Here is a 115,343-nt window from a genome sequence, read left to right on the forward strand (position 1 = left end):
AGAATCAGGGATGACATGGGCTTGAATGACCCTTGGTACCAACAATATGTAAGATGGGCATCAAATGCTGTCCAAGGGGACTTCGGAGTGTCTTATACGCACAAAATACCAGTTATGGATGTCATTGAAAACAGGCTTTGGAATACGGTTTTTCTTGCAATCGTCACTCTTATCTTTACATATTTGCTAGCTATTCCACTCGGCATAGTGAGCGGTAGATATAATGATACGTGGATGGACAAGGGAGTTACCGGTTATAGTTACCTAGGTTTTGGTACACCAATTTTCATATTTGCTCTTATTATGCTATTTGTTTTCGGGTTCGGTCTAAATTGGTTCCCATCTGGTGGAAGCGTCGATTCCAAATTGGATTCAGGGACGTTCGCTTATGTGGTCAGTAAGATTAACCATTTGATCCTGCCAGCTTTAAGTACGGCTTTAATTGCAACGACAAGTACCATTCAATATTTGCGAAATGAAATCATAGATAATAAGATTAAGGATTTCGTAAGGACCGCTCGATCGAAAGGTGTTCCGGAATCGAAAGTATACTCACGACATATCTTGAGAAATTCATTTCTACCGATTGCAGCATTCTTAGGATATGAAATCACTGGATTAATCGGTGGCTCTGTCATAATCGAGACCATCTTTAGTTATCCAGGATTAGGCCAGCTATTCCTTAGCTCTGTAAGCCTAAGGGACTTCAGTGTCGTGACGGCCATTGTCATGATGACAGGATTCGCCACTTTGCTTGGCACTCTTCTTTCTGACATCATACTTAGCGCGGTGGATCCGCGTATACGGATAGAATAGGAAGCGGGGTGAGTCTAATGGAAATGAAAGTGCAAACTGGAAATAACATACAAATTCAAGAAGTGAGTCCTTCGGGAATGAAAATCATTTGGCAGGAAATTAAGAAAGATAAAATGGCAATGGGCTCATTGATTCTACTGGCAGCCATCTTGCTTTTCGTTTATGGCGCATCTTTCTTCATGGATGCCAAGGAAATCGCTAAAGTCGATTTCCTATCCATCTATATGGAGCCATCTTCGGACTATTGGCTTGGAACTGACTATGGTGGACGGGATGTATTTGGACAACTCATCATCGGTACAAGGAATTCATTCACGATTAGTTTATTTATTACTTTATTCACGGCTATCATCGGATTGACTTTTGGGCTTCTTGCTGGTTATTTTGGCGGTGCTACCGATAATGTAATCATGCGTATTATAGATTTTGTCATTGCGCTGCCACAGTTAATGTTCATCATTGTTTTCGTTACGATTGTGCCTACTTTTAATGTCCCGGTTTTCATTTTGATCATGACGCTGTTTTTATGGACCGGTAAGGCAAGGCTCATTCGTTCGAAGGTATTATCTGAGCGAGAATTGGATTATGTTCATGCGTCACAAACACTTGGTACTCCACATTGGAAAATCATTATTTTCCAGGTGCTTCCAAATATAAGTTCTCTGATCATCGTAAACTTCATTTTGAATCTTGCAGGCAATATTGGCCTAGAATCCAGCTTGACCTTTTTAGGATTCGGTCTTCCAGAGAGCACACCGAGTTTAGGTACGCTCATAAGTTATGCTCGAAACCCAGATGTTTTAGAAAACAAATGGTGGATATGGATACCCGCATCACTCATGATTCTAGTGTTGATGCTGAGTATAAATTTTGTTGGTCAAGCATTGAAACGTGCTGCTGACGCAAGACAAAGAAGAGGATAAAAAAGGGGAGTGTATGTCATGAAAATTAAAAATTATAGCAAAGTATTAAGTGCATTGGCCATATCGTCGCTACTTCTTGCTGCATGTTCAGATGATACGTCGACTAAGGAGAAAAAGGGAAAAGCTGTTGAACAAGTGGATGCATCGAAATTCCCGGCGGTTACATCAAATAAAGGGAAACCAATCGAAGGCGGTCACCTTACTTACGGTTTGGTATCTGATACGCCATTTGAAGGAATCTTAAATAAAGTCTTCTACCAAGGTGATCCGGATAATCAAGTTATTACGTTCTTTGATGAAGATTTATTGGATACCGATGAAGATTGGGTATTTACAAATGAAGGCGCAGCTACCTATGAAATATCAGAAGATAATAAAACGGTCTCACTTACCATCAAAGACAATGTTAATTGGCATGACGGTAAACCTGTAACGGGGGCCGACTTGGAATATGCTTATCTCGTAATGGGAAGCAAAGAGTACAAGGGAGTCCGTTATGATGAACAAATGGCATTGATTGAAGGGATGGAAGAGTATCATGAAGGTAAGGCAGACAGTATTTCCGGAATCAAGGTAGACGGAAAGAAAATCAGCTTCACCTTTAAGAAAGCGAATCCTTCGGTTAAGACAGGACTATGGACATATCCGCTTCACAAGGAATACTTAAAAGATGTTGCGATTGGTGATTTGGAGTCTTCCGATAAAATCCGTAAAAACCCAATAGGTTTCGGACCATTCAAAGTGAAGAAAATCGTTCAAGGTGAAGCGGTCGAATTCGAAGCGAATAAAGATTACTATCGCGGAGCTCCTAAGTTGGACAGCGTCACCTTGAAAGTCATCAACCCATCCGTTGTTGTAAAATCATTGGAAAACGGGGATGTTGATGTAGCAGAAGTTTCAGCGGATTATTATGATCAAGCCGATAAGTTGGAAAACATCGAGATTTTAGGGAAAGTCGATTTGGCTTATACGTACATCGGTTTTAATTTAGGGCACTATGATAAGAAAAAAGGCGAAAACGTGATGGATAACCCGAAATTCCAAGATAAACGACTTCGCCAGGCGATGGCCTATTCTATCAACAACGAACAGGTCGGCGAGAAGATGTATAAAGGACTTCGTTTCCCTGCCAACTCGGTTATTACGCCAACCTTTAAATATAACAATAAAGATATAAAGCCATATGAATATGATCCAGAAAAAGCGAAAAAATTATTGGATGAAGCAGGATATAAAGATACGAATGACGATGGCCTTCGCGAAGATCCGGATGGCAAGGAGTTCAAAATTAATTTTGCATCCATGAGTGGTGGAGATATTGCCGAACCGCTTACGAAATATTATATCCAGCAATGGCAGGAAGTCGGGCTGGATGTACAAATGTTAGATGGACGTCTTCATGAGTTCAATTCATTTTATGATTTGTTGAAAAAAGATAGCGATAAGGTAGATATTTTCCAAGCAGCTTGGGGTGTGGCTTCCGATCCAGATCCATCTGGAATCTGGTCAAGACAAGCACAATTCAATTATACTCGCTGGGTGAATGATAAGAATGATGAACTATTGGCAAAAGGAATTTCGGAGGAAGCGTTCGACGATCAATACCGTGTCGATGTCTATAACGAGTGGCAACAATTGATCCATGATGAAGTGCCTCTTATCCCAACTCTATTCCGATATACAATGACAGGGGTCAATGAACGTGTGACTGGTTATGATTATACTGCAGGTCGCCAATATCAATGGTTTGATGTAGGCGTGACAGAAGAATCAGCTAAAAAATAATGTAGAAAGTCGGCTGCCTCCATTGGCAGCCGATTCTTTGGTTTTAAGATGGTGAATTAAGGTTATATATGAATAGTAAGTATTTGGAAGGGTGATAGTGATGGAAGTGAGAAATCCAAATGAAACAAAGCGGGAACTTGAAATATTGTTTACGGAATCGGTTGGTCGTCTATTAAAGCCACTTGAAGAGGAAATCATTACAGACATCGTAGCCTATCCTGATGAAAAGAGAATTGCCTTCTTGGAATTTATGAAGGGAATGTCCAATAAACAAAGACAGTTAAAGTAATCATGGTTCGCAAGTTTAATGACGTTACCTGGATTAAGGAATTTCGGTTGTATGGGACCGTCATATGACGGTCTTTTTATATGGCTTTTAATATGTTCTTTGATCACTGAAAGAGATATACTTTTATATAAGAAGAAGGGAGTGTCATTGATGAATCAAGTTAATGAAAAAGAAATCGTTTCGTACATAAAAGAGTTAGTATCCATTCCCAGTCCATCCGGTTATACGGAACAGGCCATTAAGTATACAGCAGCCTTCATGGAAAGTAAGCAAGTACCCTACCAAATCACGAACAAGGGGGCATTGCTTGCCACTTTAAAAGGTAAAGATGATAGCTGTCATCGATTGCTGACGGCCCATGTGGATACATTGGGAGCCATGGTTAAGGAAATTAAGCCAAATGGCCGGCTGAAGTTGACGATGATTGGCGGGTTTCGGTGGAATTCCGTTGAAGGAGAATACTGTGAAATCCATACCGCAAGTGGAGATATTGTCACAGGCACGATATTGATTAACCAAACATCCGTACATGTGTATAAAAATGCTGGGGACGCTAAGCGTGATGAAGAGACAATCGAGGTTCGTATCGATGCAGTCGTCAAATCAAAAGAGGAAACAGAGGCCGTTGGCATATCCGTTGGTGACTTTGTTTCATTCGCACCAAGGATCGAGGAAACGAAGACTGGTTTCTTGAAGTCTAGACATTTGGATGACAAAGCAAGTGTCGGCATTTTGCTTCATATTATTGAGCAGATCCAAGCGGGGAAAATCGAATTGGCATATACGACGCATTTCCTGATTTCAAATAATGAGGAAATCGGATATGGCGGTAATTCCAATATTCCTGATAAGACAGTTGAATACTTAGCTGTCGATATGGGTGCAATCGGGGATGGGCAAACGACGGATGAATATAGTGTTTCCATTTGTGCTAAAGATTCTTCCGGTCCGTACCATTATAAGTTACGCCAGCATCTGGTTTCACTTGCGAAGGCTAATGATATCGATTATCGCGTCGATATTTACCCGTACTATGGTTCGGATGCCTCTGCAGCAATCCGTGCGGGATTCGATGTGGTCCATGGCCTAATCGGACCAGGGATTGATGCATCCCATGCATTTGAGAGAACGCATCTCTCATCTTTGAAGCATACAGCGAACCTAGTTGCACACTATTTACAATCTGAGCTTGTCTGATCACATAAAAACCCTCGCTCAGGCGAGGGTTTTTATATTTATCGGTCGATTCCATTCGTTTATCAGTCAAACTTGAAGATATATCGGTCCATTTATCAATATATCGGTCAAATTACGATGTTTATCGGTCAATTGGTTACTTAAAGGTTTAGTTCTTCTGGTGGCTCACCGTTATTATTCATAAGTCGAATAGAATCGGGTTTGATCTGTAATAATACGTAGTTTGGATCTTCTGGCCCTTCAAACCATTGTTCAAAGGATTTATTCCATAATTTTTTCTTCAATTCGGCGGTATCATTGATTTTCGATGTTCCTGAAATTTCAATGTATGAATCGCCAATGCCTTCATTGTCATAGCCAAACAAGACATGAACATGTGTGTTCTTTTCTATTTCATCTATTTTTTCAGTCTTTACGCTTGTTGGTGTATAAAAGGTTAATTCCTCGTTGAAGAATGTCATGTAGCGCGAATAGGGCTTATTATTTTCTACTGTTGATAGGACTCCGATTTTACTTTCCTTGATCACATTCAATATTTTTTCTTTTAATTGATCTTGACTCATCTTCACCACTCCTTTTATTTTTCTCTTTATTACTCTTCCTCTTATGCCTATAACTTAAACGGATTTGCACAGTTTTTATTATTTGGATGAATGGAATTTATGCTAAAGTACCATACTATTGATTACGTGTTTATGGAAAAAGCAAATTCTTATTTTTAAATCTATAGGTGAAGGTGAGTACAAGCAAATGAATTGTGGAGAATTACTGATCATCGGCGGGGCGGAAGATAAATGCCTAGAAGGTGAAGTTTTGAATAAATTCGTGGAGCTTGCAACGAGAAAATCAGGTGGAATCGGGATCCTACCGACTGCTAGCGAAATTCCCGATGAGGTTAGTAAAGAATACATCCGCATCTTTAAAGAGCTTGGTGTAAATCGAGTGGAAGTTCTCGAGGTGAATTCGAAAAGAGATGCAGAGGATCCGGCCATTTGTGAACAATTGGCCTCTTTTTCGGCTGTATTCATAACAGGGGGGAATCAAAGCCGATTGTCCGAGCTGATCCGTGATTCCCGATTGCATCAGACTCTTTCGAAGTCCTGGCATGACGGAATGGTCGTAGCCGGGACAAGCGCAGGTGCCTCGATTATGGGGAAGCGAATGATTGTTGCCGCCGATATGAAACTGGATGATGAAAAATTGAAGGTGGAAATAGGGAAGGGATTCGGATTTTTGGATGGACTCCTGATTGACCAGCATTTTTCACAACGCGGCCGGTTCGATCGGTTATTAAGTGCGATAGCCGAAAATGAAGAAATCATGGGTATTGGTATAGATGAAAATACAGCGATAGTAGTAAGCGATGGGAAATTTGAAGTGTATGGAATAAATCAAGTTCTGGTGCTTGATGGAAGTAGTAGTGACTATATCAATATTACGATTGCTGAAAACGGAAGCGAAGAACTGACACTTTCAGGTTTTCGTCTACATGCTTTAACTAGAGGGTATCAATTTGACTTGAAGACAAGAAAATTGTCGCTGGAGAAGAGGATTCAATCATGAAAATCAATCGAGTCCGCTATTTAAAAGGACCTAACTTTTTCGCATATAAACCAACCATTTGCATTGAATTGGACTTGGAGGAACTGGAGGAAAGGCCATCTGATTCGATTCCTGGCTTTAATGAAAGGCTGTTGGAGGTGCTCCCCGACCTGGGCAAGCATACATGTTCTCATGGATATGAGGGTGGTTTTGCTGAGAGGTTGAACCGTGGTACATGGATGGGACATGTATTGGAGCATATGGCGATTGAACTGCAAAATATGGCTGGTATAGACGTTGTTCGTGGGAAAACGATTATGATGAAAGATCCTGGGGTTTATTCCGTTACCTACGATTATAAGGAGCCTAAGTCGGGATTTCAGGCATTCCTCTCCAGCAAAGAAATCGTGGAAGCCATTTTAAAACGTGAAAAGAATATCAATGTTCAATCCTATGTGGAGCAAATAGCCAATTTATATTACCAACATAAATTGGGACCTAGTACAGAGGCCATTTACCAGGCGGCACATGCGAGGAATATCCCTGTGGAGCGAATTGGGGAAAATAGCTTGGTCCGGATAGGGACTGGTTCTAGGCAGAAGTTTGTCCAGGCGACGATTACAAGCCAGACTTCCAATATAGCCGTAGAGAATGCCTGTGATAAATCGATGACGAAGGAAATTCTGAAAGGCTGTGGCCTTCCCGTACCGGAAGGCGAAGTCGCGCATTCGATTGAGGAAATATTTGATTCAGCGGATAGACTTGGTTTTCCACTCGTCCTTAAACCTTTTAACGGGCGGCAGGGCCAAGGGGTCATTACCCATATTAAAAATAAAGATGAATTATTTAATGTCGCTCATTGCTTGGAATCCCACGTACAGAAGTACATTGTGGAACGCCATTTTGAAGGGCATGATTATCGCTTATTAGTCGTAGATGGAAAGCTTGCTGCCGCTAGTCTCCGGCTACCACCCTACGTCATCGGGAATGGGAGGGAGACTATACGCAACCTGATAGAGAAGGAAAACCAGAATCCGTTGAGGGGAGAGGGCCATGAAAAACCGATGTCCAAAATCCCCCTTACACATACGGTAACGTGTTATTTGGAAAAACAGAACAGGAACCTGGGGAGCATTCCGAAAAAAGGCGAGGTAATCCAAGTGGTCGGAAATGCAAACCTTTCAACCGGAGGGAAGGCAATCGATGTAACGGAACAGGTTCACCCGACTATAAGGAAAGTGGCTATAGGTGCTGCAAATGCGATTAATCTGGATGTAGCGGGCATAGACTTTATTTGCCAAGACATTTCGCAACCATTCGATTACACAAAAATGGCCATCATAGAAGTGAATGCAGCGCCAGGGATTCGGATGCACCATTATCCAAGTGAAGGCAAAAAAAGAGATGTGGGCAAGGCAATTGTCGATTATCTATTTCCTAGCCGAGAAGAAGCGGCCATCCCGATTATCGCAGTAACGGGGACAAACGGAAAAACCACAACGACCAGAATGATACATTATTTTCTTTCTAATGATCGGAATAAAGTAGGAATGACGAATTCCGACGGGGTATATGTAGGACAAGAGGTTCTAGATCAAGGGGATTGCAGTGGGCCAATAAGTGCAAGAATGGTCTTATCCCATCCAGAAGTAGATACAGCCATATTGGAGACAGCAAGAGGTGGGATTTTAAGGGAAGGGCTTGCTTTTCGTAGGTGCGACGTAGGGGTTATTACAAATGTGAGTGAGGATCATCTTGGCTGTGATGGAATTGAAACGCTGGAGGACCTAGTTAAATTAAAGCGACTTGTAGCGGAGGTTGTTCTCGAAAATGGATATTGTGTGTTGAACGCGGATGACCCTCATGTAGTGGCCATGAACGAATATACAGACGGGGAAGTGATTTATACCTCTACTCAAGCCAACCATCCCGTCATAATGGCAGCGATTAAAGAAAGAAAAAGGGCTTGGTTTGTGGATGAACAAGGAATAATCAATTATGTGGAAAATGGAGGAGTAAAACGTTTCATGGAATGTGAGGAAGTACCCATCACGATTAAGGGCAAGGCACGCCATAACGTATCCAATTTGCTCCAAGCTTTAGCGGCAGCCTCGACACAAGGCATTTCTATCGATGAATTACGAAAGAAGGCTATGACATTCATGCCAGATGGGAATCTATCCAAAGGAAGATTTAACTTGAAAAAGGTCAATGAAAGGACCATACTCATTGACTATGCTCATAATGCAGCAGGACTAAAAGCCATTTTCGATACCGTAAGTGCGTATCATAGAAATCGACTCATCACTGTTTTGGCGGGACCAGGCGATCGAATAAATGAAGAAATCATTAGCCTGGCAAATATCGTGGCTGTACAGACGGATTTGTTCATTAACAAAGAGGACGATGATTTGCGAGGCAGAAACCCTTTAGAAGTAGCTGAACTGATTCAGGAAGCGGCGTTTAAAAGAGGTTTGACCGGTGAACAGGCAGTCATTGTTCCAAATGAAATGGATGCGTTTTTAAAAGCTTGGGAATTATCCCAACCTGGGGACCTTCTATTGTTTTTTTACACCGATTTTAATTATGTAGAGCGTTTTTTCGAAACCATTACAAAAAATGCATTGCCTAAGAAAATGAATGGAAATAGGTAAATAGCGGCTTTAGGAAGATGATCCTTACATAAAGGTCATCTTCTTTGGCCTTTTACCCTTTATCCTATAAAAAACCCTGTAGTTCAGACTCCTTGAAAAGTCTGAACTACAGGGTATAGTAATAGGGTTAGCTTTTTTTTGCGTTGGTTTCATTGACGGCAGGCACATTAGTCTTTTCGTTGTTATAAACACGTTGAAGTACAATGGTCTGTACAATCATGAATAATCCGCCTACTGACCAATATAGTGGCAAAGCAGCAGGGGCGGAGAATGAAATGAACAAGATCATGGCAGGTGAGACCAAACTCATTATCTTCATTTGTTTCTGTTGATCTTCCGGCATTTGCCTCATGGAAATCACAGATTGGAAATAGTAAATGACTCCGGCAATGAGTGCCATGGCGATGTTAGGCCCCCCAAGGCTGAACCAAAGGAAGTTATGGGTAGCAATTTCATGAGATCCTTGAATCGCATAATACACACCCATTAGAATTGGCATCTGGATCAAAAGGGGCAGGCAACCCATATTTAAAGGATTGACACCATGTTTTTGATAGAGTTTCATCATTTCCTGCTGAAGTTCCTTCTGTTTGGCCGGATCCTTCGTTTCTTTAATCTTCTGCTGAATGGCAGTCATTTCTGGCTTGAGTCCATTCATTTTCGTCTTCATGTTGCGTTGTGTTTTATATTGCTTGATATTCAATGGTAACAGAATGAGACGAATGATGACAGTCATCATGATGATGCCTATCCCATAATTCCCGTTAAAAAAATCCGCATTAAATTCAAGCAATGTGTTCATCGGATTGACTACTACAGTATGAAAGGGTCCGCTAGTAGCTGCTGAACATCCTGATAAAAGGCCGATCATTAGAAAGAGTGTTCCAATTAATAGTACATTTTTCTTCTTCAAAATATATTCCTCCTCAAATTGTTAATGGTTAAACAATGAGAAGGAGGCTTGGCTCTTCAGAATCATCTGGAGAGTCCTTTTGGCGAATATACGTGATAAAGCGTCGTATTCCTAGTGGATGAAAAACGCTACCTGTATAAACAAGAGATTTACCAGGGCTTGAGTGAAGTGAAGCTTGATATTTATCATTTAAGAGTGTCTGATTTTTATTAATAAAGTAAAACGCCGCAAAAGGGAAGACGAAGGTCAATAAGTACCCTGCCCATAGTGCATGGCGGATGGTTTGATAATCAAATTCTAATAATAACTCCCACATAGTAATCCCTTCTTTTTCTTAGATAAGGATAGTTGCTGTAAAAACGCATTCTAATATCTGTAAGAACACTATACCAGATTCAAGTTATAGAATGCGAAAAAATCATATGTTTTTTAAAAAGAAAATAGAGGGATATTTTAGTTTTTCATGGGTACGCTGAATGAAAATCATTTTAATTATATCAGTCAGCCATGTCACGGATGGTCTGCAGCCTACATATGAATAGAGGGAAGTTTATAACGAGGTGAAAAAAGGATGAATCTATACGATCCATTAAATTCGCACATCAATTATTTTGATAGTCATTTCTATCTTAATCCATTTAACCCATATGTGGATAATGGTTTTCCAGTGGAGCCCAATCAATTTGACTATCTGAATTTTGAAGAGAGGCAGCCGCCACCACCAAGACCGCCTCAAGGTGGACCACCACCACGACCACCTCAAGGAGGTCCGCCACCAAGGCCCCCTCAAGGAGGAGGACCACCTACTGTACCTCCGCCGTCATTCATCCCCCAATTTCCAAATGTAGGTTTTTTCGGAATTGAAGCTGGGGCAATGAGAGGGTGTTTATATAAAAATACGTATATTTGGTTAAGGAATGGCCGCTCATTTTGGCTTTATCCTACGTATGTTGGTCGGAATACCGTTGCAGGTTACCGCTGGAGACCCAATCAAAAACGATGGGCCTACTATGGTACCGATGAAGATGAAATTCAATCTTTTCAATGCTATTGAAAAAAACAATCCGCAGAAGCGGATTGTTTTTTTGGGGGATCCAATGTTATCTCTCTTTCAAAAAAAGTCAGGAAAATCCGAAATGATTCCATCCAAGTTCATTTTCTTTAGAGATTGCATCTGTTTTTTATTGTTGACTGTCCAAGTAAATACTTTCATTCCGTGACTCTGAATTCGTGTTTTAAGATTCGGGTTTAATAAAGTTTGTTTTGGATTCGCAAAACTAGCGAATTCCGATATCTCTTTTAGTTTTTGATCCGACACTCGGCGATTTAGTAGTACACCGACTGGAATGTTGGGTAAGAGTTCGTGAAAAGTTTTCATGGAGTTCATATCAAAAGAATGAACCATGATTTTATTTTCAACGTTTGAATTAAGCGGACTTTTCAAGAGTTCTTCTGCCAGTTTTCTCTCGATACCGGGGTAAAGGGAGGGGTGTTTAATTTCTATTAATAGTCCAATCTCATAAGACGAAAAAGTTTCCAAAACCTCGCTAAGCAAGGGAATCTTTTCATTTTTAAAATCAGGGTGAAACCAGCTCCCGGCATCCAATTCTAGTAACTCTGCGGCTGTATAGTCCCTGAGATTTCCCTTACCGTTAGTCGTCCTCTCGAGAGTTGGATCATGATGCACAATAAGTTCCCCATCTTTACTAAGATGGATATCTACTTCCAGAACATCCACGCCCATCTCTATTGCTTTATAATAGGATGCCATTGTATTCTCAGGACAATATCCAGATGCCCCGCGATGTCCAATCTTTAGTGGTGTATGTTGATTTGAGAGAATGGGAACCACCCTTTTCCTTCTGTTAAAGGAAAAAATGAGCAGGATGAATAAGATGATAAAGACTATAAGGAATAACTCTTTCAATTTGCACACTCCTTGATTATATTTATGGGTTATTAGATATCTACCCTCATTTAAAAGAAATAAAAGAACGTTGTCAAAACGTCTCTATTGAAAGGGAGAGAAGGAGGATTGAAGGAGTAAGGCGCGCGTTGTATATTATAGGCAATAAAAAAAGGAATGGATGCAGCTTTAGAAGCTGCATCCATTCCTTTTTCATTATACGATGATTGGTGTAACGTCTATATTCCCGCGGGTTGCCTTGGAGTAAGGGCAAGTTGCGTGTGCTTTCTTTACAAATCCTTCAGCTTCTTCTTTGCTCAGGTCTGGGATGGAAACATCTAATCTAACGGCCAATTTGAAACCGCCATCTGTCTCATCTTTCCCGATTGTGACATTCGCAGTCACGGATGTATCCACTTTCTTTTTTTCCTTACTAAGTACAAGGTTCAATGCACTGCCAAAACAAGCGGCATACCCTGCGGCAAATAACTGTTCCGGGTTTGTTGCCTTTTCACCAGAACCACCTAATTCTTTCGGTGACCTTACATCAAAATCGAGGATACCGTCCTCCGATTTTACATGGCCTTCACGTCCACCGTGTACGGTAACTGCAGTTGTATATAATGGTTTCAAAAAAACAACTCCTTTTGATTTAGTTATATTATATAGGTTCCCATTAATTGGACTTGTTAAACAAAAGAAAGAGAGTTGGTCATCTATTTATAATTTATTTATAAAATGTATTAAATTGGAATAAGTTGTTTTATAATAACTGTATTAAGCCAAGTAGTACACTTAGTACAGTGAGGGGGCTGATGATGTTTGAGTTGGACGTACAAAGTAGAAGACCCATTTATGAACAATTAATGGAAAAATTCAAAGAGCTTATAATCAGTGACGTACTAAAAGAACATGACCAGCTGCCTTCCGTTAGAATATTGGCTCAGGAACTGACCATTAACCCTAATACGATTCAAAAAGCTTATAGGCAGCTTGAAGCGGAAGGGTTTATATATACGATACCAGGAAAAGGTAATTTCGTTTTACCCCCCGGGGAATTGAAGAATTCATTAAAGGAAGAGAAGATAAGGTCGGAGCTTACTAGGGTGTTAGCGGAAGCCCTGTATATTGGTATCGAAAAAAAAGAAATTTATAGGTTGGTCAAGGATATAAGTTCGATAGCAAAGGGGGGGGAAACATGATAGAAATCAAGCGTGTTAGTAAGTTATATGAAGGAAAAGTAGCGATCAAAGACGTAAGTTTGGATATACAAAGAGGATCTATTTTTGGATTGTTGGGATCGAACGGGGCAGGAAAGACGACCCTTTTGAAAATGCTCTCTGGAAATTTGATCCAGGATAGCGGTGAGGTTCTTATCGATGAATCCCCAGTATTTGAAAACCGGGTAGTGAAAAATCGATGTTTCTTCCTTCCTGATATGCCTTACTTCTTGGCTAACTATTCCATCATGCAAATGGCAGGTTTTTATAGTCATGTTTATAGTGAATGGAATCAAGAACGTTTTTATCAATTGCAGGAAGTGTTTGCGATTCCCTTTCAATATAAAATTCACAAGCTGTCTAAGGGAATGCAGAGGCAGGTTGCTTTTTGGCTGGCCCTTTCAACGATGCCAGAAGTTTTAATACTTGATGAACCCTTTGATGGGCTTGATCCGGTCATGCGCAAAAATGTGAAACAGTTGCTGATTCAGGATGTATCCGAACGAGAAATGACGATCTTGATTTCATCCCATAACCTTCGGGAAATTGAAGATTTAGCAGATCATGTGGGGATATTGCATCAAGGGGAGCTCATCATCCAGAAGGATTTGGATGATTTGAAAGCGGATGTACATAAAGTTCAAATAGCCTTTAAAAATAAAATTCCATATGGCATTTACCGTGGCATGCAAATCCTGAATAAGGAAAGGAGGGGCAGCGTCATCGTCTGCATCTTAAAAGGAAAAGAATCTGATATCAAGACTCATTTCAGCCAGTTTCAACCTGATATATTCGATATTCTGCCCCTCACTTTGGAAGAGATCTTCATATATGAAATGGGGGACATCGGCTATGCCATTCAAAATAGTCTCGTTTAATAAAGAACTGGTATTTTATATTTTTAGAAGTACCGGATGGATTGGGTTTCTTTATTTTATCGGCCTCATTTTTGCACTGCCTTTGGAAATATTAACGATTATTCTCAATAATAATAGTGAATATATGAACTTTGTAAATTTATTTTCCAGTCAGGGGATGATTCAATTCGTCCTAGTCATAAGCATTCCGGTATTGCTCGCCATTTTCCTATTTCGATTTTTACAAGTAAAACAGGCTTCGGATTTTATACATAGTTTACCGATCACTAGGAGAAGTATATACGTTCATATGATAGGGATGGGGATTTCCTTTATCATTGTCCCCATTTTGCTTACAGGCCTCATCTTGTATTTATTCCACTCAGCCTTAGATGTTGAAAAATTGTATAGCCTGACAGATATTTGGTCGTGGATGGGCATTACTTTTGTCATGGAGACAGTGATTTTCTCTGTAGCTGTCTTAATTGGAATGGTGACGGGATTATCGGCTCTACAGGGCTTACTTACCTATATAACGCTTGGGTTGCCAGCTGGGCTATTTATCTTACTAGCGGCGAATGTGAAGTTTTTGATGGTTGGTTTTTTTGCCGAATACTACTTAAGTGCCAACATGAATAGCATGTCCCCTATATTGGCGGCAACTGAAATGGAAAAAATGAATGTTTTCTCCTTTCAGCTACTAATCTATGCACTGGTCTCCTGCCTATTTCTATGGCTTTCATTGGTTCTCTATAAACGGAGAAAGCTGGAGCATGTATCGCAAGCCTTTGTGTTCCCCTTGATTAAACCGGTATTTAAATATGGTTTAACGATAAGCATGATGCTTTTTTCCGGCTTTTATTTTAGTCAAACAACCGGGAAAATCGAATGGGTCGTGTCCGGCTATGTGATTGGATCCATAATTGGCTATTATTTAGGCGATCTCGTCTTGCAAAAGACTTGGCGGGTCCGGTTTTCTTTTAAAGGGTACATCACCTTTATGGTGAGTGTCATCGCTCTTTCCATCCTTCTAAAGTTAGATCCGCTTTCGTATGAGTCAAAGGTGCCTGATAAAAAGATGATCAACCAAATATATATAGGGAACCATTCACCTATATATTATGAAGATGAGGATTCAGGGAGTTCAATCTATCTAAAAGAAAAAGAAAATATCTCAGCTGTACGTTTGTTACATCAGCAGATTCTTGAAAAGGGTAAGATGGAGAGCGTCGCAGATCCTAATCCTGAAAACTCCGTGTTTCTTATATACGAACTTGAAAATGGAAGACATTTAGCGAGGGAGTACCATTTGCAAAATTATGAGTCGTATATGCCGCTTTTAGCCAAAATCTATGAATCTAGCGAATATAAACAAACAGTTAATGAGCTGTTGCATGTACCGGTTGAAGAAGTTTCCAAAATGAAAATCAATGCCACCGGAGAAATGGATAAGTCCGTAATCATTACTGATAAACAGCAGCTTGCGGAAGCGGTTCAGGCGTTATCGGAAGACCTGAATAACCAGACACTCGCCCAAATGACGAAGACCTGGGGAGAATATGCATACATTGAAATTCTTCTCGAAAATAACAAGACCATCTATATGAATTGGAACTCTTCTTATCCTGCCTTCACAAATTGGATGGAACAAACGGGACAAGCTGAAGAGGCAAGATTAACGGCAAATGATATCTCTCATATTCTTGTAACGAAGACCGATTTTAATTTATATAGTACGTCCGAAGAAGAAATTGAACAAAAAGTGGAAAAGCAGTCGATTCTGTTGAAGATTGATCAGCCTGATGAAATAGAGATGGCCATCGAAAACAGTCAATTGGATTATGGGGAAGGAAAGTATACAGCTGTTTTTTATTATAAGGATAGCCGAGATTTTGAGATAAGGACTTTTTCTGGTGACCATGTTCCCGATTTTATTTTAAACCACTTTGAATGAAAAGAAAGGGAGGATGAATTTGAAGAAAGGACATTGTAATGAAGCTGAAGGTTTCACCAGGGTTTATCATTCATTTTATAAGCGAATCTATTACATTGCTTTATCCATCATCAAATGTCCATATCTCGCCGAAGATATTACTCAGGAAACCTATATAAAAGCCTATACTAAACGTGATACGATCAAGGATGACAGAAAAATGGGGGCATGGTTAGCCTGCATCGCCACGAGGACGGCCATTGATTTTTCGCGTAAGCAAAAACGGGGAAGCCATTTGATTCAGCAGGAAATGATGGATTGGTTGGAAAGTCAGCCCTGTAGTCAAAATGAGGTAGAAGATGCCATGGATTTATGGACATTAAAAGAAGACATCATCCACGTCTTATTTAAATTATCCCATAAACAGCGGGAAATACTATTGCTTAAGGTGAATGGCGGGTTAAAAGAACGTGAAATCGCCATGGTGCTCAACATTAAGCAGGCGACGGTTAAAATCAATCTGTATAGGGCAAGAAAACAATTAAGAAATGAGTTGCAAAACAAGGAAATTGCATAAAAATCAACGGGATGATGCCCAATTGCTACTTCCATTTATATTTTTTATTGAACGGTTTACGTAAGTTATTCTTACTTTAAGGAAAAAATATGTAAAAGGGGGGAGATGAGATGAAAATCAGTCAAGTTTATTATCTACTAGTCATCATGGCGGTTTTCATGGCGGGTTGTAAAGATGAAGAAGGTTCTACTCATTCTTCAACTGCGGATGAGGGCATCACTTCGAAGCAGGCGACCCACGCATCAGTAGAGGGAGCCACGTATCCTCTTGAAGAAATGGAGAGTTTGTCAAACAAAATGGATGTGGCGTTCACGAGCCAAAATCGTTCGAAATGGCAGAATGAAAATCAGGCAGTCATGAAACGTTGGAAACAATTGCATGATCAAGTAGGGATAGCGAATGAGGAGTATGCGGTGGTAGAAAATGAGCTGAAAATGATAGAGGCTGAGCTTCAAAAAGAAGAGGCAAATGAAGCAAAACTGAAATCAATGATGAAGGAAGCAAAGGTGAGAATCGATTTACTTAAGCTGACATTAAAAGAATGATGTGGGGCGATCTAAAGTTTTCCTAAACGATATTTTGGGTATAGAAAAGGAAAGAAAGGATGATGAATCATGAAAAAACTCCTAAAACGAGCAGTCATTTTTGCCGCTCCTTTAATCTTTAAAGAAGTCAAGAAACGTTGGAAAAAAAAGCGTAATCAAAAAGCCATGAAGGCTGGTAGGATAAGTAACTAGCAGACTCAACATCACATTATAAGCACCAGGGGAGAAGACGCTGATACAGCGTCTTTTGTTTTTTATTACTCCTTTCATTTCTTGGATTCATTCACCTCTACATCTTTCGTTCATATCGTGTTAAAATAGTAAGGTTGATTGAAATGGATACCGGAGTAGCGAAGGTATAAGCCTTATGATATATTTTTCGTACATATATTGTGTATGTTCAAGACTTTTGCATACTAGGAAAGGTTGACATTCCAATGTGAAAAAAACGATTAGGTTCTCTATACATGCTATGTGACAATTCCAATAATGAAAGGAACATATTATGCCTACTTTAAAAGATGAGGTCCATTCAAGACGGACTTTTGCAATAATTTCCCACCCGGATGCCGGGAAAACTACATTAACAGAGAAACTACTACTGTTTGGTGGCGCGATTCGTGATGCCGGAACAGTTAAGGCTAGAAAAACAGGAAAGTATGCAACGAGTGACTGGATGGAGATTGAAAAGCAGCGGGGAATCTCCGTTACATCTTCGGTCATGCAATTTGATTATGACGATTTCCGTGTGAATATCCTGGATACACCAGGTCACCAAGATTTCAGTGAAGACACATACCGCACACTGATGGCTGTAGATAGTGCCGTAATGATTATCGATTCGGCAAAAGGGATTGAAGATCAAACGGTTAAATTATTCAAAGTATGTCGGATGAGAGGCATTCCGATTTTTACCTTCATTAATAAAATGGACCGTCAAGGGAAAATGCCACTTGAATTGCTTGCTGAACTTGAGGAAGTGCTTGGTATTGAAACGTATCCAATGAACTGGCCGATCGGGATGGGAAAAGATTTCGTAGGTATATACGATCGATTCAATAACCGCATCGAACAATTCAAGACGGAAGGACCGGAACGTTACCTTACTTTGAATGACGAAGGTGAACTTGATGGAGATCATATATTGAAGGAATCACCGTTATATGAGCAAACATTAGAAGAAATTATGCTGTTGACGGAAGCCGGAAACCAGTTCTCGGAAGAGAGAATTGCTAATGGTCAACTAAGTCCAGTATTTTTCGGTAGTGCGTTAACGGCGTTCGGTGTCCAAACATTTTTAGATGCTTATCTCCAGTTTGCACCTGAGCCACAAGCTCGTATGACCACTTCAGGTGAAGTGAATCCTGTCAGTGAAGAATTTTCCGGATTCATTTTCAAGATTCAAGCGAACATGAATCCGAAACACCGTGACCGGATTGCTTTCCTTCGCATTTGTTCAGGAAAATTCGAGCGTGGAATGAATGTAAACTTGAGCAGAACGGGCAAACCAATCAATCTTTCGTCTTCTACCCAATTCATGGCGGATGACCGGAACACCGTGAATGAAGCCGTGAGCGGAGATATCATTGGTCTGTATGACACTGGGAACTATCAAATTGGTGATACGATTACGACAAGTAAAGATATGTATCAGTTTGAACGTTTACCTCAGTTTACCCCTGAGCTTTTCATGCGGGTAACGGCTAAAAATGTTATGAAGCAGAAACATTTTCATAAAGGTATTAATCAACTGGTCCAAGAAGGAGCGATTCAGCTCTTCAAAACGGTCCGTATGGAAGAATATCTTCTCGGTGCCGTTGGTCAACTTCAATTTGAAGTATTCGAACACAGAATGAGAAACGAATACAATGTTGAGGTAATGATGGAGCGTATGGGTAGCAAAATCACCCGTTGGGCAGAAGATGAAAAACTCGATGAAAATCTGCACAGTTCTAGAAGCATACTGGTCAAAGACCGTTATGATAAATATGCATTTTTGTTTGAAAATGAGTTTGCATTACGTTGGTTCCAGGATAAGAATCCGGATGTGACTTTATATAACCCAATGGATTTGAAATAAGGTTGAGCCCGTGGATCATAAACACGGGCTTTTCTCATAGAAATCAATAGTGATTAGTTTTTCCTATAGTTATGTCTTCAGCTTAGAGAATAAATTCGAAAAGGACATCTAAGGATCATCACGTAACTGTAATAAAGGGGAAGACTTAAGGATAATGCATATGAATAGAATCGTAGAAGGTATTCGTGCAATTTGGTGATACTATGAGCACCGTATAGAATAAAATTCCTTTGACAATATTGAAAAACTTATATATATTTATACCTATGCTTTAGTGCTTAAAAGCGTCTAAGCGAAAGTGAGTGCGAGCGATTCTTACCTCGAGAATATTTAACTTGAAAGCGGTGAAAAATATCATGCGTCTTGAAGATGCGAAGCTTAAGCTCTCATTGCCCGAAGCACTCGGTGTTTTGGCCATTCTATTATTGATTATAGCAACTGGAATTATACATTATGGCTTGGATCCTCATATTCCAATTATAGCAGCTATCCTTTTTTTATTTGTTTATGGGAAAGTGAAAAAGCTTCCATTTTCAATCCTGGAGTCGGCTATCGTCAAAGGGGCGGTCTCCGGTATGGGAGCTATCTATATTTTCTTCTTTATTGGAATGTTAATTTCAATCTGGATGGCGAGCGGAACAATTCCGACCATCATGTATTATGGATTTGACTGGATTTCTGGTGAATCCTTTTATGCAGTGACATTTCTGGTGACATCGCTTCTCGGATTGTGCATCGGGAGTTCACTCACCACCTCGGCTACGATAGGTGTCGCTTTCATCGGAATGGCGGCGGCCATGGATTTATCGCTGGCCATCACGGCGGGTGCCATTATCTCGGGGGCCTTTCTTGGGGATAAAATGTCACCACTTTCCGATACAACGAACTTGGCATCGGAAACAGTGGGCGTATCTTTGTTTGAACATATTAAAAATATGCTTTGGACGACGCTTCCGGGATTTATTATCACGCTGGTTATCTTTTTCTTCCTTTCCCCTGATATCAATATAGCCCGGATAGAGGAAATAGAAGTGATGAGCCGTACGTTGAAGATGGAAACGAATATCAGTATATGGAGCTTGCTTCCATTTATCATCGTTTTAGGTATGGCTTTGAAAAAGATATCAGCCATCCCGACTTTATCTGCAGGAATCGTTTCCGCAGCAATCATTGCCTTTTTACAAACACCGGGTCTTACTGTTCCGAAGCTAGCTGATATTCTATTTAGCGGTTTCGTTCTTGATAGTGGGATGGAACAGCTGGATTCCATTTTATCCCGGGGTGGCATTGAAAGCATGATGTTCTCGATTTCTCTCGTTCTATTGGCATTGGCCATGGGTGGACTTTTATTTGAATTGGGCATTATCCCATCTATTCTTAGTAGCATTCAGGATTCGCTGACGAGTGTTTCGAAGTTAATTGCTGCAACTGTTTTTACAGGAATCAGTACCAACTTCCTTGTTGGGGAGCAATATTTATCGGTGTTGTTGCCGGGGAAGGCTTTCCAACAAAAGTATGATGATCTGGGATTGCATCCTAAGACACTGGCACGTGTGCTTGAAGATTCAGGAACGGTAGTGAATCCACTTGTACCTTGGGGAGTCTGTGGTGTCTTTCTGACAAAGGTACTGGATGTTCCGACCTTGGAGTATGCACCATTTGCTTTTTTCTGTTTACTCTGTCCATTACTTAGTTTGATCAGTGGATTCACAAAAATCGGCATTCATTATAATAAGTAAGAAAAAAAGCGGTGAAGAAAACGAATGGTTTTTCTTCACCGCTTTTTTACATTACAGACTCTTCTTTTGAAACAATACTCCATCCGTTCGCCAAAAGCTTATCTATATAATCTTCGATAGACAATTCCTCTAAATCTATGGCCACGGGTTTCATAGATACATAGCATTCATCTTTCTCATAATTAACAGTGACTTTTACGACCTCGTACCCATTATGATACTTAGCATCAAATCCAGGGTCCTCGATGATATCTCCTAGAAAGGGACGAAAGGATGATTCAAATGTTTTCATTACAACTTCGGATCTATTTTTTTCCTTATGTTCCTTGGAAGACGTTAAAAAAATGAACAGTTTAATTTTCATCAGTACCTCTCCTTTTCTAAAGTATAGTAAGCAGTAGCTACCCTTTGAAGTTCTTGAAATAGGAAAGGCTGCCCCAAATGTCACCTTTGATGATGTTTGGGTCAGCCCTTTTTTTGTTAAATTGGTTTTATCCAATTCACTTGGAAGAGATAATATCTTCCGTTGGAACCGTCGTAATGACTTTTTCTTTTTGTTCAAGCAAGTTCATTCTCATCACGACATTTTGGTAGATACCCATTGAAAGCATCAGTAGGAGTAAGGATGAACCACCATAACTGATGAATGGAAGGGTAATCCCTGTAATGGGAATGAGCCCCGTCACGCCTCCAACATTAATGCCCACTTGTATGCCTATCATGGAAGATATACCAATCAAGAGAAGGCTGCCAAATGGGTCTTTGCATTTTGCAGAAAGGATGAAGCCCCTTAAGACGATGAAACCGAGTGTCAACAGGACGAAAGCCACACCGAATATTCCTAGCTCTTCCGCAATGATGGCCATGATGAAATCGGTATGGGATTCGGGAAGATAGCCATACTTCTGTACGCTGTCTCCAAGGCCGACTCCCGTAAGACCGCCAGAACCGATTGCAAATAAAGAGTTCACGAGTTGATATCCGTCTTCTCCGGCTGTACCGAAAGGATCAGCGAATCCGGTAAAACGGGATACCTTATTCTCGGTGAAAATACTCGAGAAATTCCCTGTCACTAGTACGCCTAGAGCTACAAGGCCGATTAATAGCATCGTAAGTATAGATAGCTTAAAGATACTTTTAAAAGACATGCCAGACGAAAGGACCATGGTAACTGCAATGAGAAATATGACGGCAGCCGTTCCATAGTCAGGTTGAATGGCAATTAAAAAGCAAATACCAACGAGAAACCCGATCGGTGGAATGACGGCTTTATCGATGCTGTTGATTCGATCCTGTCTTTTACCGTAAATGGCGGCCAGATAAATAATCATGGCTAGCTTGGAAAACTCCGCGGGCTGAATGGATTTTGTTCCTATCTTAAACCAGCTCGTAGCATTACCCGCCGTATGGCCGAAGATGAATAGAAGTAAAAGGATACCAGCCATTCCAAACATCATACTCATTAAAAACGTTTTGTGCTTGTACATCTTATAAGGAAGAATCATCGTCACGATCATGGCAATGAATGAGATGATAAAGGCCGTTTTTTGTTTTTCAAAGAAGAAATCCATGGACAAGCCGTATCGAGCAACAGCAGTAATCATGCTCGAACTATAAATCATGACTAAACCAAACAGACAAAGTAATGTGACTGCGATGAAAATTGGGAAATCATATGCTTTAATAATTCTTTTCACTTGTGCGCTCACCTCGAATATGTATGCGCGAAAAATTCGCCTTCTTATATAGTAACGGAAAATCGGTTAGATAGATAATGATTTTAATCATTTACTAGAATTTAACCTTAAAGAATCGAATATAAACACCCGGTTTATTTAATGCACATGAATACTACTATTCTCTATTTTCGATAATCTGGTTGGATACTCCTTTTAAAAAACAATATTTTTCTTTTCATCCCTTGAATAATAGTAATAATTTGTCAAATAACTTACAATTAAGATAATTAAAGGGAGGGATAGGATGGGACATATATACTTTTTTACTGGTTTTCCAGGGTTCATTAGCAATCAGTTGATTAGGGAGCTTATAAAACGGGACGAGGCAGTAGATAAAGTCTATCTACTTGTACTACCTGAGCAAATGGGAAAAGCGGAAGCGGAAATCAAGACAATAGAAAGTGAACTGGACGGGACAAAGGTGCTATTCCAATTAGTGATAGGAGATATCACGAAAGAGAACCTCAATATCGCTGTTCCGGAGAGTCAAAGTCTTCAACAAGAAATCACGCATGTTTTTCATCTAGCTGCGATATATGATTTGGCTGTCCCGGAAAAAATTGCTCAGCTAGTCAATGTCGTTGGTACGAAGCATGTGAATGAATGGGTCAAAGGGATCCCCAAACTTGTGCGTTATACCTATTTTAGTACCGCTTACGTTGCCGGTAATCGGGAAGGTGACCTGTTTGAACATGAACTTGTACTGCCGAAAAGCTTCAAGAACCATTACGAGCGGACGAAGTATGATGCAGAATTACTGGTCGAGCAATTAAAAAGCGAAGTACCCACAACAATCATCCGTCCAGGGATCGTGAAGGGACACTCCAAGACAGGGGAAACCATCAAATTTGACGGGCCATATTTTATCCTCAACTTCCTAGATCGTCTAAGTTTCCTGCCTATGTACCCATATATCTCGTCGGAAAGGGAGACCGTTGTCAATCTTGTGCCAGTTGATTATATTATACAGGCAACCGCTTATCTGGCATTATATAAAGAAGGTGTAGGTAAGACGTATCATCTAACCGATCCGAGTCCTTGTAAAGCCACTGAGATTTATGAACTTTTTGTTGGTGAATTATATAAGAAGAAACCAAAGGGTCATATGCCAATGGCGGTAAGCCAGGCCTTTTTATCGATCCGTCCTGTACGGACATATTTAGGTGTCGAAAAAGAAGCATTGGATTACTTCACATGGCAGGGACGATTCGATTGTACAAAAGCACAGGCTGATTTAGCGGGATCTGGAATTGCTTGCCCGAATTTCAAGGATGGCGTACCGGCCATGGTCGAATTTTATTTAAGAAACAAAAACGAAAAAAGATATCAGATAAAAATAAGGTGAAGCAAGGGGAGACATTATGGAAGAACTACATAAAAAGTGGGAAGTGTATTCTCCGGCAACAGGAAAGAAAATAGCGGAACTTGATGAAACCCCACTGGAGTCCATTCCTCAATTATATATAAAATCAAGGCAGGCTTTTCTGAATTGGTCTAAACTACCCATCGCCGAACGCTTGAACTATTTAAAGCGCCTTCGTTTTTTGATGGTGGAAAAGATGGATGAACTAGCAGAAACGATTTCGAAAGATACGGGGAAGGTCAAGATAGAAGCGCTTGTGGCTGATATCATGCCAACGATAGATGCGATCAAGCATATTGAAAAACATGCCGCAAAAGCCCTTTCGAGGCAGAAGGCATCAACCCCACTCATGTTAATTGGTAAGAAATCCTATATTGAATATATGCCACGTGGGACGGTCCTTGTCATTTCACCTTGGAATTATCCTTTCCAACTGGCGATGGTGCCGATACTGAATGCCTTAATTGGTGGAAATACGGTCATTTCCAAGCCTTCAGAGGTGACCCCTTTAGTGGGTATAAGCATGGATGACTTGTTTCAAGAAGCTGGATTTCCGGAGGGCGTCATTCAATTTGCCCATGGCGGAAAAGAGCTAGGGGCAGCATTGACGGAACAAAAACCCGATTATATATTTTTTACCGGCTCTGTAAGGACCGGTAAAATTATCGGTGAAGTGGCGGCTAAACAATTAATCCCCACTACGCTCGAACTTGGTGGAAAGGATCCGATGATCGTATTTGGTGATGCCAATTTGGAACGTGCTGTAAATGGGGCACTTTGGGGAGCTTTTACTAACAGTGGACAGGTGTGCATGAGCGTGGAAAGGGTTTATGTGGAAAGGACCGTTTATAAAGAGTTTCTGTCCTTGCTGAAGGAAAAGACGACTGCTTTAAGGCAGGGTACACAATTAACGGACGATGTTGGTTCGATGACGTTCCCGGCCCAGCTTGATATCGTTGCAGATCACTTGGATGATGCACTGAATAAGGGAGCCATCATGGAATCCGGCAGCACGCCGCATGACTGGAAAAAGGGAAGTACTTATTTCATCCCACCGACCATTTTGTCCAATGTCGATCATTCGATGAAAATCATGAATGAGGAAACATTCGGCCCGGTTCTTCCTGTTGTGCCATTCGATAGTGAAGAAGAGGCGGTTCGTCTTGCGAACGACAGTCAATATGGACTTAACTCAAGCGTATGGAGCATGGATGAGGAAAAAGCGAACCGGGTGGCCCGTCAGTTAGTGACAGGAGCGGTGACCATCAATGATGTCTTGATAACCGTTGCCAATCATGGACTGCCGTTTGGCGGGGCAAAGCAAAGTGGTATTGGCCGTTATCATGGGGAACAGGGAATGCGGATATTCTGCCATGAAAAAGCGATCATGCAGGATAAAGGGAAAAAGAATTCGGAAATCCAGTGGTATCCTTATGAAGGGAAATACCCAAGATTTTTATCGCTGTTCCAACATTACTTTTCAGCCAAGACCAATTGGATCAAATTTGGAAAAGAATATATGGAATTATTAAAGATTTCCAAAGAAAAACGAAAAAAATGATTGTTATTTTTGCGGGTAGCACGTATACTACTAATATACTTAATAACTGATTTTCCTTTAATCAAAGGGGAGTAGCGTTAGGGTTCGCCCTAAAACAAAGTCGTCATTACGTGAATGGAGACATTCATCGGCTTTGTTGACATGATTTCATGTTCAGCAAGACCTTTGCCTATACGGCAGAGGTCTTTTTATTTTGCCAAATGCCGATAGGGAGGAAAATACAAACTATTGGAGGTAAAATATATGGAAGTATCATTATTATTGGAATATGGATGGGTCCTTCTTATCTTGGTCGGACTTGAAGGGATACTCGCTGCTGATAATGCAGTCGTCATGGCTGTCATGGTTAAGCATTTACCAAAAGATCAACAACGGAAAGCTTTGTTTTATGGATTGTTAGGAGCTTTTGTTTTCCGTTTTGCAAGTTTATTCCTGATTTCTTTCCTTGTCGACGTATGGCAAGTTCAAGCACTCGGTGCGCTTTACCTTCTCTTCATCGCTTTTCAGCATCTTTATAAGAAATATGCTGGTAAAGGTGAGGCTGAAGTCAAGAAACCTAAGAAACAATCCGGCTTCTGGATGACCGTCGTCAAAGTAGAAGTAGCGGATATTGCATTTGCCATTGATTCGATGCTGGCAGCCGTTGCATTAGCTGTTACACTTCCTGCTACAGGTTGGATGAAGGTCGGTGGAATTGACGGAGGACAATTTGCTGTCATGTTCCTCGGCGGGATGATAGGCTTGGTCATCATGCGTTTTGCTGCTAATGGATTCGTGAAGTTGCTTCATCAACGTCCATCACTTGAAACTGCAGCCTTCTTGATTGTAGGTTGGGTAGGGGTTAAATTGGCCGTCTACACGCTAGCTCATCCTTCCCTTGGCGTCTTGGAACAGCATTTCCCTGAATCAACCCTTTGGAAGTCAATTTTCTGGGTTGTATTAGTTGGAATCGCGGTTGGTGCTTGGATCATTTCGAGTAAAAAAGAGAAACAAATTCAAGAAGTATAAAAAATGTCAGGCGTGAAAGTCACGCCTGACATTTTTTGTGCAATGAAAATTAATCATTTTGTGGAAAATGACCGCGTTACCCACAAAAAAATAATCCTATTTTCGAAATTTATGCTTAAGAGTCAAATATTAAATTAAAGTAATAAAAATGACAAATGTCCTATGAAACCATTAGAAAACTTCGATTTTTTTATTGAACTGTAACTTTAATGTAATAAACGAGAAAAAACTAAGCATTTTATCATGTTATATCGAAAATTTAATCTGTGATTTTCGGAAAATAGGTCTTTTGGAACTGTCATTTAGGCTTGCTCCCCTTAAGATTAAGATGTTGATGCATTATTTTGCATCAATAGGAGCGAGGTGAACAAATGCTTGGTTTGTTGTTTACAGCATTCAAAAAAAAGCGTTCTTTAGAATCGACCGTCTTGAAAATTCAACAAGGCGATTTAAGCCTTCGAAATGATACCATAGAATCATTCAAGCCTTTTATAGCTAAAACCGTCTCATCCGTTTGCAGACGTTACATATATGAAACAGATGATGAATTCAGTATTGGATTGATTGCATTTAATGAAGCAATCGATAAATATTCTCCTGAAAAAGGAAGTTCGTTACTGGCATTTGCAGAAACCCTTGTTAAAAGGAGGGTTATTGACTATTTGCGGAGCCAGTCAAGACGTAAAGAAATGACTGTGGATCTTGCAGTGGACGAAGAAAATAACCAAAACCAAAGTTATTTCGATGATAAAAATTCCATACAAGAATATGAAAAGCAATTGGAATCAGAAAAAAGAAGTGAAGAAATTCATCTTTACATAAATGAATTAAAAGATTTTGGTCTGTCGTTTGACGATCTTGTCGAAGTTTCTCCGAAACATGCTGATGCTAGGAAAGGAGCAATCATGATAGCTAAAATGCTAATGGAAGATGACGAGTTAAAAGAAATCCTGTTTACCAAGAAACGTCTTCCTGTTAAGCAGCTAGAGGGTAGGGTGGAAGTGAGTCGAAAAACAATTGAACGGAACCGAAAGTATATCATTGCTGTGGCCATAATACTGAATGGGGATTTCCTGTACTTGAACGAGTATATTAAAGGGGTGATTAATGGATGAAAAAAGGAGTTGTTCTTTCTATAAATAAACGTTTTGTCACTCTTTTAACCCCTGAAGGCGAGTTCTTAAAAACTAAAAGGAAAGCCCGGCCCTATAAAGTAGGAGAGGAAATTACCTTTTCGACTGTTAAACCATCGTTTAATTTTTCTTTATCTACCTTTCATTTTTCAGCAAAGAAAACCGTCGTACTCAGCTTGACATCCAGTTTTCTTATTCTCATTTCCCTCCTTCCGTCATTGTTTTCTGACCATGTCTCGGCTTATATGACGATCGATGTGAACCCAAGTATTGAATTGGAACTTAATGATGAACTGGAGGTTCTCAAGCTCACTGGACTTAATGGAGATGGGAAGTTGGTGATTAGGGAAATTTCAAACTGGAAAGGCAAGAATGTTAAAACGGTCACGAATCGTATCGTGAAGACCACAAAACAACTTGGTTATTTGAAAGGGAAAAAACAAATTGTGGTTTCAACAACTTTATTGGATGAGAATAAAGAACTGGATAAGAACCTAAAATCAGAAATTAATAAAATCTCAACTCAGGATAATATCGCCCAAACAAAGCTGAAAGTTATCCCAGCAACAGAAAGTGACCGCAAACACGCAAGGGAGCAGGGGATATCTACCGGAAAATATGTGGAAAAGAAGCTCGAGAAAAAGGAGAAGGAAAAAGGGGACACAAGGAAACCGGTACAGGGAAGTAACGCGAATCATTCAAGACACAGTGAAAATAATAGTAGCAAACGTGAATTACATAAAAAAGAAGCCGGAACAATACCTGAAAAAAATAAAGAGCTCGAGCAAAAGGAAAAAGCGGTAAAATCTTTAAGGGCTTCAGTAGAAGAGTCAACCAGAAAAAAGGAAGAATCGCCTCAGAAAAAACAAAAGGTGAATAATCCTAAAGTAAAAGCACCAAAGCAGGAGCCATCAAAGCCAAAGCCACAAAAGGAAAAAGCGTCAAGGCCACAGCCACAAAAGGAAAAAGCACAAAAGCCAAAGTCACAAAAGGTGAAAGCACCAAAGCCACAGCCACAAAAGGAAAAAGCACAAAAGCCACAGCCGCAAAAGGAAAAGGCAGCAAAGCCAAAGCCACAAAAGGAAAAGGCAGCAAAGCCAAAGCCACAAAAGGTGAAAGCACCAAAGCCACAGCCGCAAAAGGAAAAGGCGTCAAGGCAGCAACTGCCAAAGGAAAAAGCACCGAAACAACCACCCCATAAAGAAAAAGCAACAAAACAAAATAGTGAACATTCCCCTAAGAAAAATGAAATCGATTTTCACCATAAATAGAGCCCAGCTAATAGCTGGGCCCTTATCCATTATATTCAGTTAGGTTAATTATTGACCTTTAAGCTGAGATTGTGCCTGCTGGACAAGTCGTTTTGTGATTTCTCCACCAACCGAACCATTTGCTCGGGCTGATGTATCTGAACCCAATTGAACACCGAATTCTGAAGCAATTTCATATTTAATTTGATCTAAGGCCTGTTCAATTCCAGGCACAAGAAGTTTATTGCTGCTACTATTATTAGCCATTTTATTTTCCCCCTTATTGGTTCAGCGGTTTTTCCGCTGTAATTATAGTATGAGTAAAACGGTTGTTTTTACTTATAGGACGGATGTCAAATTTATTGGTAAACCTACCTTATTGTTGTAAGTAAGTCAGTTCCTAAAAGGTAATGGAAAAATCATCGAAAAAAGAGTACACTAAGATAGATTTTGTAACAATCATCGATTACGTAGAGTAAGAAAGGAAAACTGCATGGTTGCTATTAAAAAGCTATTATCAAAATTAACGCCAGCCCAACTTATCGTTGGTTATTACTTTATGGCCGTCAGTGTTTCTACAATACTGCTTAGTTTGCCAGTTGCTCTAAAACCTGGAGTGAGATGGGGATTCATGGATGCACTTTTCACTGCGGTTAGCGCAGTAAGTGTGACAGGATTAACCGTAGTCAATACAGCTGAGGTATTCAGTAACACGGGCTATTTCATCTTAATGTTCGTTCTCCAATTTGGCGGAATTGGCATAATGACACTTGGAACTTTTTTTTGGTTGATTTTAGGCAAGAAAATTGGGATCAAAGAAAGACAGCTGATCATGACTGACCAGAATCAGACTAATCTTTCGGGTCTTGTTAAGTTATTGATTCAAATTATAAAGATTTTTGTCGTAATTGAATTAATTGGAGCTCTTATTTTAGGTGTTTACTTCCTGAATTATTATCCAGATTGGAAGGCAGCCTTGGTCAATGGACTCTTTTTAGCGGTCAGTTCCACTACAAATGCTGGTTTTGATATTAGTGGTGTTTCCATGATCCCTTTCAAAAGCGATTATTTCGTCCAATTTATCACGATTATCCTCCTGATTCTGGGGGCAATCGGATTTCCGGTCTTAATCGAATTAAAAGAGTTTTTGTCGAATAGTTCGCGTAGTTATAAGTTTCACTTTTCCTTGTTTACAAAGCTCACCTCGGTGACTTTTTTTGGTCTTATCATTGGAGGAAGCATCCTTATCTATCTCCTTGAAATCAAGGGCTTTTTTCACGGGAAAAGCTGGCATGAATCACTTTTCTACTCATTATTCATGTCGTCGAATACGAGAAGTGGTGGCCTTTCCACGATGATTGTTAGCGAGTTTTCGGAACCGACCTTATTACTGATGAGCATTCTAATGTTTATTGGAGCATCGCCTAGTTCTGTAGGTGGTGGCATACGGACGACGACCCTTGCTATCATGATTCTCTTTTTGTGGAACTTCATGCGGGGGAGAAAGTCCATTAAAGTATTCAAAAGGGAAGTGCATCCTGATGATACCCGAAAAGCAACGGCTGTCATGATAATGGGTTCCTTGCTATGTATCCTGGCGATTTTCGTTTTGACTATAAGCGAGAACTTCACTTTGATGCAGATCATTTTTGAAGTTTGTTCCGCTTTCGGTTCAGTAGGTCTTTCGATGGGCATTACTCCGGAATTGAGTAATGTGGGCAAAGTTGTCATTATGATAATTATGTTTATTGGTCGGGTTGGAATTACCTCCTTCCTCTATATCATCGGTCATAAAGAAGTTACAGAGAACTACCATTATCCTAAAGAGCGTGTCATAATTGGCTGATTATTAAATAATAAAGATGAACCTTTCCGTTATTGGAGAGGTTTTTTTGGTTAATAGCAGGAATTGCAGATATTTTATGGAATTTTACTTTAAAGAGATTGTTTACCATATATAACCAAATCCAGAGCGAATCGGACAAAAAATTTTATTGTTAGTATGGGAGGTGTAAGATTGAATACCTATGTTGGCAGACTGGTTGTCCCCACCCTATTTTCCGCATTGCAACTACCCTATATAGTTTGGCTTTACGCCGAGTCACGGAAAGTCCCTGTAGTAGGAATATTCTATCTTGCCATTATTGCTGCCGTTGCATGGTTGTTAGGAGCCGTCTATGATAAAAAACAAAGGATCATTGAATTATTGAAAGATAGCGAAGGACGTTATCGCATTATTTCTAAATCCTCTAAAGAGTTGCTTAACAGCTTCAACGAAGTGATTTTTAAAACGGATGAAAAAGGGAAATGGCAATATTTGAATCCAGCATGGAAAATGATGAGCGGAAGGACTGTCAATGAATCACTGGGTCTCCATTTTTCAAAAGAAATAGATAAGACATCTTATCATCGCATTTTGAAAGCGTTTGCAAATTCCTTCCGTGAAGGAAAGCGATATTTCCGTGTCGACATTAAAATGAAGAATCGAAATAATGAAGGGTCTTGGGTAGAAGCGTTCGTTAAATTAGTCTATGACGACGGTGGTGAATTCATTGGGACGGCGGGCATATTATCGGAAATCAATGAAAGGAAACATGCAGAAGAAAAACTTGTAAGCCTGAATGAACATTTAGCCATTACCTCCAGCAAGTTATCCACAGCTGCCCAACTTGCAGCTGGTATTGCCCATGAAGTCCGAAATCCTATGACTTCCATCTTGGGGTTTGTAAAATTAATCAAAGATGGGTCTGAAAACAAACAGGAATATTATGATATCATTTTCTCGGAAATTAGCCGAATCGAGCAAATCCTCAATGAATTATTGTTACTTTCGAAGCCTAGTAAAACTGAATTTTCGGAAAAAAATCTAATCGGTATTTGCAATCATGTTTTAACGTTGTTGGAGACAAATGCTGTTCTTAATAATATCCAAATTCATAAAAACTTTGATGAAGACCCGATTTTAATTTACTGTGATGAAAATCAAATCAAGCAGGTACTAATTAACCTTATAAAAAATGCGATTGAGTCCATGGCGAATGGTGGTAACATTTTTGTCAATATTCAAGAAAAGGATCACGAGGTTTCAATAGGCATATTGGACGAAGGGGAGGGAATACCAGAACACTCGATTCAAAAAATTGGCGAACCATTCTTCACGACGAAATCGTCAGGTACGGGGTTAGGTCTTTCTGTATGTTTCAAGATCATTGAAAATCATGGGGGAAAAGTGTTCATAACAAGTGAGAGAGCAAAAGGAACGAAAATTGTTTGTATCTTTCCTACCTGCAAAACCAGTGAAAAAAAGGAGGTACCTTTTAAAATAATGAATCAATTTTCAGAAAATAAAATTTAATTATTGAAAATATTGTAAAAATAATAATATAATGGAAAATAATGAACATACCGACCAGTTAGTTAGTAAAAGGGAGGAATGAATGTGAATTTCGAACACACTCAAAAAGTGAAGGACTTAGAAAAAAAGTTAATCGGTTTCATGGAACAACATGTCTATCCAAATGAGGCCGTCTATCAAAAGGAATTAGAAAAACAAAACAGTCGCTGGAGTGCCATACCGCCCATTTTATCTGAATTGACGGGTAAAGCGAAGGAAGCTGGACTTTGGAATTTGTTTTTACCTGATAGTGAACACGGAGCAGGTTTAACCAATCTTAAATATGCACCACTTTGTGAAATCATGGGAAGATCCATGATAGGACCCGAAATATTCAACTGTAATGCACCGGATACGGGAAATATGGAAGTTTTGGTTCGTTATGGAACGGATGAGCATAAAGAACGCTGGCTTAAACCCTTGCTTGCCGGGGAAATAAGGTCTTGTTTTTCGATGACTGAGCCTGAAGTGGCCTCTTCCGATGCAACTAATATTGAATGCAGAATTGTAAGGGAAGGTGATGAATACGTCATCAATGGTCGAAAGTGGTGGTCATCTGGGGCTGGAGATCCGAGGTGTAAAATTGCAATTGTCATGGGTAAGACCAATGCCGAAGCACCCAAACATGAGCAGCAATCGATGATTCTGGTGCCGCTAGATACACCCGGCGTCAAAATTGAACGTATGCTTTCTGTTTTTGGTTATGACCATGCTCCACATGGACATGCTGAAATCACATTTACTAATGTCAGGGTCCCTTCTGAAAACATCCTCTGGGGTGAAGGGAAAGGATTTGCCATTGCTCAAGGAAGACTCGGACCTGGCAGGATCCATCACTGCATGAGGCTAATCGGTGCAGCTGAAAGAGCACTTGAAGAATTATGTAAGCGTATACAAGAACGTGTAGCATTCGGTAAGCCTTTGTCGAAACAGGGGGTGATCATGGAGTGGGTGGCCGATTCGAGGATTGAAATTGAACAAGCCAGACTTTTGACTTTAAAAGCTGCTTATATGATGGATACTGTTGGAAATAAAGAAGCGAAAGCTGAAATAGCCATGATAAAGGTAGTAGCTCCCAATATGGTATTGAAGGTGATAGACCGTGCAATCCAAGGCTTTGGTGCTGCAGGGGTTTCAGGTGACTTCCCGCTTGCTGCCCATTGGGCCAATGCTAGAACATTGCGGCTAGCGGATGGCCCAGATGAGGTACACCGTCAACAGGTGGCTAAAATCGAACTTCGTAAGTATCAAAAGGATGAGGTGAAAATATGAAAATAACCGAGTTATTCGACTTAACTGGAAAGACGGCGATAATTACTGGCGGTGGAAGGGGATTGGGCGAACAGATAGCGACCGGTTTTGCCGAGGCTGGGGCCAATGTCGTCCTGTGTTCAAGAAAGAAGGCCGCATGTGATGAAGTTGCAGCCCGCATGGAGGAACTTGGCGTAAAGGCGCTTTCCTTTAAATGCGATATCACAAATCCTGCCGACGTACAAGAAGTCGTGAATGAAACGGTCCGGAAATTTGGCTCCATCGATATCTTGGTGAATAATAGCGGTGCATCCTGGGGAGCATCGGCCATCGACATGCCCCTTGAGGCCTGGAACAAAGTGATGAATGTGAATGTAACGGGTACCTTTATCATGTGCCAGACTGTTGGCAGGATCATGATTGAGCAGGGATATGGAAAAATCATAAACATCGCCTCGGTTGCCGGTCTGGGCGGTACGAATCCAAACATACTGGATGCCGTTGGCTATAATACGAGCAAGGGAGCGGTCATAACCTTGACAAAAGATTTAGCCGCTAAATGGGGTCAACATAATATCAACATAAATGCGATAGCCCCGGGTTTCTTTCCCACAACCATGACGAAAGGCGTGCTAGCTAAAGGGGAAAGTCCTATTCTCGATTCCACTCCGCTCAAAAGATTAGGCAACGAGGATGACTTGAAGGGTGCTGCTGTATACCTCGCCTCAAAAGCTTCAGATTATGTGACGGGCAATATCCTGATTGTTGATGGCGGTTCTCATGTCATGTAGAAAATAGAATCAAAAATGGCTGGAGGGTATGTAATGAATAATAAAAGATGGCTGTCCGTTTATCCTGATTCAATCTTGAAGGAAATTGAAGTCCCTGAAGTCCCGGTGCAACAGATCCTCCAAAAGGCATTTGAGTCTTATCCAAGCAACACAGCGATCACCTTTTATGGGAGAAAGATTTCGTACAAAGAGCTCTTCTTTGCATCACAGGCTTTTGCTTCCGCCCTTCAAAAAAAGGGAGTGCAAAAGGGTGATCGAGTTGCCCTCATGCTACCTAACTGTCCTCAATACGTTATCGCCTATTATGGGGCCTTGACGGCAGGAGCAATCATTACCCAAGTCAATCCAATGTTGGTCGAAAGGGAGCTTCAGCAAATTCTACAGGATTCGGGAGCCGAGACCATTGTCGTTTTAGATGGATTGTATCCAAAAGTGAAGAGCGTACAGCCTAATGGGAATGTGAAAAATGTCATTGTAGTCAGTCTCCAGACATCTGAAGCAGATTTTCAACCCGATGTTGCTTTTGACCAGTTTTTGAAAACGGGTGACGGTAACATAATCCCTGTTTCATTTGATTCTGTAAATGATATAGCCGTCCTTCAATATACAGGAGGAACAACGGGACGATCCAAGGGTGCCATGCTGACGCATCGCAACATTTTGGCCAATGTCATTCAGTCTTATGAATTTTTTAAACATGAGTTAAAAATGGGAAGGGAACGAACGTTGACGGTCATCCCGCTTTTCCATGTGTTTGGGATGCAGTCTGCAATGAATTTGTCCATTTATACTGCGGGGGATTCGATTATGCTCCCTCGTTTTGAAATAGAAGAAGTACTTGAAACAATCAAGCGTGAACAGCCAACTACTTTTCCAGGTGTACCGACAATGTACGTCGCTTTGACGAATCATCCTAAAGCCGAAGAATACGGCATGGATTCTATACACCTTTGTAATAGTGGCAGTGCACCGATGCCCGTTGAGTTGCTTCGTGAATTCGAGAGGAAATCAGGTGCGAAGATATTGGAAGGATATGGACTTTCGGAAGCATCCCCAACCACACATTGCAATCCGGCGTTTGCTGAAAGAAAGCCAGGGAGCGTGGGGATTGGTTTCCCATCGACGGATTATAAAGTAGTGGACCTGGGGGAGGGATTGAGTGAAGTATCACCAGGAGAATTGGGAGAACTGGTGGTTAAAGGCCCACAAGTGATGAAAGGGTACTGGAACATGCCGGAGGAGACAGCGGTCACATTGAGAGATGGATGGCTTTATACGGGGGACATCGCCAAAGTGGATGAGGATGGATATCTCTATATTGTAGATCGGAAAAAGGATTTAATCATTGCTAGCGGATATAACATTTATCCGCGTGATGTGGAAGAGGTACTTTATGAGCATCCAGCCGTCCAGGAAGCGGTGGTAATCGGAGTTCCAGATGCGTATAGGGGAGAAAGCGTAAAAGCGGTACTTGTTCTTAAAAGTAACCAGGAAACCAGCGAACAGGAAATCATCGATTATTGCCGGAAAAACTTATCGGCTTATAAAGTCCCTCAATTAGTTGAATTTCGAGATGCACTTCCAAAAACAAATGTCGGGAAGATTTTAAGGCGCGCTTTAAGAGAAGAAATGACTAGGAAATAAGAAGAGGCATGATTGTACGAAAGCCTATGGTATCAATTCAACTGATAGTTTAACAGAATGCGGGGATTACACACATGAAAGATAAAATGACGGAACATGGCATACGCTTATTCGAACAGAAAGGCTTCAGCGAAACGTCCATTCAGGATATTGTCGAATCGGTAGGGGTGACAAAAGGAACGTTTTATTATTACTTTACAAGTAAAGAACAGCTACTGATGGATATTCATCTCGCTTATATCAATGAACTGCTAACTGGGCAGGAAACGATTCTTCAGGATACTAGTAAAGGATGTAAGGATAAGCTGTTCGATATGGTTTATATGCTTTTAAAAAGCATCAAGTCCAAAAAGTCGAGTGCAACCATCTTTTTCCGCGAAATGAAAAACCTCAGCAAAGATAAATTGGATCAAATCCTTCCGAAGCGGGATGAATTCCGCAATAAAATAGAAGGATTGTTGATAGAGGGGGGCAAACGGGGGGAATTCCGTTCTACTCTTGATACCTCTATTATCTCATTTGCCATTTTGGGTGTGGTCAATTGGAGTTATCAATGGTTCGACCCTGATGGAAAAAAGACAGATCGGGAAGTAGCCGAAATATTCATGGAAATGATTTTACATGGAATTAATGAATAAACGAGTTAAAAAGGGAGGGTGACTCAATGTCGACCAATAAGATACAGTCGATATCGGTAATCGGGGCAGGACAGATGGGACATCAAATTGCGATGCTTGCTGCCCTAGGCGGATTCAATACGGTATTACAGGATGTCCAGGACACTGCTTTGCAATCGGCAAAGGAAAAGTTAGAGGCAATCATGAATAAATGGGTGCAAAAAGGAAAGCTGAGTGAAGACAGTAGATTGGCAGCCTTCACCCGTCTTCAATTTACGACCGATTTGAATAAAGCCGCCAGCAATGCCGATTTGATTATTGAGGCAGTAGTCGAAAAAATTGAAGTGAAGCAGGAAGTCTTCGCTAAGCTAGAGCAATTTGCACCGGCAAACACCATTTTTGCGACAAATAGTTCGACTATCGTGAATAGTTTACTTTCCGGGGTGACGAACCGTCCGGATAAGTTCATCAATATGCATTTCTTTTTCCCGCCTCTTGTCATGGATTGCGTGGAAGTGGTCATGAGTGATCAAACATCCGAAGAAACAGCGAAGCTTGCATTAGAAGTCACGGAGAAAATGAATCGGACAGGCATTTTACTACGCAAGGAAATTTCCGGGTTCGTCGCAAATCGCATATTGGGGGCGTTGCAACGGGAAGCCCTTTATTTATATGAAGAAGGGATAGCGGATTATAAGGACATCGATTTGATTTGCCGTAAAGCTTTAAGTCACCCCATTGGCCCATTTGAATTGATGGATTTGTCTGGTATTGATGTGGGTTACTACGTTATGCAGCAACGTTATAAAGAAACAGGTAATCCAGAAGATAAACCTAATGCCTGTATAGAGGAAAAGGTGAAACAAGGTAATTTAGGAAGGAAAACTGGAAAAGGCTGGTACGACTATACAAATCAAGGAGTGAAGAATGTATGACAAACTTAGTGAGAGTGGAAAAAGAAAATCAGCTTGCGATTGTGACAATTGATAATCCGCCGTTGAATGTGATCAGCAGACAGGTATTTCAAGGGTTGTCCGAAGTTTTCACACAACTTAAAGATGATAATGAAATTGTTGCCGTGCTCATTACCGGGTCTGGAGATATGGCGTTTGCCGCAGGTGCGGACATAAAAGAATTCCCACAAATGATGGGCAATCCAAATATGAAGGAGACGGTAAGAGAAAGCCATGGGGTTTTAACTCAGATTGACCAATTTCCTAAACCGACCATCGCTGTTTTGAATGGAATGACTTTAGGGGGTGGATGTGAATTGGCACTGGCTTGTGATTTGCGCGTGGCCGAAGTAGGCGTGCAAATCGGTTTACCGGAAGTGAAATTAGGGTTATTTCCAGGAGCTGGGGGCACGCAGCGTTTGTCGAGACTTGTAGGAAATGCTAAAGCAAAGGAAATGATCTTTACTGGAGATCCACTTTCTGCTCAGGAAGCAGAAAAAATTGGGCTCGTCAATAAAGTCGTGGATGAGGGAAGCGCATTAAACGAGTCTAAAAAGTTGGCATCCCGAATGACGAGGCATTCATTACAGGCCCTATCAAGGATTAAGAAGGCCATCGATGAAGGGAGCGAATCGACACTTGAACAAGGGTTGGAGCTTGAAACGAATCTTTTTGAGGAAATCTTTCAAACGGAAGATGTGAAAGAAGGAGTTGCAGCATTTTTGGAAAAGCGGAAACCCGCGTTCTCCCATCGCTAAAAATTAGGAGGTATATTATGCATGAACTAAATGTAAACGTGCGTTTTTCTGAAACGGATGCATTGGGACATATCAATAACACCAGCTATTTTATTTATCTTGAAGAGGCCCGGATGAAATTCTTTGAAGCGCTGGGATTGGCCTCGAATATCGAAGACTGGAATTTCTTACTTGCTTCGACAAAATGCGATTTTATTACCCAAGGGTACTTTAACCAACTCTTATCCGTTCGAACTTATTTGACTAAGGTAGGGACGAAAAGCTGTGAGATGAGCCATGATATTATTTGTTCGCAAACGGGAGAGACCATCGCAAAAGGAACGGCGATATTGGTTTGCTTTAATTTCGGGGAACAAAAAAGCGAACCCATTCCTGAAACGATTAAAGAAAGATTAGTCTCGCATATTGTCCATAGCTAGTTTACTAAAGTACGAGGGGTGAAGGGAACGATGGATGATACCATTCCTGTTCGTTCAGGGGAGGAGCTCGGTGTTAAAAGACTAGAGGCATTCCTCCAGGAAAAGATAGTGGATTTGCCAAATGATCCATTGGAAGTGCAACAGTTCTCGACAGGATATTCCAATTTGACCTATCAACTTAAAGTCGGTGAGTGGGAAGCAGTATTGAGGAGACCTCCACTTGGTCCGGTCGCTCCAAAAGCCCATGATATGAAACGGGAGTACCATATTCTTTCTTCCATCCATCCGTATTTTCAAGCAGCGCCTGAACCCATCCTGTTTTCGGATGATGTCTCGGTTGTGGGCTCCCCTTTTTTTCTAATGGAAAGAAAACATGGAATAGTAATAGATTCCAAGTTTCCTAAAGATATTGTCCCGACTGTGGAAAAGTGCCGTCAACTATCCACTATTATGGTGGATCAGCTTGCGGATCTTCATTCCATTCCATATGAAAAGACGGGATTAGCTCAAATTTCAAAGCCTGATGGATTTATGGAGAGACAGGTACACGGGTGGATTTCCAGATATGAACGGGCAAAGACGGATGAAATCAAGGAAGTGGGACCGCTCGTTGCTTATTTACAAAAGAATATGCCGCGTTATAGTCAAACCTCGATCATTCACTATGACTTTAAGATCAATAATGCGATGTTCAACCAGAATTTAAGCGAGATGGTCGGTCTTTTTGATTGGGAAATGTCGACGGTCGGTGATCCGCTGGCTGATTTAGGCGTTGCCTTAAGCTATTGGACGGAAAGTGGCGACCCAGAAATGGTCAAATCCGGTTTGGGCCAAGCATCGCTTACTACTATGGATGGTTTTTTATCAAGGAATGAATTTATCGAAGCCTATGCTGTGAGAAGCGGTAGAGACGTTTCTACCATCGATTATTATTTGACATTTGGCTATTTCAAGTTAGCTGTGATTCTTCAGCAAATCTATTATCGGTATGAATTGGGGCAGACCAAGGATATACGCTTTTCTTCATTGGGGAAAATGGTGAAAAGTTTAATTACTCATGCTGCCCACGTAGCCGCAAAGGAAGCCTGATTAGATGAAACAGACGATGCAGCATATACACTTGCTATTGAAAAAAGAAGAAATCAACAGGGACAAGCTTCTAGATGGGGAGAAAGTCGCCATCGTACTAGATGTGCTATTAGCAACCACGACCATCGTGTCTGCTCTTCATAATGGAGCGGAGCAGGTAATCCCTGTCCTGAGCCCTGCCGATGCCGAATTGAAAAGCAAAGATATGACTCAAGGGGAATGCCTCCTTGCCGGGGAAATGAGGGCCCAACCTATTGAGGGCTTCATCTATCCGAGTCCGACGCTGTTGAATAAGCTAGTTCAGGGTAAAACGCTTGTCTTATCGACAACTAATGGCACAGTGGCCCTACAAAAATCAAGTTCGGCCAAAAAGGTGTATATTGCCTCTTTACTGAATAATCCATCCGTTGCAGAAAAAATCAAAAACGTTCACCAAACGGAAACCATTGTTATTGTGTGTTCGGGCAATTCGGGTGAATTCAGTATGGAAGATTTTTATGGGGCCGGCCATTTGATTCATTGTTTGGTCAATGGGACACAAGATGCGTTCCTGTTAAATGATGCAGCGAAAGCAGCATGTGCCTTTTATAGCACGAATATCAACAGTGCCTTTGAAATCCTCCAAACTTCGCATGTTGGTCAGCTGTTTGAAAATCATGATTTAAATGGCGATTTGAGGTTGGCAACTCAAAAAGGGTCGATAACCCTTGTTCCGGAGTTGATAAATGGAAAAATACAAACTGTGAAGAATAGGCAGCAGAGATAAAGGGTCGATAAGGTAAGAAGAAAGGTGTGAAACAATGAGATTCTCACAATCCATTGCTGTAATAACAGGTGCGGGTTCGGGTATTGGGAAAGCGACAGCATTAAGGTTAACGGATGAGGGTGCACAGGTTTTATTAGTAGGAAGGACGAAAAGGAAGCTGAAAGAAGTGGCGGCTGAGATCAATGCCCGCCATACTATCCCGCTGGCTGACATTTTTCCTGCTGATGTTACGGATGAGGAAGACGTTAAAGAGCTGGCCATGTATGTTACCGAACAATACCGGGATCTTCATATTTTGATAAACAACGCGGGAGGATCGAGGTCCTCCAAACTTTTAGATACCTCCACAGAAGTATGGGATATGATCCAAGATGTCAATTTGAAAAGTGTCTTTCTTGTCTCAAAATATTTAGGGAAGGTGATGAAAGAAGCGGCAAGCCATGAACTTGACTCTGCCGGCAATCGGGCCATCGTCAACACGGCCTCACTATCCGCCCATCAAGCAGGGGCCCATATCCCGCATTACAGTTCTGCTAAAGCTGGTGTACTTAGTCTGACGAAGTCATTGGCACTTGAACTGGCTCCATACGGAATCCGGGTTAATTCGGTATCACCGGGATTCATTGAAACTCCATTAACGGAGGATGGCTTGCAGAATGAGAAATTCCTGAAGTCGATACAAAGAAACACGGTCCTCGAAAGAGTAGGGAAGGCAGAGGAAATCAGTAACGTCATCGCATTTGTCGCTTCACCTGAAGCCTCATACATGACAGGCACCGATATCTTAGTGGATGGTGGATGGTTAATCAAATAAAGGGGGATGAAGACATGTTAAGAGAACATTTATTAACGGAGGTTTCCAATCATGTATTGCTGGTGACTTTGAACCGCCCTGAAAGCTTGAATGCCTTTAGTCCGGATATGATAGCGGACTTAACCAATACGATTGTTGATGTTCGGCAGAATTCTCAAATAAGAGCCATCGTAATCAGGGGAGCCGGACGGTCATTCTCCGCCGGAGGGGATGTCAAATCGATGGGCCAGGCCACTGCCGTACAAATGTATGACCATGTCGGTAAACTGAATGATTGTATATTGGCGATGGATTCCTGCGAGGTTCCCATAATCGCCGCGGTACACGGATTTGCTGCAGGGGCCGGTTTTAATTTGGCACTTGCTTGCGATTTAATCGTGGCTGCAGAGGATAGCCAATTTGCTATGAGTTTTTCAAAGGTAGGGTTAATTTCGGATGGAGGTGGTTCATACTTTTTACCGAAATTAGTGGGCCCGCATCTTGCCAAACAACTCTTTTTCTCGGCCGAACCTTTTTCGGCCGAGCGTTTACATCAGTTAGGCGTTATCAATCATGTATTTCCATTGAATCAACTTGAAGAAGAAGTGTTAAAGATAGCCGACAAGCTGGCACATGGGCCAACAAAAGCCTATGGAATGATGAAAAAACTTGTGAGTCATTCGTTTACGGCTTCACTTGAGGAAATTCTTGAACAGGAACGGATTACCCAAACCCTAATGGGGACAACTGAAGATCATATAGAAGGGGTTACTGCATTCAAAGAGAAACGAAAGCCGAAATATACGGGGAACTAATAGAGGGGGAAGAAGATGAAAGCCATACAATTTGAAGCCTACGGTGGACCTGAAGTTCTAAAGTTGACAGAAAAGGAAAAACCGACGCCTACCGGATATGAAGTATTGATTGAAATTGACTGTGTCGGGGTCAACTATGCCGATACAGCCCGGCGGGAAGGGCAATATGTCGTACCAACGCCGCTCCCGTTTATTCCAGGTGCAGAAGTGGCAGGGGTTGTGGTGGAAGTAGGAGAAAAAGTAACCAAGATCAAGGCTGGAACTAGGGTTGTGAGTTTGATTGAATCAGGCGGCTATTCCGAATATGCCTTGTCCAATGAATTCTCCGCAATTCCATTACCGGATGAAATCTCTTTCCATGACGCGGTTGCTTTACCCCTACAAGGGCTAAGTGCGTATCACATCTTAAAGACGATGGGACGCCTGCAGGCTGGGGAAGTGGTACTTATCCATGCAGCAGCCGGGGGCGTTGGGACGCTTGCTGTCCAGCTTGCAAAGATTTTCGGGGCAGGGAAAGTAATTGCCACAGCTAGCACCGAAGAAAAATTGGAACTCGCAAAAGAGATGGGGGCGGACGTACTCATTGATTATACGAAAGAGGGATGGGAGCTCGAAGTGAGAGAGGCGACAGACGGTAAGGGCGTGGATGTTGCCCTTGAAATGGCAGGAGGGGACATTTTCAATAAGACCCTGAAATGTCTGGCTCCTTTTGGTCGCATAGTCGTTTTTGGCAATGCTAGTCGTGAGCTATATACGATGAATCCTCAGAATTTAATGCGCCGTAATCAATCCGTCATAGGTTTTTTCCTACCCCAGATCATGAAAAGGCCGGATTTGCTTGTACCGAGTATCGAAGAGCTTTTCTCTTATGTAGCCTCAGGTAAACTAAAGATGACCATCGGAGGTATTTATCCAATCGAACAGGCAGCGGCGGTTCATGAAGAAATGAACGCGCGTCAAACGAAAGGGAAATTGATTTTGCAGATTAAATAAGGAAAGAGGGTGTCCTGGAAGTTTCAGGATACCCTTAAATTTGCGAGAGCTTAATCCGTTTCGGAGCTGACATCTTTATCGGGATGGAAAAAAGGGGCTTGAGGATCTCGTTTGGCTTCTAATAGTTCCCGATTTTCAGTCGAGTTCCAGCCAATATCATTTGTCGGGTGGACCCATTCATCACCAGCCATGATTTCCGGGTCTGTATCCTCATTCCAATTTTCAAGCGGTGAATTGTCTGAGGCGTACTTACTGTCCCCGATGACCACTCCATACTCATTCACAAATGGTGCTTCTGGTTTTATTCCAGTGTTCTTGAAGCTAGGTGCATTGATTTGATGTGGCTGAGTATCTGATAAAATTGGGTTATCGAGTTTTTTCTTCATTATATCCTCCTCCGTTTTTAGTCTTAATGTACGCGAATGACGATATATTATCCGTGAATAATTTTGAACGGAATTACCCCATTCTATAATGTTAACTTTTTTTATAGAGGTGGAATGAAAATGAAAAGGAAAGCCAATGTTGATGGGGCTGTAAAAGCCAGTAAAACGCCGAAGAAGAATCAAGGAATAGATGAATTTTCAAATGAATTTGCAGCCGATGAAAATGTCATGAAGGGTGCAAACCGTAACTCTAAACAAGGCAGAAAAGGAAGAAGTTAAATGAATAAACAAACACGTAAACAACCAGAGAAAAAAGATAAGGCCCAGTACGTACGAACGGAATTCGGTATGGAATTTAGTGAAGATATGAATGCAACCGAGATCTATGAAATACTGGCCGCGAAAAATAACAAAAAGTAAATAAGGACGGACCCCACAAACAGGGGTCCGTCCTTATTCTTATTGTATTGTGCTTTCAGCCTTAGATAGTGAAAAGATACGAGAACCTTTACCACTTGGATCAAAATAGGCAAGCATGATGGAAGGTTGTTCAATTATGGTCCCATCCGTTAAGTAGGTTTCTAAATCAAACGGAAGTTCTTCAATCAAGGTATGCTTATATATTTCCTTTTCGTTCAGTTGTAAATCCCTGAAATCGGTTCCTAGGTGCTCGGGATGCTTAAGAATTTCTTCATAAATCTTAGAACGGCCATGTTTATCTAAAGAGGCTTCCCACCAAGGTTTACGTGGCTTATATTTTTGATTCTTAAAGTAATCCAATTTCATGAGACCGATGACATTATTCAATTGATCGGTTTCCCTTTTAATCAAAAATAGCTCTAATCGCTTGAATAAATCTTCAAGCTGATGCCCAATGCGTGACCAGCCCTGCTCATCCCAATAGGTGCCGAATTCCTGGAAGAAGTCGAATGGGGAGGTAAATACCGTTTCTACAAGGAACTCGGTTGTATGGTTCATTCGATGATCGTTCCAGTATTTTTCAAGGACATCTTCGACTTGTTTAATGCGGACAATATCATCAAAGGTTAAAACATTGTTTCCCAGGATTTCGTAAGGGGCATGATCACTGTAAATATAATCGTGTTCATCCGCTCTAATGCGCAGCCCAGTGCCACGCAACATTTTTAAGAATCCGAGTTGCATCTCTTCGGGGCGTAGTGCAAAAACATCATTGAAGGTCTTTCTGAATGAAAAATAATCTTCTTCAGGCAGGCCAGCAATTAAATCGAGATGCTGATCTATTTTCTGTCCGTCTTTTACCATCGTGACAGTTCGGGTCAACTTTTCGAAATTCTGTCTTCTCATCACGAGATCATTTGTATGATCATTCGTAGACTGTACACCGATTTCAAAACGGAACAATCCGGCAGGCGCATGATCGTTCAAGAATTGAATGACTTCCGGGCGCATGATGTCAGCCGTGATTTCGAACTGAAAAACGACTCCAGGTTGATGCTCATCAATTAAAAACCTGAACATCTCCATCGCATAGCTCCGGCTAATGTTAAATGTACGATCGACAAACTTAATCGTTCTTGCCCCATTATCCATCAAATACCTGATGTCTTCTTTAATTTTTTCGCGGTCAAAATAGCGCACACCCACTTCAATCGATGATAGGCAGAACTGACAGCTGAACGGACAGCCACGGCTTGTCTCGATATACGTCACCCGTTTGGATATCTCATTACGATCTTCCTCTAAACGGTATGGTGAGGGAAGGGATTTCAGGTCCACCTTGCCATTCTGGGGCTGAATCACCTTTTTACCATCTTGCCGATAAGCAATTCCACTAACTTTCTTATAGTTGTGTTCCCCTTCTATTTCGGAAAGCAGGTCCTTGAAGGTTACTTCCCCCTCGCCAATGACAATAAAATCAGCACCTGGAATTTGATCTAGCCAATCATGAACATCGTAGGTCACTTCAGGACCACCGAGGATGATAACCAGTTCAGGATTGATCTTTTTAAGCATCGCCACGACTTTCATGGTTTCTTCGATATTCCATATATAACAACTGAATCCGATTACATCCGGCTTTTTGGAATAGAGGTCGCCGACGATGTTCATAATCGGATCTTTGATGGTGTATTCCGCAAGCTGTGCATCGTATTCCGGTTGGGCATAAGCCTTCAGGTATCGTATGGATAGAGATGTATGGATGTATTTTGCATTAAGAGTACTAATAATTATATTCATAAAAAATGGCGCAATGAAAGCGCCTATCTCCTTTCGTGTACATGTTATCTAAAAGCCAACAAGCACTAACGAATAATTGTACCATAGTCTCTTGGTTTTGGAAAACCACTTACAGTATAAAATGTTAAATAGAAGAAAATAAAAGGACAACCCTATGGCTGCCCTTTTTGTTCTAAAACCTGGTAGTAGATTGTTTATGTTCTTTACTAGGCTTTATATATTCTTTAACTTTACGAGCGAACTGTTTGGTCCTGGATATTTTCAATTCGATAATGGGCTGTGCCATGGAACCTATGATTTCGCTTGAAAGCATAACTGTAATCAAGAAGGAAAGCCCGGCTAGCATGATGAAGCTTTCGGTGTTACTAAAGTATTCCTGAAGGGTGCTTTCACGGAAAAAACGAATGAAGAAGCCGTGAAGCAAGTACACATACAGGGTTTGCTTACCCCAGTTGGTAAAGAAATATTGTTGTCTTGGGATAAAGGATAAAAAGCTAAACACTGTAATGACACTTAATCCGTAAAAACCAAGACGTTTAAACATGGATATGATGGACGCTTCCTCTAGCTCGGAATAGGGCTTAGAGCCAAGCAACCATTTATAATTGATATCTGCTTTTAAATAAAAACCGATGAAAACAACAAGGATGATAGAGAGTGATGCTATATGGACTTTAGGTGTAAATAGTCTTTTTAAATGATCTTTGTTTAAATGATACCCAATTAAAAACATGGGGAAAAATACAAACGTTCTCGATAAGCTTAGGAAATTGGAAATGAAGTCCACATATCCAATTAGCAAGGCGATTAGGAACGATAAACCTATACCGACAAGCGGCTTCAGTTTAGAGAAACCGAGAAGCATGATATTCCAGCAAAATAAACTGATCAAGAACCACAAAGACCAATGGGGGGTGAGCATGTCTACATTGAAGGAAGAACGATCATATAGAAAATAATAGTACACTGTGTAAATGATTTGGAAAATGATATAAGGTACGATCATTTTCATGGTGATTTTCGCTAAATACCCTTTTTGATAAAATCCTTTTGCAAAAAAACCGGAAACAAGGATGAAGGCCGGCATATGGAAGGAATAAATGGTTTTGTAAAGCGCATAAATCGTTTCACTATCGTTTATATAGGTGTTCAACAAGTGTCCAAAAACGACAAAGCCCATGAGAATGAACTTAGCATTGTCAAAGAAAAAATCACGTTGTTTCATAGTTGCCTCCAAATATTTATTTTTAGGAGAAGAAATCATTGTATCTCTATACCCTAAAAATAGAGATTGAAATCCATTATCATGGAAAGAGCTTAAATTTCCCTTAATTCAAAAATGAATTAAGAGAATGGCAATATAAATTTTACACGCATGACTAATTCTATTCTACTGTTTTTTTTGAAATAGCGAGGGAATTTGGGGTGGATGTCGAAAGAGATAGGTGTCGAAAGAAATGAATGGAAGTAGGTTTGGAAAGGGGTTTGAATATGAATGTAGAGTACGAGGCTGTCTGTAATGAGGAGATCAGCAGGTTGAATAAACACATCGAAGAATATAAAGAAATCTTTAATTCCATTATAGAGCCCCATATAATGATCGATGAAAACCTGAGATTCACCTATGCGAATGAGGCGGCATGCTTGTTGTTCGATCAGCCCAGAGAACAACTGGCTAAACTGAAGCTTAGTGATTTTCTTCAAGCAAGTACCTTACTTGCAGTTGATGTGGAGGGATTAAGCAGGCATAAAAAGCCTCTTAAGAAAAGGAAAGCGGTACAACTCCATAATGGAAACATGAGGGAGTTTGAGTTTATACAGGTTGGGACACTTTCAGGTGGAAAGAGGATTTTTCGTTTGGAGGATGTGTCTGAAATCGATCAGGTCGGGAATTTGATGCCACCGCAAATGGTTTTGGATAATTTCGATACAGCAAGAGAGGGTATTCTCCTTTTAAGTCGTAAAGGACTTATATTAGAGGCAAACTCCGCATTCATGAATGGTTTGAAAATCAATAAAAGAGATCTTATTGGGAAAAGACTATCAGATTTGGTGACACATGATGATAAGTCACAGCTAGACGAAGGGGTTAGTGAAATTTTTACAACATTGAATTCTATGGGTGAATTGGAGGTAACCCTACATGGGAAGCCTTGTCGTTTTACTTTTTCAACCCGTACACCAGTCGGAAATGAATTATTCATAACGACGTTTTCGAAGATCACTGAATCGAATATTATTGAAAAGAAATTAGAGTCGAGCGAAAGGATTTTTGCCGAGTTATTTGATCAATCAATGGAAGGAATCGTTTTTTGGAATGAGGCCGGTGTTATTTTTCGAGTCAATCAATCAGCCTGTAAAATATTTGAATCCACTAAGGAAGAAATGATTGGCAGTGACATATGGAAATTCATCTATAAGGAAAATCGTTATTTTAAAAGAATGCTTGCTACTTTTGAAAGAGACGGCCAAGTCAGGGATGATATTTTTTATAAGATGCCAAACAATCAAATCAAATTACTTGAATTAACGGCAAAGAAACATGAGGGCGATGGGTATAATGTAACCATCTTTCGTAATGTAACCGAACGCTGGGAAATAGAAAAAGAATTAAGGAAAAGTGAAGAGAAATTCAGGAAAATTTTTGAGGGGTCACTTGATGGGTTGATCTTATGGAACAAGGATGGATTTACGGACTTTAATGAATCAGGTAAGGCAATACTGGAAATCTCTAAGGAAAAACTCCTTTCTCTAACCGTAAAGGAATTCATCGGAAAAGTACCGGAAAATGCAATTGATTTGAATGCACATGTGGAAGCGGTATATAAAAAAGGAGTGTATTCTTCCATCATTCCACTAAAATTCGAAGATGGAAGGATTAAGCATATTGAATTTTTAACAAGAGGCAATCTGTATTCAAACCTGAATTTAACCATTTTTCGCAATGTAAGTGAAAGGCTTGAAATGCAAGAACAAATTAGGAAATCGGATACCTTACATGTTGTTGGTGAACTTGCCGCCGGAATCGCCCATGAAATTAGAAACCCCATGACAGCTTTAAAAGGTTTCATCCAACTGCTTGAAGATTTGGTCAAAGAGGATTTCTCTACTTATTTTCACATAATCACTTCAGAAATACAGCGCATCGAGACGATTATTACAGAGTTCCTGGTTTTGGCTAAACCGCAGGCCCTTCAATATTTGGAACAAGACTTGCACATCATCCTGAAAGAGACACTGGAGCTTTTAGCGGCACAAGCTTTACTTAATAATGTCCGCTTTGAGACAGATTTTGAGGGAATTGCATGCAACATATTCTGTGAAGCAAATCAGTTAAAACAAGTATTTATCAATATTATTAAAAATGCACTGGAAGTCATGCCGGATGGCGGCACAATTCGTATCCAATCGAGCCAAGTGTCAAATAGCCACGTTCGCATCTCGATTATTGACCAAGGAAACGGGATATCCAAAGAAAAGTTAAAAAAGTTAGGTGAGCCATTTTATACGACAAAGGAAAGAGGGACCGGCCTCGGATTGATGGTCAGCTATAAAATCATAGAAGAACATAATGGATATATCGAAGTGGAAAGCGAAGTCGATAAAGGGACAGTTTTTCATATCTATTTGCCCATTAAAAGTGAAGCTTAGAGGATGATGCCAATTGGGTAACTGGTTCTTTTCTTTTCACAAGGTTGGGTACTTGAAATCTTTCATAAATTGAAGGGTTTTTTTTTGTTTGAAAAGGTCATAAGGGTTCCCGTCATTTTCTGTCTTCTGTTGCTTTGAATTTTATCGCAATATAAGAAGTTTTGTCTTTTTTTGCGAACCTATTTACATATAAGGTATATTTTGTAATAATTCTTAAATATAATCAAACTCTAAAAAGGGCAGGAGTAGTGAATATAGGTATGAATTGTCGGAATGCAATGGAAATTTGTAACGAAATACGAATAAAACGGTGGGAAATGATGGATTTTGCGCAAATACACGGAATGAGTCATAATCATACCATTCGGATCAGTGAGGAGCTTGATAAACTGATTAATGAATATTTGATTCTGCAACATCATACGCCTATTGAAATGAGAGTGGAAACAAAAGACTTGGTCGTCATCTTACAGGAACCTTTCTACAATGATTACTTCCTTTAATAAATATATAAGAAAATGGATCGTGAATTTATCTTTGGATAGCAGTGACTATGAAGAAATAGAGGTCAAGAATGGAATATATTCAACTAGTAAAACGAGGGGAGATTAGCCAGGCGGCATTATTTTTTATCGAAGGGGAACTGATGAATGTCATTGTTATGGATCCTGATCGATTTAATTCCGGTGATACCGTTATCTGCCTGCATAAATCCCAAACATTCGAAACGAATATCATAAAAAAGCAAGAGAATAATCTATACTTATTTGTTCCATGGTACGATACCCTTCAGGATAGTGAAAGAAGACGGGCTGCAAGGGTATCGTATGTTGCTCAAGGAAAAGTCCAGTCCCCCCAAAAAAGTGAAAGGGTTCAGTTGATTGATTTGAGCATCAAGGGCCTAGGATTTTCGTGTGAAAACAAACTAATGAAAGCCGAGTTGCATACCATCACCTTTATGATTGATCATGCCAGGAATCATTTTACAATCAGGATACAAAATGAGCGGGAAATGGAAGATGCATATCGGTATGGAGTCAGTTTCATAGGAGTGCCTGTCAAAGATTTGTTTTATGTCAGGAGATATATTCTTAACAGTCAGCTTGATAAATTATCATCTGCGGCTGTTTAAAAAGGAAAAAGGCTGACTCACATAAGGAGCCAGCCTTTGTCATGTTCAATTATCATAGAATTTCCAATAAGATGACCATAAATAAGAGTCCGACTATGAAGGAATAGGTGGAGGTGCGCTCATTCCCATCCCCGTGACTTTCGGGAATCAATTCTTTGTAGACGATGAATAGCATAGCCCCAGCGGCAAATGCAAGACCATAAGGGACCAAGAATTCAATATAAGAGGTTAAGTAATATCCTAATAGACCCGTGACGATTTCTATGGCGCCAGTTAAGGTGGCAATTATGAAAGCCGTGAATCTCCCAATTTTTTGATTGATTAGAAACAATGCGACGAGCAAGCCTTCGGGAGCATTTTGGAGACCTATTGCAAAAGCTATCAAATTCCCTGTATCAGGCGCGTTTGAGGCATAACTGACCCCAACGGAGAGACCTTCAGGAATATTGTGCAATGTGATGGCCGTGATGATGAGCAAAGCTTTCTCATCAAATTGAATACCACTTTTCGTATGGCCGAGATCAATGTGTGGAATATTTTTTTCCATAATCGTTAAAGTTAAGACTCCGAGGAAAACCCCGATGATAAGTTGGATATACCCCCCGGTTGCCAATGATTCTGGAATGAGGCTTAGCAAGGAAGCAGCCATCATGATTCCAGCTGTAAATGCTAAAAGTGTATCCCTGAATCGATGGGTCATGGACCCTTTAATGAAAAGAATCGGTAGCGCACCGGCCCCTGTAGACATAGCAGAGAGGATACTGCCTAATAAAACTCCACTCATAAATTTCTCCTTTGCATGGTTGTTCTTTTTTCATTCTTTCTTTTTTCTTCTTCTCTGGGTAAAACAATAATGTATTGTATTTTTGATTATCCAAATTGGTTACAGTGTGAAACCTATTTTTGGGGATACCATTGTTTTAACATGAAATCACTTGGTAGGAAGACACTGAGGATCCCTAGCAAGGGCAAAAATCCTACGATTTTAATCATGGCTGCAATCCCGATAATATCTGCAATCGCCCCCAATGAAACGGATCCAATCGCCCCCATACCAAAAGCGAGTCCTACAGTCAGACCAGCCATTGTCCCCACTTTACCGGGAACTAATTCCTGTGCATATATGACGGTAACGGAAAAACTGCTCATGATGATGAATCCGGCAATCAGTAATAGAATGAAAGCTGCAATCGGTGGTACGAATGGCAGAAGACCGGTTATCGGCGTACTTGCAGCAAAGGAAAAAAGTATCACGTTTTTCCGCCCAAAGCGGTCGGCGAGCGGGCCACCGAAAAATGTCCCGACTGCCCCAGCGGCTAAAAAGGCAAAAAGGAAGATCTGTGCCGCTTTTATTGTGAATGAGTGCTGTTCGATTAAATAAAAACTATAAAAATTTGTCATGCAGGATACATACCAGGAGCGGGCGAAGATAATGAATAATATTAAGACCAAGGCTTTGGCCACTTTATTGGAACGCTCTTTATTAACGACTTTAGCCGCCAGAGTTTTTGGCTGAAAATGCACGAGCCTTTGGGAATACCACTTGGCTATGTACAGTAATAGCATGACCGCGGCAAAGGCAACGAAAGCAAACCAGAGAGCGCCCTTCTGCCCGAACGGGACAAGAATGATGGCCGTGATGAGCGGAGCTAGTGCCTGCCCACTGTTTCCACCCACTTGATAAATTGACTGGGCCAATCCACGCTTGGGACCTCCAGCCATATAGGCGACTCTGGATCCTTCTGGGTGGAAAATGGCTGATCCAAAGCCCATTAAAACGACAGCACCGAGTATAGTTATATAGTTTGGTGCAAGAGCCAGGATGATGACTCCGATTAATGTGCTGGTTAATCCAACTGGCAAAGCATAAGGCAGTGGCTTTTTATCGGTATAAAATCCGACAGCTGGCTGTAGAAGTGATGAGATGATGTTCAGGCAGAAGGCAATCATGCCCAACTGTGTATAAGTTAAAGACATGGATTTTTCTAGGATGGGAAACATGGCCGGTACCACGGCCTGAAGAGAATCATTCATTAAGTGGCATATGCCAATAATAATCATTATTTTGAGGGTCATCTCTTGATTTTTTGGTATAGGTTTAGTTGCTGTGGTACTTGCCATATGTATTTGCCTTCTTTCTAAATTAGAATCTTATTCTAGTGACCTTATATTTAAGGTCCGTCAAGATGATTATCTTAGGATAGAAGGGTTTACTTTACTGAAACGTGATTCTTTCCATATAGATTACTTACTCACGTTCTCTTTTAGGATAGGTAAGCGAATCATGACCGTCGTACCCTCCGAAAGCTTGCTTGTAATCTCGATTGTTCCATTGAAGAGTTCGATGATTCTCTTGCAGACGAAAAGTCCTAAACCGGTCCCTTCCTTTTTGGAAGTATAGAATGGCTCAAATACTTTCTGGATGTCGTTCGATTCCAACCCGTGTCCAGTGTCAATGATTTCTATAATAGCTTCTTGTTTTTTTGGATAAATATGTATGGTCAGGTTTTTGCCTTGTTCCATGGCCTCAAAGCCATTTTTTGCTATATTAAGTATGACCTGCTTGAGTTGGTCCTTCGTACAGTATACAGGAAGTGGTGACCTAACTATATCCCATTCGACTTCGATACAGTAAAAACGAGCTTCAGATTCTATTATCGTTCTTAATTCAGCAACGATACCGCGTACATCATATGAGGATAAGTTTTGCACCATCGGCTTACCTAGAATCAAGAACTCACTGACGATACTGTTTATCCTTTCTATCTCTTTCATGATGATGGAATAATAAAACTGGTCTTGTTCATCTGGATGCTTCTCATTTAGCAATTGGACAAGTCCTTTTATGCCCGTGAGTGGATTTTTGATTTCATGTGCAGTACTTGCTGCAAGTGTACCTACGAAATTCAACTTTTGGTCATCAATGAGTTGTTTTTGTTTTTTTGAATTCCTACGATAGAGGAACTCATATACAATAATATAAATCACATGGGTGATGATGAAGGTGAAAAATATAAAAGAATAGAATATATGGATGTTTTGGGTATCCTTTTTTTCCAGCATTTTAACTGATATGGACCATTCGGCTTCTGTCAAGGGGAGGGTCATCCATCTTGAACTTGGGTTTACATTCCCGATATTTATATCAACGACCTTTTCTCTCTCATTCGTTTGAAGTTTTACTGTTTGTTCAGGTGAAAGTGTATTCAAGATATTCTTTAAATAATCGAATTTGATCTGAACCAATAAAAATCCCCGTACTTCCTTATCCTTTTCCAATATTGGGGCGAAGATGGTGAAGCACGTACAATTCAAATCATCAATTCCTGTTTTGTTGGCCATCACCGCTTTTTGAGTATTTACAGCTAAGTCCATATCTTCATGATCAATTAATTTGGATTGGGGGGGCTGCTTGCTTGTACTATGTATGGTCATTCCTTCTCGATCCAGCAGATAAATGTCAGCGTATCTGGGGTCTGTATCTTTGAAGGAGTCTAACAATTGATTCTTTGATTTTTCGTCCATATATGGAATAGAACGGTTGCGACTCAACCATTCCACATTTCCCTTGGTTTCCCTGATTACTTGGTCTATCGATTTTTGATAAACGGATCCAATCCATTCAGCCTTTGCTTTCCGTTCTTCTTGGATGGAATAATCAAAATATAACCAATAAGTGATAGTTAAAATGATTAATGGTAAAATGACAATAAGTATGTATTTCGAAAATCTCTGCCTTGAATTCATGTGGTCACTACTTTTATTTTTTCTTTTAGTATATCAAACTGGAGAATTAAACAATAGCAATAGCCATGCCCTATAGGCAAATTGACAAAAAAGGCGCAATAGAATATAATAACCTTCAATTCAAGATATTTTAATTAAAAATTTTAAGGTTGTGAAGTTATGGGGAATGATAGCATCCAACAGTCATTAAAGCTGTTTATCGTGATGTCAAGAGCTCACCGTTCGATTAATGATATAGTGAATAAACATATAGCTGAAGCGGGCTTGAATCCTACTGAATTTGCCGTACTTGAACTGTTATATCATAAAGGTGATCAACCTCTTCAACAAATCGGTGGAAAGATCTTGCTTGCAAGCGGTAGCATTACTTATGTAGTGGACAAGCTTGAACAGAAGGAGTTTTTACAGCGGATAGCTTGTAAAGATGACCGCCGTGTAACGTTTGCCAAAATTACGGATAAAGGTAAAGCCTTTATTGAGGATGTCTTTCCTGATCATGAAAAAAGAATCGATGATGTGATGAGCGTCCTTACGAAAGAGGAAAAAGAAACGGCAATAGAATTACTGAAAAAGATTGGTTACTCCGCAAAAAAATAATCCAGTAAACCAGCACCTTAATTTAATTGAGGTGTTTTTGTAGTTTTATTATGATTCGTCCGAATCTGACGGTCATGCCCACTAAAGGCGGAGAACCCTATTACTTTTTTCATAAATAGGAAGGCTTTACATAAGAATATGGCGAATTTAATTATGTCCTATTTTAACTGGCAACCAATGAACACGATAGGTGTTTTTTTGGGAAAAAAGGGATACAAATGATGAAATTGGGGTGTAATTATGAAATTTAATGAGTATAAATATGAACGGCCTGAATTGGATGACATTAAAGGGAAGTTCACGAAAGCTCTTAAGCAGTTTGTGGATGCGACTGAGGTTGAAGAACAAGTAGAAGCCATAAGTGAAATAAATGCCATTCGAAACTATGTTGGTACGATGAGCAATCTGGTCTATATTCGGCATACCATTGATACGACTGATGAGTTTTATAAAAATGAAAATGATTATTTGGACGAATTCTCACCTGAAATGGAGGAAATGACTTCCACGTTTTATACAGAACTCGTTCAATCGAAATTCCGTCGGGAACTTGAGTCCAAGTGGGGAAGGCAACTATTTGATTTGGCTGAGGCACAGCTCAAAACGTTCTCGCCGGAAATCATCCCGCAACTGCAAAAAGAAAATAAGCTGGCAAGTGAGTACTCACAGTTAATAGCTTCCGCGAAAATTGAATTTGAGGGAGAAGAGCGGACATTGGCACAGCTTCAGCCCTTCATGGAGTCTGAGAGCCGTTCCATCAGAAAAATGGCAAGTGATGCTTACTATGGTTTCTTTGCAGAGAAGCAGGACGAACTGAATCGGATTTTTGATGAGCTGGTAAAGGTGCGACATGGCATAGCAACGACATTAGGGTATGATAACTTCGTCGAGCTAGGTTATTATCGCATGACACGGACCGATTATAATGCAGAGATGGTGGCAGCTTTCCGTAAACAGGTGAAAGAGGAAGTGGTTCCGCTCGTTACCCGCTTGAAGGAACGTCAGCAGAAACGCCTAGGTCTGGAGAAACTCTATTATTACGATGAGAATTTCCAATTCAGTACGGGGAATGCCGTTCCTAAAGGCGAAGCGGAGTGGATCGTGGAAAATGGTCAAAAAATGTACCATGAACTTTCTGCCGAAACGGATGAGTTTTTCAATTTTATGATTGAAAATGATTTAATGGACCTGGTTGCTAAAAAAGGAAAAGCAAGTGGTGGATATTGTACATTCATTGAAGATTATAAAGCTCCCTACATTTTTTCCAACTTCAATGGGACATCTGGTGATATCGATGTTCTTACACATGAGGCAGGACACGCTTTCCAGGTGTATCGAAGCCGTGACCTGGATATTCCGGAATATAATTGGCCAACCTATGAGGCTTGCGAAATCCATTCGATGAGCATGGAGTTCCTTACCTGGCCTTGGATGGATCTGTTCTTCAAAGAAGATACAGAAAAGTATAAGTTCTCCCATTTAAGTAGCTCGCTCGTGTTCCTGCCATATGGGGTGGCTGTGGATGAATTCCAACATTTTGTCTACGAAAATCCAAACGCATCGCCACTTGAGAGAAGACAGGCATGGCGCAAAATCGAGAAGGAATACTTACCTCATCGTGATTATGAAGAGAACGGATTTTTAGAGGGCGGAGGCTATTGGCAACGTCAAAGTCATATCTATCAGTCTCCATTTTATTACATTGACTATGCTTTGGCTCAAATATGTGCTTTCCAATTTTGGAAAAAGTCTGTGGAAAAAGATGAGAGTGCGTGGAAGGACTATTTAAACCTTTGTCAACTTGGAGGAAGTAAATCATTCCTTGGGCTCGTGGAATCGGCCAACCTTGATTCCCCATTTGCAGAAGGTACTGTGCAGTCTGTCGTAAGGGTTATCGATGAATGGCTGAGTTCGGTCGATGACCAAGCTTTATAAGTTGTGAAATCTCGTGAATCGTTAGCGGGTCTTCTATAGAAAGGCGCTCCCTTTAGAGGGAGCGTTTTTAAAATGGGAGGACCGAAGCTTTCCCATTAATTTAGGTTAAACTGACTTGGACTGTCTTAAAATTCTCCCTCTTACATATAGATGTAGGGAGGAGGGGTGTACATGCTTTCTAGGTGGTCAGGAATCTTTCAGGTTGCAGCCGTTTATGTAGGTACAGTTGTCGGAGCGGGTTTTGCAACTGGAAAGGAGGTTGTTGAGTTCTTTACCCGTTATGGCTTTTATGGCTTTATCGGGATTTTAATAGCAGGCTATATTTTCATTTTCAGTGGTACGAAGATCATGTTGATTTCCTCAAGGATCAAGGCAGCTTCCTATGAAGAATTCAATCAATTTTTATTTGGGAAGAAATTAGCGGGCGTCATCAATGTTTTTTTCCTTATCATGCTGCTAGGTGTTACAGCGGTCATGATTTCGGGATCAGGTGCCGTTTTCGAGGAACAGCTTGGCATCTCGAAAAACGTTGGGAGCTGGACAACGGCCCTTCTGGCTTCATTGGTTTTGATGCTAGGAATGCGTGGGCTTTTTACAGTGAATTCTTTTGTTGTTCCCATCATGATTCTATTTAGCTTGATTCTGTTCTTCTCGACTTTAGGGACGGGTGAATTTTTATCTTCTCTAACGCAATTCCCAGAAGAACGGATCAGCTTGAAGATGATATTCTCCCCGTTTGCCTATACCGCTTTTAACCTGGCTTTAGCGCAGGCGGTGCTTGTTCCGGTGGCGTATGAGGTTAAGGATGAAAGAATTATAAAGCAAGGTGCTATTTTGGGTGGGGTATTCCTTACGATTATTCTACTCACTGGGCATTTATCACTTATGACCCTTCCGGATGTGATGAGCTATGAAATTCCATCGGCGGTCCTTATGAAAATGGTGGGCGGTCATTTACATTGGATGTTCATCTTGGTGATATACGGCGAAATCTTCACTTCAGTCATCGGAAATATTTACGGATTGCAGAGGCAAATCAGCAACTATATTAAAGTGCCTGGCATATTCATCATCGCCTTCAGCTTTATTGTGGCGTTGATTATCGGCACGTACGGATATGGAAGACTCCTGGGTTATCTCTATCCGGTATTTGGATACATAAGTTTACTGTTTTTAATCCTCGTCTGGAAAAGTGATGCAGGCAAAAAAATATAAAACGAGGGGCTGTCTAATAAGTCCCTAAAATAAAACAGGTGGAGAAAAACGAGTTGTTTTTCTCCACCTGTTTTTCTATTTCTATAATAATTTACTGAAAGTAGCTGACGTAACCCAGCTATCTTCAGTAAATTATGTGCCATGGCTACGATGCCAAACTCCGTTTGGACTTTCGCTAAGCCCCGAAGCGAAAAGCGACGGAACGACCTATTGCCCTTGATATGACCAAAAACACTCTCTACCTCGATTTTTCGTCGAGCGTAAAGTTGTGCATTCGATTCAGACCAAAGGTTCAATTTTGCTTTCGCTTTTAATTCTTCATAAACTGGATTAACATGCACTTGGCGATTTCCTGTCGCCTTTGTACATTGAGATTTTAATGGGCAATCCGTACAATCCTCACATTCATAAATTTTAAAGTCACGTGTGAATCCATTTTTATCCGTACGGGTCGAGTAACGCTTAAATAAAACCTTACGGTTATTTGGACAGGTGTATTCATCCTTTTGTTCATCATATGCCCAGTTACTCGCATGACGAATATCTTTTTTATAGCTCCGTTTTTGTTCCGTTAAAAAAGTATTGTAAGGAATCAAAGCTTCAAATTCTTTTTCCAAAGAGTAGAGATAGTTTTCTTCACTGCCATAGCCGGCATCTGCGATGACGTTTTTCGGGAATGGTAGCGATGTATTCTTCAGTGCCTCTAAATGCGGCTTGAAACAACGCGTATCAGTTGGGCGTTGATGTATCGTATAAAAAAGAATGAATTGATTTTCCGTTGCCATTTGAATATTATAACCAGGTTTTAGTTGTCCGTTATTCATATGATCATCTTTCATTCGCATAAATGTCGCATCCGTATCGGTTTTAGAATAACTATTTCGATCGCCAAATAGAGCATTTTGTTGTTTATATTTAACTAATCGTGGACCTAAGTCCTCGCGCACTAATTTCAATAGTTTCTTAACCGGACTGAGTTCCCGTCGTTTTTCTTTTCGTACCTGGACATCTTCTTCAAGTTGGATACCGTTCGTTTCTTTTTCAACTTTTTCCACTAATGCTTTTTCTATTTGAGTTAGTTTTTCCTCTATCGTTAATGAGGAGGTTTCATCTTGAGTAGACAGTTCAAGACCCTCTTCATTTGCAATGGTCTGAATCTGTTGGTACGTTTCTTCGATTTTTTCTTGCAGCTTCGCCTCAAATTTGGTCGTCGCCTTTTTCCACACAAATGAATACTTGTTTGCGCTTGCTTCAATCTTTGTTCCGTCTAGAAAATAGTTCTCCATTGTGACGTGCTTTTCTTCTATTAGTTGATGGATCATTTCTTCAAATAGCTTCGGAAGGAGCTTATCCATTTGTTGTGTGCGAAATCGATTAATCGTTCGATAATCCGGTTTTTGCAAGGCAGCCAGCCACATTGTTGGGATATTTTCTTTAACCAGTTTGGCGATTTCACGACAGGAATAGACTTTTTGAGAATAGGCATACAAAATGACTTTCGTCATCATTTTAGGATGGTAAGAGCTACGTCCGCCACCATTATAGTGCTCAAAAAAGACATTATCTTCTACTGATTCAATCATTTGATCAATCACACGCGCCACGTGGTGAACCGGAATGAGATCCTGAATGTCAAAAATAACAGTGGTTTGTTGGTTATCATAGGGAATAAAAGTAGGTGTAGAATTTCGTTTTTGAGGAACGGTAGTTTCCTCTTGAATGGTGAGTGGTAGTATAGTTTGTTCCATGTTATAATTTTCTGTAGTGATCTTTGGATTGCTCATAAAAAATCGTCCTTTCGTAAATGGTGTGTGGTAACTTCATTTTACTAAAAAGGGCGATTTTTTTGTGCATAAATTTCATAAAAAAAGGGTTGCCCTAAAAGTCATTTTCCTGACTTTTGGGACAGCCCCTTTATTTGATATCAGGATTCTTTCATGATTGTTTTAGCCATCTCTAGAAAGGCATCCCGGTAATCTTTGTCCTTCTTTGTAAACATGGTTAAGCGGACAGGGGACTTCTCATCTTTGAGTAAGACAGAAGTAACCACATCATCGCCGTTCACGACTTCATAGCCGGAACCATTATCTATGTTAAGTGCCGGGTCCTCTATCTTCTCTGAAATGCTTTTCAGTTGGGTTTGGACATTTTCCTCTACTTCGTCCCATTTGACATCGCCCGTTAATAATTCAATCCTCATGGATACAGAGTCGTCATCGGTCAGGAAAAGGACATCCTTTCCAGGCTCCTCGGCAGTCAACTCGAACTGTTGTAAGACGTATAGGCTAAATGGTTGATTATCACTATTTTTCAGGAAGGCTGTTTCTTCTTTTGCTTCCCCATTACTTGTATATTGCAAATTCTGTTCCATAAGCCTAACCTTTTTTGTCCCTTCAGAACTATCAGTAGCTCCATTTGTTGAGCCTGCTGTATTCTCTTCTTTTACCGTATCTTCTTGTGGTTCAGCCGTCTTGTCGTCCGTGGTTGTCCCACATCCGCTCAGCAATAGGGCCGCCATTGTCGCTCCGCCTAAATATTGCGTCCATTTTTTCATCGTTTTCCCTCAACTTTCTGTTGAATTTCTCATATGTGTAGAAAGGCATGACCTATCGACGCTCTGGAGAGAATCATCCCTTTTATATATAGACGAATGAAAAAGAAAAAAGTTACAAATGATATCATGGTAACCAAATGAACCATAAAGTTCCTGCATAGGAAAACGGAATGGTCAAAAACCATTCCGTCGTTCAGTACCTTCATCCGATGATCTTATAATTTTTATGATTGACAACTGTCTTCTGTTCAAGCTCCAAGTCAAGGTAATTTTCCATATACGTGACGTCCACGATTACAGAGTTCTCATTCACTTTCTCGACGATTCCTTGTAAGCCTTCTCTAAATTCAATGATATTTCCAACTTCCGCTTTCTTCATGGTAATCATCCTTTCCCATCTCGTTTTCAATGATAATCAGTAACTATGAATAAATGGATTATTCGAACACCTTGCTGTTTAGATTTTGACCTGGGAAGTGCAAGTAAAAAGATATAGAGTAGTTATAATGACTGGTTAGAAAGTACAGGTATGTGTTTTTTACATATTATGGAAATCAATATAAGCACACTTACTCTTACTTGTATGAGTCTGGATGATACTTATGTACGAAAAATACCAATCAATTTACAATGTGATATTTTACTTTACAGTTTGCACTATTTTTATGTATTCGTAAAGAATAATATAGTCAAGAGACCACAAAAAGTTCTGATTGATAATAAGCGTTAAGGTTATGTTAAAATAGAAACGGAATTTCTCCTATACAGGTAAGGAACAGAAACAACTAATAAGGAGGAAATAGAATGGATTCCGAAGAAGCAAAACTAGTCCTGAATAAACTGGCTAATCGGGAAATGGAAGAGTTCAGGATCAATAAGGAAGAATTTTTGAGTTTTCGTGAAGTGCTTGTTCAAAGAGCGGATTTCAAACATTTCCGAGGAAATGCCCAACATAATGGGGAAGTCATTTATACGTATTTAGAGGAAGCAAGAAGTTAAAATAGGAAAAGGACGGTTCGAATCGATGAACCGTCCTTTTCCTATTTTTTTATGGAATATCCATCCCCTTCCTCAATTTAAGAAGGGTGGTTTTTCGCCATGATTTCACGGCTGCAATCGAGACATTGAATGTATTGGCGATTTCATTTTGATTTTTATTTCCGATGAAAGTAAAGATGAGCCAGCGTTGCTGGTTCAATGTCAAGTTTTCTGTGTAGGCTAAGAGGTTCTCTGTCACGAGGGCCTCTGTGTGCATAGAAAAGGGATCTTCTATTTCAAGAACCGCTGCGTCAACTGGCTGGATATGCGTGTCGTATTTATGGAGGCGTTTTAATTCATTGATGATTCTCCCTTTTATGACTGTATATGCGAAGTTGGAGAATTGTCCGTTTGCTTCCTTGTACTTGCCTTGAGCTTCCCATAATGCAATTAATCCAATTTGAAAGAAATCCTCTTTGTTTTTATAAATGGATAGTGAGCGGATAACATGATGAATCATCGGAGTGAATTGTTCTGATAAACTTGTAAAACCGTCCATTTTCTACGCCTTTTTAAAAAGTGCACTTTTCGTATATTCCCGGGTGCTTTCACCTTAAATAATTTCATGGAATATATCGAAATGGAAAAATGCATAAAATAAAGGGGAGAAAATTGAATTTTGCGACGGAAAAACGTAAAAAAGCACCATCCATTATCGATATTTCGAAGTTTTGATTGGGTTAGACAAAATAAATAAAGGCACACCCGGCTTGCCGGGTGCGCCTAATGAAACTATTGATTATTTTTCCGATAGATTTTCAGTTCCTTGATTATCGTTTCTTTCAAACTTTCATTTTCATTCATAATGAAACCGTACATATAAGCGGATCCACTTTTCTTTTTCCAGAGAATTCGTCCACGTAAATCAATCTCGTCTGCATTTATGATGAAAGTTAGCAAAAGCTCGAGGTCCGCTTGCTCCGGAAGGTCAAGATTGGACTGGAACTTGAGCCCTCCGGCACTGATGTCCAGAACGGACATGGCCCCATTTCGGCTTTTATTTTCCAAGTTGTTTACTCTAATGATGCTAAAAAAACCAGAAAGCGGACGATCGAAAATAAAACGAAATGCTTCATCCCTGTTATATTTCACAATATGTCCCCCTGGAAATTCAGTATCTTTTCCGTTTTCTATTTTATCCATTTACAAGAATGAACGGATGGATACGTGTATGACCTTAACTCTGTGATTTCCGGAAGCCGGCCTTCACTGCATCCTGTTCTGTACAAAACATTTCTTCTTCTTTTGTTATATCATAGTATTGTCCACTTGGTATGTGGTAGATCTTATCACCTTTTGAATTGATATTTCCTTTAATGTTCGGATTGGAGCACGATGATTTTTCGGTGGTTTTTTCTGTTGTTCCTTTATCCGTTTTCGAATCATCGAATCCTTTCGAAGTGGCATAGTTTTCAATCGACCAAATGCCGATTTCCTCTTTTTGAGCTTGTTTCTGGATGGCTTCCAGTTCGTCAAGATATTTTGTATTGGGTGCATATACGTATGCGACCCGTGCGAGCCCTTTTTCTAGCAGAAGCTTATTTACCATTTTTCCATCTACATAAAAATAGGCCAGCAGACGCCCATATTTGTCTCGTTCACCGATTCCTGTCTCCACTTCCACCTCCGAACCGGCAGGCATTAGCTCTTTTGAAAACTTGCTAGCTTCAGGACCAAAGGGTTGTACGGGCTTGGAAGGATGGACGGTTTCAGGGGTATCGATTAAAAGAAGCCTGACCGTTTCTTCCTTTCCATTAGACGTCTTAATTTTCACTGTGTCGCCATCGACCACGCGAACTATTTGAGCTGTGAAGGTTTTTCCTTTTGATTCATTGGAGACTTGGTCTGTAGAAAGGGAGTTTTCCTTGGTGGAAGTATTCGTTTCTTCTGTGGACTTTTCTTCTGACAAATCGTCGGTTATTTCCTGGCAACCTGTTAATGTAAACGCACATAACGAAATCAGTAAAAATACATATTTAAAAAAAGTACTATATGTCGGTGTAGTCACCATAAATCCTCCATTCAAGTTGTTTTCCATGGTGTCATGGATAAGTAAGGGTCGCAAATAATACTACCTTATAAAATGATGAAAGAAAATGAAAAATATTCTATTTTCACCATATCCACTGTCCTCTCTGGTGGTTTATTCTTATTAAGAAATCGTGAAGCAAGAAAGGTAGGAACCGGAAATATGTTCAGGTTAGAAAACATAACGTTTAAAGGGATTCTAAATATTGACCATCTTGAAATCCCGGCAAGGAAAATAACTTGTTTGACTGGGGAGAGCGGAGCTGGGAAAACGTCACTGCTTAGACTATTAAATAGAATGAATGAGCCGGACACCGGGTCGATTTTTTATCAAGAGCAACTCCTTGGAACATTTAACCCGATAGAGCTCCGTCGCCAAGTTACGATGCTATCTCAAACAGCACTCACCTTACCTGGAACCATTGAAGAAAACCTCCAATTGGGATTAGAATTGACTGAAAGAGAAAAGGGATCAAAGGACGAGCTACTAAACGTACTTGAAACGGTATTGTTAAAGAAGCCATTATCAGCTGATGTAGAGAAATTGTCGGGTGGGGAGAAACAAAGGTTGGCATTGGCAAGATTGCTTCTGTTAAAGCCTGACGTATATTTATTGGATGAGCCAACATCCGCTCTTGACGAAGAATCAGAGTTGGATGTCATGAACCGGTTTTTAACAAAAGTGAAACAGGAAATGGGAACCGTGGTCATGATTACTCATTCTAGGCAACTTGTGGATGAATATGCTGAGGGAAGGATCGTTCTTAAAAAGTCAAAGGAGGGGGACTATTAATGGAGAGTAGTGGGATAATAAATATTGAGCTTTGGCGTTTATGTGCGGCCTATGTATTCGTGGTTCTCCTGCTTATCATTGTAAAATGGCGAGGGATATCGAGGGAAAAACAAATTTTGCTCGCTACAGTACGCATGACGGTCCAACTTATTCTTGCAGGGTATGTATTGACGTATATATTCGAGAATCCCCATCCCTTGCTTTCAATAGGATTTTTATGTTTGATAGCCTGGTTCTCTATCCGAAATATTTTTAAACAAATATCCTTTACGCTCAGCAAGAAAATCAAACGAATGGTCATTTTGAGTATGCTCACAGGTCCGATGGCCGCTTTGTTTTATTTTAACTTGGTCGTCATCCATTTCACGCCATGGTATGAACCACGTTACTTTATCCCGATTGCTGGTATGATTGTGGGGAATGCGATGACCGGCGTTACGTTAGCTTTAAAGAACCTGCACGACGGCATCACAAGTAACCGCGATAAGGTGGAGGCGATGTTGATGCTTGGCGCCACGCCGCAGAAGGCCGTCAAAAAATATGTGGATGCCGCTTTCGATTCGGCAGTGCTGCCGACTTTGAATAATATGTTGGGTATGGGGATCATTTTCCTTCCGGGAATGATGACAGGGCAAATTCTATCGGGAATCAGTCCTCTCATCGCCATAGAATATCAAATTGCCATACTTATTGGGATTCTTGGTAGTGTCTCCATAACGGTCATCCTCTTTATCTTGCTGAGTTTTAAGGCGTTTTTCACAAAGTCTGCACAACTGTCCATCTAAAACTTTTTAAAGGAAATAAATTAATTGTTGCAGTTTTATCCTAATTTTTGTACGATTCTTTAGAAACAGGATAGTTATGGTTTGTTTGTTGAGAATGATAATGATATTCTGAAAAGGAAATCGTAGATTTTCGTATCTTTCTTAAATGAATAGGGAAAAACCTTACATATCCTATTCTTGTTAGTTTATTTTATATTAAAGGAGAATGATTTATATGGTAGAAAAAACGTTTACAGTAACTGCAGAAACAGGAATTCATGCTCGTCCCGCTACATTGCTTGTACAAGCAGCTGGTAAATTTGATTCAGAAATCAACCTTGCATATAAAGAGAAAAAAGTGAATCTTAAATCCATTATGGGTGTTATGTCTCTTGGAATCGGTAAAGGTGCAGAAATCACGATTACTGCAGAAGGCAGCGATGAAAATGATGCTCTAAAAACACTTTCTGACACATTGAGCAGAGAAGGTTTGGCAGAATAATGTCCACGCTGATAAGTGGAATCGCAGCGTCAAGCGGCATAGCCATCGCGAAAGCCTATCGTCTTATCGAACCGGAATTGTCGGTTGAAAAAAGGAGTATTGAGGATGTTGAGGCTGAAGTAACCCGTTTCAAGGAAGCCATCCAAAAATCTACTTCAGAATTGGAAATCATCAGGAACAAGGCCGAGCAGGATTTGGGGGCCGATAAGGCAGCCATTTTTGATGCCCATTTACTAGTACTTTCCGATCCGGAACTTTTGAACCCTGTTCAGGATAAAATCAAGTCTGAAAACATAAATGCTGAATCTTCTTTACATGAAGTTGCAAGCATGTTCATTACGATGTTTGAACAAATGGATAATGAGTACATGAAGGAAAGAGCTGCTGATATCCGTGATGTAACAAAACGTGTCCTATCTCATCTTTTGGGTATACATATTCCGAATCCAAGCATGATTGCAGAAGAAGTGATCATCATTGCCGAGGATTTGACGCCTTCTGATACAGCCCAGTTAAATCCGATGTATGTTAAAGGGTTCACGACTGATATCGGTGGCAGAACATCACATTCAGCCATTATGGCTCGTTCATTAGAGATTCCGGCAGTTGTAGGAACTAAAACGGTGACCGCTTCCATCGAAAATGGGGACTTGGTCATCATAGACGGGCTTAATGGCGAAGTGCATATTAACCCGACCCCTGAACTTGTGCAAAGGTACGAGGAAATGCAGAAAAAATATGCCTTGCAGAAGGCTGAATGGGCAAAGTTGGTCCATGAACAAACGGTTACAAAAGATGGGCACCAAGTAGAGCTGGCAGCCAATATTGGGACACCGAAGGATTTAGAAGGTGTTCACAAAAATGGTGGGGAAGGAATCGGTTTGTACCGGACAGAATTCCTCTACATGGGACGAAATGAAATGCCTAGTGAAGAAGAGCAGTTTGAAGCCTATAAGACGGTGCTGGAAGGGATGGCCGGAAAGTCGGTTGTCGTCAGAACACTTGATATAGGCGGGGACAAAGAGTTACCCTACTTGCAGTTACCTAAGGAAATGAACCCATTCCTTGGCTATCGGGCAATTCGTTTATGCTTAAATGAGCAAGAAATTTTCCGTATCCAGCTACGGGCGTTGCTACGGGCAAGCATTTACGGAAACTTGAAAATCATGTTCCCAATGATTGCGACCTTAACAGAATTCCGCGAAGCCAAAGCTGTGTTGGAAGAAGTGCGGCAGGAATTACTTGAAAAGGATATCCCGGTGGCAGAAAAGATTGAAGTCGGCATCATGGTTGAAATTCCTTCCACTGCGGTCATGGCAGATATTTTTGCCAAAGAGGTCGATTTCTTCAGCATTGGTACGAATGACTTGATTCAATATACAATGGCAGCGGACCGGATGAATGAGAGAGTCTCGTATTTATATCAACCATATAACCCGGCAATATTACGACTTGTTAAAATGGTAATTGATGCTGCCCATAAAGAAGGAAAATGGGCAGGAATGTGCGGCGAGATGGCGGGAGATGAAGTGGCTGTCCCTATTTTAATTGGGTTGGGCCTTGATGAATTCTCGATGAGTGCCACCTCTATCTTAAAAGCTCGATCTCTAATCAGGAAACTTTCACTTGAAGAAATGAAAAAACTATCACAAGATGTCTTGATGATGGATACAAACGAACAAGTGAAAGAAGCTGTACTTGAAAAAGTGAATAAATAGCATGACAAACGGCACTTTCATCCAATGAAACTTCAATGGATGAAAGCACCGTGTTTATTTTTTTGAAATCTTCCAAAAGATGTTTAACAACGTTATACATGGGTAAATAAAGGACAAGCACAGTTGTTTAGCTCGATATGAGCAACTGACATTCTCATTTCCCCCTTTTAAAGCCGGCTGGGTTTCCCAGCCGGCGATTTTTTTGGGGGAATAGGATAAAACTCTCCGGGGAATTGGGATATTGATAATTCAGATTTTTCACTTTATACAATAAAGGATATAATAAAATCATGTTTGGTATTTTTTATGAAAAAGGGGGAAGTACAGTGGATTTATATTTACAAAAGAAAAATGCCTTGATTCTGGCCTCGAGCCAAGGGTTGGGAAAGGCAATAGCGGAAGAGCTTGTTAAAGAAGGTGCCAACGTCATGCTCGCTGCGAGAAGTGAAGAAAAATTGGTGGCAGTTCAAAAGGAATTATCAAAGATCTGCAAGGGGAAAGTGTCGTATAAAGTGACGGATATTACAAAACCTGATGATATTAAGTCGTTGTTGGAGAAAGTGGCTGAAGAATTTGGCGGGCTAGATATCCTTATCAATAATGCCGGAGGTCCTCCAGGGGGGACATTTAATGATTTTAGTGATGCAGACTGGCAACATTCATTTGAACTGAATTTATTGAGCTTTATCCGAACCATTCGTGAAAGCTTACCGCTTCTAAAAAAACAAGGCGGCAAGATCGTTAACATTGCATCGTCTTCTATTAAAGAGCCAATACCCGGCCTATTGCTATCGAATACTTTCCGCACGGCAATCGTGGGATTGGCGAAAACATTGGCTACAGAGCTAGCACCAGACAAGATATTGATCAATACGGTTGGACCGGGTCGAATCGCAACCGAGCGCATTCAACATCTGGATCAATTCAATGCCGAGAAACAGGGTGTCTCAACTGCAGATATCACAGGGAAAGCCCTTAGTAACATCCCGCTTGGGCGTTATGGCGAACCAGAGGAATTTGCGAAGTTCGTAACCTTCCTCGTTTCTGGGGCCAATACATATTTAACCGGCCAATCTTATTTGGTAGATGGAGGGATGGTTAAATCCATCTAGTTTGCATTAATTCACAGATGATTCGAAGGGAGAATGAACATGAAAGAGAAAAACACAGTAATCGGATTTATTGGTACAGGGGTTATGGGAAAGAGCATGGCGGGAAACTTGCTTAAAGCAGGTTACGAGGTACATGTTTATACCAGGTCCAAGGAAAAGGCAGAAGAGTTGATTGGTAAGGGGGCAAAGTGGGCAGCAACACCTAGGGAGATTGCCCAACAAACGAATGTGATCATTTCCATGGTCGGGTATCCGAGTGATGTCGAGGAAATTTATCTGGGGGAACAGGGCCTTATTGAATGTGCAAAAGAAGGGACACTTTTAATAGATATGACAACCTCCACACCCTCCTTGGCCATGAAGATAGCGGGAGAAGCACGGAAAAAGGGGCTGGAAGCTCTTGATGCCCCAGTTTCCGGAGGAGATGTGGGTGCCCGTGATGGCAATCTAACCATCATGGTGGGCGGAGATCCTGCTGCATTTGAAACAGTACGCCCAATTCTTGAGTGCATGGGAAGCAATATTGTTCATCAAGGCCCTGAGGGTTCAGGTCAGCATACGAAAATGTGCAACCAAATAGCGATTGCCTCCAACATGATCGGGGTTACGGAAGCCATCTCATACGCTACAAGGGCAGGGCTTGATCCGGAAAAAGTCCTCCAAAGCATTTCCTCGGGCTCTGCCGGCAGTTGGTCCCTATCCAATCTTGTCCCACGAATGGTCAAAGGTGATTTTGAACCAGGGTTTTATATCAAGCATTTTATTAAAGATATGAAAATTGCACTTGATGAAGTGGAGAAAATGGGGTGGGATGCGCCTGGATTAACTTTGAGCAAATCTCTGTATGATGGGCTTGCAGAGGCTGGTGAGGAGAACAGCGGCACCCAGGCTTTATATAAACACTATAATTAAAAGTGCTATCCGCTCCTTTTTTGAATAAGCTGTAAGCGACAGCCTTTACAAAAAGGAGAGATACGTATGGGTGACTTTGACGATATCCACATGAAGTTCCAGGAACTTGAAGATGGCATATATATTGTCCGAATCGAGGGGTATAAACGGGAAAAAACGATTCACCAAACAAAGCCCATTCGTTGGGAATTGAAATTGATGAATGAGAGCCCCTTGATCTTACCGGTGAAATTCAGTCATATCGAGACCGATGCTGGTTTTCAAATATTAATGAGGGAGTTAAAAAACCTAGGGCATTCGAAACCGCGAAACGCCAGGGAATTTGAAGAGGTGATGACGGATCTATTGGGTTCAATAGTCGAGGTCAGCCTTACGACAACCAATAAGGAAGAAGGCTATCGCGAAGTGCGATTCTTACGAAGGTTGTATTAATATTGCCATACTCTCTTTTTTACAAAGAAAATGGCCTCAACGGTTCCTACTGTTGATGGCCATTTTTTTGTGCATACTATACTCACAGTTATTTTAAAAAGGCTGCGATACGATCTAATCCTTCTTTAAGTGTTTCCATGGAATAGGCATAGGAAATCCGGAAGTATCCTTCCCCCAGTGGCGAGAAGGCATCTCCAGGAACGACAGCTACCTTTTCCTGTTTTACTAGTTCCAGGCAGAACTCCAAGGAGGATGGGTAGCCTTCAGGCAGTTTTACGAAAAAGTAAAAGGCACCATCCGGTTTGACCACATCCAGATCCATTGCTTGTAATCGGTTGTACACGTAGTCCCTCCTACTAGCATATTCCGTTTTCATGGACATGCTATCGTCTTTTCCAACTGTTAACGCAGCTAAGGCAGCACGTTGCGAGATGGAGGAGGCACAAGTTACGTTATACTGATGGACCTTTAACAAATGTTTAGAAATCGACTCGGGAGCAAATAACAGACCAATCCTCCAACCAGTCATTGAATGGGATTTTGATAAACCATTTAACACAATGGTTTGTTCCCTTAAAAAAGTGGCGATTGAAACATGATCCTGGTCAAAAACCAACTCGCTATATATTTCATCGGCTAAAATGAAAATATCCTTGCCACGCACGAGCTCTGCGATGTCCTGTAGCTCTTCTGCCGTTAGTGTGACCCCGGTTGGATTTGAAGGGTAAGGCAAAACGATGCAACGGGTTTTTTCGGTTATGTATGCTTTTAGGATATCAGCGGTCAAACGAAAACCGTTCTTAGTCGTGTCAGCGTAAACAGGCTCGGCCCCGCTCATTTTAATGATCGGCTCGTAGCCTGGATAGACAGGGCCTGGGAGGATCACTTCATTTCCAGGGGTGAGGATGGTCCGAAATGTAATGTCGATTCCTTCGCTTGCTCCCGAAGTGACGATGACTTCATTGACTGGATTGTATGAAAGCTGGTATTTATCTTTTACATAAGCGCTCGCGGCTTCCCTTAATTCCAAATATCCGGCATTATGGGTGTAAACCGTATAATCATCATCAATCGCCTGTTTTGCGGCTTCCTTAATATGTCGCGGTGTAGGGAAGTCGGGCTGACCTATCGTTAAAGAAATGGTCCCTTTAATATCGGCTACTAGATTATAGAATTTTCGGATTCCAGATATTTGAACCTCTTTTACAAGCGGGTTTACTAAATGTTCCATTTGAATATCCTCCTTGTTCTTATCAGTTTGTGAATGGTTATATGAATGTATCAAATCCATTCTATTTTATCATTTTGTAAGGGGAGAGGAAAAAATACTTTTTGTGATTAATGTATTGAAGGTATAATGAAGTTCAAGATCAAGAAAATTTTGAGGATTGATATAAATGATTAGAACCTGTGCCATAACAAAAGAAAAAGAGGTCATTTTTGATTTAGAGCTAAAAAAATTAGGTGATGATTATATTGAATGGTATTGGGTGGATTTTTCAAAACCTACTGTAGAGGAAATAAAGGTGCTATCGAGCCATTTCCACTTTCACCATTTAGCCATCGAAGATTGCCTTGATGACTATAACCAGCGGCCAAAAATGGATTTTTATGAAGGCTATCAATTCCTCGTGATACATGCCATAAGGCAGAAAATCTTCAAGGCTGTCGAATTGGGTCTTTTTATCGGGGAAAAATGGTTAGTCACATTTCATAAGGAAGAACTCCAGGAACTAGAAGAGGTTTGGAGGGAAATCCCTGAGTTGGAAACCTTAAAGCAAGGGCCGTTCTTCTTGATGCATAGACTGATTGACCGGGTCGTCGATGAATTCTTTCCTCCTGTTTATAAAATGGAAAGCGAGCTTAACAGTATCGAGGATAACACGGAGAATGAAACGATATCGGAATTGATGAATCAGCTATTCGATTTGAGAACGGATTTGTCGAAGCTTCGTCGTACAATCCTGCCCATGCGTGACTTATTGTATCGGATGATTACTTCTGATAGGTTGAACTATTTAAAGGATCAGCATCTATATTTTCATGATGTATATGATCACCTTATTAAGCTAACGGAGATGCTTGAATCCTATCGGGATTTTTCTTCAGATATTCGCGATAGTTATCTGTCGGTCAATTCGAATAATATGAATTCTACGATGATGACTTTGACTGTCATTACGACCATTTTCATGCCACTCACTTTCATAGTGGGCGTGTATGGTATGAACTTTAAGTATATGCCTGAATTGAATTGGCACTATGGCTATTATGTAATCCTTGGGATGATGGGTGGCATTGCTTTTATGATGTTTTTATATTTCGTCAAAAAAGGCTGGTTGGAAATAGGTAAAAAGTCTCGTAATAGGTAAAATCGGTTAAGCAATCTGCCATATTGATGGAACAATGATAAAAGTCTTTGTTATAATGGATGGGTTATCATTAATTTCCAAAAATGTGAAAGAGAGGTAGTTTATTATGGAAAGATTAGTAGAGGTTTATCCAGATGAAGGAAGAGAGTATGCAGGTTTTTGGATACGATTTGGTGCCAATATCATTGATGGAATCATAATCGGTATCCCCACAGGAATCCTGATGACCATCGTGAATCTAATTTGGCTCGGCAGCATGTCAAGCGTTCAGGAAGACATGCTTGATCCCAATTATGAGCCGGGAGGCGGAGAAATCTTGGCCTTCATGGGCGGGACTTTCATCACCTTATTTTTAGCTATACTTATTAGCTTTCTATATTATACTCTATTACACTCTTCGAAATGGCAGGGGACTGTCGGGAAAAAACTGCTTAATATTAAAGTGGTGGATTTAAATGGAAATCGAATCGGTTTCGGCAAGGCTGCGGGCCGCTATTTCGCTACGATTATTTCAGGAGTCATCCTTTATATCGGCTATATCATGGCCGGGTTCACGGAAAAGAAACAAGCGCTCCACGATATGATAGTCGGAACGCTTGTCGTAAAAAAGTAAATGAATCAAAGTAGGGAGGCTCAAAGGTGGGCCTTCTTTTTTTCGTGTGCCTCGGTAATTCATTTTCACAATATTATTTTTTGCCCAGGATTCTAAACAATCGGCGTAAATAACCGAATTATTAGGTAGAAGTCATTTATCTATAAGGTATAGGTCTTTTTTGCTAAAATGTATTATTTTTCAATCTAGAAAAGTAGTATATTGAATAAATAAATGATAGATGTAAGGGAAGGGCGAGATAAATAAATGGAAGCCAATAAAGGAATATTACTTGAAAGCGGTACGAATGAACTTGAAATCGTCGAATTCGGGATTGGAAAGAATAAATTCGGCATAAATGTAATTAAAGTGAAGGAAATCATAAATCCTGTACATATTACCCTTGTGCCTCACTCCCATCCGAATGTGGAGGGGATCATTGAGCTTCGTGGTGAAGTGCTTCCTGTAGTTAATGTAGCTGATGCCTTAGGGTTTCCTGCATCGGAAAATCCAGAACAGGATAAATTCATAGTCGCTGAATTCAATCAGCAAAAAGTCGTCTTCCATGTCCATACGGTGACACAGATCCATCGTATCTCATGGACACAAATCGAAAAGCCTTCGGATATGTATCAAGGCTTGGAAAGCCAGATTATCGGCGTTATCAAACTAAACAGTGAAATGATATTATTGCTGGATTTTGAGAAAATCGTCGTCGAAATCAATCCTGAGTCAGGAATCAATGTTCAGCAGGTTAGAAAACTTGGTCAACGTCAAAATTCCGAAAAGAGAATCTTGATTGCTGAGGACTCGCCATTACTGCGTAAGTTGCTGTTCGATACATTGACTGAAGCCGGATTTAAGCAATTGGAGTTCTACGAAAATGGTCAGGATGCCATCAATTATTTGGAAGGGCTCGTAGAAGCCGGCAAAACGATTGTGGAGGAAATTCAACTGGTGATTACGGATATTGAGATGCCTCAAATGGACGGGCATCATCTTACTAGAAGAATTAAGGAGAATGGCAAACTCGCTGAATTGCCGGTCATTATATTTTCATCGTTGATTACAGATAGCCTACGCCATAAAGGGCAGGTAGTCGGTGCGGATGCACAGATCAGCAAACCGGAGATTGCGGAACTGATAAGATTGATCGATCAATTTGTTTTATAACCTATGAAAATGGGACGAGGATATTAGATCCTCGTCCCGTTTTTTTCTTTTAATACTTTGAACCTTTTCCTAAAAAAGAAGAGGGGAATGGATTATGAAAGGGCTGTTTAACTTGACTCCGTCCATATGACTTTTTTTCGGCCTTTACAGGGCTGGTTTGTTTTTCGCCAGCTTGTCCAACGTAAGTTTGTAAAATTTGCTTTGCTTTTGATAGTGACAAGGCAGCTTTAGGATTTCGTACGGACGCTGCGCGACTGCCGAGATGGGGGAGGGTTTTTAAGTCTTCCTTCGTAGGCGGTAGGTGAAAGACGTATGATCCACATTCAACAATGACATCGGATTGTTGAGCGGCAAAGCGAGGGTTGTCAGAAAAATGGAGTCCCATCTTCTTCGCTTTTCCTTCTTGCATGAGCTTATTTAATGCGAGCTTCTTTAGATTGTACAGATTTTTAGGCTCCAATGCAGTCTTAGCATGTTTATTTACTATAAACACGGCTTGGGCAAGGGAGTTTATCGAAAACTCATCCATTTCAGAATGTCCTTTCGTTTGATTCATAGTAGAAACTCCTTTTCATCATAGGTTTAGAAGTAATGCTATTGAAATAGATTTCTTCAATCAAGTCTACCGTTTATTTATATTGGTGTGATATTAGGCTTGTAAGGTAGAGTCGGATGGAAAATAGTTCAAAAATTTATAATTTAAAGTTATTCCCAACACTTTACCATCTATGCATTTCATATTATACCACTACAAAATATATAAGGAAGCAAATTCTAATACTGTGACGCTTTAATTTGTGAAAAACTATAAGGTAAAGAACTTGTATCCATTAAGAAAAGAAGGCGGTTCATTCCGCCTTCTGTGCAACCCTTATTGGGTGTAGATATTAATATTTTCATTGACTGCGGCTTGTGCGCCGAATTGTTGTGGGTAGCCCTGAAAACCTTGGTACCCCGGATATCCCTGATTGCCTGGATAGGGAGGGGCAGGATAAGGAGGGTAAGCGGGCGGATAGGGAGGATACGGCGGCGGGTACGGTGGACGGTTGTTGAATAATAACGGACCTACTGCTAATCCAGCCACAAATGATAAAGGGAGCAATAAAGGAAAGAATGGAAAGAAGCGTTCATCGTTCCCATATTCAATTCCCATTTCATCCCCGTATCCGTTACGATATACATTTTGCGGATGTGGATATTGTTGGTAGGGATAGAAAGGATAATAATATTGTGTTTGCATGGTTGGCCTCCTTTTCTCTATGTCTTTACATAGTATGGTTTATTTTATGAAAAGAGCCTGTTCCAGCTGAATCTGTTATAATGAATCTATTCGTTTTTCAAATAGTTGAGGTGGTTTTATGGAGCCGTTTAAGAAGGTTTTGGCCGTAAGTTTTGGAGGTGCGGGTGGAGCATTAGTACGCTATTCAATTAGTGCCTCGACATCCGTTTTTTTCTTTCCATTTGGGACGCTCCTTATAAATATAGTAGGGTGTTTTTTGCTTGGAACGATAAATGGGTATTTCGCCTCTAAAAAAAAGTCACTCGTTTTTTTAGCTCTTGGTAGTGGGTTTTGCGGAGGGTTTACCACGATGTCTACATTTTCTCAGGAAATGGTAACGCTTATGCGGCATTCCATGATTCAAGCAGCGATTTATCTAGGAGCTACGCTTGTAATGGGACTGTTTGCTGGTTTTATAGGGCTGCGTCTTTTTACTGACAAAAGAGGTGAGACCTTGTGATTCATGTTTTCTCCGTTTTGATTGGAGGTTTTTTCGGTGCAGCCTTCAGATATATGTTTCAGACTTTATTTAATAAGCTTCTGCCTTCGAAGCCCATACCATTTAGTATTTTGCTGATTAATCTAATTGGGTGTTTCGGGTTAGGATGGATCTTTCCAAGAAAGGAAGAATGGGAACTTTCTATGCAGTTGATGCTTTCAATGGGATTTTTCGGTGCTTTTACGACTTTCTCCACTTTCAGTATGGAAGCTCTTGACCTTATGAAAAAACACCGCTACATAGAATGTCTTATCTACATAACGGTATCGGTTATTGGTGGCATCTTGGCGTTCCTATATGGTTATATGCTTTAAAGGTCTTATCCATTAACACTTTTGCAGGATGGTAAAATTATCGAGGTGTTTCCATTCACCATCTAATGCTATAATTCACTACATAGGAATTTTCACGCACAGGCTTTGTTAATGAGTCTGGCGATTTTCCCCTGTATTTCTTGTTATTCTGCTCTTAGTTCATAAATGGTCAATTCAGGGCGCGATAAAAAGCGATAAGGAAGTCGGGTTGTGCCAAGACCTCGGTTAACATGTAGAGTCAAGGAACCAAGATCAAAGGTCCCCTCCGTATACTTTTCGGCATATGGGGGAGTGACAAGGGCACCAATCAAAGGAATTTGAACTTGCCCGCCGTGACTGTGCCCGCTAATCTGATAGTGGATATCATAAGTGCTAGATATATCTGCCAGGTCTGGAGCATGGGAGAGCATAATGGTGAATCCCCCTTTTGGTATACCTGAGAGAGCCTTTTCAAAGTCAGGTTTTCCGAGCATCGCATCATCCACACCAGTTAGGAATATTTCTTCTGCTGAAAGTAATGAAACCCGGGCGGAATTATTTTGCAACATGGTGAAATTCGATTTTTCCATGATATCTCGATATATCTCGGAGCCATACCCACCGTGATCATGGTTACCGAAAATGCTGAACTTGCCCAAGGGCGCTTTAAGTTGATTCAACACAGGTGGGATTTCATTTTGAGCATTATATTTATTGGGCTCGTCCATCAAATCACCGGTAAATAAAACAATATCCGGATCCATTTGGTTTATCTTCTCGACAATCGCTTGCAAGTCACTAAGCTGAAATTGAAAGCCTAAGTGGGTATCGCTGAACTGTATCATTTTCATACCATCAAAACCTTTAGGAATAAGAGGGTGGCTGATAAAATTGTGCTTTATTTCTAACCACTTTGGCTCTAAGTTATGGGCGTAATATCCGCCCCCAACGCTTAAACCAGTTACAGTCGCCAGCGTACGCAGGCTATTTTTTATAAATGTTCTTCGGGAAATACTTTTACTCAAATTAATCAACCTATCTACATTAAGAATGTTACTTCCTCATATTAACAAACAATGTACATAATTAGAAGAAATCTCTTCTATAGGCAAAGGGAAACCTAGTTTATTGGAGTCGAATGGTTAATATCCAGTTTAAAACTGACATTTACACGGAGGTAGCATGATGACCGAACCAATGTTTATTACACTGATTATACTTCTATGCGCGTTCGCGCTTTTTATACAAGGTAAATTTCGTGCGGATTTAATCGCTCTTTGTGCCCTTGCTGTTCTGGGGCTGACTGGCATACTTACATTTAATGAACTGGTGGCGGGGTTTGCCAATCCCGTAGTGATTATGCTAGCGGCCCTATATATCGTCGGGGCAGGATTATTCAATACTGGAATCATAGAAAAGATAGGAAACAAATTGCTTAACTATTGTGGTGGGAATGAGTGGAAGTCACTATTGATCGTCATGGTAACGGCAGGCCTATTAAGTGCACTATTAAGCGGTACCGGTATTGTTGCCATTTTGCTTCCACTTGTAATGAGCATGGCTTTGCAACAAAAAACAAGTCCGACCCGCTATTTATTGCCACTGGCCTATGCATGCAGTATTGGCGGACTCATTACACTAACCGGTACCCCGTCAAATATGATTGTAGCCAATGTATTGAGGGAAAATGGGTTAGAGACATTTTCTTTCTTTGATTTCGCACCAATCGGTTTGATTGCATTTATAGCTGGGCTTTTCTTCATGCTCACACTGGGACGTTTGCTATTACCGGAAAAAACAATTGCAGCCAATAATAGTGTAAAGGGCTTATCCGCGGGGGAACTGGCTGGGATGTACAAAGTGTATGATCTTTTGCATTACCTACACATTCCTGCTTCATCGGATATTGTCGGAGAAAGGCTATCCGACCTTCAGCTTCCCATTCAATATGAATTGACATTAATTGAAATTCAGCGGAAATCCAAAGACAAGCAGTTGCCGTTGCTTCAAAAGCAACAAACGATATCTGCCAGGGCCAATGAGGTACTGCATCCGGATGACATCATTTTGGTTTTTGGTGAAGAAGACGCGGTTCAGAGATTAGCGGAGCACTATGAATTGGAATTCAAGCACTTTAATACGGAACAAATTAAGAAACATTTCCTTAGCAGTAAATTTGGTTTGACGGAAATATTGATCGTCCCGAACTCGGACTATGAAAATCAAACTCTTATTGATGTTCATTTTCGTGAAAAATACCAATGTAACGTGCTTGCAATCAATAGGAATGGTGAATATATCCAGGCGGATGTCGGAACAGAGCGTTTGAAACCTGGCGATGCGATATTGATTCACGGGGAGTGGGAGAATATCGAGAGGATTTCTTCCGATCTAGAGGATGTGATAGTGATAGGTACAACCTCAGAAGAAAGTTCCGCTGTGGATTCAAAATCCAAAACGTGGATTGCCTTGACCATAATGGGCATCATGATCGTTCTTTTATCGATTGATTCGATTCCTCCTGCTTTGTCGGTCCTTACCGCCGCCTTGCTGATGATCGTAACTGGCTGTGTCCGTTCCATGGAAGATGCCTATCAAAAGATAAATTGGGAACCTATCCTATTAATTGCGGCCATGCTGGGGCTGACCGCTGCTTTTGATGATACAGGTGGTGTCAGGATGATAAGTGATTGGATGGCTTTATTATTCAATAATATTGGTGCACATGGATTATTGGCGGTCTTTTATCTCTTGACCCTGATCCTGAGCCAATTCATTCCTTATGGGGCAGCTACAGTCGTTATGACGCCCCTGGCATTAACCTCGGCAGTCAATCAGGGAATCGATCCCGTTCCGGTTTTCCTCTCACTGGCGGTTGCAGGAAGCCTGGCCTTGGCGACACCAAGAGTGGCGACTACAAATGCGTTGGTCATGACTGCGGGCGATTATAAATATGAAGATTTCACCGTCATAGGCATTGCGACACAAATCTTCATCGGTGTCATCGTGGTCATAACGATTCCATTGTTCTTCCCATTTTAATCGTGCATTAAAAAGGACATTGTTCGATTTTAGAACAATGGCCTTTTACTATATCCGAGTAAAATAATAGAGATTCCTTCCTATATTTTTACCCATATAAAGGGTGAAAAGGGAGGATTGCGAAAGTTAGTATTATCAACGCCAACAACTAATGGTATAATTTTTGCATATTGATGTTTCGTAATTAGGGGGAATACATCATGGATGCAGAAAAAATATTAAAGAATTTAGACAGGGTAACACCTTTTTTTCAACCCATTTTCAGTGCAGATCAACATCAGGTCATCGGGTATGAAATACTAGGGCGCTATGAGGAAAAGGGCGAATATGAAAGTCTTGGTACTTTTTTTCACGATTCTTCCGTGCCTGAAGAATATCGGATAGAAGTGGATAATTATGTGTTGGAAATAGCTCTCGAACGAATAAGGGATTATGGTGAGGATTTTCTCATTTTTATTAATCGCGATCCCAATTTGCTTATGCTCGATCATGGCGAAGAATTTATGGAAATTCTCCATCGTCACTTTCAACCGGAGGAAATGAATAGAATCGTTCTTGAACTATCGGATACGATCAGCCCGGAAAACTACGAACCATTACAACATGTACTCGCCTATTTTAAAACATACGGCATTAAAATAGCATTTGATCATCTTGGGGAAGATAGTCAACTCGATCATATTGCTCAGATTTCTCCGAATATTTTAAAAGTGAATTTGAATCAACTACGAATATCAGGGGGAGACGCATACCAGGTCATTCTCTTCTCGCTCAGTATGCTAGCACGTAGGATAGGGGCCAATTTACTGTTTGAAAATATCGAGTCTGAGTACCAGCTCCGTTTCGCTTGGAAGAATGGGGGGCGTTATTATCAGGGGTATTTCTTAGCAAAACCTGACGGGGAATTTATTGATAAAGATTTACTTCGAGAAAAATTTCATCAGGAATGCCAATCTTTCATATCTCTGGAAACAAAAAAGATGGAAGCCGTTTATCAAAAAACCCTGCAGTTTAATGAAGGGATGCAAGATTTCATCAAACAACAAAAAGGAAAAGGTTCGCATGAGGAATTCCTCGGAATCCTGGCGAAAAAATTGGATTCAGTATGTTTTCGGTTATATATTTGTGATGAAGAAGGGTATCAGAAATCGCCTAATATTCTTCATAAAGACGGACAATGGGTGGTCCAACCTAAATATATGAATCATAATTGGAGCTGGCGCCCTTATTTCCTTGAAAATATCGTTAAAATGCGCAATGAAAAAAAAGGCATTTTATCTGATCTGTACAGTGATATCGAAACGGGGGAGACGATTAGAACCTTTTCATATCCGCTGAATAATAAAGAATATATTTTCTTTGATTTGTCCTATAGCTTCCTCTATGAAAACGAAGCCTTGTTATAAAAGCGGATACAGGTATAATATTGTTCAAAATGTGTAACGATAAGCAAAAATAATGCTTGGAGGAGACATATTTTGAGTACATATATTTGGATTCTACTCATTGTCGTAATCATCATGTCGATATATTTACTCTTTTATACCTATTCTGTTGCAAAAGGGCAGAAAGCGGTCAAAGGGAAGTACGATTCGTCTCTCGATGATTCAGTAAAAGAGCATCCATATTTGTGGAATCCGATTTTTATTTCTTTATTGGTTGCAACGGTCTTGATTGCTGGTTTCATTTTTTATTATGCATTTAAATAATTCATAAGAAGGAAGATTTCGGAAAGTATGAAATCTTCTTTTTTTTATGGAATAGCGAGAAGAAAACTACCAATATTCGGGTGGTTTTCCAATATGGTATTTTTTTTCAGTTTGGTCTTATCCATGGCGGGTAAGGAAAAGTATAGACAAAAACCGGTATGATTCGGATATTATACTACCTAGGAGATGAAACTATGAAAAAATATTTAGTTGCTTGCGTCGTTAGTGCCCTTCTTTTAATCGGAGGCTTACCTGTTACTGCAGAAGAAGGCATACATAGGGAACAAGTATTTTCGTTAATGCAGGAAGCATTAAATGATCAAGGTTCACTCAGTGAGGAAATAAGAACGGAGAAAGACATTAAAGGAAAACTGAATGATCACTTCACGGAAGAGTTCATAGATAAGTTTTATAAAGCCAATGTCGTGCAAGTCGAGGGAGGTTATATGGCCTTCGGTTCGGATTTCGCACCCTATTATATTCCTTTCTTTAGCTATGATGATCATACAGAAGTAATCTATGGGGAAAACTTGGACTACATGTATGTACAAGAGTCATTTGAGGCGTCAGAAGGGGGCCCTGTCACTTCCGGGAAGCATGTAGAGACAGTTACCTTGAAAAAAGAAAATGACGTCTGGAAGGTTGCCGACATTTCATATGAAAGCGCAAATCAAAAAGAACAGGCAGATAAGTAATATATTTGTTTGGATAATCGAATATCCAGCATGAAAAAAGTCTAAAGAAGGATGATCTTCTTTAGACTTTTTTAAAATTAAAGATTCAATTCCTTTTCAATGGCATCGATATTAAAGCCAATGATGGCTTTTCCATCGATGACTACTGTAGGAGTGGAATATGATCCATATTTATTAGTCAATTCTTTACGGGCATGCCCATCTGCTTTAATATCTTTTTCCTTATATTCGATATTGTTATCATCCAGAAACAATTTCGTTATCTTGCAGGGAGGGCATTCGGGTTGTGTATATAGGGTAATGTCTTTCATGATTTCCTCCAAATAATCTTTAATTGAGTTCTTATTCATTATAAAGAATGGCACTACTTTTGGATAGGATTATATCCTGGGTTATCACGTTTGACCAAATAGTCGATTAACCCCATGGAACAGACTTCCAGGTCCATCCTAATAATCTCGAACACGGGATGGTCCCCCGTTATGCCCATTGATGCAAGGTGGGTGGTGACTTTATCGAAAATCATTTCTATAGTTGCATCTACTTGTTCCTTGAACGTCTTGTATTCGTTGAAGGCAGTTTCAGCTGTTTGAACGAAAATGGGCAACCAGTAACGCAATTGTTTATATACTTCCGTTGGATTATCCGAAACGCCGTAATGGCCAAAGTATATCCGATTCACATCCAAACTTTCATACAAATCAGCAGCGGCAAGCATCGCTATGGGATTAAATTGATTAGGTGATGTAGAAGGTAAATATAATTCGATGCCATCTGGTTCAAGTTCACGATAGTACACACCGACCGTATCACCGGAAAACATTCCTTTTGAAACTGAATCGTATATGCTGAGATGGTGGTTTGCGTGGCCTGGGGTATCATAAAAGGTCAAGGTACAGTTGTCGCTCGTTTCAAGGGATTCCTTGTTTCCCTTAATGATGATTTTTTCGTGCGGAACTGGAAGGATGGGGTTGAAAAGTTTGTCGAAATCCGCACCGTAGACCTCTTTTGCCCCTGCAACCAATCGCGTTGGATCTTCAAGATGGCGCGCACCTTTTGGATGGACAACCACTTTTGCGTTCGGGCAATGCTGTAAAAAAAGGCCAACCCCCCCTGCATGGTCCAAATGAATATGGGTTAGAATGATATATGTAATGTCTTCTAAAGCAATCCCCAGCGCTTGCAACCCCTTGAGTACATGAGGGATGGAGGGGCTGGCGGATGTCTCAACTAAAGTAATGTCCCTATCGGCCATTACATACGTACCAGTTCGGTTCTCCCTACCTAGATCAAAACCGTCAATGAGAGAAACACGATAACCGAGATCACTAACCTTAACCAATAAAATGCACCTCCGGAAAATTTTTTGTGTACAAAATTCATTCCTTATTTTATTCTGATAATAGTAGCATGTAAAGAATGAAGGTTTTAATTATTCTGAATTTATTTCAGCGTGGCTACTGTATAGAAAAGTATGGTATAGTGAAACCTATCGAAAAGGTTTTATTCAGAAAGGAGAGGGAGTATGTCTCAATTACAGGGCATTCTTACCAGATTGAAAAGTCTTCAAGAGCAAGCAAAGGAATCTGAATCTGCTCAGCGTTTTTTTGAAATAGATGGTGTGAAAAAATGCCAGGTTACATATTTCAGCAAAACAGAAATGTTCGAGCTTGAAGTATACAGTGATAAAGGGAAATCATCAAAATATCAATTCGATAATGTTGATATGATTACCATTGAAATCTTTGATCTTCTTCAATCTTAATTTGTAAAAGCTGCATTCCATTAGGAAAGCAGCTTTTTTATTTTGTTTATTAATGTGATTTAGGGAGCCAGGTGGTTTGAATGAATACAATGACTTTATGACACATTATAAAGAGGAGGGATGAAGATGAAAAAACCAAAAGCGATATGCCCTGTTTGTTCCGATGAGAGGATATTAGAGGATGTTTTAACCGCCCAGTCCAATCAAAATGTTATTTATCGATGCCCTGAATGTGGTTATGAAAAAGGTGATATCAAAACAAGCAAGGGGTAATCGACCTTTTAAAATGTCCCTTTTTTTGGAATTAAAGGGGTGTTTGATTGGGCCTTTTCTGCGTGTTTATGTTAAACTAGAGTAAGGGATATATATATAAAAACATATGGTAAGGGGTTTTAACATGATCGGTACTCATGATGGGGATTTATTGGAATCCAGCGTGAAAGACTTAATGATTTCTTCTGAACGCGTGGCCCACGTGCAGGTAACCAATAATTTAGAACATGCGCTATTGGTATTAACGAAGAGCGGTTATACGGCCATTCCTGTGTTAGATCCAATGTACAAACTGCATGGCTTAATCAGCACACCAGTCATTCTCGACTCTATCTTGGGACTTGAGAGAATTGAATTTGATAATCTGGAGAATAAAAAAGTTTCCGAAATTATGAATATAGATATACCTCGTCTGAATATAGACGATCCATTGATAAAAGGGGTAGAAATGTTAATTGATCATCCATTTGTCTGTGTTGAGAATGACGAACATCTATTTGAAGGCATTCTTACGAGAAGGGCGATTTTGAAGAAAGTCTTTAAAGAACAATTGTTGCCTGAATGAGGAAATATCCATAGTAAATGAACAGTTTACCTCAGACTCGCCAAGTGGCGAGTTTTCTTATTCTACATAAATCACTAAAAATGGGTTAACCATAGATATCATATTAGTTGAGAGGATGCGTAACTTGGTACAAGCAATAAATACTTCGAACGGTCAAAACTTAAAATTAAAGCGGCCATTCATCCTTGCGGCGATCATGATGGCGATGTTCATGAATGCAATTGAAGGTACGATTGTGTCGACGGCCATGCCTGCCATTGTCAGTGACCTGGGTGGCTTTTCATTATATAGCTGGGTTTTTTCCGGCTATTTACTTATGAATGCCGTGACGGTCTTGATATATGGAAAGTTATCCGACATAGTCGGTCGAAAGCCTGTTCTTTTATTTGGCATTATCGTCTTCCTGATTGGTTCGGTTCTATGCGGCTTTGCTGACTCGATGACGGAGCTCATATTTTATCGATTTCTGCAGGGGTTTGGTGCCGGGGCGGTCGCGCCAGTAGCCTCAACCATTGTCGGGGACATTTATAAGAATGAAGAGAGGGCCCGCATCCAAGGATACCTCTCAAGCGTATGGGGTATTTCTGCTGTCATGGGACCGGCATTGGGCGGGTTGATTGTCGAGTCTCTTTCTTGGAGACTTGTATTCTGGATCAACATTCCCTTGGGGTTACTATCATTTGTTGGAATCTGGATGTTCCTTCATGAAAATATTGAAAAGAAAAAACGTGATATTGACTATATAGGGGCGGCGTTGTTAACTTTATCGATTTCCACCTTGATGGTGGTCCTTGTCCAAGGTGGAGTAAAATGGTCCTGGGCTTCTACTCCAGCCATTTCACTTGTTGGAATTGCCGTCGTTTCGTTTGTTTTATTCATCGTTCAGGAAAAAAGGGCTTCCGAGCCAATGATGCCATTTGAAATATGGAAAGAGCGCTCAATTTTAATAGCGAACCTTGTTTCCCTGACAACAGGGGTGATGATGATTGGGTTGTCGAGTTTCCTGCCAACGTTTGTTCAAGGAGTAATGGAACGCTCACCGACAGTTGCAGGTTTTACACTGACTGCCATGTCCATTGGTTGGCCAATTGCTTCGGTTTTTGCTGGTAGACTCTTGTTAAAAATAGGGTTTAAGGCTACATCACTCCTTGGTGGGGTTTCTTTGATTCTTGGAAGCGTGATTTTAGTTTTGATGAAGCCAGAAGCTGGTCCACTTATTGCAGCAATGGGATCTTTCTTTGTTGGGGTGGGGATGGGTTTGACATCGACATCTTTCATCGTCGTCATACAAAAGACGGTCAGTTGGGAACGCCGGGGGATTGCAACTGCCTCGAATATGTTCATGCGGAATCTTGGGAATACTGTGGGAGCCGCTTTACTCGGGGGAGTCATGAATACAAGGCTGCAAGCCTATTTGAATGAACATGCAACAGTTGATTCAAAAGTGACGATCGACACAGCCAATAAATTATTGGATAGTGAAGAGCGTGCTATGCTGCCTAAAGATGTAGTAGAGGTATTACAGGAAGGACTTACGACGTCCCTGCACACCATTTATCTTATCGTCTTACTTTTTGCCGTTATTAGTCTTGTGACTCTGACAAGACTAAAGAAAAGGGAAAAGCGAACTGAATAGTTAGAAAGAAGAGGCAATCTACACATGGGTTGCCTCTTTTTTGGATGCTCAAATCTTGCCTACACGAGTGCCAAGATGAATCAATGAGGCGTTGGTCACGCCATGTAAAATGAATTTGAACTGTTGGGTGGGGGGAGGCTTCTTTCGAGAATTTAGATCATGGCACTCTAGACGCCGCAAACCCGATGATGAGCAATAAAACATCATCATGAGTATCATTCCATTTCTTTTCTCTTGTAATATAGGTGATCTTTGTTGATAATTAAATTTATATAAAATGAATCAATGTGATAAGAATTAATTATCAAGAGGTTGGTGTGTATGTCTTTTTCAGAATATCATTTATTATCCGTTTTGGCCCAGGAGATGAATATGAGGAAAGCTGCGGAGCGTTTATTCGTTTCCCAGCCTGCTCTTTCACAACGTCTGCAAACAATAGAGAAAGATTGGGGATCAAAGTTGTTCCTGCGTTCGCAAAAAGGGCTTTCCTTGACACCTGCTGGTGAAGCGGTCATTCGATTGGCTAATGATATATTGGCCAAGGAAGAAACGGTGAGGGAAAGTATCCAGGCAATGGATCATGAAGTATATGGTACCTTGAAAATTGCTTGTGCTTCAATAGTCGGACAGAACTGGTTACCACAAGTTTTGAAAAAGTTCGTACAAAAATATCCCTATGCCAAAATTTCTTTAATCACTGGCTGGAGCAGTGAAATTTTAAAGTCCTTATATGAGGGGCAGGTCCATATCGGCATCATCCGTGGGGCACCCGATTGGAAAGGCGTAAAACAGCATTTGTTTACGGATATGCTTTACCTGGTGGACACAGAGATGAAGGAACTGGACCAGGTATTCGAAACGGATCGCCCTTTTATCCAGTTTAAAAGTGATTCGAATTATTATCAGGAAATACAGGATTGGTGGCATCGTCAATTCAAGACCACCCCTAAAAATACGATAGTCGTCGATCAAATTGAAACATGTAAGCAAATGGTATTCAATGGGATTGGCTATGCGATCCTACCTGCCATCACTTTACATGATAAAGACACGAATATCTTTAAGATTCCCCTCTTGGATGGACAAAACCATTCAATCGAACGGGATACATGGCTTTGTGGATATGAATCTGCTTTTCAGCTTAAACAGGTACAAGCCTTCACGGAAGTGGTCAAAGAACATATACGTGATCAAGGCATGTTGTGAGTCTTCGAAAGATGGTGTCACGCTAGTAAAAACCATTTATAAAAAGATATTCATTCCTTGTCTTGTAAGCTGTTGTCTGTTAAATTTAAAACGAGTAATGATACATAATTAGGAGGTTTTACCGAGCATGAACAAAATGGATGCAAATGAAATTATTTCTTTTATCTCCAATAGTAAAAAGTCAACACCAGTAAAGGTATATGTCAAAGGTGAATTAGATGGCGTAGATTTTGGCCCTGCTGCTAAAACTTTCATTACAGGCAACACCGGCGTTGTATTCGGTGAGTGGTCTGAAATTGAAACGGCTATCGAAACAGCTGGATCGAAGATTGAAGATTATGTGATTGAAAATGATCGTCGCAATTCTGCTATACCACTATTAGATTTAAAAGGCATCAAGGCCCGCATCGAGCCAGGTGCAGTGATTCGTGACCAAGTTTCAATTGGTGACAATGCGGTTATCATGATGGGAGCATCAATCAATATCGGTTCTGTTATTGGTGAAGGTACAATGATCGACATGAATGCAACTCTTGGAGGACGTGCAACAGTGGGCAAAAACTGTCATGTGGGGGCTGGAGCTGTCCTTGCTGGTGTCATTGAGCCACCTTCAGCAAAACCTGTCGTGTTAGAAGATGATGTGTTAATTGGTGCTAACGCAGTCGTTCTGGAAGGCGTTACAATCGGGAAAGGTTCAGTTGTGGCGGCAGGAGCCATCGTAACGAAAGATGTCCCTCCATACTCAGTGGCTGCTGGTATACCGGCTAAAGTCATTAAACAAATAGATGAAAAAACAAAATCAAAAACTGAAATCATGCAAGAGCTTCGTCAACTTTAATTCCAACCTGAAATATGTTCAAGAGCGTGGATACCTATATCCACGCTTTCTGTATAGGGAGTGAAAAAATATGGAACAGAGCCCGTTTGTTACGATACGGCGCGATTTACATCAAATACCGGAAATAGGTTTTCAAGAATTCAAGACGCAACAATATTTGCTTACATACATAATGAACTTGGCTTCAGAACGAATGGAAGTCGAAACATGGAAAACAGGGATCTTCGTGAAAATCAAAGGAAATAATCCCAATAAGGTAATTGGCTACCGAGCTGATATCGATGGTTTGCCAATTATAGAAGAGACAGGATTGCCATTTGCCTCTACACATGACGACTATATGCATGCGTGTGGACATGATTTCCACATGAGCATAGGCCTCGGTGTACTGACACATTTTGTTGAACATCCAATCGATGATGACTTAGTATTCATTTTTCAACCAGCTGAGGAAGGGCCAGGCGGGGCTGAACCGATGTTGAAATCCGAGATAATGAAAAAATGGAAGCCTGACATGATTCTTGCTCTCCATGTGGCACCTGAATACCCGGTTGGGACGATTGCGGTTAAAGAGGGACTTTTATTTGCAAATACATCTGAACTATTCATCGATCTGGAAGGCAAGGGCGGACATGCAGCATATCCGCACAATACGAATGATATGGTCATCACTGCCTGTTCACTTGTGGGACAATTGCAAACCATTGTTTCCCGTAATGTGAACCCATTGGATTCAGCGGTAATCACCATTGGAAAGATTACGGGAGGAACCGTTCAAAATATCATTGCGGAGAAGGCTCGTTTAGAAGGCACTATAAGGACCCTGGACCCTGAAACGATGGTTAAGGTTAAGTCACGGATCGAAGCCCTTGTAGAGGGCATTAAAGTAGGTTATGAGTGTAAAGCGACAATAGACTATGGCTGCATGTATCATCAAGTATATAATGATGAGAAGTTGACCAGTGAATTCATGGATTTCACCGAACAATCATCAGAGGTTCAATTGCATCGCTGTACAGAAGCGATGACGGGGGAAGACTTCGGTTATATGTTGAAGGAGATTCCGGGCTTCATGTTCTGGCTTGGTGTAGCATCCGATTATGGGTTGCATCATGCCAAGTTAATGCCCGATGAGAAAGCCATTCAACTTGCCATCGATCATTTAGCAAAGTATATAACGTATAAAGGTAAAAGAGCATAACAGTAGAGGGTATGACCATGGTAAATGATGATATATCCTGTAAGACGAATGGAAGAGTTTGGAGGGCTTACTGTGAAAAAGGAATTTGCAGTGATAGGGCTTGGCCGTTTTGGCGGCAGTATTGTTAGGACCTTGGCAGAAGAGGGAATGGGTGTGCTAGCCATCGATGTGGATGAAGACCGCGTTAATGAATATGCCAGAATAGCTTCGCATGCCGTCGTTGGAGATACGACTGATGAAAACGTACTTAGAAATATCGGTATCCGGAATTTTGAACACGTCATTGTCGCTATTGGGGAAAATATTCAGGCAAGCATTTTAACGACCCTCATGCTTAAAGAACTGGGTGTCAGCAATGTTACGGTCAAGGCCCAGAATGACTATCATGAGAAAGTGCTCCGAAAGATTGGAGCGGATTTCGTGGTTCATCCAGAACGGGATATGGGAAGGCGTATTGCCCATAACATCGGTTCTAATAACATCCTGGATTATCTTGAGCTTTCCGATGAACATTCCATTGTGGAAATCGTGGCAAGCCAAAAGATGAACGGAAAATCGATATTCGATCTAGACATCCGGGCCCACTACGGGTTGAATATTGTCGGGATTAAAAGAGAAAATGAAATTAATGTTTCGCCCCAGGCCAATGATTTGATCCATAAAGGGGATATCTTGATAGTCATTGGAGCCGATTCTGACATCAATCGGTTTGAAAAGAAAATCGTCGATTAAAAAAAAGGAGGACCTGCCGATTTCTGCAGGTCCTCCTTTCCTTTAAACTAAAAAAAACCCCAGCCATTCGGCTGGGGTTTCTTAATTATTGTACCTCCATGATGATCGGAAGGATCATCGGGCGGCGTTTTGTTTTTTCATATAAGAATGGTGATAGAGTATCTGTAATCTCATTTTTGATTTCAGACCATTGAGTGGTCTTGCGCTCCATCACTTTATTCAGGTGCTTGGTGATGAGGGACTGAGCATCATTGATCAGGTCTCCAGATTCTCTCATGTAAACGAAACCACGTGAAATGATATCCGGACCGGAAGCGATTTTGAATTCCTTCATATTGATGCTGACAACGACAACAACAAGTCCTTCTTCGGAAAGGATTCTACGGTCACGTAAAACGATGTTCCCGATATCGCCGATGCCGCTTCCATCGATATAAACCGATCCTGAAGGGATTTTCCCGGCGATTTGAGCCGTATTTTCACTTAATGAAAGTACCTCACCATTATCCATGATAAAGCAATTTTCCTCAGGTACACCGCAATCCATTGCATGACCTGCATGAAGTTTTTGCATACGGTATTCACCATGAATCGGCATGAAGAATTTTGGCTTGATTAAACGAAGCATTAACTTTTGTTCCTGTTGACCGCCATGACCGGAAGTATGAATATTATTCAATGGACCGGAAATGACATCTGCGCCCGCACGATATAATTGGTTAATGGTTCTTGATACGCTGATCGTGTTACCTGGAATTGGTGAAGAAGAGAAAACGACAGTATCTCCAGGTATAATTTGAATTTGACGGTGAGTTCCGTTTGCAATTCTTGAAAGAGCTGCCATTGGTTCACCTTGGCTACCTGTACAAAGGATGGTCACCTTGTTTGCAGGCATCCGGTTCAATTGCTGTACATCGATAAATGTATCTTTAGGTGCAACGATATAACCAAGTTCTTGACCGATAGCGATAGCTGAATCCATACTACGTCCAAAGACGGCAATTTTACGGCCATTTTCAACAGCTGCTTCAACGACTTGTTGAAGGCGATGGATATTGGATGCAAAGGTTGCAAAGATGATCCGACCATCTACTTTACGGAAGATATCTTGAATCGTATCGCCTACGCGGCTCTCTGACATCGTAAAGTTCTGCACTTCACTATTCGTGCTGTCGGATAGTAAGCACAATACGCCTTCTTTTCCGATTTCGGCCATTTTTGTCAAATTGGCCGGTTCTCCTACAGGTGTAAAGTCGAATTTGAAATCACCAGTATGGACAATTTGTCCAGGAGGAGTTTTAACCACGATTCCGTAAGAATCCGGGATACTGTGAGTCGTACGGAAGAAAGAGACAGAAGTCTTCCGGAATTTGATGACTTCATCTTCACTGATTTCAATCATCGTTGTCTGGCGTAATAGACCATGTTCTTCCAATTTATTGCGAAGTAGTCCAAGTGCCAGCTTGCCGCCGTATACAGGGACATTCACTTTTCTTAGTAAATATGGAATTCCGCCAATGTGATCTTCATGACCATGTGTGATGAAGACACCTTTAATTTTATCTACATTTTTTTCTAAATAGCTGTAATCTGGTATCACATAGTCTATTCCGAGGAGTTCGTCTTCCGGGAATTTAATTCCCGCATCGATGACGATGATCTCATCTTGGAATTGAACAGCATATGTGTTCTTACCGATTTCGCCTAAACCGCCCAAGGCGAATACAGCAGTTTGATCGTTTTTCACAAATTTCATAAATTATCCTAGCTCCAATACTTTAAAATCTTCACTTTGTTTTTCGTATTCCAAATATGCGCCAGCTACTGGTGCTACTAACTCTACGTTATAAGGTTTTTCCTTTAGCTTTAAACGGACGTCGCGGACGGATTCACCTTCCACATACATCGTTTGCGTATTCTCCCTGATGGGAACCTCAGATATGGTTACTTGATAGTATACCTTAAAAACCATTTTAATCTCTCCTCACTTGTTTACATTGCTTTTTTCATTATATATAAAAACAACAATTTTTACATGTTTTTCAACATCATGGAAAAACAAACCCAACTTACCTTTTGGAAGAGGGGTTTTTATTTAACTTATTATACCAATACGGAATAGTATATAAAAATAAATAGCTGAATTCGTAGTTTAAACGACCTCTATCCTTTATCCTTTCCGTTTTTACTACATGTAAAACTTAATTGGATAAAGAAATGTTCCGGAATGGGCCTCTTTAAAAGGAACATCTATGTATTTAAAAAATAATCCTTCAATCAATGCTTGGTGAAATCGGTTTCTTGCTAAAAGAAAGGGGATTACCGTTGTGTGAACCTGTGCAAAGATATGGATATTATAGTATGTACATGTAATCTTTCAAAGTAGGCTTAATAAGAACTGTACAACAAGGAAGAAGCCCTCCGCAAGTTTTTGAAGGGCTGTACAAAAAAATCTCGCAAATGGATGACGGCCACTGGCAGAATGAAAATGGCATCATGCGATTGATTTTTTTCTTAGAAGATCATTCCATTGTTTTACAAGCTTTTTACGAAGCTTCTTTAACATGGCGATCACGCTCCCTTAGTTATTATTGTATAGGATTATTCAATAAAGTAAATACGTCTTTACAGGTAAAAGGCTTATTTATGAAAAAAAGGCCGTCATTTCTACCATATGCTTGGTTATCTTGGGAGAGGGCGAAGGGGGATTTAGATGTCTCATATATAATATATGCTGAACCACGAATGAAAAACCTGGATAAATGTGGTGTTTTTGAAAAGGAGTTACTTGACTTATTTTAATGACAATTATTAAATGGGTACATATTAAAAAAGGTAAACTGAATGAATTGGAAGTGAATAGTCAGTGAAAATCGTATTCTTTGATATTGATGGAACATTACTGGATCATGAAAAAAAATTACCGGCTTCAACAAAGAAAGCAGTGAAGCAACTGCAGGATAGCGGAGTCTTCGTAGCCATTGCGACGGGACGTGCACCATTCATGTTTGAAGACTTAAGAGAAGAACTTGGTATCGATACATTCGTTAGTTTTAATGGACAATATGTCGTTTTTGAAGGGGAAGTCATCTATAAGAACCCGTTGAATCTATCTGAAATCAGAAGGCTGCATAAGGCTGCGGAGGAAAATGAAGTGCCTATCGTATTCATGAATGAGGAAACGATGCAATCTAGCGTTCCGTATCATAATCGGATTGAAGAAGCCTTGAGCACTCTAAAATTCCCACATCCGGGGCATCAGGCGGATTTTTATGAAAATAATGACATTTATCAAGCCTTATTATTTTGCTCTGAGGATGAAGAATCGGAGTACGTGGGTATGTACGATAAATTTAACTTTATTAGATGGCATACCTATTCAACGGATGTTTTGCCTTTTGGGGGTTCAAAGGCTGAAGGGATAAAGACTTTGATGAAAAAGGTCGGATTTGACCTAGAGGATGTATATGCATTTGGAGATGGCTTAAATGATATAGAAATGCTTAAAGCTGTGGGGTATGGAGTGGCTATGGGCAACGCAGGACAGCTAGTCAAACAGGAAGCTGATTACGTGACAACGGACGTCGATAAGGACGGCATCCTCCATGGGCTAAAAGAACTTGAATTGATTTAATGTAAGGCAGGCAGCAAAGACCCCCACTTATATAAACAGTGGGGGTCTTTGCTGCCTTTACTGGGATGAAACTCATCTTTCAATTGGAATGTAAGTTTCTGGGACGTTGAAAGGATCATCATGATTGATGTGATCATAAAACATAATGCCATTTAAATGATCGATTTCATGTTGGAAGCAGATGGAGGCCAAACCTTTTAACCGGAGCTGAACATCTTCTCCTTCTATGTTTGTACCGGATACCTTTATACGGGCATAACGAGGTACATAACCAGAAATGGGCCGATTAACGGAGAGGCAGCCTTCGCCGGCGGTAAGATAGGACCTTTCAATGGAATGGCTTACGAGTTTTGGGTTGAATAGAGCATAGCTAATTAATTCGCCTTTTTCATTTTTAAGATGTACGGCGATCATGCGTTTGGATATATTCACCTGTGGTGCGGCCAAACCAATTCCTGCCCTCAAACCATATTTCAAAGCGATTTCAGTATCCTGGCTATTTTGTACATACTCCATTAAGTCGGCCAAGACCTTTTTGTCCTCTTCAGAAGCAGGTAATGGAACTTCTTCAGCCACTTTCCTTAATATTGGATTGTCTTCTTCAACAAAATCATCCATTGTAAACAAGTTCTTTCACCCCACTAAGTTTCATAATATATGTATGGGATTATTTTAACAAAAATATGCTCGGAAGTTAATATAAGAGACAATGATAGGGAAGAAGGACCATCCCTATCATTATATTATTTACGGCATTATAGTCTGTTTCTTTTTCATTTTCATTTATAATTTTCTTTAATAAGGGTATTTAGATGATATTTTGGGTAAAGGGAGAGGGTGATTATCTGTTTAGCATAAGCATGCGCCGACAATGATCAGTAGTATGAATAAGACTACGATTAAAGCGAAGCCGCCGCCGAAACCACAACCGCCGCCACCGCCACCGCCATAACCTCCATAACCATAACTTGGTGCAGCGGATACTGGATAACAACAATCTTGGGTGTAACCTCCATAATACATAATTATACCTCCGTTTTATATTTTGGGATTCAACCATCTTGATTTGAAATGGTTTAATACAGCCTATGCGGTAGGGGTTGAATCGTGTAGGCTCTAACCCAGACTTGAAAAATATCCTGTTTCCGGTAGTGGAACGCGTGTAGTGGCTGCTATTAAATTCAGATGTGGGAATTTCTTAAAAACATCCTAAGAAGGATTAGAGGGAGTGTTAGTTTTGAAGCTTTATCGTCTATACGTCGTTTTGTTTGTTTCTGTCATAATGATGACCGGATGTATGAATAGCGGTTCACCTGAGGAAAGAGTCGTTAAAATTCTAGACAAGACAGTTGAGAAAGAAAGTAATTTTACAGAGAAACAAGAGCCTTTAAATGATTTGGAAAAAGAAGAAAAAGAAATATATGAAAAGATTATCAAACTCGGGATGAAAGAGTATGACCAAATCGTGAAACTTTCCGACGAAGCATTAAAAAATATCGAAAAACGAGAAGAGTTAATTGAAAAAGAAAAAGATAGTATGGATGCCTCGAAAAAGCAATTCGACAAAATGGAAGGGCAAACTGATAAAATTGAAGATCAAAAGGTAAAAAAAGAAGCTGTCAAAATGGAAAAGACAATGAATGAACGATATGAAAAATATGAGGACGTATACAAAACCTATCAACAAAGCTTAGCGAATGATAAGCAACTATATGAACTATTCAAAAAAGAGGATTTAAAAATGGATGAACTCCAAAGTCAAATTGATAAAATTAATACAACATATGAAAAAGTTGTGAAAGCCAATGAGAAATTCAATGCGGTAACAACAAAATATAATCAAGAAAAAGATAGCTTTTATGAAACGGCAGGCATAAAAAAAACGGACTCTGACAAAGATTAAAGAAGAGGAATAAGGCTATGGGCATTGCTCATAGCCTTATGTGCGTTTGGGTAAGAAAATAAAATGATCAGATTTCCGTTAAAAAGTGAAAAAACTCAACGGAAATATTTACTGACCTGTACTAAGGGAAAATAAATAAAGAAATTCTAACAGTTGAGACGATTGAAAGCATATAAAGTTTTCTTACAATACTATTCAAAAGTTGGAAATGCCTTTAGATAAAGGTCATGATTGATTCTTTAGGAATAGGAGTTGAAGCGAAATACTATCCTTTGGCACCTTACGGGAGCTAAAAGTGGCAAAGTTTATAGTACAGATGTATAATGAAAACTATAACAGAGGGTCGATTAGTGGAAAATAAAACTAATAAAATTTTGAATGTAGGGAAGTATAAGTGATTGACTTGATGTTAATTCATCTTGTACACTAAATTTACCAAAGTTCTTGTATCATATTTCTTGATTATTTTATTGGTACAGCTTAAGATTAAGACATAAATACGATTCCCTTGTTTGAGAGATTATTCTTAAGGGGAAAATAAAACAATAAGTTCTTGAAGAAACTATAAGACAAATCATTTTGCTTTATAGAATAATAATTACTAACCTTTTTAATGAAAGGATGAGGTGCCAAATGGCTCAGAAAACTAAACAGGCTAAAATTAATGTTCAAGACCAGCTGAAAAAAGTTGAAGAACAATTTGAAATGTTTCAAATCTTAAATGAAGAGGGAGAAGTCGTGAACGAAGCGGCAATGCCTGACTTAAGTAATGAACAATTACAGGAATTGATGCGCCGTATGGTATATACACGGATATTGGATCAACGTTCTATTTCCCTTAACAGACAAGGAAGATTAGGTTTTTATGCGCCTACCGCAGGGCAGGAGGCCTCTCAGATAGCTTCTCAATTTGCTTTGGAGAAAGAGGACTTCATTCTTCCAGGGTATCGTGATGTTCCACAAATCGTTTGGCATGGCCTGCCACTTTGGCAAGCTTTCTTATTCTCAAGAGGACATTTTAAAGGGAATCAAATACCGGAAGATGTGAATGTCCTTTCACCACAGATCATTATCGGCGCCCAATATATTCAAGCTGCCGGCGTAGCACTTGGTCTTAAGAAGCGTGGTAAAAAAGCTGTCGCGATAACATATACGGGCGATGGAGGAACTTCACAAGGGGATTTCTATGAAGGAATCAACTTTGCCGGAGCATTTAAAGCGCCAGCTATATTCATTGTACAAAATAATAGGTTTGCAATCTCAACACCTGTCGATAAGCAGTCTGCAGCTAAAACATTGGCCCAAAAAGGGGTGGCTGCTGGTATTCCAGGCATTCAGGTAGACGGCATGGACGCATTAGCGGTTTATACTGCAGTGAAAGAAGCACGTGAGCGCGCCATAAATGGAGAAGGCCCAACACTGATTGAAACCTTGACTTACCGTTATGGACCTCACACTATGGCTGGGGATGATCCAACGCGTTACCGGACAACGGATTTGGATAATGAGTGGGAACAAAAGGATCCACTTGTTAGACTTCGTAAGTTCTTGGAAAATAAAGAGCTTTGGAATGAAGAATTAGAGAATGAAACGATAGAGAAAGCAAAAGAAGATATAAAAGAAGCAATCAAAAAGGCTGACGCAGAACCAAAACAAAAAGTGACAGACCTTATTTCAATCATGTTTGAAGAAATGCCTTACAACCTAAAAGAACAATATGAAATTTATAAAGAAAAGGAGTCGAAGTAAGCCATGGCTCAATTGACGATGATTCAAGCAATTACAGATGCATTACGTACAGAACTTAAAAATGATGAGAACGTACTCGTTTTTGGAGAAGATGTCGGCGTTAATGGAGGAGTGTTCCGGGCGACTGAAAATCTTCAAAAAGAGTTCGGTGAAGAACGTGTCTTCGATACACCCCTTGCAGAATCAGGCATCGGTGGATTGACAGTCGGTCTTTCCTTACAAGGTTTCCGTCCTGTTCCTGAATTACAATTCTTTGGATTCATTTATGAAGTAATGGATTCAGTCAGTGGACAGCTTGCTCGTATGCGTTACCGTTCAGGCGGTCGCTACAATGCACCGGTTACCATTCGTTCTCCATTTGGCGGTGGAGTTCATACTCCTGAAATGCATGCGGATAGTCTAGAAGGATTAATGGCTCAGCAACCTGGATTAAAGGTAGTTATTCCTTCCACTCCATACGATGCAAAAGGTTTGTTGATTTCAGCAATTCGCGACAACGATCCTGTCATTTTCCTTGAACACATGAAATTATATCGCTCTTTCCGTCAGGAAGTTCCTGAGGAAGAATATACGATTCCATTAGGAAAAGCAGATGTAAAACGAGAAGGAACGGACTTATCCATTATTACGTATGGTGCGATGGTGCAGGAATCCATCAAGGCTGCGGAAGAATTGGCTAAAGAAGGACATTCGGTAGAAGTGGTCGACCTTCGTACTGTTTCTCCATTGGATATTGATACGATTATTGCCTCTGTTGAAAAAACGGGACGGGCCATTGTCGTTCAAGAAGCCCAAAAACAAGCTGGTGTAGCAGCACATGTTGTAGCAGAAATTAACGAACGTGCTATTTTAAGTCTGGATGCTCCCGTTTTACGAGTGACGGCTGCCGATACAGTTTTCCCATTTTCTCAGGCTGAAACGGTATGGCTTCCAAATTATAAAGATATTATCGAAACAGCGACAAAAGTGTTGAAATTCTAATTACTTTTAATGAGAAGAATGAAAGTAAAGGCTTTGGAGAGTCTTTCTCATTAGTAGAAATACATGACAAAGGGCTTTATTCAAAGCCCTAAGTATGATTTAATATAGGAGGTTGAATTCAGTGGCATTCCAATTTAGACTCCCTGATATCGGAGAAGGTATACACGAAGGTGAAATAGTAAAATGGTTTGTTAAACCAGGAGATACGATTCAAGAAGATGACGTACTTTGTGAAGTTCAGAACGATAAAGCTGTAGTCGAAATTCCATCACCGGTGAAAGGTACCGTTGAAGAAATTCTTGTTCAAGAAGGAACGGTGGCTGTAGTCGGAGATGTACTTGTCACTTTTGATGCTCCTGGGTATGAAGATCTTCAGTTTAAAGGGGATCATGGGGAAGAAGCGAAAGCAGAAGGTGATAAAGATACTGAAGCTCAGGTTCAAGCTACTGCTGAAGGCGGACAGAAAGTCAATAAAGAAGCTGCACCGGTTCAGGAAAATAGTGAAGAAACGGGCGCAGGAGCTCAACCAAAGGCGGGATCTCAGCCACAGGTTGAAGCAGATCCTACACGACGTATCATTGCCATGCCTTCTGTTAGAAAGTATGCACGGGAACAAGGGGTAAATATTCGCGAGATTACTGGCTCAGGAGATAATGGCCGCGTCATGAAAGAAGATATAGATGCTTTCAAAAATGGCACATCCGCTTCAAAAGAACCAGCTCGTCAAAGTGATGATGCTTCACAACAAATAGATTCGGATACGAAAGAAGATAATACGAAAGTGGCAATTCCAGAAGGGCAATACCCTGAAACACGCGAAAAAATGAGCGGCATGAGAAAAGCGATTGCCAAGGCAATGGTTAATTCGAAACAGACGGCTCCTCATGTTACATTAATGGATGAAATTGATGTGACGATGCTAGTTGCCCATCGTAAGAAATTCAAGGATATTGCTGCAGAAAAAGGAATCAAGCTTACATTCCTACCTTATGTTGTTAAAGCCTTAACTAGTGCATTACGTGAATTTCCTATGCTTAATACATCATTTGATGATGAAACAAGTGAGATTATCCATAAACACTATTACAATATCGGAATTGCGGCAGATACAGAAAAAGGTCTGTTAGTTCCAGTTGTAAAAGATGCAGATCGAAAATCAACTTTTGCTATTTCACAAGAAATTAATGAATTAGCTGCGAAAGCTCGTGATGGTAAGTTGGCTTCCAATGAAATGAAAGGCGCTTCTTGCTCCATCACGAATATCGGTTCCGCAGGCGGTCAATGGTTCACACCTGTAATCAATCATCCAGAAGTTGCCATTCTAGGGATTGGACGCATTGCCGAAAAAGCAATTGTTCGCGACGGGGAAATTATCGCCGCTCCAGTTCTGGCATTATCACTTAGCTTTGATCACCGTATTATTGACGGGGCCACTGCTCAGCATGCATTAAATCACATCAAAAAGTTATTGAACGACCCAGAATTATTGTTAATGGAGGCGTAAACAATGGTAGTAGGAGATTTTCCGATCGAAACAGATACATTAGTAATAGGTTCAGGACCTGGGGGGTATGTTGCCGCAATTCGCGCAGCACAGCTTGGACAAAAAGTAACAGTTGTTGAAAAAGGATCAATTGGCGGAGTTTGTTTGAACGTAGGTTGTATCCCTTCAAAAGCGATGATCTCAGCAGGTCACCGTTTCCATAATGCTCAGCATTCAGAAGATATGGGGATCTTTGCGGAAAAGGTTTCTGTTGACTTTTCTAAAGTGCAAGCATGGAAACAATCTGTTGTAAATAAATTGACAGGTGGCGTAAGTAGCCTATTAAAAGGAAATAAAGTTGAGGTCGTGTCAGGAGAAGCTTACTTCGTAGACGAAAATAGCATCCGTGTCATGAATGAAGACTCAGCTCAAACATATACATTTAAAAACGCGATTATCGCAACTGGTTCTACACCAATCGAAATCCCGTCATTTAAATATACTAAACGTGTACTTAATTCTACTGGTGCTCTTGCTTTGGAAGAATTACCAGGTTCAATCGTCGTTATCGGCGGAGGGTACATTGGTACAGAGCTTAGCGGCGCATTAGCAAGCTTTGGAACGAAAGTAACGATCCTTGAAGGTACAGAAGAAATTCTTTCTGCAGGTTTTGAAAAACAAATGGCAGCCCTAGTTAAAAAGAACCTTAAAAACAAAGGTGCTGAAATTGTTACAAAAGCTCTTGCTAAAGGCGTGGAAGAAACTGAAACTGGCGTTACGGTTACTTATGAAGTAAAAGGCGAAGAGAAAAAAGTTGAAGCGGATTATGTGTTAGTGACAGTAGGTCGCCGTCCGAATACATCTGAAATCGGTCTTGAACAAGTCGGCATCAAAATGACGGACAGAGGCTTGATTGAAATTGATAAACAATGTCGTACAAATGTGAAAAACATTTACGCGATTGGTGATATCGTTTCTGGACCTCAATTAGCACATAAAGCTTCATATGAAGGAAAAATCGCAGCGGAAGCTATCGCTGGCGAGTCTTCTGAAATTGACTACCTAGCGATTCCGGCTGTGGCATTCACTGAACCGGAACTTGCTTCTGTAGGTTATAATGAAAAAGACGCGAAAGAAGCAGGAATCGAAGCATTAGCTTCTAAATTCCCGTTCGCTGCAAATGGACGTGCTCTTTCATTGAACAGCACGGACGGTTTTGTGAAGCTTATTACCCGTAAAGAAGACGGATTGGTAATTGGCGCACAAATCGCCGGACCAAACGCTTCTGATATGATTGCAGAACTTGGTTTAGCTATCGAGGCAGGAATGACTGCTGAAGATATCGCGATGACAATTCATGCGCATCCAACTTTAGGGGAAATCACAATGGAAGCTGCTGAAGTAGCCCTTGGAACTCCTATCCATATCATCAAATAATTGTTTTCCCAAAAAGCATACTGCCCTTCCTGGGCAGTGTGCTTTTTTTTCGTTATAAGTTAATGTTACCGATCCGAAATACTTAATGAAATGTGAAGACGGGCATATATTTATAAAGAATATGATCCGTTTTAATAGGGAAAAAGGTTTGAAATTTGTAGAATAGGATAAAAAAATAGCAGGAGCGGTGTGACTTGAGAACAAGTTTGCCGAAATAAAGCAACGGCCAATTGTTCATATAAATGGGGTGGATCACTTGAAAGATTATCTTGTCATCCTTTTTCAACTAATTGTTTGGAGTGGATATACGGTGGTTGAATGGCTGTCAGTCAATGATCGTTTTGTTTTTAAAGTATTCATGTTTTTGGTCTTTTCTTATTTAGCCATTTATATCGGAAAAATGATACTGAAATCCAATAGAAGGACGTTGCTGGTCACCGTTATCAGTTTACTCTGTTATGGTGTATTGCAAATCCTTTTAGAAACATTAGTACCTGTTTATTGAATGAGGTTTACGCCGTACTGCCACTTATACCAATGGAGGAATTATGCTTAACAGACCCTTGTGCATGTTTGCGATGATATCACTTGTATTGATGGGGTGTAATGGAATGGATGTTACCCCTGTACAAAATCAAAAAACCGTCGAAACTTCGAGCAATATCAAAAATGAACAAAAAGAAGTAGAGCTTAGTGAGAAACAGGAGGAACCAATTGAAAAAGGGAAGGCAGAAGAGGAGAAGGTTCAAGTCCAATATCGTTTGAATGAGGCAAATTGGTCATTTGAACCAATTAAAGATGCTGATCCGAAAGTTGTCCTTTTGACATTTGATGATGCACCTGATAAATATTCACTAGACATTGCAAAAACGCTCCATGAGCTTCAAGTGCCAGCTATATTTTTTGTGAATGGCCATTTTATTGAAGATGATGAAAAGAAAAAAATATTGAAGGAAATCCATGATATGGGCTTCCTAATTGGGAACCATACATATTCTCACGTTAACTTGAAGGAACAGACTGATGTGGTTCAAAAAAAAGAAATCGTTAAATTAAATGATTTGGTAGAAGAAATCGTTGGGGAGCGGCCCAAATTCATCCGGGCTCCGTTCGGGACGAATACCGAATATTCCAAAGGAATTGCGAAACAAGAAAAAATGTTGGTTATGAACTGGACCTATGGCTATGATTGGGAAAAAGAGTATCAAAATGATAAGGCTTTAACGAATATCATGTTAAATAGTCCATATTTATCGAATGGAGCGAACTTATTGATGCATGATCGGAAATGGACGCATGACGCGATTGAAGATATCGTAAATGGTTTTCAAAAGAAAGGCTACACATTCCTTGATCCCGGATTAATAGAAACCCCTGCATAAAGTATCTATTAATCATTCGAAATCTGTCTCATTGATTATTACTTTGCGATTAAAAAGGCACTCGGGAAATATTCCGAATGCCTTTTATGATGAACAACCAGTTCACCGGACTTTGCTTTTATAGAATCTTATTCGCTTGTCTATAGCTGTCAATCATTGCACATATTATCACAATAGGGGCAAGAATGAACCCTATGGAAACGAACGCAAGTAAGCAAGACACTAAATATGCCAAAGCAAAAAATATACCTCTTTTAAATAGCTTTCTGTCTCTTGATGCCCATTCCCAACTAGGATGTAAGCTTAAGAATAGATGCCCAGCACCAGGAACCCAAAAAGATATTATGAGTGTGATTAGTTTCTTCAAACCATTTCCTCCTAATAATACAAATAATACATCCATCAACATTAAGTTAATTCACTTGATAGGTCAATAATCATGACTCATTATTATTGTAACCAAAAGAAAAAAGCATTCAAGGAGAATGCTTTTGGTTCCTTTTTCGAATAATCTACCCGTTTTGATAAGTTGAGATTCGAAATAATGCTCATAAATTATTATTTCAGAAGTATAACCATCCATTAAATAATGATTCTTTCACGTACCTTACCAAAGAAGAAATGATTGGAAATTGTGACTATTTTAGACTTATCCTTAATATAGATGTCTATATCCTTATACGAATGCCTTAAGTGGTGTTCATTACTTTCTGGGATAATAATACATGATTCGTTTATTAAAGAGGTGGAGTTGGCCTTGCAATTTTTTTGCGAGGAATTTACATAATTCATTAGCTTTGCCTTTATCCCCGAATGTAGCTGTTTCAGGAAGAGTGAATTGGATATATGATTGAATCCGTTCCATGCCGTCCTCATCTTGAATGATTTCTTGGTCGACCCCAATTAATATCATATGATAACGGTCGACATTGGACTGTAAATAAATCATGTTCCCCTTCATTTCATCCGGCTCTTTCATATCATAAGGAAAGGCTTTTTTATCATAGTCCCAATCCAGTTGCTTTCCTGTTTTTGAGGTGACCATTTGGTAATAGGTGAGTAATTCCTTCACGTCCTCAATCGTGACATTGGTTTTCACAGACTCCGGGACTAGTTTGATATAGGCATTTTCAATCATTATTCAGCCTCCTTTTCCCTGTTTTCTTTATAATAGATTAACATTAAATGGATATTTTATATACCTATCTATATGTAACTGTAATTGGGATAATTCCTTCCTCACATTCTCAAACCAGATACATGTTTATGGTAAAAAATGTAATAATAGGTTGACAAACAGCTTTTTTTATTTGTAAAATTTAAACAATTAATACTCTTCCAGGAGTGAGATGAATATGACTATACATGGTATCGATTCAATTGTAGTTGCTACAAAAAAAGGGGCTGTATCGCTTTATTTAAAGTGATGCAGCCCCTTTACTATGTTAAAGGGGTGTAGGGCATGATTCTTACTGGTGAGGATTTAACGGTAAATCTATCAAAAAAGGTCATATTTGAGAAGGAAAAGGTCACCCTCTCCCAAAATGCTCTGGAAAATGTTTTGAATAGCAGGAAAGCAGTCGAAAAAATTGTCTTGGATAAACGCATAATATACGGGATTACGACTGGGTTTGGGAAATTCAGTGATGTATTTATCGATACCGAAGATGTAAAACAACTACAATATAACCTCATCCAATCTCATGCCTGTGGAGTAGGAAGCCCATTTCCCGAAAGTGTTTCCAGAGCTATGCTACTACTTCGGGCAAATGCTCTGGCTAAAGGCTTTTCAGGCGTGAGACTTGAAGTCATCTCTACTTTATTGGCCCTTTTACATGCAGAGATACATCCGGTTATCCCACAGCAGGGATCTCTTGGTGCAAGTGGGGATTTAGCTCCACTTTCACATTTAGCGCTTGCATTAGTGGGGGAGGGAGAGGTCTTTTATAAAGGAGAGATTGTGAATGCTTCCGTGGCCATGAAACTGGAAAGCATTTCACCAATCGAGTTGGAAGCCAAAGAAGGGCTCGCACTAATCAATGGTACGCAGGCCATGACGGCGATGGGGGTGGTGGCCTTTCTGGAAGCGGAAAAAATCGGATGGTTGTCTGAAGCGATTGCCGCGATGACTGTCGAAGCATTAAATGGGATTATAGACACGTTTGATGAAAGGATTCACCTAGCAAGAGGATACCCGGAACAGATCGCTGTTGCCAAGAGAATGAGGAAGTGGCTCGAAGGAAGCAGGCTTACTTCCAGGCAAGGGGAAGTTCGGGTGCAAGATGCATACTCGCTCCGGTGCATCCCCCAGGTCCTAGGGGCCTCCTGGCAGGTATTCGGATATGTAAAAGAAAAATTGCAAATTGAAATGAATGCAGCCACCGATAATCCGCTGATTTTTGATGAAGGTGACCATGTAATATCCGGGGGGAACTTTCATGGACAGCCGATTGCCTTTGCCATGGATTTCTTAAAGTTAGGGGTTGCGGAAGTTGCAAGCATATCGGAAAGAAGGATTGAGCGGCTCGTTAATCCCCAATTGAATGATCTCCCTCCCTTTTTAAGTGCCAGACCTGGACTGGAGTCAGGTGCGATGATCATGCAATATTGTGCAGCATCACTCGTCTCGGAAAACAAGACGCTAGCTCATCCTGCGAGTGTCGATTCCATTCCCTCATCAGCTAATCAAGAGGACCATGTGAGCATGGGGACCATCGCTGCTAGACATGCTTATGCAATAATCCAGAATACATGGAGGGTCTTGGCGATTGAATGCATTACGGCGATGCAAGGCGTTGAATATAGGGGTACAGAATATATGAGTCCGAAGACTTTTCAATTTTATGAAAAGGCCAGGGAAATTGTACCGACCATTAAGTCTGACCGAATGTTTTCCACTGATATTGAAGCCTGTACCACGTGGTTGAAAACGTATGACTTTACGGAATGGATGCATGACTTTTAGATAAGGGGTGAAAAACATGGGAGCTAAGGAACAAAGGGAAATTGTGAACTACAAAGGCTCTACTCTTCATGCGAAGGGATGGATTCAAGAAGCGGCGATAAGGATGCTGATGAACAATCTTGACCCTCAAGTAGCTGAAAATCCAGAAGAACTGGTTGTATACGGAGGGATAGGCAAAGCAGCTCGAAATTGGGAAAGCTATGACAAAATCATGAAAACGCTACATGAATTGGAGACGGATGAAACCTTATTGGTTCAATCAGGGAAACCTGTGGCCGTTTTCAGAACACACCCGGATGCGCCTCGAGTTTTGTTAGCTAATTCCAACCTCGTGCCGGCCTGGGCCAATTGGGATCACTTTCATGAACTCGATAAAAAAGGATTGATGATGTATGGACAAATGACTGCTGGCAGCTGGATTTATATTGGTAGCCAAGGAATCATTCAGGGGACGTATGAAACATTCTCGGAGCTTGCCAGGCAACATTTCCAAGGGTCATTAAAACATACCATCACCTTGACTTCCGGCCTTGGTGGAATGGGAGGAGCGCAGCCGTTAGCGGTTACCATGAATCAGGGGGTCTGTCTCGCCATTGAAGTGGATGAAACCAAAATCGACCGGAGAATAAAAAATGGTTACCTCGATCGTAAAACATCCGATATGGATGAGGCGATTGCCATTGTGAAAAAAGCAAGGCAGGCGGGTGAACCTTTATCCATCGGTCTGCTTGGAAATGCAGCAGATATTTTGCCACTTCTGATTGAACGTGGATTCATCCCTGACGTATTGACGGACCAAACATCCGCCCATGACCCGTTACATGGCTATATCCCTTCAGGAATGACGGTAGCACAAGCCAGACGTTTTCGACAAGATAATCCGAAGGCATATGTTGTTGCCTCTAAACAAACGATAGCCAGCCATGTTAGATCCATGTTGAGTATGCAGGAAAAGGGGGCCATCACCTTTGATTATGGAAACAACATTCGTCAGATGGCAAAAGATGAAGGCGTGGATCAGGCATTTAGTTTTCCAGGCTTTGTTCCGGCTTATATTCGTCCGCTTTTTTGCGAAGGGAAGGGCCCATTCAGGTGGGCTGCCTTATCGGGAGATCCCGAGGATATTTATAAAATTGATGCAGTCTTGCTCGAAGAATTCAAAGAAAACCAGAATCTATGCAATTGGATAAAACTGGCGCAGGAGAAAATTCCCTTTCAAGGCCTTCCAGCCCGAATTTGTTGGCTTGGATATGGAGACAGGGCCAGGCTCGGGAAAATGATTAATGACCTGGTCAAAGCTGGGGAATTGAAAGCGCCGATTGTGATAGGAAGGGATCATTTGGATGCAGGTTCTGTTGCTTCGCCTAACCGTGAAACAGAAGCGATGATGGATGGCAGTGATGCCGTTTCCGACTGGCCAATCTTAAATGCATTAATCAATGCTGTTGGCGGGGCAAGTTGGGTCTCGGTTCATCATGGAGGCGGTGTCGGTATGGGCTATTCGATTCATGCTGGCATGGTGATAGTGGCGGACGGTACGAAGGAAGCGGAAGCAAGGCTTGAGCGGGTACTTACATCAGATCCTGGAATGGGTGTGGTGCGCCATGCTGATGCCGGTTACGAACTGGCGATTATGACAGCCAAGGAAAAGGGAATTCATATGCCGATGTTGGGAGAGAAGTAGATGAGTAGACCCATTTTCATAAAAAACGCGGCCCAATTGATCACACTCGACGGAAAGATGAAAGCCCCCAGGATTAAGGCAGAAATGTCAGACTTGCAAATCATCGAAAATGGAAGCGTCTGGCTCGAAGCCGGAATCGTTCAAGCGGTAGGTAGAACGAGTGATTTACTGGAAAAGTACACGCCTCGTCTAGCTCAAGCCGAGACCCTAGATGCAACGGGCAAGTTGGTTACGCCTGGTTTGGTAGATCCACATACCCATTTAGTATTTGCCGGAAGCAGGGAAAAGGAGTTTAATCAACGCCTGGAAGGTGCCACTTACATGGATATCATGAATCATGGCGGGGGCATATATGCGACGACCGAGGCTGTGAAAAAAGCGAGTCACACCCAGTTGCTTGAAGAGAGCTTGGAACGCATGAACGGATTTCTTCTACAAGGGGTGACGACAGTCGAGGCGAAAAGTGGCTATGGCTTGGATTGGAACACGGAGAGAAAACAGCTTGAAGTGGCAAAGTTACTTCATGAACAACATCCAATTGATGTTGTTTCAACCTTTATGGGTGCCCATGCCGTCCCCCTACATTTTAAAGAAAACCCTGAAGTTTTTGTTGATTTAATCATTAATGAAATGATCCCTGCAGTTGCACAAGCTAAATTGGCGGAGTTTAACGATGTATTTTGCGAAGAAGGCGTATTCACCCCTGAACAGGCAAAGAAAATCTTGGAGGCCGGAAAGAAATTCGGACTGAAGGCTAAAATTCATGCGGATGAAATCGAGCCGTATGAAGGAGCGGAGCTTGCGGCTGAATTAGGGGCCATTTCAGCAGATCATTTGCTAGAAGCATCGATTACGGGGATGAAGAAGATGGCAAAAGCGGGGGTGGTTGGTGTTTTACTACCGGGAACAGCCTATTTCTTAATGAAAAAATTCGCCGATGCCAGAAAGATGATTGATCTAGGTGTACCGGTCGCCCTTTCCACGGATTGTAATCCGGGTTCTTCGCCGACGGTATCTCTACCTTTCATGATGAATCTTGCTTGTATGAAGATGGGGATGAGTCCTGCTGAAGCGATAACGGCCGTCACAATCAATGCAGCCCATGCCATTGATCGTGCTGAGGAAATCGGGAGCATCGAAGTCGGCAAAAAGGCGGACATCACGATTTTTGACGTAGATCACTTTGCGAAACTTCAGTATTTTTATGGAGTCAATCACACACATACCGTCATAAAAAAAGGAAGAGTCGTTGTGAAAGGGGGAGCGCTTGTTGAGTGACGTTCATCTTCAACCGGCAACTTTTACTTGGAGGAAGGAAGCATTCCCGGCAGCCCACCCAGCAAAGGTCCACCAGTGGATTCGGACAATTGATGAGCAGAGAATGGCAGGAGATATGGATGAACCGGATTGTGTCTTTTTTGGGGCCCCACTATCCAGGTCATCCATCAGCCCATCGGGAGCATCGGAGTTCCCTGATTATTTTCGTCGTTCATGGAAAGGCTTTTCTACCTATAACATGGATTATGATGTGGATTTCTCTGGGATGCAGGTATGGGATTTAGGTGATGCACCCATGCATGGAACGGATATCAGCCTTTGTCATCAGTCGATTAGGGAGACATCCGCTGCTGTTCACGATATGTACCGGAATTCCTTGATTGGTGGAATTGGCGGTGATCATTCTACAACAGCCATGCTGGTGAAAGGAATGAAGCAAATCTATCCTGATAGTAAAATAGGTATCCTGCAATTCGATACGCATCTTGATTTGCGGGATCCTTCAGAAAACGGTCCTACTAATGGTACACCCATGCGTCAGTTGATTGAAGCGGGCATTGTCGAGGGAAAGCATATCCATAATATTGGCTTGCATGGGTTTTATAACACCAGGGATTTAATTGACTATGCAAAGAAGAAAGGAGTCAGGTATGTCCCTTTACGATTAGTCAGGAAGCAAGGTATTGAACAGGTGATAAAAGAGGCATTAGCTCATTTAAATGATCAAGTGGATATGATTTACGTGACGATTGATATGGATGTTCTCGACATGGCGTTTGCTCCTGGTGTTCCAGCAGCGACTACTGGTGGGATGCATCCAGGGGAATTGCTGGAAGCTGTATTTCTTGCCGGAAGCCATGACAAGGTGAGGGCTTTTGATATCGTATGTTTGGACCCGCTCAGGGATACGCTGAACCAGGCAACGGTACAGATTGGTACTTCTGTTTTTCTGACGATGATATGCGGTCTACAAATCAGGGGGGAATAGCAACGCTAATCAGGACTTGTTTTCCTGAAGCCAATGAAAACAATGGGGAATTTCTAATATTGGAATTTATGAAATAACGAATTGGAAAAATCTATATATGACATACTTTATAGCTTGAAATATTAAATGTGCTATATTATAATGGAATAAAGCGGTTACATTAATCGTTTCATGCATACAATATAGAGGAAGGGGTTGTAAAAATGGGAACTATCGTTTGTCAAACTTGCAACAGCACGATTGATCATTTTGAAGATGAAAAAGTAAGTGTACTTTATACACATAATCACAACTGCCACAGCTGTGATACAGCTGCCTCTAAGGAATAGGACATACAACATTGACTGATAATAGATTTTGAGGGTGTTCCAGAAAATATAACCTGGACGCCCTTTTTCCATGAGGGAAGACCCAATTAAGGAACGATTATGATTGTAAACGACGAGTAAAAACCAGAGCGTATGTCTGATTGCTCTGGTTTTTACCGTTTCTTTAATGTTTAATGATCCGTAAGTATTTAATTTCTGGATCCTCAGGACCTTGGACGGGAAGGCCCACCTCGATATTTTTCTGGATATAGGCAATGTTGTCCTCGGTGATCAGTTCACCCGGTATGAAAATCGGGATCCCAGGGGGATAGACCATAATAAATTCTGCACTGATCTTTCCTACGGATTCCTCGATAGGCACCACCTCGGTTTCCGCATAGAAGGCCTCTCTTGGCGATAGGGCAAGTGGCGGAGTATCGGGAAGCAGGACTTCGATTCTTCCATGATCGGCAGCCCACTCCTTAAATTCTTCCGATAAGTCTTTAAGGGCATTGATTAATATATCCACTTCCGTTATGGAATCCCCTGGGGTGATCAAACAAAGGATATTATATAAATCAGAGAGCTCCACCTCGATATTATGTTTCTCACGCAACCACTTCTCCACGTCATATCCGGTAATGTCCAATTCTTTAATAGAAATGATTAATTTTGTCGGATCATAACTAAAGGCAGCCTTACTCGCCAATATTTCTTTCCCTACACAATATAAATAAGGAATTTCATTGATTGCGTTCCTTGCATATTCCGCAAGCCTTATTGCACCATCGATCATTTCCCTTCCGTTCGTTGCTAGTTGCCTTCTGGCTGTATCAAGTGATGCAAGAAGGATATAGGATGTCGAGGTCGTTGTGAGCATGCTTAAAATTGCCTGGACCCGATTTGCGGAAACCAGTCCGTCCTTTACATTTAAAACGGAACTGCCCGTCATCGAACCTCCAAGTTTATGAACACTCGTAGCTGCCATATCGGCTCCAGCTTGCATGGCGGATAGTGGCAGTTCTTCATGAAAATGAATATGGACCCCATGTGCTTCGTCAACGAGCACCGGCATATGGTAAGTATGTGCCAACTCCACTATACTCTGCAAGTCTGCCGAAATGCCGAAGTAAGTCGGGTTGATTACCAAAAGTCCTTTGGCATCGCTGTGTTCCTTTAGTGTTTTTTCAACGGCTTCTATAGTTATTCCATGGGAGATTCCCAGGTCTTTATCGATTTCAGGATTAATGAAAATGGGAACGGCACCGGAAAATACGATGGCTGACATAACGGATTTATGTACGTTCCTCGGAACGATGATTTTATCTCCGGGTCCGCAGACCGACATGACCATCGTCATGATTGCACCGCTTGTTCCTTGTACCGAAAAGAATGTATGGTCAGCCCCGAAAGCCTCAGCTGCTAGGTCTTGAGCTTTTTTGATTATTCCTTTTGGCTGATGGAGGTCATCAAGTGGGGAAATATTGATCAAATCTATCGATAAGGCATTTTCCCCGATGAAATCACGAAAATCGGGATCCATCCCTTTCCCCTTTTTATGACCTGGAATATGGAATTGAACAGGATTCTTTTTTGAGTGCTGTAACAAAGCAGTATATAAGGGTGTTTCATTCTGTGACAAATTCTTGTAGCCCCTTTTCAATATAATATATAAAAATACTCCATTTACTGCAGTATATTATTCTGCGTGTCAGCCTCTATTAAATCGGGCTGCGAATTATGGGTAGACATAAAACAAAAGAATTATAGCATGTCTAACAATAAATGCCTAGTTATACTTTTAAACCCTAAAATAGCAAGCTAAGGCGAAAGAATCTATGAAACTAGGCAAATGAAATGTATTAGCGATTGTTGAATGAACTTCCTGATATAGGTGAGTTTATGATTTGAATAAATAAACAGTATTTGCCATAATGATTCGTGTAGAGTATTAAAGAATGGACAAGGGGGAAGATGTTCTTGAAATGGAAAACTCGCGTGACTGATTTATTGGGGATACAGTATCCAATTGTGCAAGGGGGATTGGCACACCTTGCCTATGCGGAATTGGCTGCAGCGGTTTCGAATGCTGGGGGTTTGGGACAGGTAACGGCCATGTCGTTGAATGACCCGGATCAATTGGTTCAGGAAATCCGAAAGACAAAAGCTATGACGGATAAGCCTTTTGGCGTCAATTTCGCCATTGGTCAGCATGGCAGGCCCTATGAACATATGCTTGAGGCAGCGATGAAAGAAGGAATTGCCATTGTCTCGGTAACTGGTGGCAACCCTGCTCCATTTCTAGAATTTCTTAAAGATACGCCTGTAAAGAAGCTTGTGCTAGTTGCCGCAAAGAGGCAGGCCGTCAAAGCCGAACAATTGGGTGCGGATGCTGTGATGGTGGTCGGGCAGGAAGGCGGAGGTCATTTAGGAAGGGATGATATCGGTACATCCGTATTGATACCGCAAGTGGTTGACTCCGTGCGCATTCCCGTAATCGCTTCAGGTGGATTCGGGGATGGACGTGGGTTAATGGCTGCATTGGCCCTTGGAGCCGAAGGTATCGAGATGGGTACAAGATTCATTGCTGTCGAGGAATGCGTCCATGCCCATGAATTATATAAAAATGCCTTGGTTTCCGGAACAGAAAATGATACCGTTGTCATTAAGCGTTCAATTGGTGCTCCTGCCCGCGTCATTTCTAATAGCTGGACGGATAAGATTCTTGAAATTGAAAAAGAAAACGGTGGATACGAGCAATTGAAGGATTACATAAGCGGAGAAGCAAACCAAAGGTATATTCATGATGGAATCGAGGACGAAGGCTACGCTTGGGCAGGACAGGTCATGGGGATGATCCATGATGTACCAACGACGGCCCAGCTATTCAAACGTATCATCAGTGAGGCGGAGGCCATTCGCTCAAAGTGGGCTGAGTGAGAAAGTTACCCATTCAACAGGATTTAACTAGAAGGAGTGAATAAGTATGGATTATCAATATCCTATGGATCTTGATTGGTCAACGGAAGAAATCGTCGACGTCATTAAATTTTTTGAAGCAGTCGAGAAAGCTTATGAAAGTAAAATTGAAAAAGAAGCATTCATGAATGCCTATCGCCGTTTTAAGGTGATTGTCCCAGGTAAGGCGGATGAAAAGAGGTATACGGACGAATTCGAATCGGCCAGCACGTATTCTGCCTATCATGTTATTAAGAAAGCGAAAGCACTTGCAGATGGTGATTGGATTAAAATGAAATAAAATTTTCAATTGTTAGAAAACTTTATTGACTTCCTGCAAATTATGTTTTAACATAATAAACAAGAAAAGATAAAGGCAGTGACGAAGAATAGTACCTTAATATTGTTCTGTAGAGAGCCAGTGGTTGCTGAAAACTGGTGAACAAGTTTAAGCGAATGGACTTCCGAGCCCCAAACCGAAACGGATGACGGAGTAGGCTTTGGCGATTATCTCATCGTTAATGGAGACAGGCATGTAATGTTTTTTGTGCCGTAAAGTGAGCTATTATAGCTAATTAAGGTGGTACCACGGGTTCCTCGTCCTTTGGATGAGGGGCTTTTTTGCGTTTTTTTTAAAAAGGATAATTAAATCTTTGATTAAGAGTAGTAATCTTTCTTTAGCATCGTCACAGAGAGCCGGATCAGCTGAAAACCGGTACGAAGTAGGAAGATGAATGGACTTATGAGTGGTTTCTTGAAATGAAGTAGGGAAACCCGGTTGCCTCCGTTAAAGGGTGTGCAGGATTATATCCTGCTGTAAGAGGGAAAAAGAGTGATTTTTCCAACTTGAGGTGGCACCGCGGTATTCCGTCCTCTGCAAGCACAATATTTGTGTTTGCAGGGGATTTTTTTATATGTTCCATTTCTGACGATGTTATGACGAAGGATTAAAAAGATAAGCTCCACCTCCTATTCTGACGGCGGGAGAAAAAATAAACGTATAACGTAATTGACATAAAGGGAGGGATTGTTCATGAATTCTTTGAATGAGAAAAAGAAACTTCATTTTAAAATGGAAACAATAGAAGGGGATATTCACACACCAATCTCCATATTTCGCAAATTAAATGATAAGAAAAAATTTCTGCTCGAAAGCTCAAATTCACATCATGATAATGGTCGCTATTCCTATCTAGGGTCCAATCCTTATTTGGAGGTCACTTCATTAGCCAATCAAGTTCACGTCAAGGATTCTGTATCCGGGGAAGAGGAAGTGAAGGAAGCGAACATCATCGAGTTCCTGAAGGATCAACTGTTGGTTGAACTTGAGGGTATCCCGGTGAATATTCCCCCATTTAATGGGGGTGCAGTCGGGTACCTGGGGTATGATGTTATTCGTTTATTTGAAAAGATTGGTGATGTACCCCCTGATCCACTTCAGATGCCAGATGCCCATTTTCTATTTTTTAAGGAATTGTACATATTCGACCATGTCCTGCAAAAGATTCATCTTTTGACTGCCGAAGACGATGGAAAAAAAAGTTTAGCGGATATGAAGGAGAAAATCAATCAACCGAGTAAACCGTCACAAGAATTATCGTCGGAATTTTTGGAATTCGATTCGAACTTCAGTCAGGTGGAGTTCGAGAAAATGGTGCTTGAAGCGAAGGAAGCGATTGTAGCGGGTGAAGTGTTCCAAATCGTGTTATCACAAAGGTTCCAGGCTGACTTTGATGGAGAGCCGTTCGATGCATATCGACGACTTCGCTTAGCCAATCCATCACCATACATGTTCTATATTGAGTTTGGAGAATACACCGTTCTGGGTTCTTCGCCGGAAAGCTTAATCAGTGTTTCAGCCGGTATGGTGCATGTGAATCCCATCGCGGGTACACGACCTAGGGGAAAAACGGTTGAGGAAGATAAGGGGTTAGAAAAAAGCTTACTGATGGACGAGAAGGAATTGGCTGAACATAGGATGCTTGTAGACTTGGGAAGAAACGATCTCGGGCGGGTTTGTGAAATTGGTTCGATTCATCTTACGGAAGAAATGGAAATTCAGAGATATCAGCATGTGATGCATATTGCCTCCAAGATTAGCGGCAAGCTTAGGGAGGAATTTACGAGTTTAGATGCTTTAACGGTCTGTCAGCCTGCTGGGACTGTATCTGGTGCCCCAAAAATCAGGGCCATGGAATTGATCAATGGACTTGAAAACTGTAAGCGAGGCGTCTATTCAGGATCAATTGGATTTATTGGTTTCGGAGGTGACCTGGATATGGCCCTTGCCATACGGACGATGATTATCAAGGAGGGGCATGCCTACGTACAGGCCGGAGCGGGAATTGTATATGACTCGGATCCGAAAACCGAATATGAGGAAACACAGAATAAAGCTCGGGCGTTGATGGAGGTAAATAAAAAATGATTTTGTTGCTTGATAACTATGATTCATTTACTTACAACTTGTATCAATATTTAGGAGAAGTCGAGAAAGATTTGATTGTGAAAAGGAATGATGAAATCACCATTGCTGAAATTGAGGACATGAACCCAATGGCAATCATCATCTCCCCAGGTCCAGGACGACCTGAAGATGCGGGAATGAGTATGGAAATCATTCGTTCCTTTTATAAGAAGCTTCCTATCTTGGGAATCTGTCTTGGTCATCAGG

Annotated in this window: 117 protein-coding genes, 1 pseudogene, 1 riboswitch and 2 other annotated features (2 of these 121 running past the window's edge); of the genes and pseudogenes, 85 read left to right on the plus strand and 33 right to left on the minus strand. The window is 40.7% G+C overall.

Going from position 1 to position 115,343, the window contains the following annotated elements; translation table 11 throughout:
- The 5 genes from opp4B to AC503W_RS06015 all read left to right on the plus strand — a co-directional run.
- Positions 1-816 carry the 3' portion of an oligopeptide ABC transporter permease gene (gene opp4B / locus AC503W_RS05995; protein ID WP_402867905.1) on the plus strand. 153 nt of this gene lie to the left of the window's left edge, so the window shows 816 of its 969 coding nt (coding positions 154-969); its start codon lies off the left edge, out of view; the stop codon is at positions 814-816.
- A gap of 17 nt (positions 817-833) precedes the next feature.
- Positions 834-1,739 carry an ABC transporter permease gene (locus AC503W_RS06000; protein WP_402867906.1) on the plus strand — a complete coding sequence of 302 codons (906 nt, stop codon included), beginning with the start codon at positions 834-836 and terminating at the stop codon, positions 1,737-1,739.
- 18 nt (positions 1,740-1,757) lie between these two features.
- Positions 1,758-3,524, plus strand: a complete 1,767-nt coding sequence (gene opp4A, locus AC503W_RS06005) for an oligopeptide ABC transporter substrate-binding protein (protein ID WP_402867907.1) — start codon at positions 1,758-1,760, stop codon at positions 3,522-3,524.
- A 97-nt stretch (positions 3,525-3,621) separates the two neighbouring features.
- Complete coding sequence (locus AC503W_RS06010) at positions 3,622-3,813, plus strand: hypothetical protein (RefSeq protein ID WP_494916414.1); 192 nt, start codon at positions 3,622-3,624, stop codon at positions 3,811-3,813.
- Positions 3,814-3,963: 150 nt separating this feature from the next.
- Complete coding sequence (locus tag AC503W_RS06015) at positions 3,964-5,010, plus strand: M42 family metallopeptidase (protein WP_494916416.1); 1,047 nt, start codon at positions 3,964-3,966, stop codon at positions 5,008-5,010.
- Between the two features lie 140 nt (positions 5,011-5,150).
- Here AC503W_RS06015 and AC503W_RS06020 read toward each other — a convergent pair whose 3' ends face one another.
- Positions 5,151-5,573, minus strand: a complete 423-nt coding sequence (locus tag AC503W_RS06020) for a pyridoxamine 5'-phosphate oxidase family protein (RefSeq protein ID WP_494916418.1) — start codon at positions 5,571-5,573, stop codon at positions 5,151-5,153.
- Between the two features lie 187 nt (positions 5,574-5,760).
- Between AC503W_RS06020 and AC503W_RS06025 the strand changes: the two genes are divergently transcribed.
- Positions 5,761-6,573, plus strand: coding sequence for a cyanophycinase (locus tag AC503W_RS06025; protein WP_403123730.1), 813 nt, complete (start codon positions 5,761-5,763; stop codon positions 6,571-6,573).
- Positions 6,570-9,206 carry a cyanophycin synthetase gene (cphA, locus tag AC503W_RS06030; RefSeq protein ID WP_494916420.1) on the plus strand — a complete coding sequence of 879 codons (2,637 nt, stop codon included), beginning with the start codon at positions 6,570-6,572 and terminating at the stop codon, positions 9,204-9,206. Before AC503W_RS06025 ends, cphA begins: the two co-directional genes overlap by 4 nt.
- A gap of 127 nt (positions 9,207-9,333) precedes the next feature.
- Here cphA and yidC read toward each other — a convergent pair whose 3' ends face one another.
- The 5 genes from yidC to AC503W_RS06055 form a co-directional block, all read right to left on the minus strand.
- On the minus strand, positions 9,334-10,119 hold the full coding sequence (gene yidC / locus AC503W_RS06035; RefSeq protein WP_402987626.1) for a membrane protein insertase YidC: 786 nt from the start codon (positions 10,117-10,119) through the stop codon (positions 9,334-9,336).
- Positions 10,120-10,147: 28 nt separating this feature from the next.
- Positions 10,148-10,435: a hypothetical protein gene (locus tag AC503W_RS06040; protein WP_402867914.1), complete on the minus strand. Its 288-nt coding sequence runs from the start codon at positions 10,433-10,435 to the stop codon at positions 10,148-10,150.
- Between the two features lie 322 nt (positions 10,436-10,757).
- Entirely contained in the window at positions 10,758-10,895 is a 138-nt protein-coding gene (locus AC503W_RS06045) for a hypothetical protein (protein WP_494916423.1), read from the minus strand.
- Between the two features lie 335 nt (positions 10,896-11,230).
- The gene (locus AC503W_RS06050) at positions 11,231-12,046 is read right to left on the minus strand and encodes a glycerophosphodiester phosphodiesterase (protein WP_427688414.1); all 816 of its coding nucleotides are present in this window, start codon (positions 12,044-12,046) and stop codon (positions 11,231-11,233) included.
- Between the two features lie 195 nt (positions 12,047-12,241).
- The gene (locus tag AC503W_RS06055; protein WP_402867917.1) at positions 12,242-12,658 is read right to left on the minus strand and encodes an organic hydroperoxide resistance protein; all 417 of its coding nucleotides are present in this window, start codon (positions 12,656-12,658) and stop codon (positions 12,242-12,244) included.
- A gap of 185 nt (positions 12,659-12,843) precedes the next feature.
- Between AC503W_RS06055 and AC503W_RS06060 the strand changes: the two genes are divergently transcribed.
- The 8 genes from AC503W_RS06060 to nhaC all read left to right on the plus strand — a co-directional run bounded on the left by AC503W_RS06060 (position 12,844) and on the right by nhaC (position 20,976).
- Positions 12,844-13,227, plus strand: coding sequence for a GntR family transcriptional regulator (locus AC503W_RS06060; RefSeq protein ID WP_402867918.1), 384 nt, complete (start codon positions 12,844-12,846; stop codon positions 13,225-13,227).
- Positions 13,224-14,123 (plus strand): ABC transporter ATP-binding protein, encoded by a 900-nt coding sequence (locus AC503W_RS06065; protein WP_402867919.1) that lies wholly within the window; start codon positions 13,224-13,226, stop codon positions 14,121-14,123. Before AC503W_RS06060 ends, AC503W_RS06065 begins: the two co-directional genes overlap by 4 nt.
- Entirely contained in the window at positions 14,098-16,056 is a 1,959-nt protein-coding gene (locus AC503W_RS06070) for a DUF6449 domain-containing protein (protein WP_427688411.1), read from the plus strand. Before AC503W_RS06065 ends, AC503W_RS06070 begins: the two co-directional genes overlap by 26 nt.
- A gap of 19 nt (positions 16,057-16,075) precedes the next feature.
- Positions 16,076-16,612: an RNA polymerase sigma factor gene (locus AC503W_RS06075; RefSeq protein WP_402867921.1), complete on the plus strand. Its 537-nt coding sequence runs from the start codon at positions 16,076-16,078 to the stop codon at positions 16,610-16,612.
- Between the two features lie 110 nt (positions 16,613-16,722).
- Positions 16,723-17,157, plus strand: a complete 435-nt coding sequence (locus AC503W_RS06080) for a hypothetical protein (protein ID WP_427688409.1) — start codon at positions 16,723-16,725, stop codon at positions 17,155-17,157.
- A 69-nt stretch (positions 17,158-17,226) separates the two neighbouring features.
- A complete protein-coding gene (locus AC503W_RS06085; protein WP_402867923.1) occupies positions 17,227-17,349 on the plus strand; it encodes a hypothetical protein in 123 nt (40 codons plus the stop codon).
- A gap of 313 nt (positions 17,350-17,662) precedes the next feature.
- Complete coding sequence (locus tag AC503W_RS06090) at positions 17,663-19,237, plus strand: peptide chain release factor 3 (RefSeq protein ID WP_402867924.1); 1,575 nt, start codon at positions 17,663-17,665, stop codon at positions 19,235-19,237.
- Between the two features lie 344 nt (positions 19,238-19,581).
- Positions 19,582-20,976: a Na+/H+ antiporter NhaC gene (gene nhaC, locus AC503W_RS06095; protein ID WP_494917280.1), complete on the plus strand. Its 1,395-nt coding sequence runs from the start codon at positions 19,582-19,584 to the stop codon at positions 20,974-20,976.
- Positions 20,977-21,022: 46 nt separating this feature from the next.
- Here the strand turns inward: nhaC and AC503W_RS06100 are convergent, their stop codons facing one another.
- Together AC503W_RS06100 and AC503W_RS06105 are read right to left on the minus strand one after the other, a co-directional pair.
- Positions 21,023-21,340 (minus strand): hypothetical protein, encoded by a 318-nt coding sequence (locus AC503W_RS06100; RefSeq protein WP_402987647.1) that lies wholly within the window; start codon positions 21,338-21,340, stop codon positions 21,023-21,025.
- A 136-nt stretch (positions 21,341-21,476) separates the two neighbouring features.
- Complete coding sequence (locus tag AC503W_RS06105; RefSeq protein ID WP_402867926.1) at positions 21,477-22,673, minus strand: FtsW/RodA/SpoVE family cell cycle protein; 1,197 nt, start codon at positions 22,671-22,673, stop codon at positions 21,477-21,479.
- Positions 22,674-22,959: 286 nt separating this feature from the next.
- Here AC503W_RS06105 and AC503W_RS06110 point away from each other — a divergent pair, with 286 nt between their 5' ends.
- The 5 genes from AC503W_RS06110 to AC503W_RS06130 all read left to right on the plus strand — a co-directional run bounded on the left by AC503W_RS06110 (position 22,960) and on the right by AC503W_RS06130 (position 29,051).
- Positions 22,960-24,060, plus strand: a complete 1,101-nt coding sequence (locus AC503W_RS06110; protein ID WP_494916427.1) for an SDR family oxidoreductase — start codon at positions 22,960-22,962, stop codon at positions 24,058-24,060.
- Positions 24,061-24,076: 16 nt separating this feature from the next.
- Positions 24,077-25,639, plus strand: coding sequence for an aldehyde dehydrogenase family protein (locus AC503W_RS06115; protein WP_494916429.1), 1,563 nt, complete (start codon positions 24,077-24,079; stop codon positions 25,637-25,639).
- Between the two features lie 54 nt (positions 25,640-25,693).
- Positions 25,694-25,794: riboswitch (yybP-ykoY riboswitch) on the plus strand.
- An 88-nt stretch (positions 25,795-25,882) separates the two neighbouring features.
- Complete coding sequence (locus AC503W_RS06120) at positions 25,883-26,647, plus strand: TerC family protein (RefSeq protein WP_402956070.1); 765 nt, start codon at positions 25,883-25,885, stop codon at positions 26,645-26,647.
- 371 nt (positions 26,648-27,018) lie between these two features.
- Complete coding sequence (gene sigI, locus AC503W_RS06125) at positions 27,019-27,762, plus strand: RNA polymerase sigma factor SigI (RefSeq protein ID WP_402867930.1); 744 nt, start codon at positions 27,019-27,021, stop codon at positions 27,760-27,762.
- Positions 27,759-29,051 (plus strand): anti-sigma factor domain-containing protein, encoded by a 1,293-nt coding sequence (locus tag AC503W_RS06130; protein ID WP_494916431.1) that lies wholly within the window; start codon positions 27,759-27,761, stop codon positions 29,049-29,051. Before sigI ends, AC503W_RS06130 begins: the two co-directional genes overlap by 4 nt.
- 48 nt (positions 29,052-29,099) lie before the next feature.
- Here AC503W_RS06130 and AC503W_RS06135 read toward each other — a convergent pair whose 3' ends face one another.
- Entirely contained in the window at positions 29,100-29,297 is a 198-nt protein-coding gene (locus tag AC503W_RS06135; protein WP_402867932.1) for an alpha/beta-type small acid-soluble spore protein, read from the minus strand.
- Positions 29,298-29,523: 226 nt separating this feature from the next.
- On the opposite strand from AC503W_RS06135, the gene AC503W_RS06140 reads away from it, so the two are divergent.
- The 14 genes from AC503W_RS06140 to AC503W_RS06205 all read left to right on the plus strand — a co-directional run bounded on the left by AC503W_RS06140 (position 29,524) and on the right by AC503W_RS06205 (position 43,313).
- Entirely contained in the window at positions 29,524-30,876 is a 1,353-nt protein-coding gene (locus tag AC503W_RS06140) for a TrkH family potassium uptake protein (protein ID WP_402956074.1), read from the plus strand.
- Positions 30,877-31,047: 171 nt separating this feature from the next.
- Positions 31,048-32,385, plus strand: coding sequence for an ATP-binding protein (locus tag AC503W_RS06145; RefSeq protein ID WP_403079840.1), 1,338 nt, complete (start codon positions 31,048-31,050; stop codon positions 32,383-32,385).
- A 141-nt stretch (positions 32,386-32,526) separates the two neighbouring features.
- Positions 32,527-33,696, plus strand: coding sequence for an acyl-CoA dehydrogenase family protein (locus AC503W_RS06150; protein WP_494917282.1), 1,170 nt, complete (start codon positions 32,527-32,529; stop codon positions 33,694-33,696).
- Positions 33,693-34,466: an SDR family oxidoreductase gene (locus tag AC503W_RS06155; RefSeq protein WP_407408058.1), complete on the plus strand. Its 774-nt coding sequence runs from the start codon at positions 33,693-33,695 to the stop codon at positions 34,464-34,466. Before AC503W_RS06150 ends, AC503W_RS06155 begins: the two co-directional genes overlap by 4 nt.
- Positions 34,467-34,499: 33 nt before the next feature.
- Complete coding sequence (locus tag AC503W_RS06160) at positions 34,500-36,110, plus strand: long-chain-fatty-acid--CoA ligase (RefSeq protein WP_407408057.1); 1,611 nt, start codon at positions 34,500-34,502, stop codon at positions 36,108-36,110.
- Positions 36,111-36,184: 74 nt separating this feature from the next.
- On the plus strand, positions 36,185-36,748 hold the full coding sequence (locus AC503W_RS06165; protein WP_407408055.1) for a TetR/AcrR family transcriptional regulator: 564 nt from the start codon (positions 36,185-36,187) through the stop codon (positions 36,746-36,748).
- A 26-nt stretch (positions 36,749-36,774) separates the two neighbouring features.
- Positions 36,775-37,662, plus strand: a complete 888-nt coding sequence (locus AC503W_RS06170; RefSeq protein ID WP_402956082.1) for a 3-hydroxyacyl-CoA dehydrogenase family protein — start codon at positions 36,775-36,777, stop codon at positions 37,660-37,662.
- Complete coding sequence (locus AC503W_RS06175; RefSeq protein WP_407408052.1) at positions 37,659-38,438, plus strand: enoyl-CoA hydratase/isomerase family protein; 780 nt, start codon at positions 37,659-37,661, stop codon at positions 38,436-38,438. The genes AC503W_RS06170 and AC503W_RS06175 overlap by 4 nt, the downstream gene beginning before the upstream one ends.
- A gap of 17 nt (positions 38,439-38,455) precedes the next feature.
- Complete coding sequence (locus AC503W_RS06180) at positions 38,456-38,857, plus strand: acyl-CoA thioesterase (protein WP_402867940.1); 402 nt, start codon at positions 38,456-38,458, stop codon at positions 38,855-38,857.
- Positions 38,858-38,887: 30 nt separating this feature from the next.
- On the plus strand, positions 38,888-39,946 hold the full coding sequence (locus AC503W_RS06185) for a phosphotransferase family protein (RefSeq protein WP_402867941.1): 1,059 nt from the start codon (positions 38,888-38,890) through the stop codon (positions 39,944-39,946).
- Positions 39,947-39,950: 4 nt separating this feature from the next.
- A complete protein-coding gene (locus AC503W_RS06190) occupies positions 39,951-40,712 on the plus strand; it encodes a 2-phosphosulfolactate phosphatase (RefSeq protein WP_407408049.1) in 762 nt (253 codons plus the stop codon).
- Between the two features lie 34 nt (positions 40,713-40,746).
- A complete protein-coding gene (locus AC503W_RS06195; protein WP_402867943.1) occupies positions 40,747-41,526 on the plus strand; it encodes an SDR family NAD(P)-dependent oxidoreductase in 780 nt (259 codons plus the stop codon).
- Positions 41,527-41,540: 14 nt separating this feature from the next.
- Positions 41,541-42,320 carry an enoyl-CoA hydratase/isomerase family protein gene (locus AC503W_RS06200; protein ID WP_427688394.1) on the plus strand — a complete coding sequence of 260 codons (780 nt, stop codon included), beginning with the start codon at positions 41,541-41,543 and terminating at the stop codon, positions 42,318-42,320.
- Between the two features lie 15 nt (positions 42,321-42,335).
- On the plus strand, positions 42,336-43,313 hold the full coding sequence (locus tag AC503W_RS06205) for a quinone oxidoreductase family protein (protein WP_427591045.1): 978 nt from the start codon (positions 42,336-42,338) through the stop codon (positions 43,311-43,313).
- A gap of 50 nt (positions 43,314-43,363) precedes the next feature.
- On the opposite strand, the gene AC503W_RS06210 is transcribed toward AC503W_RS06205, so the two are convergent.
- Positions 43,364-43,699, minus strand: coding sequence for a DUF3905 domain-containing protein (locus AC503W_RS06210; RefSeq protein WP_427591046.1), 336 nt, complete (start codon positions 43,697-43,699; stop codon positions 43,364-43,366).
- A 120-nt stretch (positions 43,700-43,819) separates the two neighbouring features.
- Here AC503W_RS06210 and ykzP point away from each other — a divergent pair, with 120 nt between their 5' ends.
- Both ykzP and AC503W_RS06220 read left to right on the plus strand, forming a co-directional pair.
- Positions 43,820-43,978: a protein YkzP gene (ykzP, locus tag AC503W_RS06215; RefSeq protein ID WP_402867950.1), complete on the plus strand. Its 159-nt coding sequence runs from the start codon at positions 43,820-43,822 to the stop codon at positions 43,976-43,978.
- The gene (locus AC503W_RS06220; protein WP_402867952.1) at positions 43,979-44,119 is read left to right on the plus strand and encodes a hypothetical protein; all 141 of its coding nucleotides are present in this window, start codon (positions 43,979-43,981) and stop codon (positions 44,117-44,119) included.
- Positions 44,120-44,158: 39 nt separating this feature from the next.
- On the opposite strand, the gene AC503W_RS06225 is transcribed toward AC503W_RS06220, so the two are convergent.
- Both AC503W_RS06225 and AC503W_RS06230 read right to left on the minus strand, forming a co-directional pair.
- Positions 44,159-45,919: a B12-binding domain-containing radical SAM protein gene (locus AC503W_RS06225; RefSeq protein WP_402867954.1), complete on the minus strand. Its 1,761-nt coding sequence runs from the start codon at positions 45,917-45,919 to the stop codon at positions 44,159-44,161.
- 172 nt (positions 45,920-46,091) lie between these two features.
- The gene (locus tag AC503W_RS06230; protein WP_402867956.1) at positions 46,092-47,144 is read right to left on the minus strand and encodes an acyltransferase family protein; all 1,053 of its coding nucleotides are present in this window, start codon (positions 47,142-47,144) and stop codon (positions 46,092-46,094) included.
- A gap of 266 nt (positions 47,145-47,410) precedes the next feature.
- Between AC503W_RS06230 and AC503W_RS06235 the strand changes: the two genes are divergently transcribed.
- From AC503W_RS06235 to AC503W_RS06245, 3 genes are all read left to right on the plus strand, one after another.
- Entirely contained in the window at positions 47,411-49,570 is a 2,160-nt protein-coding gene (locus AC503W_RS06235; RefSeq protein ID WP_427591047.1) for a PAS domain-containing sensor histidine kinase, read from the plus strand.
- Positions 49,571-49,830: 260 nt separating this feature from the next.
- On the plus strand, positions 49,831-50,073 hold the full coding sequence (locus AC503W_RS06240; protein ID WP_427591048.1) for an aspartyl-phosphate phosphatase Spo0E family protein: 243 nt from the start codon (positions 49,831-49,833) through the stop codon (positions 50,071-50,073).
- A 71-nt stretch (positions 50,074-50,144) separates the two neighbouring features.
- Positions 50,145-50,702 carry a PilZ domain-containing protein gene (locus AC503W_RS06245; protein WP_494916435.1) on the plus strand — a complete coding sequence of 186 codons (558 nt, stop codon included), beginning with the start codon at positions 50,145-50,147 and terminating at the stop codon, positions 50,700-50,702.
- Positions 50,703-50,754: 52 nt separating this feature from the next.
- On the opposite strand, the gene AC503W_RS06250 is transcribed toward AC503W_RS06245, so the two are convergent.
- The 3 genes from AC503W_RS06250 to AC503W_RS06260 form a co-directional block, all read right to left on the minus strand.
- The gene (locus tag AC503W_RS06250; RefSeq protein WP_427591050.1) at positions 50,755-51,486 is read right to left on the minus strand and encodes a ZIP family metal transporter; all 732 of its coding nucleotides are present in this window, start codon (positions 51,484-51,486) and stop codon (positions 50,755-50,757) included.
- A 113-nt stretch (positions 51,487-51,599) separates the two neighbouring features.
- The gene (locus AC503W_RS06255; RefSeq protein ID WP_427591155.1) at positions 51,600-52,829 is read right to left on the minus strand and encodes an MFS transporter; all 1,230 of its coding nucleotides are present in this window, start codon (positions 52,827-52,829) and stop codon (positions 51,600-51,602) included.
- Positions 52,830-52,946: 117 nt separating this feature from the next.
- On the minus strand, positions 52,947-54,449 hold the full coding sequence (locus tag AC503W_RS06260; protein ID WP_494916437.1) for an ATP-binding protein: 1,503 nt from the start codon (positions 54,447-54,449) through the stop codon (positions 52,947-52,949).
- Positions 54,450-54,608: 159 nt separating this feature from the next.
- Between AC503W_RS06260 and AC503W_RS06265 the strand changes: the two genes are divergently transcribed.
- The 3 genes from AC503W_RS06265 to AC503W_RS06275 all read left to right on the plus strand — a co-directional run bounded on the left by AC503W_RS06265 (position 54,609) and on the right by AC503W_RS06275 (position 58,196).
- Complete coding sequence (locus tag AC503W_RS06265) at positions 54,609-55,046, plus strand: MarR family winged helix-turn-helix transcriptional regulator (RefSeq protein ID WP_402867969.1); 438 nt, start codon at positions 54,609-54,611, stop codon at positions 55,044-55,046.
- 240 nt (positions 55,047-55,286) lie between these two features.
- Positions 55,287-56,981 carry a M3 family oligoendopeptidase gene (locus AC503W_RS06270; protein ID WP_494916439.1) on the plus strand — a complete coding sequence of 565 codons (1,695 nt, stop codon included), beginning with the start codon at positions 55,287-55,289 and terminating at the stop codon, positions 56,979-56,981.
- 171 nt (positions 56,982-57,152) lie between these two features.
- The gene (locus AC503W_RS06275) at positions 57,153-58,196 is read left to right on the plus strand and encodes a YkvI family membrane protein (protein WP_402867973.1); all 1,044 of its coding nucleotides are present in this window, start codon (positions 57,153-57,155) and stop codon (positions 58,194-58,196) included.
- Here the strand turns inward: AC503W_RS06275 and AC503W_RS06280 are convergent.
- The 3 genes from AC503W_RS06280 to AC503W_RS06290 form a co-directional block, all read right to left on the minus strand.
- Positions 58,121-59,944, minus strand: coding sequence for an IS1182 family transposase (locus tag AC503W_RS06280; RefSeq protein ID WP_494917287.1), 1,824 nt, complete (start codon positions 59,942-59,944; stop codon positions 58,121-58,123). The genes AC503W_RS06275 and AC503W_RS06280 overlap by 76 nt on opposite strands.
- A 176-nt stretch (positions 59,945-60,120) precedes the next feature.
- Positions 60,121-60,750, minus strand: coding sequence for a DUF8580 domain-containing lipoprotein (locus tag AC503W_RS06285; RefSeq protein WP_402987691.1), 630 nt, complete (start codon positions 60,748-60,750; stop codon positions 60,121-60,123).
- A gap of 202 nt (positions 60,751-60,952) precedes the next feature.
- Positions 60,953-61,129 carry a YkvS family protein gene (locus AC503W_RS06290; protein ID WP_402867977.1) on the minus strand — a complete coding sequence of 59 codons (177 nt, stop codon included), beginning with the start codon at positions 61,127-61,129 and terminating at the stop codon, positions 60,953-60,955.
- A 425-nt stretch (positions 61,130-61,554) separates the two neighbouring features.
- Here AC503W_RS06290 and ykzS point away from each other — a divergent pair, with 425 nt between their 5' ends.
- On the plus strand, positions 61,555-61,749 hold the full coding sequence (gene ykzS / locus AC503W_RS06295; RefSeq protein WP_402867979.1) for a protein YkzS: 195 nt from the start codon (positions 61,555-61,557) through the stop codon (positions 61,747-61,749).
- A 49-nt stretch (positions 61,750-61,798) separates the two neighbouring features.
- On the opposite strand, the gene AC503W_RS06300 is transcribed toward ykzS, so the two are convergent.
- The 3 genes from AC503W_RS06300 to AC503W_RS06310 all read right to left on the minus strand — a co-directional run bounded on the left by AC503W_RS06300 (position 61,799) and on the right by AC503W_RS06310 (position 63,853).
- Positions 61,799-62,287, minus strand: a complete 489-nt coding sequence (locus AC503W_RS06300) for a sigma-70 family RNA polymerase sigma factor (protein ID WP_427686520.1) — start codon at positions 62,285-62,287, stop codon at positions 61,799-61,801.
- Between the two features lie 233 nt (positions 62,288-62,520).
- A complete protein-coding gene (locus AC503W_RS06305) occupies positions 62,521-62,880 on the minus strand; it encodes a PilZ domain-containing protein (protein WP_402956096.1) in 360 nt (119 codons plus the stop codon).
- An 85-nt stretch (positions 62,881-62,965) separates the two neighbouring features.
- On the minus strand, positions 62,966-63,853 hold the full coding sequence (locus AC503W_RS06310; protein WP_494916442.1) for a thermonuclease family protein: 888 nt from the start codon (positions 63,851-63,853) through the stop codon (positions 62,966-62,968).
- 126 nt (positions 63,854-63,979) lie between these two features.
- On the opposite strand from AC503W_RS06310, the gene AC503W_RS06315 reads away from it, so the two are divergent.
- The 7 genes from AC503W_RS06315 to AC503W_RS06345 all read left to right on the plus strand — a co-directional run bounded on the left by AC503W_RS06315 (position 63,980) and on the right by AC503W_RS06345 (position 70,049).
- Positions 63,980-64,609 carry an ABC transporter ATP-binding protein gene (locus AC503W_RS06315; RefSeq protein WP_427686518.1) on the plus strand — a complete coding sequence of 210 codons (630 nt, stop codon included), beginning with the start codon at positions 63,980-63,982 and terminating at the stop codon, positions 64,607-64,609.
- Entirely contained in the window at positions 64,609-65,394 is a 786-nt protein-coding gene (locus tag AC503W_RS06320; RefSeq protein ID WP_402867989.1) for an ABC transporter permease, read from the plus strand. Before AC503W_RS06315 ends, AC503W_RS06320 begins: the two co-directional genes overlap by 1 nt.
- 214 nt (positions 65,395-65,608) lie before the next feature.
- Positions 65,609-65,875, plus strand: coding sequence for a phosphocarrier protein HPr (locus AC503W_RS06325; protein WP_402867991.1), 267 nt, complete (start codon positions 65,609-65,611; stop codon positions 65,873-65,875).
- Positions 65,875-67,593, plus strand: coding sequence for a phosphoenolpyruvate--protein phosphotransferase (ptsP, locus tag AC503W_RS06330; protein ID WP_427686516.1), 1,719 nt, complete (start codon positions 65,875-65,877; stop codon positions 67,591-67,593). The genes AC503W_RS06325 and ptsP overlap by 1 nt, the downstream gene beginning before the upstream one ends.
- Before the next feature lie 326 nt (positions 67,594-67,919).
- The gene (locus AC503W_RS06335) at positions 67,920-68,705 is read left to right on the plus strand and encodes an SDR family oxidoreductase (RefSeq protein ID WP_494916444.1); all 786 of its coding nucleotides are present in this window, start codon (positions 67,920-67,922) and stop codon (positions 68,703-68,705) included.
- Positions 68,706-68,744: 39 nt separating this feature from the next.
- On the plus strand, positions 68,745-69,617 hold the full coding sequence (locus AC503W_RS06340; RefSeq protein WP_402987705.1) for an NAD(P)-dependent oxidoreductase: 873 nt from the start codon (positions 68,745-68,747) through the stop codon (positions 69,615-69,617).
- A gap of 66 nt (positions 69,618-69,683) precedes the next feature.
- The gene (locus tag AC503W_RS06345; RefSeq protein WP_402868000.1) at positions 69,684-70,049 is read left to right on the plus strand and encodes a hypothetical protein; all 366 of its coding nucleotides are present in this window, start codon (positions 69,684-69,686) and stop codon (positions 70,047-70,049) included.
- 88 nt (positions 70,050-70,137) lie between these two features.
- On the opposite strand, the gene AC503W_RS06350 is transcribed toward AC503W_RS06345, so the two are convergent.
- A complete protein-coding gene (locus AC503W_RS06350; protein ID WP_402956112.1) occupies positions 70,138-71,280 on the minus strand; it encodes an aminotransferase A in 1,143 nt (380 codons plus the stop codon).
- Positions 71,281-71,446: 166 nt separating this feature from the next.
- Here AC503W_RS06350 and corA point away from each other — a divergent pair, with 166 nt between their 5' ends.
- From corA to AC503W_RS06365, 3 genes are all read left to right on the plus strand, one after another.
- Positions 71,447-72,421: a magnesium/cobalt transporter CorA gene (gene corA, locus AC503W_RS06355; protein ID WP_402956114.1), complete on the plus strand. Its 975-nt coding sequence runs from the start codon at positions 71,447-71,449 to the stop codon at positions 72,419-72,421.
- Between the two features lie 106 nt (positions 72,422-72,527).
- The gene (locus AC503W_RS06360; RefSeq protein WP_402956116.1) at positions 72,528-73,034 is read left to right on the plus strand and encodes an RDD family protein; all 507 of its coding nucleotides are present in this window, start codon (positions 72,528-72,530) and stop codon (positions 73,032-73,034) included.
- 246 nt (positions 73,035-73,280) lie between these two features.
- Positions 73,281-74,186 (plus strand): chemotaxis protein, encoded by a 906-nt coding sequence (locus tag AC503W_RS06365; RefSeq protein WP_402868006.1) that lies wholly within the window; start codon positions 73,281-73,283, stop codon positions 74,184-74,186.
- Between the two features lie 49 nt (positions 74,187-74,235).
- Here the strand turns inward: AC503W_RS06365 and AC503W_RS06370 are convergent, their stop codons facing one another.
- Both AC503W_RS06370 and AC503W_RS06375 read right to left on the minus strand, forming a co-directional pair.
- Complete coding sequence (locus tag AC503W_RS06370) at positions 74,236-74,742, minus strand: YkyB family protein (RefSeq protein ID WP_402987711.1); 507 nt, start codon at positions 74,740-74,742, stop codon at positions 74,236-74,238.
- Between the two features lie 315 nt (positions 74,743-75,057).
- Positions 75,058-75,426 carry a hypothetical protein gene (locus tag AC503W_RS06375; RefSeq protein WP_407407897.1) on the minus strand — a complete coding sequence of 123 codons (369 nt, stop codon included), beginning with the start codon at positions 75,424-75,426 and terminating at the stop codon, positions 75,058-75,060.
- A gap of 118 nt (positions 75,427-75,544) precedes the next feature.
- On the opposite strand from AC503W_RS06375, the gene AC503W_RS06380 reads away from it, so the two are divergent.
- Together AC503W_RS06380 and crcB are read left to right on the plus strand one after the other, a co-directional pair.
- Positions 75,545-75,925, plus strand: a complete 381-nt coding sequence (locus tag AC503W_RS06380) for a fluoride efflux transporter FluC (protein ID WP_427686512.1) — start codon at positions 75,545-75,547, stop codon at positions 75,923-75,925.
- Positions 75,922-76,278 (plus strand): fluoride efflux transporter CrcB, encoded by a 357-nt coding sequence (gene crcB / locus AC503W_RS06385; RefSeq protein WP_402868011.1) that lies wholly within the window; start codon positions 75,922-75,924, stop codon positions 76,276-76,278. Before AC503W_RS06380 ends, crcB begins: the two co-directional genes overlap by 4 nt.
- Before the next feature lie 143 nt (positions 76,279-76,421).
- Here the strand turns inward: crcB and AC503W_RS06390 are convergent, their stop codons facing one another.
- Entirely contained in the window at positions 76,422-77,282 is an 861-nt protein-coding gene (locus AC503W_RS06390) for a metallophosphoesterase (protein WP_427686510.1), read from the minus strand.
- A 157-nt stretch (positions 77,283-77,439) separates the two neighbouring features.
- Here AC503W_RS06390 and AC503W_RS06395 point away from each other — a divergent pair, with 157 nt between their 5' ends.
- The 4 genes from AC503W_RS06395 (at position 77,440) to AC503W_RS06410 (ending at position 81,703) form a co-directional block, all read left to right on the plus strand.
- Complete coding sequence (locus tag AC503W_RS06395) at positions 77,440-79,299, plus strand: SLC13 family permease (RefSeq protein ID WP_494916445.1); 1,860 nt, start codon at positions 77,440-77,442, stop codon at positions 79,297-79,299.
- Between the two features lie 200 nt (positions 79,300-79,499).
- Positions 79,500-80,705: an EAL domain-containing protein gene (locus AC503W_RS06400; RefSeq protein WP_402868016.1), complete on the plus strand. Its 1,206-nt coding sequence runs from the start codon at positions 79,500-79,502 to the stop codon at positions 80,703-80,705.
- 72 nt (positions 80,706-80,777) lie between these two features.
- Entirely contained in the window at positions 80,778-81,008 is a 231-nt protein-coding gene (locus tag AC503W_RS06405) for a hypothetical protein (RefSeq protein ID WP_402868018.1), read from the plus strand.
- 194 nt (positions 81,009-81,202) lie between these two features.
- Positions 81,203-81,703, plus strand: coding sequence for a DUF3993 domain-containing protein (locus AC503W_RS06410; protein WP_494916448.1), 501 nt, complete (start codon positions 81,203-81,205; stop codon positions 81,701-81,703).
- Between the two features lie 77 nt (positions 81,704-81,780).
- On the opposite strand, the gene AC503W_RS06415 is transcribed toward AC503W_RS06410, so the two are convergent.
- On the minus strand, positions 81,781-82,014 hold the full coding sequence (locus AC503W_RS06415; protein ID WP_402868022.1) for a glutaredoxin family protein: 234 nt from the start codon (positions 82,012-82,014) through the stop codon (positions 81,781-81,783).
- Between the two features lie 53 nt (positions 82,015-82,067).
- Complete coding sequence (locus AC503W_RS06420) at positions 82,068-83,045, minus strand: MBL fold metallo-hydrolase (protein WP_407407904.1); 978 nt, start codon at positions 83,043-83,045, stop codon at positions 82,068-82,070.
- Positions 83,046-83,228: 183 nt separating this feature from the next.
- Between AC503W_RS06420 and AC503W_RS06425 the strand changes: the two genes are divergently transcribed.
- The 8 genes from AC503W_RS06425 (at position 83,229) to AC503W_RS06460 (ending at position 89,919) form a co-directional block, all read left to right on the plus strand.
- Positions 83,229-83,468, plus strand: coding sequence for a YkuJ family protein (locus tag AC503W_RS06425; protein ID WP_402868027.1), 240 nt, complete (start codon positions 83,229-83,231; stop codon positions 83,466-83,468).
- A 126-nt stretch (positions 83,469-83,594) separates the two neighbouring features.
- On the plus strand, positions 83,595-83,741 hold the full coding sequence (locus AC503W_RS06430; protein WP_402868029.1) for a hypothetical protein: 147 nt from the start codon (positions 83,595-83,597) through the stop codon (positions 83,739-83,741).
- Between the two features lie 124 nt (positions 83,742-83,865).
- Positions 83,866-84,306 (plus strand): cyclic-di-AMP-binding protein CbpB, encoded by a 441-nt coding sequence (gene cbpB / locus AC503W_RS06435; protein WP_402868031.1) that lies wholly within the window; start codon positions 83,866-83,868, stop codon positions 84,304-84,306.
- Positions 84,307-84,397: 91 nt separating this feature from the next.
- Complete coding sequence (locus AC503W_RS06440; protein ID WP_494917288.1) at positions 84,398-85,942, plus strand: MDR family MFS transporter; 1,545 nt, start codon at positions 84,398-84,400, stop codon at positions 85,940-85,942.
- Between the two features lie 321 nt (positions 85,943-86,263).
- Positions 86,264-87,148 (plus strand): transcriptional regulator CcpC, encoded by an 885-nt coding sequence (gene ccpC, locus AC503W_RS06445; protein WP_402868033.1) that lies wholly within the window; start codon positions 86,264-86,266, stop codon positions 87,146-87,148.
- 127 nt (positions 87,149-87,275) lie between these two features.
- Entirely contained in the window at positions 87,276-87,986 is a 711-nt protein-coding gene (dapD, locus tag AC503W_RS06450) for a 2,3,4,5-tetrahydropyridine-2,6-dicarboxylate N-acetyltransferase (RefSeq protein WP_402868035.1), read from the plus strand.
- Positions 87,987-88,056: 70 nt separating this feature from the next.
- Positions 88,057-89,187 carry an N-acetyldiaminopimelate deacetylase gene (locus AC503W_RS06455; RefSeq protein WP_407407906.1) on the plus strand — a complete coding sequence of 377 codons (1,131 nt, stop codon included), beginning with the start codon at positions 88,057-88,059 and terminating at the stop codon, positions 89,185-89,187.
- Positions 89,188-89,259: 72 nt separating this feature from the next.
- Entirely contained in the window at positions 89,260-89,919 is a 660-nt protein-coding gene (locus AC503W_RS06460; protein WP_402868561.1) for a potassium channel family protein, read from the plus strand.
- A gap of 85 nt (positions 89,920-90,004) precedes the next feature.
- On the opposite strand, the gene rnjA is transcribed toward AC503W_RS06460, so the two are convergent.
- A complete protein-coding gene (rnjA, locus tag AC503W_RS06465; RefSeq protein ID WP_402868038.1) occupies positions 90,005-91,675 on the minus strand; it encodes a ribonuclease J1 in 1,671 nt (556 codons plus the stop codon).
- A 3-nt stretch (positions 91,676-91,678) separates the two neighbouring features.
- A complete protein-coding gene (locus AC503W_RS06470; RefSeq protein ID WP_402868040.1) occupies positions 91,679-91,891 on the minus strand; it encodes a DNA-dependent RNA polymerase subunit epsilon in 213 nt (70 codons plus the stop codon).
- A gap of 894 nt (positions 91,892-92,785) precedes the next feature.
- Here AC503W_RS06470 and AC503W_RS06475 point away from each other — a divergent pair.
- On the plus strand, positions 92,786-93,553 hold the full coding sequence (locus AC503W_RS06475) for a Cof-type HAD-IIB family hydrolase (RefSeq protein ID WP_402868042.1): 768 nt from the start codon (positions 92,786-92,788) through the stop codon (positions 93,551-93,553).
- A 72-nt stretch (positions 93,554-93,625) separates the two neighbouring features.
- Here the strand turns inward: AC503W_RS06475 and def are convergent, their stop codons facing one another.
- Both def and AC503W_RS06485 read right to left on the minus strand, forming a co-directional pair.
- Positions 93,626-94,180: a peptide deformylase gene (gene def, locus AC503W_RS06480; RefSeq protein ID WP_407407911.1), complete on the minus strand. Its 555-nt coding sequence runs from the start codon at positions 94,178-94,180 to the stop codon at positions 93,626-93,628.
- A gap of 222 nt (positions 94,181-94,402) precedes the next feature.
- Positions 94,403-94,507 (minus strand): annotated as a pseudogene (locus tag AC503W_RS06485) (YjcZ family sporulation protein); the annotation flags it as partial.
- 283 nt (positions 94,508-94,790) lie between these two features.
- On the opposite strand from AC503W_RS06485, the gene AC503W_RS06490 reads away from it, so the two are divergent.
- From AC503W_RS06490 to AC503W_RS06525, 8 genes are all read left to right on the plus strand, one after another.
- Positions 94,791-95,456, plus strand: coding sequence for a YkyA family protein (locus tag AC503W_RS06490; RefSeq protein WP_494916461.1), 666 nt, complete (start codon positions 94,791-94,793; stop codon positions 95,454-95,456).
- Between the two features lie 633 nt (positions 95,457-96,089).
- Positions 96,090-97,205, plus strand: coding sequence for a pyruvate dehydrogenase (acetyl-transferring) E1 component subunit alpha (gene pdhA / locus AC503W_RS06495; protein WP_402956135.1), 1,116 nt, complete (start codon positions 96,090-96,092; stop codon positions 97,203-97,205).
- Between the two features lie 3 nt (positions 97,206-97,208).
- The gene (locus AC503W_RS06500; protein WP_402956137.1) at positions 97,209-98,186 is read left to right on the plus strand and encodes an alpha-ketoacid dehydrogenase subunit beta; all 978 of its coding nucleotides are present in this window, start codon (positions 97,209-97,211) and stop codon (positions 98,184-98,186) included.
- A 121-nt stretch (positions 98,187-98,307) separates the two neighbouring features.
- Positions 98,308-99,690: a dihydrolipoamide acetyltransferase family protein gene (locus AC503W_RS06505; protein ID WP_494916471.1), complete on the plus strand. Its 1,383-nt coding sequence runs from the start codon at positions 98,308-98,310 to the stop codon at positions 99,688-99,690.
- 3 nt (positions 99,691-99,693) lie between these two features.
- Positions 99,694-101,106, plus strand: coding sequence for a dihydrolipoyl dehydrogenase (lpdA, locus tag AC503W_RS06510; protein WP_402987728.1), 1,413 nt, complete (start codon positions 99,694-99,696; stop codon positions 101,104-101,106).
- Between the two features lie 247 nt (positions 101,107-101,353).
- A complete protein-coding gene (locus AC503W_RS06515) occupies positions 101,354-101,611 on the plus strand; it encodes a hypothetical protein (RefSeq protein ID WP_402868055.1) in 258 nt (85 codons plus the stop codon).
- 43 nt (positions 101,612-101,654) lie between these two features.
- Complete coding sequence (locus tag AC503W_RS06520; RefSeq protein WP_494916472.1) at positions 101,655-102,488, plus strand: polysaccharide deacetylase family protein; 834 nt, start codon at positions 101,655-101,657, stop codon at positions 102,486-102,488.
- A gap of 194 nt (positions 102,489-102,682) precedes the next feature.
- Positions 102,683-102,925 (plus strand): hypothetical protein, encoded by a 243-nt coding sequence (locus AC503W_RS06525; RefSeq protein ID WP_402868059.1) that lies wholly within the window; start codon positions 102,683-102,685, stop codon positions 102,923-102,925.
- 266 nt (positions 102,926-103,191) lie between these two features.
- Here the strand turns inward: AC503W_RS06525 and AC503W_RS06530 are convergent, their stop codons facing one another.
- A complete protein-coding gene (locus tag AC503W_RS06530) occupies positions 103,192-103,626 on the minus strand; it encodes a DUF1885 family protein (protein ID WP_402956145.1) in 435 nt (144 codons plus the stop codon).
- Positions 103,627-103,950: 324 nt separating this feature from the next.
- Between AC503W_RS06530 and hutH the strand changes: the two genes are divergently transcribed.
- The 5 genes from hutH (at position 103,951) to AC503W_RS06555 (ending at position 109,732) form a co-directional block, all read left to right on the plus strand.
- The gene (gene hutH / locus AC503W_RS06535; RefSeq protein WP_402956147.1) at positions 103,951-105,453 is read left to right on the plus strand and encodes a histidine ammonia-lyase; all 1,503 of its coding nucleotides are present in this window, start codon (positions 103,951-103,953) and stop codon (positions 105,451-105,453) included.
- 16 nt (positions 105,454-105,469) lie between these two features.
- Complete coding sequence (gene hutU, locus AC503W_RS06540; RefSeq protein WP_402868065.1) at positions 105,470-107,137, plus strand: urocanate hydratase; 1,668 nt, start codon at positions 105,470-105,472, stop codon at positions 107,135-107,137.
- Positions 107,138-108,415, plus strand: coding sequence for an imidazolonepropionase (hutI, locus tag AC503W_RS06545; protein WP_427686493.1), 1,278 nt, complete (start codon positions 107,138-107,140; stop codon positions 108,413-108,415).
- On the plus strand, positions 108,408-109,403 hold the full coding sequence (locus AC503W_RS06550) for an agmatinase family protein (protein WP_427686491.1): 996 nt from the start codon (positions 108,408-108,410) through the stop codon (positions 109,401-109,403). Before hutI ends, AC503W_RS06550 begins: the two co-directional genes overlap by 8 nt.
- Positions 109,404-109,606: 203 nt before the next feature.
- On the plus strand, positions 109,607-109,732 hold the full coding sequence (locus AC503W_RS06555) for a GapA-binding peptide SR1P (RefSeq protein ID WP_402868072.1): 126 nt from the start codon (positions 109,607-109,609) through the stop codon (positions 109,730-109,732).
- Positions 109,733-109,895: 163 nt separating this feature from the next.
- On the opposite strand, the gene AC503W_RS06560 is transcribed toward AC503W_RS06555, so the two are convergent.
- Entirely contained in the window at positions 109,896-111,353 is a 1,458-nt protein-coding gene (locus tag AC503W_RS06560; protein WP_494916476.1) for an aminotransferase class I/II-fold pyridoxal phosphate-dependent enzyme, read from the minus strand.
- 338 nt (positions 111,354-111,691) lie between these two features.
- Between AC503W_RS06560 and AC503W_RS06565 the strand changes: the two genes are divergently transcribed.
- From AC503W_RS06565 to AC503W_RS06580, 4 genes are all read left to right on the plus strand, one after another.
- Entirely contained in the window at positions 111,692-112,651 is a 960-nt protein-coding gene (locus tag AC503W_RS06565) for an NAD(P)H-dependent flavin oxidoreductase (protein WP_402956155.1), read from the plus strand.
- 46 nt (positions 112,652-112,697) lie between these two features.
- Positions 112,698-112,970: a UPF0223 family protein gene (locus tag AC503W_RS06570; protein ID WP_402868078.1), complete on the plus strand. Its 273-nt coding sequence runs from the start codon at positions 112,698-112,700 to the stop codon at positions 112,968-112,970.
- A gap of 69 nt (positions 112,971-113,039) precedes the next feature.
- Positions 113,040-113,277 (plus strand) — a binding site (T-box leader).
- Between the two features lie 36 nt (positions 113,278-113,313).
- Positions 113,314-113,547, plus strand: a binding site (T-box leader).
- 155 nt (positions 113,548-113,702) lie between these two features.
- The gene (gene trpE, locus AC503W_RS06575) at positions 113,703-115,097 is read left to right on the plus strand and encodes an anthranilate synthase component I (protein ID WP_402868080.1); all 1,395 of its coding nucleotides are present in this window, start codon (positions 113,703-113,705) and stop codon (positions 115,095-115,097) included.
- Positions 115,094-115,343 carry the 5' portion of an anthranilate synthase component II gene (locus tag AC503W_RS06580; protein WP_402987749.1) on the plus strand. It continues 356 nt past the right edge of the window, so the window shows 250 of its 606 coding nt (coding positions 1-250); the start codon lies at positions 115,094-115,096; its stop codon lies off the right edge, out of view. Before trpE ends, AC503W_RS06580 begins: the two co-directional genes overlap by 4 nt.

The sequence above is a fragment of the Peribacillus suis genome, from assembly GCF_059384845.1.

Excerpts from the sequence above, each read along its gene's own strand:
- AC503W_RS06000 (WP_402867906.1), top strand. The coding sequence starts at position 834 with ATGGAAATGAAAGTGCAAACTGGAAATAACATACAAATTCAAGAAGTG.
- opp4A (WP_402867907.1), top strand. The coding sequence starts at position 1,758 with ATGAAAATTAAAAATTATAGCAAAGTATTAAGTGCATTGGCCATATCG.
- AC503W_RS06015 (WP_494916416.1), top strand. The coding sequence starts at position 3,964 with ATGAATCAAGTTAATGAAAAAGAAATCGTTTCGTACATAAAAGAGTTA.
- AC503W_RS06020 (WP_494916418.1), bottom strand. The coding sequence starts at position 5,573 with ATGAGTCAAGATCAATTAAAAGAAAAAATATTGAATGTGATCAAGGAA.
- AC503W_RS06025 (WP_403123730.1), top strand. The coding sequence starts at position 5,761 with ATGAATTGTGGAGAATTACTGATCATCGGCGGGGCGGAAGATAAATGC.
- cphA (WP_494916420.1), top strand. The coding sequence starts at position 6,570 with ATGAAAATCAATCGAGTCCGCTATTTAAAAGGACCTAACTTTTTCGCA.
- AC503W_RS06040 (WP_402867914.1), bottom strand. The coding sequence starts at position 10,435 with ATGTGGGAGTTATTATTAGAATTTGATTATCAAACCATCCGCCATGCA.
- AC503W_RS06060 (WP_402867918.1), top strand. The coding sequence starts at position 12,844 with ATGTTTGAGTTGGACGTACAAAGTAGAAGACCCATTTATGAACAATTA.
- AC503W_RS06065 (WP_402867919.1), top strand. The coding sequence starts at position 13,224 with ATGATAGAAATCAAGCGTGTTAGTAAGTTATATGAAGGAAAAGTAGCG.
- AC503W_RS06070 (WP_427688411.1), top strand. The coding sequence starts at position 14,098 with ATGCCATTCAAAATAGTCTCGTTTAATAAAGAACTGGTATTTTATATT.
- AC503W_RS06080 (WP_427688409.1), top strand. The coding sequence starts at position 16,723 with ATGAAAATCAGTCAAGTTTATTATCTACTAGTCATCATGGCGGTTTTC.
- AC503W_RS06085 (WP_402867923.1), top strand. The coding sequence starts at position 17,227 with ATGAAAAAACTCCTAAAACGAGCAGTCATTTTTGCCGCTCCTTTAATC.
- AC503W_RS06090 (WP_402867924.1), top strand. The coding sequence starts at position 17,663 with ATGCCTACTTTAAAAGATGAGGTCCATTCAAGACGGACTTTTGCAATA.
- AC503W_RS06100 (WP_402987647.1), bottom strand. The coding sequence starts at position 21,340 with ATGAAAATTAAACTGTTCATTTTTTTAACGTCTTCCAAGGAACATAAG.
- AC503W_RS06110 (WP_494916427.1), top strand. The coding sequence starts at position 22,960 with ATGGGACATATATACTTTTTTACTGGTTTTCCAGGGTTCATTAGCAAT.
- AC503W_RS06115 (WP_494916429.1), top strand. The coding sequence starts at position 24,077 with ATGGAAGAACTACATAAAAAGTGGGAAGTGTATTCTCCGGCAACAGGA.
- AC503W_RS06120 (WP_402956070.1), top strand. The coding sequence starts at position 25,883 with ATGGAAGTATCATTATTATTGGAATATGGATGGGTCCTTCTTATCTTG.
- sigI (WP_402867930.1), top strand. The coding sequence starts at position 27,019 with ATGCTTGGTTTGTTGTTTACAGCATTCAAAAAAAAGCGTTCTTTAGAA.
- AC503W_RS06130 (WP_494916431.1), top strand. The coding sequence starts at position 27,759 with ATGAAAAAAGGAGTTGTTCTTTCTATAAATAAACGTTTTGTCACTCTT.
- AC503W_RS06135 (WP_402867932.1), bottom strand. The coding sequence starts at position 29,297 with ATGGCTAATAATAGTAGCAGCAATAAACTTCTTGTGCCTGGAATTGAA.
- AC503W_RS06140 (WP_402956074.1), top strand. The coding sequence starts at position 29,524 with ATGGTTGCTATTAAAAAGCTATTATCAAAATTAACGCCAGCCCAACTT.
- AC503W_RS06150 (WP_494917282.1), top strand. The coding sequence starts at position 32,527 with ATGGAACAACATGTCTATCCAAATGAGGCCGTCTATCAAAAGGAATTA.
- AC503W_RS06155 (WP_407408058.1), top strand. The coding sequence starts at position 33,693 with ATGAAAATAACCGAGTTATTCGACTTAACTGGAAAGACGGCGATAATT.
- AC503W_RS06160 (WP_407408057.1), top strand. The coding sequence starts at position 34,500 with ATGAATAATAAAAGATGGCTGTCCGTTTATCCTGATTCAATCTTGAAG.
- AC503W_RS06165 (WP_407408055.1), top strand. The coding sequence starts at position 36,185 with ATGAAAGATAAAATGACGGAACATGGCATACGCTTATTCGAACAGAAA.
- AC503W_RS06170 (WP_402956082.1), top strand. The coding sequence starts at position 36,775 with ATGTCGACCAATAAGATACAGTCGATATCGGTAATCGGGGCAGGACAG.
- AC503W_RS06175 (WP_407408052.1), top strand. The coding sequence starts at position 37,659 with ATGACAAACTTAGTGAGAGTGGAAAAAGAAAATCAGCTTGCGATTGTG.
- AC503W_RS06180 (WP_402867940.1), top strand. The coding sequence starts at position 38,456 with ATGCATGAACTAAATGTAAACGTGCGTTTTTCTGAAACGGATGCATTG.
- AC503W_RS06185 (WP_402867941.1), top strand. The coding sequence starts at position 38,888 with ATGGATGATACCATTCCTGTTCGTTCAGGGGAGGAGCTCGGTGTTAAA.
- AC503W_RS06190 (WP_407408049.1), top strand. The coding sequence starts at position 39,951 with ATGAAACAGACGATGCAGCATATACACTTGCTATTGAAAAAAGAAGAA.
- AC503W_RS06195 (WP_402867943.1), top strand. The coding sequence starts at position 40,747 with ATGAGATTCTCACAATCCATTGCTGTAATAACAGGTGCGGGTTCGGGT.
- AC503W_RS06200 (WP_427688394.1), top strand. The coding sequence starts at position 41,541 with ATGTTAAGAGAACATTTATTAACGGAGGTTTCCAATCATGTATTGCTG.
- AC503W_RS06205 (WP_427591045.1), top strand. The coding sequence starts at position 42,336 with ATGAAAGCCATACAATTTGAAGCCTACGGTGGACCTGAAGTTCTAAAG.
- AC503W_RS06210 (WP_427591046.1), bottom strand. The coding sequence starts at position 43,699 with ATGAAGAAAAAACTCGATAACCCAATTTTATCAGATACTCAGCCACAT.
- ykzP (WP_402867950.1), top strand. The coding sequence starts at position 43,820 with ATGAAAAGGAAAGCCAATGTTGATGGGGCTGTAAAAGCCAGTAAAACG.
- AC503W_RS06220 (WP_402867952.1), top strand. The coding sequence starts at position 43,979 with ATGAATAAACAAACACGTAAACAACCAGAGAAAAAAGATAAGGCCCAG.
- AC503W_RS06225 (WP_402867954.1), bottom strand. The coding sequence starts at position 45,919 with ATGAATATAATTATTAGTACTCTTAATGCAAAATACATCCATACATCT.
- AC503W_RS06230 (WP_402867956.1), bottom strand. The coding sequence starts at position 47,144 with ATGAAACAACGTGATTTTTTCTTTGACAATGCTAAGTTCATTCTCATG.
- AC503W_RS06235 (WP_427591047.1), top strand. The coding sequence starts at position 47,411 with ATGAATGTAGAGTACGAGGCTGTCTGTAATGAGGAGATCAGCAGGTTG.
- AC503W_RS06240 (WP_427591048.1), top strand. The coding sequence starts at position 49,831 with ATGAATTGTCGGAATGCAATGGAAATTTGTAACGAAATACGAATAAAA.
- AC503W_RS06245 (WP_494916435.1), top strand. The coding sequence starts at position 50,145 with ATGGAATATATTCAACTAGTAAAACGAGGGGAGATTAGCCAGGCGGCA.
- AC503W_RS06250 (WP_427591050.1), bottom strand. The coding sequence starts at position 51,486 with ATGAGTGGAGTTTTATTAGGCAGTATCCTCTCTGCTATGTCTACAGGG.
- AC503W_RS06260 (WP_494916437.1), bottom strand. The coding sequence starts at position 54,449 with ATGAATTCAAGGCAGAGATTTTCGAAATACATACTTATTGTCATTTTA.
- AC503W_RS06265 (WP_402867969.1), top strand. The coding sequence starts at position 54,609 with ATGGGGAATGATAGCATCCAACAGTCATTAAAGCTGTTTATCGTGATG.
- AC503W_RS06270 (WP_494916439.1), top strand. The coding sequence starts at position 55,287 with ATGAAATTTAATGAGTATAAATATGAACGGCCTGAATTGGATGACATT.
- AC503W_RS06275 (WP_402867973.1), top strand. The coding sequence starts at position 57,153 with ATGCTTTCTAGGTGGTCAGGAATCTTTCAGGTTGCAGCCGTTTATGTA.
- AC503W_RS06280 (WP_494917287.1), bottom strand. The coding sequence starts at position 59,944 with ATGGAACAAACTATACTACCACTCACCATTCAAGAGGAAACTACCGTT.
- AC503W_RS06285 (WP_402987691.1), bottom strand. The coding sequence starts at position 60,750 with ATGAAAAAATGGACGCAATATTTAGGCGGAGCGACAATGGCGGCCCTA.
- AC503W_RS06290 (WP_402867977.1), bottom strand. The coding sequence starts at position 61,129 with ATGAAGAAAGCGGAAGTTGGAAATATCATTGAATTTAGAGAAGGCTTA.
- ykzS (WP_402867979.1), top strand. The coding sequence starts at position 61,555 with ATGGATTCCGAAGAAGCAAAACTAGTCCTGAATAAACTGGCTAATCGG.
- AC503W_RS06300 (WP_427686520.1), bottom strand. The coding sequence starts at position 62,287 with ATGGACGGTTTTACAAGTTTATCAGAACAATTCACTCCGATGATTCAT.
- AC503W_RS06315 (WP_427686518.1), top strand. The coding sequence starts at position 63,980 with ATGTTCAGGTTAGAAAACATAACGTTTAAAGGGATTCTAAATATTGAC.
- AC503W_RS06320 (WP_402867989.1), top strand. The coding sequence starts at position 64,609 with ATGGAGAGTAGTGGGATAATAAATATTGAGCTTTGGCGTTTATGTGCG.
- AC503W_RS06325 (WP_402867991.1), top strand. The coding sequence starts at position 65,609 with ATGGTAGAAAAAACGTTTACAGTAACTGCAGAAACAGGAATTCATGCT.
- ptsP (WP_427686516.1), top strand. The coding sequence starts at position 65,875 with ATGTCCACGCTGATAAGTGGAATCGCAGCGTCAAGCGGCATAGCCATC.
- AC503W_RS06340 (WP_402987705.1), top strand. The coding sequence starts at position 68,745 with ATGAAAGAGAAAAACACAGTAATCGGATTTATTGGTACAGGGGTTATG.
- AC503W_RS06345 (WP_402868000.1), top strand. The coding sequence starts at position 69,684 with ATGGGTGACTTTGACGATATCCACATGAAGTTCCAGGAACTTGAAGAT.
- AC503W_RS06350 (WP_402956112.1), bottom strand. The coding sequence starts at position 71,280 with ATGGAACATTTAGTAAACCCGCTTGTAAAAGAGGTTCAAATATCTGGA.
- corA (WP_402956114.1), top strand. The coding sequence starts at position 71,447 with ATGATTAGAACCTGTGCCATAACAAAAGAAAAAGAGGTCATTTTTGAT.
- AC503W_RS06360 (WP_402956116.1), top strand. The coding sequence starts at position 72,528 with ATGGAAAGATTAGTAGAGGTTTATCCAGATGAAGGAAGAGAGTATGCA.
- AC503W_RS06365 (WP_402868006.1), top strand. The coding sequence starts at position 73,281 with ATGGAAGCCAATAAAGGAATATTACTTGAAAGCGGTACGAATGAACTT.
- AC503W_RS06370 (WP_402987711.1), bottom strand. The coding sequence starts at position 74,742 with ATGAATCAAACGAAAGGACATTCTGAAATGGATGAGTTTTCGATAAAC.
- AC503W_RS06375 (WP_407407897.1), bottom strand. The coding sequence starts at position 75,426 with ATGCAAACACAATATTATTATCCTTTCTATCCCTACCAACAATATCCA.
- AC503W_RS06380 (WP_427686512.1), top strand. The coding sequence starts at position 75,545 with ATGGAGCCGTTTAAGAAGGTTTTGGCCGTAAGTTTTGGAGGTGCGGGT.
- AC503W_RS06395 (WP_494916445.1), top strand. The coding sequence starts at position 77,440 with ATGATGACCGAACCAATGTTTATTACACTGATTATACTTCTATGCGCG.
- AC503W_RS06400 (WP_402868016.1), top strand. The coding sequence starts at position 79,500 with ATGGATGCAGAAAAAATATTAAAGAATTTAGACAGGGTAACACCTTTT.
- AC503W_RS06410 (WP_494916448.1), top strand. The coding sequence starts at position 81,203 with ATGAAAAAATATTTAGTTGCTTGCGTCGTTAGTGCCCTTCTTTTAATC.
- AC503W_RS06415 (WP_402868022.1), bottom strand. The coding sequence starts at position 82,014 with ATGAAAGACATTACCCTATATACACAACCCGAATGCCCTCCCTGCAAG.
- AC503W_RS06425 (WP_402868027.1), top strand. The coding sequence starts at position 83,229 with ATGTCTCAATTACAGGGCATTCTTACCAGATTGAAAAGTCTTCAAGAG.
- AC503W_RS06430 (WP_402868029.1), top strand. The coding sequence starts at position 83,595 with ATGAAAAAACCAAAAGCGATATGCCCTGTTTGTTCCGATGAGAGGATA.
- cbpB (WP_402868031.1), top strand. The coding sequence starts at position 83,866 with ATGATCGGTACTCATGATGGGGATTTATTGGAATCCAGCGTGAAAGAC.
- ccpC (WP_402868033.1), top strand. The coding sequence starts at position 86,264 with ATGTCTTTTTCAGAATATCATTTATTATCCGTTTTGGCCCAGGAGATG.
- dapD (WP_402868035.1), top strand. The coding sequence starts at position 87,276 with ATGAACAAAATGGATGCAAATGAAATTATTTCTTTTATCTCCAATAGT.
- AC503W_RS06455 (WP_407407906.1), top strand. The coding sequence starts at position 88,057 with ATGGAACAGAGCCCGTTTGTTACGATACGGCGCGATTTACATCAAATA.
- rnjA (WP_402868038.1), bottom strand. The coding sequence starts at position 91,675 with ATGAAATTTGTGAAAAACGATCAAACTGCTGTATTCGCCTTGGGCGGT.
- AC503W_RS06470 (WP_402868040.1), bottom strand. The coding sequence starts at position 91,891 with ATGGTTTTTAAGGTATACTATCAAGTAACCATATCTGAGGTTCCCATC.
- pdhA (WP_402956135.1), top strand. The coding sequence starts at position 96,090 with ATGGCTCAGAAAACTAAACAGGCTAAAATTAATGTTCAAGACCAGCTG.
- AC503W_RS06500 (WP_402956137.1), top strand. The coding sequence starts at position 97,209 with ATGGCTCAATTGACGATGATTCAAGCAATTACAGATGCATTACGTACA.
- lpdA (WP_402987728.1), top strand. The coding sequence starts at position 99,694 with ATGGTAGTAGGAGATTTTCCGATCGAAACAGATACATTAGTAATAGGT.
- AC503W_RS06520 (WP_494916472.1), top strand. The coding sequence starts at position 101,655 with ATGCTTAACAGACCCTTGTGCATGTTTGCGATGATATCACTTGTATTG.
- AC503W_RS06525 (WP_402868059.1), top strand. The coding sequence starts at position 102,683 with ATGGAAACGAACGCAAGTAAGCAAGACACTAAATATGCCAAAGCAAAA.
- AC503W_RS06530 (WP_402956145.1), bottom strand. The coding sequence starts at position 103,626 with ATGATTGAAAATGCCTATATCAAACTAGTCCCGGAGTCTGTGAAAACC.
- hutH (WP_402956147.1), top strand. The coding sequence starts at position 103,951 with ATGATTCTTACTGGTGAGGATTTAACGGTAAATCTATCAAAAAAGGTC.
- hutU (WP_402868065.1), top strand. The coding sequence starts at position 105,470 with ATGGGAGCTAAGGAACAAAGGGAAATTGTGAACTACAAAGGCTCTACT.
- hutI (WP_427686493.1), top strand. The coding sequence starts at position 107,138 with ATGAGTAGACCCATTTTCATAAAAAACGCGGCCCAATTGATCACACTC.
- AC503W_RS06555 (WP_402868072.1), top strand. The coding sequence starts at position 109,607 with ATGGGAACTATCGTTTGTCAAACTTGCAACAGCACGATTGATCATTTT.
- AC503W_RS06570 (WP_402868078.1), top strand. The coding sequence starts at position 112,698 with ATGGATTATCAATATCCTATGGATCTTGATTGGTCAACGGAAGAAATC.
- trpE (WP_402868080.1), top strand. The coding sequence starts at position 113,703 with ATGAATTCTTTGAATGAGAAAAAGAAACTTCATTTTAAAATGGAAACA.